Annotated in this window: 100 protein-coding genes, 2 tRNA genes and 3 pseudogenes (2 of these 105 only partly in view); 38 read left to right on the top strand and 67 right to left on the bottom strand. The window is 68.1% G+C overall.

Going from position 1 to position 115,343, the window contains the following annotated elements:
- On the top strand, nt 1–1,760 hold the 3' portion of the coding sequence (locus tag ACTRO_RS28035; protein WP_084316573.1) for an ABC transporter ATP-binding protein. 262 nt of this gene lie to the left of the window's left edge; only the last 1,760 of its 2,022 coding nucleotides appear in the window; the start codon falls outside the window, past its left edge; its stop codon occupies nt 1,758–1,760.
- 82 nt (nt 1,761–1,842) lie between these two features.
- On the top strand, nt 1,843–2,334 hold the full coding sequence (locus ACTRO_RS44020; protein WP_051451504.1) for a helix-turn-helix transcriptional regulator: 492 nt from the start codon (nt 1,843–1,845) through the stop codon (nt 2,332–2,334).
- Nucleotides 2,335–3,121: 787 nt separating this feature from the next.
- Here the strand turns inward: ACTRO_RS44020 and ACTRO_RS28025 are convergent.
- From ACTRO_RS28025 to ACTRO_RS44015, 3 genes are all read right to left on the bottom strand, one after another.
- On the bottom strand, nt 3,122–3,778 hold the full coding sequence (locus ACTRO_RS28025; protein WP_034267810.1) for a hypothetical protein: 657 nt from the start codon (nt 3,776–3,778) through the stop codon (nt 3,122–3,124).
- A 423-nt stretch (nt 3,779–4,201) separates the two neighbouring features.
- Nucleotides 4,202–4,705 carry an RHS repeat-associated core domain-containing protein gene (locus tag ACTRO_RS51495; protein ID WP_425394888.1) on the bottom strand — a complete coding sequence of 168 codons (504 nt, stop codon included), beginning with the start codon at nt 4,703–4,705 and terminating at the stop codon, nt 4,202–4,204.
- Between the two features lie 316 nt (nt 4,706–5,021).
- Nucleotides 5,022–5,264, bottom strand: a complete 243-nt coding sequence (locus ACTRO_RS44015) for a hypothetical protein (protein ID WP_051451503.1) — start codon at nt 5,262–5,264, stop codon at nt 5,022–5,024.
- A gap of 393 nt (nt 5,265–5,657) precedes the next feature.
- Between ACTRO_RS44015 and ACTRO_RS49905 the strand changes: the two genes are divergently transcribed.
- The 4 genes from ACTRO_RS49905 (at nt 5,658) to ACTRO_RS28005 (ending at nt 8,976) form a co-directional block, all read left to right on the top strand.
- The gene (locus tag ACTRO_RS49905; protein ID WP_051451502.1) at nt 5,658–5,939 is read left to right on the top strand and encodes a hypothetical protein; all 282 of its coding nucleotides are present in this window, start codon (nt 5,658–5,660) and stop codon (nt 5,937–5,939) included.
- The gene (locus ACTRO_RS28015) at nt 5,909–6,394 is read left to right on the top strand and encodes an alpha/beta hydrolase (RefSeq protein ID WP_245594699.1); all 486 of its coding nucleotides are present in this window, start codon (nt 5,909–5,911) and stop codon (nt 6,392–6,394) included. The genes ACTRO_RS49905 and ACTRO_RS28015 overlap by 31 nt, the downstream gene beginning before the upstream one ends.
- Nucleotides 6,395–6,489: 95 nt before the next feature.
- Nucleotides 6,490–7,062: a hypothetical protein gene (locus ACTRO_RS28010; RefSeq protein WP_034267807.1), complete on the top strand. Its 573-nt coding sequence runs from the start codon at nt 6,490–6,492 to the stop codon at nt 7,060–7,062.
- Nucleotides 7,063–7,563: 501 nt separating this feature from the next.
- Nucleotides 7,564–8,976 (top strand): IS1380 family transposase, encoded by a 1,413-nt coding sequence (locus ACTRO_RS28005; RefSeq protein ID WP_034267804.1) that lies wholly within the window; start codon nt 7,564–7,566, stop codon nt 8,974–8,976.
- Between the two features lie 157 nt (nt 8,977–9,133).
- Here ACTRO_RS28005 and ACTRO_RS28000 read toward each other — a convergent pair whose 3' ends face one another.
- Nucleotides 9,134–9,958, bottom strand: coding sequence for a hypothetical protein (locus tag ACTRO_RS28000; protein ID WP_034267801.1), 825 nt, complete (start codon nt 9,956–9,958; stop codon nt 9,134–9,136).
- 1,321 nt (nt 9,959–11,279) lie between these two features.
- On the opposite strand from ACTRO_RS28000, the gene ACTRO_RS27995 reads away from it, so the two are divergent.
- The 6 genes and pseudogenes from ACTRO_RS27995 to ACTRO_RS51110 all read left to right on the top strand — a co-directional run.
- On the top strand, nt 11,280–12,041 hold the full coding sequence (locus ACTRO_RS27995) for an ERCC4 domain-containing protein (protein WP_245594698.1): 762 nt from the start codon (nt 11,280–11,282) through the stop codon (nt 12,039–12,041).
- Nucleotides 12,042–12,149: 108 nt separating this feature from the next.
- Entirely contained in the window at nt 12,150–13,619 is a 1,470-nt protein-coding gene (locus ACTRO_RS27990; protein WP_034267799.1) for a hypothetical protein, read from the top strand.
- A gap of 55 nt (nt 13,620–13,674) precedes the next feature.
- The gene (locus ACTRO_RS27985) at nt 13,675–14,700 is read left to right on the top strand and encodes an AAA family ATPase (RefSeq protein WP_157436492.1); all 1,026 of its coding nucleotides are present in this window, start codon (nt 13,675–13,677) and stop codon (nt 14,698–14,700) included.
- A 178-nt stretch (nt 14,701–14,878) separates the two neighbouring features.
- The gene (locus tag ACTRO_RS27980; RefSeq protein WP_211244432.1) at nt 14,879–16,474 is read left to right on the top strand and encodes an AAA family ATPase; all 1,596 of its coding nucleotides are present in this window, start codon (nt 14,879–14,881) and stop codon (nt 16,472–16,474) included.
- A gap of 73 nt (nt 16,475–16,547) precedes the next feature.
- Nucleotides 16,548–17,114 (top strand): ATP-binding protein, encoded by a 567-nt coding sequence (locus ACTRO_RS27975; protein ID WP_051451500.1) that lies wholly within the window; start codon nt 16,548–16,550, stop codon nt 17,112–17,114.
- Between the two features lie 457 nt (nt 17,115–17,571).
- Nucleotides 17,572–17,879 (top strand): annotated as a pseudogene (locus tag ACTRO_RS51110) (carboxymuconolactone decarboxylase); the annotation flags it as partial.
- A gap of 98 nt (nt 17,880–17,977) precedes the next feature.
- Here the strand turns inward: ACTRO_RS51110 and ACTRO_RS27965 are convergent.
- Both ACTRO_RS27965 and ACTRO_RS44005 read right to left on the bottom strand, forming a co-directional pair.
- Nucleotides 17,978–18,220, bottom strand: coding sequence for a hypothetical protein (locus ACTRO_RS27965; RefSeq protein WP_034267792.1), 243 nt, complete (start codon nt 18,218–18,220; stop codon nt 17,978–17,980).
- 157 nt (nt 18,221–18,377) lie between these two features.
- Complete coding sequence (locus ACTRO_RS44005) at nt 18,378–19,043, bottom strand: STAS domain-containing protein (protein ID WP_051451499.1); 666 nt, start codon at nt 19,041–19,043, stop codon at nt 18,378–18,380.
- Nucleotides 19,044–19,877: 834 nt separating this feature from the next.
- Here ACTRO_RS44005 and ACTRO_RS27955 point away from each other — a divergent pair.
- Entirely contained in the window at nt 19,878–20,906 is a 1,029-nt protein-coding gene (locus ACTRO_RS27955) for an IS3 family transposase (protein ID WP_051451498.1), read from the top strand.
- Here ACTRO_RS27955 and ACTRO_RS27950 read toward each other — a convergent pair.
- Nucleotides 20,886–21,962, bottom strand: coding sequence for a hypothetical protein (locus tag ACTRO_RS27950; protein WP_034267790.1), 1,077 nt, complete (start codon nt 21,960–21,962; stop codon nt 20,886–20,888). The genes ACTRO_RS27955 and ACTRO_RS27950 overlap by 21 nt on opposite strands.
- A 297-nt stretch (nt 21,963–22,259) precedes the next feature.
- Between ACTRO_RS27950 and ACTRO_RS48280 the strand changes: the two genes are divergently transcribed.
- The gene (locus ACTRO_RS48280) at nt 22,260–22,862 is read left to right on the top strand and encodes a hypothetical protein (RefSeq protein ID WP_169739771.1); all 603 of its coding nucleotides are present in this window, start codon (nt 22,260–22,262) and stop codon (nt 22,860–22,862) included.
- 180 nt (nt 22,863–23,042) lie between these two features.
- Here the strand turns inward: ACTRO_RS48280 and ACTRO_RS51105 are convergent.
- From ACTRO_RS51105 to ACTRO_RS48275, 5 genes and pseudogenes are all read right to left on the bottom strand, one after another.
- Nucleotides 23,043–23,150, bottom strand: a pseudogene (locus tag ACTRO_RS51105) (ATP-binding protein); the annotation flags it as partial.
- Nucleotides 23,151–23,709: 559 nt separating this feature from the next.
- A complete protein-coding gene (locus ACTRO_RS27945; RefSeq protein WP_034267787.1) occupies nt 23,710–24,081 on the bottom strand; it encodes a hypothetical protein in 372 nt (123 codons plus the stop codon).
- Between the two features lie 713 nt (nt 24,082–24,794).
- Complete coding sequence (locus ACTRO_RS46065) at nt 24,795–25,697, bottom strand: TIR domain-containing protein (protein ID WP_084316571.1); 903 nt, start codon at nt 25,695–25,697, stop codon at nt 24,795–24,797.
- A 196-nt stretch (nt 25,698–25,893) separates the two neighbouring features.
- A complete protein-coding gene (locus tag ACTRO_RS27935) occupies nt 25,894–27,567 on the bottom strand; it encodes a DUF6119 family protein (protein ID WP_157436491.1) in 1,674 nt (557 codons plus the stop codon).
- A gap of 169 nt (nt 27,568–27,736) precedes the next feature.
- Complete coding sequence (locus ACTRO_RS48275; RefSeq protein ID WP_034267779.1) at nt 27,737–28,351, bottom strand: DUF4352 domain-containing protein; 615 nt, start codon at nt 28,349–28,351, stop codon at nt 27,737–27,739.
- A 213-nt stretch (nt 28,352–28,564) separates the two neighbouring features.
- On the opposite strand from ACTRO_RS48275, the gene ACTRO_RS27925 reads away from it, so the two are divergent.
- The 5 genes from ACTRO_RS27925 (at nt 28,565) to ACTRO_RS27905 (ending at nt 37,690) form a co-directional block, all read left to right on the top strand.
- A complete protein-coding gene (locus ACTRO_RS27925) occupies nt 28,565–30,727 on the top strand; it encodes a DNA methyltransferase family protein (protein WP_034267776.1) in 2,163 nt (720 codons plus the stop codon).
- Nucleotides 30,728–30,796: 69 nt separating this feature from the next.
- A complete protein-coding gene (locus ACTRO_RS27920; RefSeq protein ID WP_034267773.1) occupies nt 30,797–32,419 on the top strand; it encodes a class I SAM-dependent DNA methyltransferase in 1,623 nt (540 codons plus the stop codon).
- A complete protein-coding gene (locus ACTRO_RS46055; RefSeq protein ID WP_084316568.1) occupies nt 32,412–33,551 on the top strand; it encodes a restriction endonuclease subunit S in 1,140 nt (379 codons plus the stop codon). The genes ACTRO_RS27920 and ACTRO_RS46055 overlap by 8 nt, the downstream gene beginning before the upstream one ends.
- On the top strand, nt 33,548–36,754 hold the full coding sequence (locus tag ACTRO_RS27910; RefSeq protein WP_051451496.1) for a type I restriction endonuclease subunit R: 3,207 nt from the start codon (nt 33,548–33,550) through the stop codon (nt 36,752–36,754). Before ACTRO_RS46055 ends, ACTRO_RS27910 begins: the two co-directional genes overlap by 4 nt.
- Before the next feature lie 57 nt (nt 36,755–36,811).
- Nucleotides 36,812–37,690 carry a hypothetical protein gene (locus tag ACTRO_RS27905; protein ID WP_034267765.1) on the top strand — a complete coding sequence of 293 codons (879 nt, stop codon included), beginning with the start codon at nt 36,812–36,814 and terminating at the stop codon, nt 37,688–37,690.
- On the opposite strand, the gene ACTRO_RS27900 is transcribed toward ACTRO_RS27905, so the two are convergent.
- The 12 genes from ACTRO_RS27900 to ACTRO_RS27845 all read right to left on the bottom strand — a co-directional run bounded on the left by ACTRO_RS27900 (nt 37,687) and on the right by ACTRO_RS27845 (nt 48,739).
- Nucleotides 37,687–40,242: a LysM peptidoglycan-binding domain-containing protein gene (locus ACTRO_RS27900; protein WP_157436489.1), complete on the bottom strand. Its 2,556-nt coding sequence runs from the start codon at nt 40,240–40,242 to the stop codon at nt 37,687–37,689. The genes ACTRO_RS27905 and ACTRO_RS27900 overlap by 4 nt on opposite strands.
- 10 nt (nt 40,243–40,252) lie before the next feature.
- Nucleotides 40,253–40,735 (bottom strand): TadE/TadG family type IV pilus assembly protein, encoded by a 483-nt coding sequence (locus ACTRO_RS27895; RefSeq protein ID WP_051451495.1) that lies wholly within the window; start codon nt 40,733–40,735, stop codon nt 40,253–40,255.
- A gap of 2 nt (nt 40,736–40,737) precedes the next feature.
- Nucleotides 40,738–41,178, bottom strand: a complete 441-nt coding sequence (locus ACTRO_RS27890; RefSeq protein WP_084316567.1) for a TadE/TadG family type IV pilus assembly protein — start codon at nt 41,176–41,178, stop codon at nt 40,738–40,740.
- Nucleotides 41,175–41,582: a TadE family protein gene (locus ACTRO_RS27885; protein WP_051451494.1), complete on the bottom strand. Its 408-nt coding sequence runs from the start codon at nt 41,580–41,582 to the stop codon at nt 41,175–41,177. Before ACTRO_RS27885 ends, ACTRO_RS27890 begins: the two co-directional genes overlap by 4 nt.
- Nucleotide 41,583: 1 nt before the next feature.
- Nucleotides 41,584–41,799 carry a hypothetical protein gene (locus ACTRO_RS27880; RefSeq protein ID WP_034267759.1) on the bottom strand — a complete coding sequence of 72 codons (216 nt, stop codon included), beginning with the start codon at nt 41,797–41,799 and terminating at the stop codon, nt 41,584–41,586.
- Nucleotides 41,800–41,838: 39 nt separating this feature from the next.
- Nucleotides 41,839–42,726, bottom strand: a complete 888-nt coding sequence (locus ACTRO_RS27875; protein ID WP_034267757.1) for a type II secretion system F family protein — start codon at nt 42,724–42,726, stop codon at nt 41,839–41,841.
- A 1-nt stretch (nt 42,727) separates the two neighbouring features.
- Nucleotides 42,728–43,369, bottom strand: coding sequence for a type II secretion system F family protein (locus ACTRO_RS27870; protein ID WP_051451493.1), 642 nt, complete (start codon nt 43,367–43,369; stop codon nt 42,728–42,730).
- Nucleotides 43,370–43,671: 302 nt separating this feature from the next.
- Nucleotides 43,672–45,045, bottom strand: a complete 1,374-nt coding sequence (locus ACTRO_RS27865) for a TadA family conjugal transfer-associated ATPase (protein ID WP_211244429.1) — start codon at nt 45,043–45,045, stop codon at nt 43,672–43,674.
- On the bottom strand, nt 45,042–45,812 hold the full coding sequence (locus ACTRO_RS27860; RefSeq protein ID WP_157436488.1) for a CpaE/TadZ family protein: 771 nt from the start codon (nt 45,810–45,812) through the stop codon (nt 45,042–45,044). Before ACTRO_RS27860 ends, ACTRO_RS27865 begins: the two co-directional genes overlap by 4 nt.
- Entirely contained in the window at nt 45,809–46,363 is a 555-nt protein-coding gene (locus ACTRO_RS27855) for an SAF domain-containing protein (RefSeq protein ID WP_034267753.1), read from the bottom strand. The genes ACTRO_RS27860 and ACTRO_RS27855 overlap by 4 nt, the downstream gene beginning before the upstream one ends.
- Before the next feature lie 979 nt (nt 46,364–47,342).
- Entirely contained in the window at nt 47,343–47,909 is a 567-nt protein-coding gene (locus ACTRO_RS27850) for a hypothetical protein (RefSeq protein ID WP_157436487.1), read from the bottom strand.
- Between the two features lie 200 nt (nt 47,910–48,109).
- Nucleotides 48,110–48,739, bottom strand: a complete 630-nt coding sequence (locus ACTRO_RS27845) for a helix-turn-helix transcriptional regulator (RefSeq protein WP_157436486.1) — start codon at nt 48,737–48,739, stop codon at nt 48,110–48,112.
- 396 nt (nt 48,740–49,135) lie between these two features.
- Between ACTRO_RS27845 and ACTRO_RS27840 the strand changes: the two genes are divergently transcribed.
- The 4 genes from ACTRO_RS27840 to ACTRO_RS27825 all read left to right on the top strand — a co-directional run bounded on the left by ACTRO_RS27840 (nt 49,136) and on the right by ACTRO_RS27825 (nt 52,718).
- A complete protein-coding gene (locus ACTRO_RS27840) occupies nt 49,136–50,383 on the top strand; it encodes a helix-turn-helix domain-containing protein (protein ID WP_051451492.1) in 1,248 nt (415 codons plus the stop codon).
- Complete coding sequence (locus ACTRO_RS27835; RefSeq protein ID WP_211244428.1) at nt 50,380–50,838, top strand: GNAT family N-acetyltransferase; 459 nt, start codon at nt 50,380–50,382, stop codon at nt 50,836–50,838. The genes ACTRO_RS27840 and ACTRO_RS27835 overlap by 4 nt, the downstream gene beginning before the upstream one ends.
- 1,128 nt (nt 50,839–51,966) lie before the next feature.
- Nucleotides 51,967–52,500 carry a DUF5753 domain-containing protein gene (locus ACTRO_RS27830; RefSeq protein ID WP_051451491.1) on the top strand — a complete coding sequence of 178 codons (534 nt, stop codon included), beginning with the start codon at nt 51,967–51,969 and terminating at the stop codon, nt 52,498–52,500.
- Nucleotides 52,500–52,718 (top strand): DUF397 domain-containing protein, encoded by a 219-nt coding sequence (locus ACTRO_RS27825; protein ID WP_034277057.1) that lies wholly within the window; start codon nt 52,500–52,502, stop codon nt 52,716–52,718. The genes ACTRO_RS27830 and ACTRO_RS27825 overlap by 1 nt, the downstream gene beginning before the upstream one ends.
- Before the next feature lie 46 nt (nt 52,719–52,764).
- On the opposite strand, the gene ACTRO_RS27820 is transcribed toward ACTRO_RS27825, so the two are convergent.
- The 3 genes from ACTRO_RS27820 to ACTRO_RS44000 all read right to left on the bottom strand — a co-directional run bounded on the left by ACTRO_RS27820 (nt 52,765) and on the right by ACTRO_RS44000 (nt 55,192).
- Entirely contained in the window at nt 52,765–53,343 is a 579-nt protein-coding gene (locus ACTRO_RS27820) for a hypothetical protein (protein WP_157436484.1), read from the bottom strand.
- Between the two features lie 33 nt (nt 53,344–53,376).
- On the bottom strand, nt 53,377–54,543 hold the full coding sequence (locus ACTRO_RS27815) for an L-histidine N(alpha)-methyltransferase (RefSeq protein WP_034267745.1): 1,167 nt from the start codon (nt 54,541–54,543) through the stop codon (nt 53,377–53,379).
- Between the two features lie 151 nt (nt 54,544–54,694).
- The gene (locus ACTRO_RS44000) at nt 54,695–55,192 is read right to left on the bottom strand and encodes an ATP-binding protein (protein ID WP_169739953.1); all 498 of its coding nucleotides are present in this window, start codon (nt 55,190–55,192) and stop codon (nt 54,695–54,697) included.
- 252 nt (nt 55,193–55,444) lie between these two features.
- Here ACTRO_RS44000 and ACTRO_RS47540 point away from each other — a divergent pair, with 252 nt between their 5' ends.
- Nucleotides 55,445–56,044 (top strand): helix-turn-helix domain-containing protein, encoded by a 600-nt coding sequence (locus tag ACTRO_RS47540; RefSeq protein ID WP_157436483.1) that lies wholly within the window; start codon nt 55,445–55,447, stop codon nt 56,042–56,044.
- A gap of 21 nt (nt 56,045–56,065) precedes the next feature.
- Here ACTRO_RS47540 and ACTRO_RS27800 read toward each other — a convergent pair whose 3' ends face one another.
- The 12 genes from ACTRO_RS27800 to ACTRO_RS27740 all read right to left on the bottom strand — a co-directional run bounded on the left by ACTRO_RS27800 (nt 56,066) and on the right by ACTRO_RS27740 (nt 69,521).
- Entirely contained in the window at nt 56,066–56,491 is a 426-nt protein-coding gene (locus ACTRO_RS27800) for a PIN-like domain-containing protein (RefSeq protein WP_051451488.1), read from the bottom strand.
- The gene (locus ACTRO_RS27795) at nt 56,448–57,095 is read right to left on the bottom strand and encodes a DUF433 domain-containing protein (RefSeq protein WP_034267739.1); all 648 of its coding nucleotides are present in this window, start codon (nt 57,093–57,095) and stop codon (nt 56,448–56,450) included. The genes ACTRO_RS27800 and ACTRO_RS27795 overlap by 44 nt, the downstream gene beginning before the upstream one ends.
- Before the next feature lie 158 nt (nt 57,096–57,253).
- Nucleotides 57,254–57,877 (bottom strand): hypothetical protein, encoded by a 624-nt coding sequence (locus ACTRO_RS27790; RefSeq protein WP_034267736.1) that lies wholly within the window; start codon nt 57,875–57,877, stop codon nt 57,254–57,256.
- 136 nt (nt 57,878–58,013) lie between these two features.
- Nucleotides 58,014–58,460, bottom strand: coding sequence for a hypothetical protein (locus tag ACTRO_RS27785; RefSeq protein WP_034267733.1), 447 nt, complete (start codon nt 58,458–58,460; stop codon nt 58,014–58,016).
- A gap of 125 nt (nt 58,461–58,585) precedes the next feature.
- The gene (locus ACTRO_RS27780; protein WP_034267729.1) at nt 58,586–58,903 is read right to left on the bottom strand and encodes a hypothetical protein; all 318 of its coding nucleotides are present in this window, start codon (nt 58,901–58,903) and stop codon (nt 58,586–58,588) included.
- Nucleotides 58,904–58,984: 81 nt separating this feature from the next.
- A complete protein-coding gene (locus ACTRO_RS27775; protein WP_034267727.1) occupies nt 58,985–59,746 on the bottom strand; it encodes a hypothetical protein in 762 nt (253 codons plus the stop codon).
- Nucleotides 59,747–60,667: 921 nt separating this feature from the next.
- Entirely contained in the window at nt 60,668–61,273 is a 606-nt protein-coding gene (locus ACTRO_RS27765; protein WP_051451487.1) for a hypothetical protein, read from the bottom strand.
- A 2-nt stretch (nt 61,274–61,275) separates the two neighbouring features.
- Nucleotides 61,276–62,148, bottom strand: a complete 873-nt coding sequence (locus ACTRO_RS27760; protein WP_051451486.1) for a replication-relaxation family protein — start codon at nt 62,146–62,148, stop codon at nt 61,276–61,278.
- A gap of 134 nt (nt 62,149–62,282) precedes the next feature.
- A complete protein-coding gene (locus tag ACTRO_RS27755; protein ID WP_051451485.1) occupies nt 62,283–64,658 on the bottom strand; it encodes a type IV secretory system conjugative DNA transfer family protein in 2,376 nt (791 codons plus the stop codon).
- Nucleotides 64,655–67,327: a TraG/VirB4 family ATPase gene (locus tag ACTRO_RS43990; RefSeq protein ID WP_051451484.1), complete on the bottom strand. Its 2,673-nt coding sequence runs from the start codon at nt 67,325–67,327 to the stop codon at nt 64,655–64,657. The genes ACTRO_RS27755 and ACTRO_RS43990 overlap by 4 nt, the downstream gene beginning before the upstream one ends.
- On the bottom strand, nt 67,324–69,255 hold the full coding sequence (locus ACTRO_RS27745) for a hypothetical protein (RefSeq protein WP_157436482.1): 1,932 nt from the start codon (nt 69,253–69,255) through the stop codon (nt 67,324–67,326). Before ACTRO_RS27745 ends, ACTRO_RS43990 begins: the two co-directional genes overlap by 4 nt.
- A gap of 2 nt (nt 69,256–69,257) precedes the next feature.
- Nucleotides 69,258–69,521, bottom strand: coding sequence for a pilin (locus ACTRO_RS27740; protein ID WP_051451483.1), 264 nt, complete (start codon nt 69,519–69,521; stop codon nt 69,258–69,260).
- A gap of 581 nt (nt 69,522–70,102) precedes the next feature.
- Between ACTRO_RS27740 and ACTRO_RS27735 the strand changes: the two genes are divergently transcribed.
- Together ACTRO_RS27735 and ACTRO_RS27730 are read left to right on the top strand one after the other, a co-directional pair.
- Nucleotides 70,103–70,438: a type VII secretion target gene (locus ACTRO_RS27735; protein WP_084316563.1), complete on the top strand. Its 336-nt coding sequence runs from the start codon at nt 70,103–70,105 to the stop codon at nt 70,436–70,438.
- A complete protein-coding gene (locus tag ACTRO_RS27730) occupies nt 70,435–72,351 on the top strand; it encodes an alpha/beta hydrolase (protein ID WP_034267715.1) in 1,917 nt (638 codons plus the stop codon). Before ACTRO_RS27735 ends, ACTRO_RS27730 begins: the two co-directional genes overlap by 4 nt.
- A 705-nt stretch (nt 72,352–73,056) precedes the next feature.
- Here ACTRO_RS27730 and ACTRO_RS27725 read toward each other — a convergent pair.
- Nucleotides 73,057–73,875 (bottom strand): hypothetical protein, encoded by an 819-nt coding sequence (locus ACTRO_RS27725; protein WP_157436480.1) that lies wholly within the window; start codon nt 73,873–73,875, stop codon nt 73,057–73,059.
- Nucleotides 73,876–74,529: 654 nt separating this feature from the next.
- On the opposite strand from ACTRO_RS27725, the gene ACTRO_RS43985 reads away from it, so the two are divergent.
- Nucleotides 74,530–75,081 carry a hypothetical protein gene (locus ACTRO_RS43985; protein ID WP_051451482.1) on the top strand — a complete coding sequence of 184 codons (552 nt, stop codon included), beginning with the start codon at nt 74,530–74,532 and terminating at the stop codon, nt 75,079–75,081.
- Nucleotides 75,082–75,229: 148 nt separating this feature from the next.
- Nucleotides 75,230–76,252 (top strand): TRM11 family SAM-dependent methyltransferase, encoded by a 1,023-nt coding sequence (locus ACTRO_RS27715; protein ID WP_051451481.1) that lies wholly within the window; start codon nt 75,230–75,232, stop codon nt 76,250–76,252.
- Here the strand turns inward: ACTRO_RS27715 and ACTRO_RS27710 are convergent.
- From ACTRO_RS27710 to ACTRO_RS50455, 3 genes and pseudogenes are all read right to left on the bottom strand, one after another.
- Nucleotides 76,180–77,856: a site-specific integrase gene (locus ACTRO_RS27710; protein WP_051450382.1), complete on the bottom strand. Its 1,677-nt coding sequence runs from the start codon at nt 77,854–77,856 to the stop codon at nt 76,180–76,182. The genes ACTRO_RS27715 and ACTRO_RS27710 overlap by 73 nt on opposite strands.
- A gap of 5 nt (nt 77,857–77,861) precedes the next feature.
- A complete protein-coding gene (locus ACTRO_RS27705) occupies nt 77,862–78,206 on the bottom strand; it encodes a helix-turn-helix domain-containing protein (protein ID WP_034261863.1) in 345 nt (114 codons plus the stop codon).
- A pseudogene (locus ACTRO_RS50455) lies at nt 78,207–79,279 on the bottom strand (tyrosine-type recombinase/integrase). It abuts the gene before it with no gap.
- A gap of 189 nt (nt 79,280–79,468) precedes the next feature.
- On the opposite strand from ACTRO_RS50455, the gene ACTRO_RS47530 reads away from it, so the two are divergent.
- From ACTRO_RS47530 to ACTRO_RS27680, 4 genes are all read left to right on the top strand, one after another.
- Complete coding sequence (locus ACTRO_RS47530; protein WP_157436479.1) at nt 79,469–79,870, top strand: helix-turn-helix transcriptional regulator; 402 nt, start codon at nt 79,469–79,471, stop codon at nt 79,868–79,870.
- Between the two features lie 137 nt (nt 79,871–80,007).
- Nucleotides 80,008–81,576, top strand: coding sequence for a site-specific integrase (locus ACTRO_RS27690; RefSeq protein WP_051451480.1), 1,569 nt, complete (start codon nt 80,008–80,010; stop codon nt 81,574–81,576).
- A 196-nt stretch (nt 81,577–81,772) separates the two neighbouring features.
- Nucleotides 81,773–82,654, top strand: coding sequence for an inositol monophosphatase family protein (locus ACTRO_RS27685; RefSeq protein WP_034267707.1), 882 nt, complete (start codon nt 81,773–81,775; stop codon nt 82,652–82,654).
- On the top strand, nt 82,651–83,919 hold the full coding sequence (locus ACTRO_RS27680) for a hypothetical protein (protein ID WP_034267705.1): 1,269 nt from the start codon (nt 82,651–82,653) through the stop codon (nt 83,917–83,919). The genes ACTRO_RS27685 and ACTRO_RS27680 overlap by 4 nt, the downstream gene beginning before the upstream one ends.
- Nucleotides 83,920–84,108: 189 nt before the next feature.
- On the opposite strand, the gene ACTRO_RS27675 is transcribed toward ACTRO_RS27680, so the two are convergent.
- On the bottom strand, nt 84,109–85,368 hold the full coding sequence (locus ACTRO_RS27675; protein WP_034267703.1) for a hypothetical protein: 1,260 nt from the start codon (nt 85,366–85,368) through the stop codon (nt 84,109–84,111).
- A 149-nt stretch (nt 85,369–85,517) separates the two neighbouring features.
- Between ACTRO_RS27675 and ACTRO_RS27670 the strand changes: the two genes are divergently transcribed.
- A complete protein-coding gene (locus tag ACTRO_RS27670; RefSeq protein WP_034267701.1) occupies nt 85,518–86,198 on the top strand; it encodes a hypothetical protein in 681 nt (226 codons plus the stop codon).
- Nucleotides 86,199–86,544: 346 nt separating this feature from the next.
- On the opposite strand, the gene ACTRO_RS27665 is transcribed toward ACTRO_RS27670, so the two are convergent.
- The 10 genes from ACTRO_RS27665 to ACTRO_RS27620 form a co-directional block, all read right to left on the bottom strand.
- Nucleotides 86,545–86,617, bottom strand: a tRNA-Lys gene (locus ACTRO_RS27665).
- A gap of 100 nt (nt 86,618–86,717) precedes the next feature.
- A complete protein-coding gene (locus ACTRO_RS46040; RefSeq protein ID WP_034267697.1) occupies nt 86,718–89,348 on the bottom strand; it encodes a heavy metal translocating P-type ATPase in 2,631 nt (876 codons plus the stop codon).
- 56 nt (nt 89,349–89,404) lie between these two features.
- Nucleotides 89,405–89,680: a heavy-metal-associated domain-containing protein gene (locus ACTRO_RS27655; protein ID WP_034267694.1), complete on the bottom strand. Its 276-nt coding sequence runs from the start codon at nt 89,678–89,680 to the stop codon at nt 89,405–89,407.
- A gap of 151 nt (nt 89,681–89,831) precedes the next feature.
- The gene (locus ACTRO_RS50450; protein ID WP_034267691.1) at nt 89,832–90,152 is read right to left on the bottom strand and encodes a metal-sensitive transcriptional regulator; all 321 of its coding nucleotides are present in this window, start codon (nt 90,150–90,152) and stop codon (nt 89,832–89,834) included.
- 188 nt (nt 90,153–90,340) lie between these two features.
- Nucleotides 90,341–90,416 (bottom strand) — tRNA-His (locus tag ACTRO_RS27645).
- Nucleotides 90,417–90,788: 372 nt separating this feature from the next.
- Nucleotides 90,789–91,430: an oligoribonuclease gene (gene orn, locus ACTRO_RS27640; RefSeq protein ID WP_034267688.1), complete on the bottom strand. Its 642-nt coding sequence runs from the start codon at nt 91,428–91,430 to the stop codon at nt 90,789–90,791.
- Between the two features lie 26 nt (nt 91,431–91,456).
- Entirely contained in the window at nt 91,457–92,716 is a 1,260-nt protein-coding gene (locus ACTRO_RS27635) for a helix-turn-helix domain-containing protein (RefSeq protein WP_063628084.1), read from the bottom strand.
- Between the two features lie 199 nt (nt 92,717–92,915).
- Complete coding sequence (locus tag ACTRO_RS27630; protein ID WP_051451479.1) at nt 92,916–93,635, bottom strand: hypothetical protein; 720 nt, start codon at nt 93,633–93,635, stop codon at nt 92,916–92,918.
- Nucleotides 93,636–93,833: 198 nt separating this feature from the next.
- Nucleotides 93,834–95,000: a phosphotransferase family protein gene (locus tag ACTRO_RS27625; protein WP_245594512.1), complete on the bottom strand. Its 1,167-nt coding sequence runs from the start codon at nt 94,998–95,000 to the stop codon at nt 93,834–93,836.
- Nucleotides 95,001–95,367: 367 nt separating this feature from the next.
- Entirely contained in the window at nt 95,368–95,802 is a 435-nt protein-coding gene (locus tag ACTRO_RS27620) for a hypothetical protein (RefSeq protein WP_034267685.1), read from the bottom strand.
- On the opposite strand from ACTRO_RS27620, the gene ACTRO_RS43975 reads away from it, so the two are divergent.
- Together ACTRO_RS43975 and ACTRO_RS27610 are read left to right on the top strand one after the other, a co-directional pair.
- Complete coding sequence (locus ACTRO_RS43975; protein WP_051451477.1) at nt 95,795–96,610, top strand: hypothetical protein; 816 nt, start codon at nt 95,795–95,797, stop codon at nt 96,608–96,610. The two genes, ACTRO_RS27620 and ACTRO_RS43975, sit on opposite strands and share 8 nt — an antisense overlap.
- Before the next feature lie 220 nt (nt 96,611–96,830).
- On the top strand, nt 96,831–98,120 hold the full coding sequence (locus ACTRO_RS27610; RefSeq protein WP_034267683.1) for a glycoside hydrolase family 18 protein: 1,290 nt from the start codon (nt 96,831–96,833) through the stop codon (nt 98,118–98,120).
- Between the two features lie 102 nt (nt 98,121–98,222).
- On the opposite strand, the gene ACTRO_RS27605 is transcribed toward ACTRO_RS27610, so the two are convergent.
- The 4 genes from ACTRO_RS27605 to ACTRO_RS27590 all read right to left on the bottom strand — a co-directional run bounded on the left by ACTRO_RS27605 (nt 98,223) and on the right by ACTRO_RS27590 (nt 102,692).
- Nucleotides 98,223–99,425, bottom strand: a complete 1,203-nt coding sequence (locus ACTRO_RS27605; protein WP_169739951.1) for a L,D-transpeptidase — start codon at nt 99,423–99,425, stop codon at nt 98,223–98,225.
- A 99-nt stretch (nt 99,426–99,524) separates the two neighbouring features.
- Nucleotides 99,525–101,285 (bottom strand): copper resistance CopC/CopD family protein, encoded by a 1,761-nt coding sequence (locus ACTRO_RS27600; protein WP_051451474.1) that lies wholly within the window; start codon nt 101,283–101,285, stop codon nt 99,525–99,527.
- Nucleotides 101,282–102,043, bottom strand: a complete 762-nt coding sequence (locus ACTRO_RS27595) for a YcnI family copper-binding membrane protein (protein WP_034267681.1) — start codon at nt 102,041–102,043, stop codon at nt 101,282–101,284. Before ACTRO_RS27595 ends, ACTRO_RS27600 begins: the two co-directional genes overlap by 4 nt.
- Nucleotides 102,044–102,083: 40 nt before the next feature.
- The gene (locus ACTRO_RS27590) at nt 102,084–102,692 is read right to left on the bottom strand and encodes a hypothetical protein (RefSeq protein WP_034267678.1); all 609 of its coding nucleotides are present in this window, start codon (nt 102,690–102,692) and stop codon (nt 102,084–102,086) included.
- Between the two features lie 101 nt (nt 102,693–102,793).
- On the opposite strand from ACTRO_RS27590, the gene ACTRO_RS27585 reads away from it, so the two are divergent.
- From ACTRO_RS27585 to ACTRO_RS27575, 3 genes are all read left to right on the top strand, one after another.
- A complete protein-coding gene (locus tag ACTRO_RS27585) occupies nt 102,794–103,435 on the top strand; it encodes a DUF5134 domain-containing protein (RefSeq protein ID WP_034267676.1) in 642 nt (213 codons plus the stop codon).
- Nucleotides 103,436–103,516: 81 nt separating this feature from the next.
- Nucleotides 103,517–104,515, top strand: a complete 999-nt coding sequence (locus ACTRO_RS27580; RefSeq protein WP_034267673.1) for a hypothetical protein — start codon at nt 103,517–103,519, stop codon at nt 104,513–104,515.
- 10 nt (nt 104,516–104,525) lie between these two features.
- Nucleotides 104,526–105,086 (top strand): GNAT family N-acetyltransferase, encoded by a 561-nt coding sequence (locus tag ACTRO_RS27575; RefSeq protein ID WP_034267670.1) that lies wholly within the window; start codon nt 104,526–104,528, stop codon nt 105,084–105,086.
- Nucleotides 105,087–105,123: 37 nt separating this feature from the next.
- On the opposite strand, the gene ACTRO_RS27570 is transcribed toward ACTRO_RS27575, so the two are convergent.
- The 9 genes from ACTRO_RS27570 to ACTRO_RS27525 form a co-directional block, all read right to left on the bottom strand.
- Nucleotides 105,124–106,110 carry a cytochrome c oxidase assembly protein gene (locus ACTRO_RS27570; RefSeq protein WP_245594511.1) on the bottom strand — a complete coding sequence of 329 codons (987 nt, stop codon included), beginning with the start codon at nt 106,108–106,110 and terminating at the stop codon, nt 105,124–105,126.
- A 1,438-nt stretch (nt 106,111–107,548) separates the two neighbouring features.
- A complete protein-coding gene (locus tag ACTRO_RS27560) occupies nt 107,549–109,066 on the bottom strand; it encodes an NADH-quinone oxidoreductase subunit N (RefSeq protein WP_034267666.1) in 1,518 nt (505 codons plus the stop codon).
- A complete protein-coding gene (locus tag ACTRO_RS27555) occupies nt 109,063–110,601 on the bottom strand; it encodes a complex I subunit 4 family protein (RefSeq protein WP_034267663.1) in 1,539 nt (512 codons plus the stop codon). The genes ACTRO_RS27560 and ACTRO_RS27555 overlap by 4 nt, the downstream gene beginning before the upstream one ends.
- Complete coding sequence (locus ACTRO_RS27550) at nt 110,601–112,490, bottom strand: NADH-quinone oxidoreductase subunit 5 family protein (protein WP_211244424.1); 1,890 nt, start codon at nt 112,488–112,490, stop codon at nt 110,601–110,603. The genes ACTRO_RS27555 and ACTRO_RS27550 overlap by 1 nt, the downstream gene beginning before the upstream one ends.
- A complete protein-coding gene (gene nuoK, locus ACTRO_RS27545) occupies nt 112,487–112,852 on the bottom strand; it encodes an NADH-quinone oxidoreductase subunit NuoK (RefSeq protein WP_084316557.1) in 366 nt (121 codons plus the stop codon). Before nuoK ends, ACTRO_RS27550 begins: the two co-directional genes overlap by 4 nt.
- A complete protein-coding gene (locus ACTRO_RS27540; protein WP_034267661.1) occupies nt 112,852–113,421 on the bottom strand; it encodes an NADH-quinone oxidoreductase subunit J family protein in 570 nt (189 codons plus the stop codon). The genes nuoK and ACTRO_RS27540 overlap by 1 nt, the downstream gene beginning before the upstream one ends.
- Nucleotides 113,411–113,989, bottom strand: a complete 579-nt coding sequence (locus ACTRO_RS27535; RefSeq protein ID WP_051452516.1) for a 4Fe-4S binding protein — start codon at nt 113,987–113,989, stop codon at nt 113,411–113,413. The genes ACTRO_RS27540 and ACTRO_RS27535 overlap by 11 nt, the downstream gene beginning before the upstream one ends.
- Before the next feature lie 80 nt (nt 113,990–114,069).
- Nucleotides 114,070–115,038, bottom strand: a complete 969-nt coding sequence (locus tag ACTRO_RS27530) for a complex I subunit 1/NuoH family protein (RefSeq protein WP_034267659.1) — start codon at nt 115,036–115,038, stop codon at nt 114,070–114,072.
- A 73-nt stretch (nt 115,039–115,111) separates the two neighbouring features.
- Nucleotides 115,112–115,343, bottom strand: the 3' end of a protein-coding gene (locus ACTRO_RS27525) for an NADH-quinone oxidoreductase subunit C (protein ID WP_034277019.1). Its footprint extends 437 nt past the window's final position; the window shows 232 of its 669 coding nt (coding positions 438–669); the start codon falls outside the window, past its right edge; the stop codon is at nt 115,112–115,114.

The following is a 115,343-nucleotide window of genomic DNA, read 5'->3' as shown; positions in this document are numbered from 1 at the left end:
ACCACGGCCTGTTCGGCGCCGGCGGCGTGCACCAAGCCCGGATGCTGGCCGACGCGGCGCTGATCACCCTGGTCACGCTGGCCTCCGGTGCGTTGAGTGTCAGCGAGAGCGTGCTGGCCAATCGCACCGGACTCCAGGTGGCGCAGCGGCTGCGGTCCGATCTCTACGCGCACCTGCAGGCTCAAGCGGTCTCCTTCTTCGCCGACCGGCGCAACGGGGACATCCAGACCCGTCTGGCCTCCGATGTCGACGCGGTGCGCGACGTGATCGGCCGCAGCGCCGCGGACGCGCTCGGCAACCTCGCCCTCGTCGCGTCCACGCTGGCCGGACTGCTGCTGCTGTGCTGGCCCTTGGCGCTGGTCAGCATCGTGACCGTGCCCGGCTGCGTGGCCGTCAGCCGGCTGGTCGGACGCCGGCGGCGGATGCTGACCGAGGAGATCGCGCAAGCGCAGTCCGATCTGTCCTCGCACGCCCAGGACACCCTTTCGCTCTCCGGCGCGCAACTGGCGAAGCTGTTCGGCCGGCAGGACGCCGAACTGGCCCGCTACCGGGAACGCAGCCTCGCGCTCGGACTGCTGCAGGCGCGCCAGGCCGTCGGCGCGCAGAGCTTCGCCGGGATCGTGCAGACCTGTCTGTCGATTCTGCCGGTTGCGGTGTACCTGGTCGCCGGGGTGCTGCTGGCGCACGGCGACGGAGCCGTGCTCACCGCAGGCACCCTGATCGCCGCGACCAGCCTTCAGGCGCGCGTCTTCTTCCCGCTCAGCCAACTGATGGCCACCGGCGCCGCGGCGCAGTCCGCCATGGTCGCCTTTCGCCGGATCTTCGATTACCTGGACCTGGTTCCGCAGGTGCAGGACCGCCCCGACGCCGCGGCCCTGGCCCCGCAACAGGTGCGCGGCGGGCTGAGCTTCCACGAGGTCTGCTTCCGGTACACGGCCGGGGCCGGCTCCGAATCGGCCCGGCATCTGAGCGAGCTCTCGCTGGAGGTGGAGCCGGGATCGTTCACCGCCATCGTCGGGCCGAGCGGCGCGGGCAAGAGCACCCTGGCCGCCCTCGCGGCACGCCTCTACGACCCGAACTCCGGGGCGGTCCGGCTCGACGGCAAAGATCTGCGTACATTGCGACAGCTCGACCTGCGCCGTGCGGTCTGCCTCGTGAGTCAGGAGACGTACCTGCTGCACGCGACGATCGAGGAGAACCTGCGCTACGCCCGGCCTGGCGCCTCGGATGCCGAACTGGTCGCCGCGACCCGCGCCGTCGGCCTGCACGACCGGATCGCCGCGCTTCCGGACGGCTACGCCACCGTGGTCGGCGCCCGCGGGCACCGCATGTCCGGCGGCGAACGCCAGCGGCTGGCGATCGCCCGCGCACTGGTCCGGCGGCCGCGGGTGCTCATATTGGACGAAGCCACCTCGTCGCTCGACTCCATCTCGGAGGAGCTGGTGCAACGCACGCTCGCCGAGGGCGCCGGCGCGCGCACGACGCTCGCCATCGCGCATCGGCTCTCCACCATCCGGCACGCGGACAGGATCTTCGTGCTCGACGGCGGCGCACTCGCCGAGTCCGGAACACACGCGCAACTGCTGGCGCGCGGCGGCCTGTACGCACGGCTGCACGCTCGGCAGAATGCGGAGGGGAAGCCGGGACAAGAGCAGGCTCCGGACGCGCGACGCGACGAGGAACACGCTGGACAGCAAGGTGGGCCACCCGGCAGACAACCGGTCGAGGCGCACAGAGCCGCAAACGACGGCTGGAGGTGAAGGGGTGACAGATGCGAGGGGGGCCCTACGTCTGTTGGACGGCGGACGTTCGTCCACAGCTCCGGCTACGGTGCCACTGATAGTGGTCGAAGGCCCGCGAGCCGACTTCACCGCCGCGGTCACGCAAGTCGTCGCGGCCGGCTGGCCGATCCAGCAGGGCTGGCGCGGCGCGGCGGCCGGTCGAGTATCGACCGGCGTACTGACCGACCGAGACGACGCCGTCGCCGCGATGCTCGCCGCGGTCGCGGGCGCCGGCTTGGTCGTGCACGGTGTCGCCCCGCCGGCGCTGCTCGATGAGTTCTGCGACGATCTTCGCCGACTGGGCCGGATCGACCACCGGCTGCCCGACACTCCCACCACACCAGGCCTCAGCCCGGATGAGCAGCGTCTGGTGGACCTGCTCGCCGCGGGCATCGGCCTCGGCCTTGCGGCGGCGGCACTCCACATGAGCCGCCGTACCGCAGACCGCCGGCTGGCCGCACTGCGTTGCCGGCTCGGCGCCCGCACCACCGCGCAAACCCTGGTCCTCGCCCGCCGACTGCCACCACCGGTGCCGCCGGCCCCCAGACTCTAAGGACCCGGTGTCCGCGCGGACGCTCCGCACCGCTCGCAAACGTTCTACGAAGCTCCCGAAGCCGTGGCCCACCACCTGATCCACGGTGCTCGCGCAGGCCGGTGCCGACGCCGTCCGCCCGGACGCTTCACGGCATCGAAGCGAAAGGATGTGCCGCGCTCGGACCATCAGGCCTCGCATGACGTCGTGACCACTGGGCTCGTGGACCGATCCGCACTTCTACGCAGCGACCGGGCGAATCTCCGGGCTGCTGATGCGGACCGCGTTTACGGACGCTGGCGCCAGTCCGGCATTCTCTGCGACGCGGGCGGCTGCCCTTGACCAGTGCTTTGGCCCCACCCCTGCTGCTGAGACGTATGCGGGCCGGGGGTCTGCCCCTCGAATTGTCGGGCGAAGTCGAATCCGCAGTGGAGGCACCGGGTCACTCCGCGTTTGACGCCGTTTCCGCATACCGGGCATGTACGGGTACGACGACGCGTGATGAGCCAGAGCACGCCGAGGATGACGTCTCCGAGAGCCCAGAACACGAACAACAGCGTCGCCGCGACACCCAGACCTCGCGCTGCTCGAACGCCGCAGCGCAGCCGGTCCGGGCATGATCTGGGCTCATCGAGCGTTGCTCGCGACGCTCTCCTGGCCGAGATGCCGTGAGCGCAGCACACCGGGTCGGTTACGTGCCCTCGACCAGACGAAGAGCCCTGTACTCAACTCATCCGCGCACCCGACCGCTTCCCCTGCCTGGCGCGCGGTCGGCCTCGGGTTTGGCGGCAGGCACCACCCGGCGTCCCTACAGAGGGGCCAGCCGTTTCGAGTTCTGGTCGGCTTTGCAGGCGGCTGTTTGGTATTCGAGGTAGTAGGCGATCTCCGCGGCATGGACCGGCAGGCCGTAGTCGGAAGCGAGTGCGACGGCCTGATCCGCACAGAGCGGAATGGGCGTGCCATGCACTGGTTGCGCATCACCGGACCAGCGTCGCGCCTGCGCGTCATCGAACGATGCGGGAAGTTGGTGGATCTGACCAAGGTATCGAGCGGTGGCATGGAAGCCGAGCAGGACCCAGCCGTCCTCGAAGGGAGGGTGCATGCGGTGCGGCCCGAACAGCTTAAAGATCTTCAACGGGTGCATGCCGGTGGTATCCACCGAGGCCGGGTCGATCGGGGCGCGCGAGGGGTCGGGTTCGTGGATGTGCTCTGAGTCCACGATGACCCAGACATCGTATTCCTCGGTGGTCACACCGCACAGCACGCTTCCGTCCTGCGCAAGCGTGACGAACTCCGCCTCGCCGGGGTGCGGGTTCGCCTCGGAGGTGAGGTTCGCCGCGAGTCTGGTGTGCTCGCTCCGGCGGACTTCGAGCCAGGGCTTCTCGTAGCCGGTGGCGATCAGGAAGGTGCCGTCGGCTCCGATGACGCCGTGGGCGCGCGCCTGCTCCAGCCAGGCCGCGTCCACCCGTTGTGCCAGGTCTCCGCCTCGGATGGGTACGCGTACCGTGGCCTCCAGGCCGGCGACCAGCCGCCATGCGCGGCCGCTGTCGACGAGGCGGCCGAGTCGGCCTCGCCGAGAACCTCCAATCCAGACCGTTCGAGGCGTGCGCGTGCCGAATTCCGGTCGGGGGGACTATTCACCGCCATATCCCTCGCTGCGCACCGGCATCTTTCCTCCCTCGTAGAACAGATGGTGGTCGTCGGTGCCCGGTCGGTAGATCTTCCCATGCCGCTCGAAGCCGGCGTCGGTCGATCGGGCGCTGCCCCATCCGAAGTCGACCCCGATACGGCTGGGGTCGCTCTTGGGCTGTCCGGCGTGGAAGTGCGAGCCGGCGGGGTCGTCGGTGTGTTCGACGACGACTCTCGATCCGACTCCGGGTATCTCGTATTACTCGAAGTTGCCCCAATGCGTTTGATCGGGCGACCAGAAGTATCCGTTCGATCCACGCTTCGTCACGTCTCCACCGACCTGCCAGGTGAGGTCGGGAGCCTTCCCCTCGGGCACGCCGGCGAGCTGCCGGGCCGCCGGATAGGCGGACTCACGGTCGGGATACGGGTTCGTGCTTCCGCCGAGCGAAGCACTTTCGGCAAGACCGAGCGGGTCGCTGCCGATGAGCGGGTTGCCGACGTACGCGTAGGGATTCGGCGCGGGTTCGAGGCCGAGCGGGTCGGGGCCGGTGTACTGCGCGGTCTGCGGGTCATAGTGCCGGAAGTAGTTGTAGTGCCAGCCTGTCTCAGTATCGTGATATTGACCCGGGAAGCGCAGCGGACACGCGTCGGGCTCCGGGGCCCGCTCGCGCTGCTCGCCCCAGAGCGTGAGGCTCGCCCGCCAGACGATCGTCCCGTCGGACGCGAGCAGTTCGGTGGGCGTGCCGAGGAGGTCGGCGACAATGGGCGAGAAACGTCGTCTCGCCCGCGCTGCCGGTCCCGGCCTCGGTCTCCGCGGGCTGCAAGCGGCGCTGCAGTTGGGTCGCCGCGCGATGCGTGCCCGGCTCGTAATCCCATGTCAGGATGGTGCGGGTGCCGTCGGCCTCGACGCGGGCCTGCTCGGCCAGCCGGGTTCCGTCCCAGGTGAAGCGGGTGGTCTGAGCGGCCTGGCCGGTTGCGGCCAGTTGCCGCTTAGTGATCCGCCGACCGAGCGGATCGTAGTCGTAGCTCCAGATCGCGCCGCCTGGTTCGGTAAGCCGGGTGAGCCGGTCGTCGGGGTCCTACCGGTAGGTCCATTCGCGCACCTGGCCGGATAGCGTTCGGCGTCGGACCTTGGTACGACGTCCTTGCCCGTCGTACTCGTACGTCGTGCGCCCGGCCTGGCGGATACGGCCGCCGGCATATTCGTAGTCTGGCACTACCGCGTCGCTCTCCTGCGAGGCGCGCGAGGCTGTGTGCGCCGCGGATGCCAGGTCGCCGAGCCCGTTGTAGGCGTAGCGCTCGCTCCAGGTCGAGGCGTGCACGGCGATGACCCGGCGGGCGGTGTCGAGCTCGTAGCGCTGCCGGCCGAACTGTTGATCGTCGATGCCTTCCAGCGCGCCGTCGACGGCGTAGTGGTAGGTGCGCGACGTGGAGAGCTGATAGTCGGTGCTGGCCCTCGGCTATGTGCCAGAGGGCTTGTGCGGTGAGGCGACCCGCCTCGTTCCAGGACTGCGAGATCGCGGTGGCACCGATGACCCGCCCGGTTTCGCGTCCGAGCGCGTCGTAGTGAAAGCTGATCGGCCGCTGGGCGTTTCGAGCGCCGTGGCCCTTCCAGCCTGGTCGTATGCCCATTCGCTGAGCGCACCGGAGGCGGTGGTCCGGCGCAGTCGCCGACCGGCGGCGTCGAATTGGAAGGTGGTCGCACCCTCGTCCGTGTGCCGCGCGATGACGCGACCTACCGGGTCGCGATCGAAGGCGACGACCTGGCCCGCCCCATTGGTTCGTCTGCTGAGCCGGCCGGCCTGATCCAGCTCATAGCGGATCTGGCGACCGGAGAAATCGATCGCGCCTCGATGAACCTCAGCCCCGCGGTCCTCGGTGAGGGCGACGCCCAAGCTGCGGTCTCGAACCTGACCGCCTACGTCGACAGTCTCCGCGTCGTCAATCCCCACATCGGCACCTCACCCTGCTCGGCCACAGCTACGGGTCTCTCGTAGTTGGGCTCACCGCCGAGCACTCGCACCTGCCGGTCAACAACATCGTGCTCGTGGGCAGCCCGGGAGTCGAAGCGAGCAACGCGAGCCAGCTCGGTATACCCGCCTCACACGTCTGGACCGGACGCGCGCCTGCCAACCCCGTCGCCGGCAGTGGATGGTTCGGCACGGCCCCCACGGACCCTTCGTTCGGCGCGAACCAGTTCACCGTGGACTCCACCGGGGGAGGCCCTCCCATGTGGCAGCACGGCGACTACTTCGACGACAAGGACGACAACGTAAACGGCACCGACGGCGGCTCATCGCTGACGAACATCGCGTACATCATTTCGGGGCAGCAGAACAAGGTGACACTCGTCCACCCAGCCCTGCCGCCCCAGCCCCGCACGAACCCATTGCCGAGCGCGCCGTCGCAGATCCCGTCGACCTCGCCGCGCACCCCCGACCCGCAGCCCTGAGCATGCCCGGAATCAAGGCCCCGACCCCGCGAGCGGACGACACGATGCGCTCAACAACTCGCCGCACGAGGCGGCATCGGCTCATGGCAGGCTGTGTGGCCACGGTGATGGCCAGCTTGGGGACCGTCGCAGGCTGCGCCAGCGCGAACCCTCCCGGCTCGGGAGGGACTGGATCGCTGCCCACGCGGGAACAGGCATTTCAACTGAGCGAGATCTACATCAACCAGATCCTCCTCGCCATAAATCAGAAGCCGACCACGCAGTTCATCTACGCGGAGGGGTCCTGCGACGAGACAGACGCAATGCATGGCGCCATCTCGCTCGACTACGTTGCCCCCGGTTCCATCAGCGCGAAGGATGCGCTGGCCGAACTGCGGACGGTCGGCGCGGCCGTCGCGCATCTGGGCTACGGGACACCCGTGTACCAAGACCAGGAAGACGGCGCGTATGTGAATGTCGGGCCGTTCAGTATTCTGTTCGACACTGACGGAGGGACGCTGGGCTTCTCGGTGAAGACCTGTTACGCCTCTCCCGCGCCGAGCATGTCACCGGGCCTCGCCGGCGTCATGCAGCCGCTGATCGCCTCACCTGCGCCGACGAGCACAGCGGGATCGCCGGTGGGAATCCCGACGCCTGCGGGCTCGGGATCTCCGAGCGCAGACGGTTGATGCAGACATTCCGACGAAGAGCCAGCACGGCTGCGCCCATGGCACCCCTCGGTCCGAGTCCCGTCACTACTTGCCCGGTTGCGGCTCCCCTGCATCGGATACCAGCCCCGCTCGGAGCACAGCTGGCGTAGCGTCACCTGCTCGATCCGGTGCCGTCCGATCAGTTCGGCCTCGTCCCGGTCGATTACCCTGGCGGCCACGAGCCACGCCCCCATCTCGTCGGTCTCGGCATGCTGGGCGTGGTTGCGGTCGCAGGCGCGCAGCGCGATGTGGATCAGTCGGGGCAACACGATCCCGAGTGCGTGAGGGGGCTCACTCTAGGCAGCTGGAGAAAGTCTTGGGTGAATGCGCCTTGGGCCGTGTCGCACCGGCTCGGCTGTCAGCCTCGACGCTTCATTAGCGTCGTCCGGATCGTGGTCCTGATATGCAAAAGTGCCCCCTGAACTGGGAAGATGTGACTTGTCTAGGGTCACATGTTCCAATGCAAGGAGCACCTTCGAAGTGAAGGCTGCTACGTCGCGTCCGCGTCTTGTCGTCTCGTCCGATGGGCGGGGTGTGGTCGGGCATGCCGGGTCTCGGCTGTTGGCGGACGTGGCCGAGGTCACGGGCCTGGAGGCCGGGTTCCTCGACGCGCTCGCCCCGCTGCGGCGGCGGGCCGGGGGGCACGCGCCGGGGCGGGTGGCGGTGGATCTCGCGGTGATGCCGGCGGACGGCGGCGAGGCGATCAGCGACCTCGCCGTGCTGCGCGAACAGGCGGAACTGTTCGGCCCGGTGGCATCCGACCCGACGGCCTGGCGGGTCCTGAAATCGATCGACGCCGCGGTGATCGCCCGGCTGCGCGGCGCCCGGGCGGCGGCGCGCGAGCTCGCGTGGGCGCAGCGCGCCGAGACGCGCGGCGACCTGCCGCCGGCCGAAGCCGCCGGACGGGTCATACCCGGGCTGGTGCTCGATATCGACGCCTCGATCGTCATCTGCCACTCCGAGAAGCAGAACGCGACCCCGACCTGGAAGAGGAGCTTCGGCTACCACCCGCTGCTGTGCTTTCTGGACAACAGCGGCGCGGCCCTCGCGGGCATCCTGCGTCCCGGGCGTGCCGGGTCGAACACGGCGGCCGATCACATCGAAGTGCTCGATCTCGCCCTCGCGCAGATCCCGGATACACATCGGCATGGCACCCCGATCCTGGTGCGGACGGACACCGCCGGATGCGCACAGGCGTTCCTCACCCACATCAGGTCTCTGCGCGCCGGCGGCGTGGACGTGCGCTTCTCGGTCGGCGCGCCGATCGACGAGCCGGTCCGCCGGGCGATCGCGAAGCTGCCGGCCACCGCGTGGTACCCGGCACTCGAGGCCGACGGGCAGGTGCGCGACGGCGCCGAGGTCGCCGAACTGACCGGGCTGCTCTACGGCCACGGCACGAACCTGCCCGAAGGCACCCGGTTCCTCGTGCGGCGCGAGCGCCCGCACCCCGGCGCGCAGTTGAGCCTGTTCGACGCCATCGAGGGACTGCGCCACCAGGTGATCGCCACCGACACCCCGCTCGGCGACGGGCCTTTGACCTGGATCGAGGCACGCCACCGGGCACACGCCCGAGTCGAAGACCGTATCCGCACGGCCAAGGACAGCGGGTTCGGCCGCTTCCCGTCCCGCGAATACGCGATCAACCAGGCCTGGCTCGAACTCGCCCTGACCGGGATCGACCTGACCTGCTGGATGAGGATGCTGCTGCTCGAGGGCGATCTCGCGCTCGCCGAGCCGAAGAAGATCCGCTACCGGCTGCTGCACGTCGCAGCGCGCATCACCAGATCCGCCAGACGCACCCGGCTACGGATCGCCGAGCACTGGCCCTGGGCGAAACAACTGGCGCAGGCCTTCGAACGCCTCGCCGCCCTGCCCCGGCCCCACACCTGCTGAGCCCGCCACAACGACCTCGCAGACCGCGACCCGAAGGAACCAGGAAGAACCCGGCCGCCGCGTCGGCACCCCGGCACACCCTCCGGCCGGGCCCACCAGTCGGCCAGCGCCCAGCAGAATCAGACCACGAACTCACGCCTCTCGTGAAAGACCGGGGTTAGTCGAACTTCAGGCGTGCAGCCCAAGCGCTGCTCCAGCCGCTTCGCCAGACGGCTAGCCCGGTGTAGGTGAAGGTGCAGCTGACACCGACGAACATGTCGTCGCTATCGCCCTCGTGGCGGATAGCGGGGTCGGTCATCGAGGCGCTCAGGTTTTCCAGCGGGATCACAGTTAAGGCGTCACTGTCTGCGTCAGGGTAGTGGTAGACCTCGATCCATCCCTTGCGCACGAAGGGGATCAGCGCAGCGAGTTGCCGGTCGACCCATGTCAGGCGCTCGGCTGGGTCGAGGCCGGCCGGCGGATCGTCCCAGATGCCAAACGCTCCGGTGAGCATGCCACTTGCCTCGGCCGCGCAGACAAGGACTTTGCGTTGGGCGATGGTCAGTTCAGTCCACGTGGGCAAGTCGCTGGTGTCCGCGGTGGGATGGGCGTCGTCGAACCAATGCTCGCGCACGGACTGTGGGGCGGTGAGTTTGAAGCGCCGGGTCGGGCTGGACGTCCAGAGCCAGTTGGCTGGTTCGGCCAGGACCTCTTGAAGCTCCTGGCCGGTCAGAAGCCGGTCGGAGCCCGTAGGCCTGGGGCCGTGGACTTCGTGGATGCCGAGCAGGCCGTGTGTGGCAAGATCCAGCGCTACGGCGGCGAGTTGCGGCACCAGCGAGCGCTGCTCGTCCTGGGTAAAGCTGCGCAGCAGGGGGGCGTGTTCGGCGCCGGACCAGCGCAGCGCGGCGCCGTAGTTCTGGACCATTCCGGCGAGCTGGTAACCGGATATGGCACGACGCATCAACGTCTGTTCGGCGGTGGTCAGGTCATCCCAGGAGCGCATGAAGTGAATACTGCCATCTTGCGTGTTCGACCTGCGGCTAACCGGCCAGGCCAGGCCAGGAGATGACGCACCACTCGGCCCCGATTGAGGGCACGGGCTACCACGCGTCGCCAAGAGGTCCGGACAGCCGATTTCAGTTCGTGATCATCTGTAATGAAGCGGCACACATAGGGGCGCCCGGGCACGGACCGGCGGATCCCGGCACCTCAGGGTTCGATGGTGCGATTTAGGGCACGAAGATCGGCATCCACTGCACTCCGCTCGCACCGGGTCGCCCGGGAGGGTGAGGGCGGGTCATTGGACGGCGCGGCGGGGTCGACGGGTGGATGCGAAACGGCCAGGTCGTGGGTCACGACCTGGCCGTACGGTTACTGTGCGCCGTCAGGGACTTGAACCCCGAACCCGCTGATTAAGAGTCCTGAGATACACCCGTTTAACCCGCCACCTACTGCTAGGCTATCCGTTTGGTAGCCGTATGTCCAAGTCTCACGCCGCCAATCATCCCCGCCATTCCATTTCATTCCGCCCTGTTCCGCGGCGCACGCTCGAACGCCGCTCGCACGGATTCCGAACGTCACCGTTGCGGCTTGAACCATGCTGGAGCTGATCCAGGATTGATCCGCTGACGGCGCATCAGCGGTCCGGAATGCTTTCACCAGCACATCACTCAGCTAGAGCGGCACAGCAGGCGCTCACCGCCTGATCGGTCAAGGCGGATGCGTATGGCAGCCGCCGGTAAAGCGTCACATGCATCGTGCCGGTGGTCCGGAAGGCATCCCGACATGTCATCCACGTGGAGCAGGGCAGGGCTCATGCCAGCCGGGGAGAGACGGCCCGGCTTGTTCGCCCCGCCGGGAGCCGAGAGGGCCGCCGACGGCGCCATCTTCAATTGCCGCCTCGCGTGGCCCTCCACCGCTCGCCGGCACCGCCCGAATGAGCCCACCCCGCCGCATCCGGCCCGTCCACGCCGTCGTCCACCAAGCAACCATGCCCGACACGCTGCCATGTAGAACCCAATGTTGGCGTGCCCCTCATCCCCATATCGGAGAGTGTCGGGAGGCACACCTAGGGTGTCGACGTGGACTCGACGGTGGGCCGGGAAATACTGGTGGCGGTGAACCCGAACACCAGCTCGAGCCTGCCGTTCCTGCTTCTGGTTCCCGTGAACGGAGGGTTGCTCTTCGCCACGTCCGGACTCTGGCCCAGGACCCGCAGCCTTTACTGCAGTGCGCTACCGCGGCGGTGCTGGCCGAAGTCTCCAGAGCTGGTGGACCGTTGTGGGGTGCTCTCGTGCGAGAGGCGTGGAGCAAGTATCGACTTGGTGCTGGACCGGGCCACGAAGAATCGCTCCCAACTCGTGTTCACCACCTGCCGCGGCCGCGAGATGGTCTTCTGGCAGAGCCCGCGGGCCCGCGGCCACTACCCGGAGCGTACGGTCGTGCCCGCCAGCAGCGCGGCCGGGATGACGGACCTCGAGATCATCGTGGACACCCGTGAGAAGGACGGATACGACTTCGCCTACCAGCCGGTGCGCCCGGTTCGGCACAAGCTGGCCTGCGGTGACTACGGCGTCGTGCACGACGGCCGACTGGTGGCGGCGGTGGAGCGCAAGTCGATGCCGGACCTGGCCGGCTCTCTCGCCGACCGGCGGCTGGAGTACGCGCTTGCCGAGCTCGCCGTGCTACCTCGCGCTGCCGTGGTCGTCGAGGAGGACTACAGCCGGCTGTTCGCCCTCGAATATCTACGCGAAGCGCGGATCGCGGACCAGCTCGCGCGGTTGCAGATCCGCTACCCGAGTATGCCGATCCTCTTCCTCGCCACCCGCGGCCTCGCACAGGAGTGGGTCTACCGATTCCTATCCGCCGCTCGCCAGTGGGCGGTGAACGAGCCGTCCGCCATCGCTCGCGTAGAAGGCGAAGGCCGCGCTGGGAACCGTGCGCTTCGTCGCGCCCCTGTTGCCTATTCGGCTCAAGAAGCCAAGGTGCGCAGATGGGCGTACACGGTCGGCCTGCCTCAGCCCGAGAACGGCCCGATCCGTCCAGAGCTCTGGGGCGCCTGGCGCAGAGCCCATCCGCAAGGCTGACCGTGGCCGTCGGCCCGCTGCCGTCCGCCGACCTTCTCCGGTCGGCGGGCAGCCGGCGTTGCTTGGAATCACCCTGTCACGTCGTGACGGCCCTGATACCGTTACAGAGTGCGACGCGACCGAACCCGGCAGCTTCTTGACCGCTTCGAGGTCTGGCTTTCGGACAAGGGACTCAGCGAACTGGCCGAGCCCGCGCAGTTCCTGCTGACGGGGCGAAGAAACTACAGCACCTCGCGAGAGCCGACCTACTGGCGCAGCGGCGACGTCCACGCGCTGCTGCTCGTCATAGCGCCGGAACGGTTGACTGACCCCGGTACTCTGGCCGAGCACGGCGCCGAGGCGCTCGAGGCGTTCCTGCGCTTCCTGGACGAGACCGGCAGGCTGCACCCGGCCAGCACGAAGATCCCGGCACTGCTCAAGGAACTCGCGCGGGCCGCGGACAAGATGGCGCCCGCGATGGCCGACCGCTCCCGGTGGGGCATGGCCAAAACCCTGTACACGGCGATGCTGGCCGACGGTGTCGCCCTCGGCGACGAATCCGGCGCCCAGAACTGGTTCGCCGCGTTCAACGAGACCGACGAGCAGCACCGCCACACCGTGCTCGCGGCCCTTCTCACCAGGCAACCGGAACTGCGTGACGCTTATTTCGTCGTCCGCGACGGCATTGTTGCCGCGCTACGCCGTGACCAGCGAGACACGCTCGCCCCGGCACAGTTGCCTACGCAACTGCAGGTTCCGCAGCCCCAGACCTATCGGGCTGTGCGTCTGCGCCCTGAGACCGAACTCGCCGTGCACGCCGCCCGCAGCCTCACCCTGCATCGCATGGCGGCGCTGGCCGAGTGGGCGCGACCGGGGCGCGCGGTGACCAAGAAGGGCGAACTGCTCGACCGGGACCTGACCACCGCAGCCGAGTTCATCACAGAGCATTGCGTAACTCCCAGCTCGGAGCTGGTGCTGGGAACCGAGGTACTGCCGGTCGCGTACGCCATGGAGTGCGTCGAGATCCGATACGGCAAGCTCACGGCAGGCGAGCGGCTCGGCGAGTTGACCGCCGTGCTCTCCGGCGGAGCCTCCCCGGCCGACATCCTGTCGTACTGGCTCGAGGCCTTCGACTGCGCCATGCGGCCCGACCGCACTCCCGTCCGGGACCGCCACCTGGCGAAGCTCGACCCGATCATCGAAGAGCTCGAACCGATCAGCGCATGGACACTCGAAGCGCTCTACATCGCCGCCCGTCCACTGGCCTGGGACGATCTGATCTCCGAGACGCTCGCCGACTCGCAGTTCGAAGGAGCCGACGACGACAAGCTGCTCGGGCTGCTCATCAGTACCAGTGTCCGGGCCAGGTTGCACGCGGCGATGCGCCACGGCGCGGTCAGCGCCACTTGGGACACCTCGATGCCGGCCGCGCTGGATGAACAGACCCGCGCCACGGCCCAGCGGCTGGTCGAACAGGGCACCGAACCTTGGCAGATGCTCGAGCTACCGGGTCTGACCATCGAACTCACCCCACTCGGTACGTGGGGCATGCGCGAGAACCTTCACGCCGAAGGCAACATCGCCCCTGTCAAGAAATAGGACGACCGGCCAGCCCGACGCGCCCGGGGGTCGGCTGATCCTGTGCGGATCGGCGATGAGTGTGATGAGCGAGCTGCTCTCCGGTACCAAGCCGCTGCGTGGCCGCGCGGTCCTCGACCTGCGCCTGGCCGCGTTCGACTACCGCGACGCCCGCCGGATGTGGCAGATCGAGGACCCGCACACAGCGCTGCTCGTCCACAGCGTTCTGGGCGGAGCCCCCGGCTACCGCGCCCTCGCCGACGCCCCGGTTCCCCAGAGCGAGGCGGAATTCCCCGGCTGGGTCCAGCGCACCGTGCTCGATCCCACCCTCGCGCTCTACAGCCGCGCGGAGGCCGAGTATCTGCTGCGCGAAGACCCGAGGATCACCCATCGCTCGCTCTACTACGACATCCTCGGCGCCATGGCCTCCGGCGCCAGCACCGCCAGCAGCATCGGCAGCTTGATCGGGCGCGAGCGCGGCGCGATGACCCACCCCCTCGACGTCCTCGAATCCACCGGCTACGTCACCCGCTCCGAGGACATACTCCGGCCCCGCAAACCCACCCTCACCCTGACCGACCCCATCGTGCGGTTCAACCAGCTGATCACCCTGCCCTACGCCCCGCTCATCGAGGACGGGCGCGCGGCCGACGCCTGGTCCGCCGGCCGCCCCACCTTCCACGCGAAGATCCTCGGCCCCCACTTCGAGGAACTCACCCGGGTCTGGACCCGCCGCTACGCCCGCGACGAAACCGACGGCCTCGAGATCGGCCCGGTCGGCTCCGCCGAGATCTCCGACGCCAAGACGCGCACCAAGCACGAGGTAGACGTCCTCGCGCTCGCGCCGGGCGAACGACCACGCAGCCCCCACGCCCGCATCACTCTGCTCGGCGAGGCCAAGGCCACCCTCAGCCCGAGAGGACCCGCCGACCTCGACCGACTGGACCGCATCCGGACCCTGATCGGCGAGCAAGGACACGACGTGCGCGACACGAAACTCGCACTCTTCTCCCTCCACGGCTTCGACCGCAACCTCCACGCGGCCGCGGCGGCACGCGATGACGTGCTCCTGATCGGGCTGAACCACTTGTACGGTGGCTGACACCGCGAGGAGACGGCAGCCGGCCGCTGATCGTTCGAGCCGCCCGATGGGCTTATGCGCTGCCGTGCGTACGAACTTATGCGTGGCAAACTGCAGCTACCGCGCAGCTCGTGCGGCACAGCAAGAAAGATCCGCAGTGGCTGCGCACCTACGGCTCCCGCGCCGAGTCGAGGGCGCCATGAGCGAGATCGTCAACGGCCAAGCCGCCTCTCACTGCCGCTACCGCGGGTATGCCAAGACCTACGGTAAGTGCACTGAACCGTACTTCAGTGCACTATACTTCAGTGATACATGCTCAAGCCATGCTGCTGGAGGCGCCGTGCTCAAGCCGACCCACATCTTCGATCGAGACCAGGAATGGCAGGGGCTATCCTCGTTCATCGAGCGCACCGGGCCGAACGCCACGCTGGGAGTGATCAGCGGACGCCGCCGTCAGGGCAAGAGCTTTCTGCTTCAAGCCGCGGCGGAGGCCGCCGGTGGACTGTACTTCGCCGCCACCGAGGCCACCGAAGCCGAGTCCTTGAGGATGTTCGCCGACGCGCTGGTTCGACACGCCCGGGCGCCCGTCGAGTATCCGTTCCGAGACTGGAACGACGCGATAGCGTTCCTGTTCCGTCAGTTCACCGGGAAGCCGACCCCCGTCGTCATCGACGAGTTCCCCTTCCTCGCTCGCGCCTCGCCGTCACTGCCCTCGATCATTCAACGCGAACTCGGCCCCGGCGGCAGCGGGCGGGGCAGCTCCGCGCGGCTACTGCTGTGCGGTTCGGCGATGTCGGTGATGGGCGGGCTACTGGCCGGCCAGGCGCCGCTGCGCGGCCGGGCCGGACTCGAACTGGTTGTCCAGCCCTTCTCCTACCGGGACGCCGCCGAGTTCTGGGGACTGACCGATCCGAGACTCGCGCTGCTCGTGCACATGGTCGTCGGGGGCACCCCCGCGTACCGGGAGGAGTTCACCGGCTCGGACGCCCCGGACGGCCTCGCCGATTTCGACGCATGGGTCGTGCGCACCGTACTGAACCGGCAGAGCCCGCTGTTTCGCGAAGCGAGGTATCTGCTGGCGGAAGAGCCCGATATCCGGGACCCCGCGCTCTACCACTCGGTACTGGCCGCGATCGCCTCGGGCAATACCACCAACGGCGGCATCGCGAGTTTCATCGGCCGCAGATCCGACCAGATCGCACACCCGCTCAACGTGTTGGAGGACTGTGCGCTGATCTCCAAGCAGCCTGACCTGTTCCGCTCGGGCAAAGCCCACTACCGCATCGCCGAACCGTTGATCACCTTCTACGAGGCGATCATGCGGCGACGCTGGGCGGAACTGGAGCGCAACCGGGCACCGGCCGTCTGGGAGGCGACCAGACCGACCTTCCTCAAGCAGGTAGCCGGGCCGCACTTCGAATCCGTCTGCCGCGACTTCGCCGCCGAAGCCGACGCCGAACTGTTCGGCGGCCTGCCCGCCGAAGTGGGATCCGCCACCGTGAACGATCCGGCCGCACGCACCCAAATCGAGATAGATGTCGCCGTCCTGGCAGCCCAGGATTCCGATGCGCCACGGCGGATCCTGTCCCTGGGCGAAGCCAAGTGGGGCGAGACCATCGGACACGGCCATCTCCACCGCCTCGAGCGCGCCCGCGACCTGCTCACCGCCAAAGGCTACGACACCCGCGAGACCGTCCTGACCTGCTATAGCGCTGCCGGATTCACCCCCGAACTCCAACAAGACAAGCGCGACCACGTGCTGCTGATCGGACCGCCCCAGCTCTACGCCCGCTGAATCTTCCGCCCACACCCGGTGCGCAGCTCGAAGGGCGCTTCTCCCCCACCTGACCCATCCCGAATCACCGCTTGTGCACAGCGTCCTGGGCGGAGCGCCCGGCTACCGCGCCCTCGCCGACGCCCCCCAGAACGAGGCGGAGTTCCCCACCTGGGTCCAGCGCACCGTGCTCGATCCCGCGCTCACGCTCCACAGTCGCGCCGAGACCGAGGGCACCGCCAGCAGTATCGGCAGCCTGCTCGGCCGCGAGCGCGGAGCGATGACCCACCAGCTCGACGTCCTCGAGTCCACCAGCTACGTCACCCGCTCAGAGGATATGCTCCAGCCGCGCACGCCGACCCCCACTCTGACCGATCCGATCGTGCGGTTCAGCCAGCTGATCACGCTGCCCTTTGTTCCGCTCATCGAAGACGGGCGCGCAGCGGTCGCCTGGGCCGCCGGCCGCCCCACCTTCCATGCGAGATCCTCGGCCCGCACTTCGAAGAGCCCGCCCGATTCTGGACCGGCCGCCACGCCCGCGACGAAGCCGACGGCCTCGGGAGATCGGGCCGCAGTGCTCTGCGATCCTGCCGTTGCTTCTGGGACTGAAGGAGAGAGGCTGCGGCTTGTCCAAGGATACGACGTTGCTGTTCGGGCTTGAGGGGTGGAGGTGGCTGAAGTGGCCCCTGGATTCCCGACGCGGTTGATCGATAGCGCGAGGGCGACCGCTAAACGGGAGCGGGCCGTCAGCCCCGTCGGCGATCTCCTATTTGTGCCGGTTCGTTTCGCCTATACCGTCCACCACGCGGTCGGGCCGTCCCTCGGCAGCGATGAGGCTGTCATTCCAGACGGGCACCTCGACATCACAGAACCCTTGGGATATGTCGGATCCCGACTGCCGCAGTCGATGTCCCCGCCGCCAGCGCCCACCGAACCCGAGGCCGCGCTCAACGGGGAGTTGGCCACCGCGCGGCCGTGCGTAACCGAACTTATGCAGCACGACTGTGTGAGCCTCCCCCGTCGAAGGGCCGATGTTCGATGCCGTGAATCTGCTTACACGGATCCCCTCACGGCCTCGAAAGGGTCCGCGAAGACCCCGACCTCGCCTGGAGGACCGCGTGACCCCGAACTCCGACACCCCTGTCCTCGGCACCCTCGCCGCCATGACGGTCAACTCGATCGAGCGCTGCGGCCTGCCCCCGGACATGCTCATCCTCACCCGCATCGCCGCGCTCGCCGCCATGGACGCGCCCCGGTCTCCTGCCTCGCCCACATCGAGCCCGGCCTCAAAGCCCAGCTGACTGCGAGCCGGCTGCAGGACGTCCTGGTCGCCATCGCCCCCATCGTCGGCACCGCGCGCGTCATGTCGGCTGGCGGCAAAATCGCCGAAGCGCTCGGCATCGCCATCGAAGTGACCGAGGCGAAAGGCCGAGACGGGGGCATAGGGCACCTCCGATCCGCCGACGCACCGGCGTTGGCGGATCGGGGTGTCGAGCGGGATCCTGCGAGCGAACACGGGCGAACTCAATCCGACTGCATCGCCAGTGGCTCGCCGGCGTGCTCCGAGTTGTAAATATGCGTGCACTCGTCGTGCCGGGGGAAGGTGCCCTCGGATCCCCAGCTCGCGCCCTGCTTCTCGAGCTCGACTGGGAAGCCGCACAAAGCCCGGCGCGCGCCGCCTTCCGCCTCCATCTCCACCACGTGCCATTCGTCGTCGTTGAGCGGCACAGAGCCGTATGACCAGCGGTAACGCTGCGTGATCTCCATACGGCAATTATCACCAGGGTGCTCACACGCCGCGACCGGGCCGCGGGGAGCCACCGAGGTAGTCGCCGCTCCCTTCGGTGCGGTTGTACCCGTCTCCCTCACCCTCCCCATGGGGTTTGCTACGCCCGGCCGACGAAGCAGAGGAGCAGGTCGCAGCTCACGAGCGACCGGGAAGCCGTGAGTGGCATGCCTGACATATTTCCTCGGTATGCGGTGTCGTGTCGGACATGCCGGTGATCACTGCCCATTGCTTGAGGAAGCTTGCCAGCAGCGCTTCGCCTGGGTCGTTGGTGACCGCCCGCGCCGCCAGTGCTCTCCAGCCTCCCCCCTCGCCGTACAAGGCCTCGACCGTGCGGCAGACCTGCGCGAACCGACAGCAGGCTGGTACGGTCGGCCCAGTTCTGGGCGTGTCGACCTCCTGCCTGCAGCGTGTCTTCGTCGGGCCGGTCACTGGGACGCGACGAGCCATCCGGGTGTGTTCGACCGTCGCGTGCACGATGAAGTCGGCATGGAGCCGGGTGATGACCAAGAGCCTGATCAACTTGAGTGAGGGCATGACCAGTCTCAGCTGGCCGCCGTTCTCGGCCGCGAGCAGCCGGATCCGGCATAGGGCTCGGAGGCCGGACGCATCACAGAAGGTGAGAGCGCTGAGATCGAGCGCGATCGAGTTTCGGCCGCCGTAGATCAGAGTTTCGAAAAAGCGGATGACGTGTTCGCACTGCGCGATGTCGAGTTCGCCTTGCAGTGCCACCACCGCGCAGTCCGCACCCGCTGAGAGCAGCCGGATGGCCAGGATGTCTTCGGTGCCCGTGCTGGTATCCATGATCGCCTCGGGATGGCCGGGAAGGGTGGGGCCATCACCGGGGTCCGGGGCGATATACCTGATGCTAGGTCAGGCGGGGTGCGATGTATATACGCTTTGCGCGACTCGAAGCCCCGACTGGTTGTACATGTCTTGTATATGTCGGTCAGCGGCTCGCGGGCTTGTGCGAGCCGATCGTCGCGCCGCCGTTGCTCTCCTTCGGCTGCGGCTGCGGCGGGCCGGGCCGCAGCCCGGTTCGACTTCGACGTCGTCGAGGGACTCCGCGCGCTTTTCTTCGCGGACGGTGCAGCGCCGCTGACGCGTCGCCGGGCGGGCACGAGCACGGGCAAAGCCGGCGACTCATTCCCGCGGCTGACCTTCAGGGCTGCGGACCGGCTGCTCCCGTGGCGGGTTCGTCCGACTTCGGTCGTGGCCTTTTCCGCAGAAGGAGCTCTTGCCGAGGTGCCCATCAGCGCTGCCCCCGGCGGCTCCGAGCCGCCCGCGCGCCCGCCGGCGCGGCAACCGGGCTGACCGGGCTCGAGATCACGGCTGACGTCAGGGAGAAGGACGGGTACGGCTTCCCCTGCCGACCCGTGCACCCGGTGCGGCACGGCCTGGTGTGCGCACGCACGCGTCCATAGGGGAACTGTCGCGTCGAGTGGTTCCGGCGACGAGGTTCGCGGCGATGGCGCCGCCCCGAGCTTTGATGTGTGGAGTGGACACGGTTTATGCCACCACTTCGCCGCGTCGTGGCTTTGACATGCGGCGGGATGGGGTTCCGGCGTTGTATCCGTCGCGCTGCAGGACAGCAACAGAGCGTAGGTAGCGGGGCTGCAGCTGCCAGGGTTCTGGTTCATGCCCTCTCGCCGCGATCTCGAAGCCGCTCTCGCCGACGCCCGCAGGCAGCTGCGGCGACAAGAACACGAACTACGGGATCTGCGCGAGGAAGCCGACGTTCTGCGGGAAGCGGCCGAGGCATTGATCCATCACGCGCCGGCCCGGGAACGGTTCACGTTCATCCACGCGCTCCGTGGCCGGCTCGCAGTCCGGCGGATCTGCCGGATCATCGCCACCGACCACGCCGGCTACTTCGCCTGGGTGCGTGCAGAACACAAGCGCACGGTCCGCAGCCTTGAGGACCGGGAGCTGCTGCAGCTCATCACAGAGATCCACACGGCTCATCCCGCATACGGGGCGGAACGGATAACCAGGGAGTTGAAAAATCAGGGAACACAGGTCGGCCGACGCAGGGTCGCCCGGCTCATGCGGGAGAACGGCATCGCCGGAATCACCCGGCGCCAGCGCCGCAATCTGACTAAACCCGACAAAGGCGCCGCCGCGATCCCCGACCTGCTCCAGCGGAACTTCACCGCTCCCATGCCCGGCCTGAAGCTGACCGGTGACATCTCCTGTTTCCGCACGTCCGAAGGATGGGTTTACCTCGCGACCGTGATCGACCTATGTAGTAAGGAGTTGATCGGCTGGGCCATCGCCACGCACATGCGCGCCAGCCTCGTAGCCGATGCGATGACCATGGCGCACGACCGCGGCCTGACCGCCGGCAACGCAATCATGCACACGGACCGCGGAGGTCAGTATTTTGCGAAGACATACCAGCGGCTCCTACACCGCCTCGAAATACGACAATCCACAAGCCGCACCGGCTCCTGCCTCGACGGCGCCGCAGCAGAATCTTTCTTCGCCACCATCAAATCCGAGATCGGAACCGACTTCTGGCCCGACAGAGCCAGCGCCCGACGCGATATCGAACACTACATCAGCGACTACAACACCCGACGGCTACACTCCGCAATCGACTACCAGCCGCCCGCCACCATGCGCCTGGCCTGGCAAACCCGCATGTCAATAGCTGCACAAGACTAGGTGGTGGCATAAACCGTGTCGACTCCACGCGTACGGCGCCTCCACCGTCGCCACCACGCCGCCCGAACCATCCGTCAACTGCCAGCTGCCGTCCGCGCCCTGCCCGATCGAAAGACCCTTGAGCGACAGCGGAAACTGCCACACGTTCCCAGCCGACGCGGACGCCAGCGTCAACGACTCCTTCACCCCGTAGGTCTCACTGGTCAGCGACAGGTTCGTCTCCGGAAGAATCCCCGGATAGGTCAGAGTCATTCCGTCAGCCGACTCCACACCCCCGACGTCCCCAGCCCCAGCCAGCGACCAGCCGAACTCCTCCGACGAGGGCAACGTCAACGACGCAAGCAGACCGGTCGAGGAGGACCCCAGCGATGCGGAACCACCCGCCGGCGCGGAAGATGACGCAGCGGACGGCGAGGCCGAGGCTGACGTCGACGGCGAAGCCGACCCGCTCGGGCTCGGGCTCGCTAAGACATCCTGGGCCCGCAATACCCCTGTCGACTGGCCCGTGACCCCCGAGCCCGCTCCCGAGGCCACCGCGAGACTCAACCCGAACGAGTTCGCCTTGACCGTGTAGCTCCTCCCCGACCCGCCCAGCGCGAGCGAGTTGTCGATCAAGCGCCAATGGCCACTCGAGTCCTTGAAATTGACCGGCGCCTGAGACACATGCTCGGTCAGCGAGCCATCAGAGTTCTTGTACCACGTCTGGTACGGACTCGTGCGCGACTGATCCAGCACACTCGTACGCGCATCGAACCCCCGCGTGATCGACCCCGACAGTCCCGCCTTGCCAGCCTGCGGTGCACCGTCGCCAGCTGCAGCCAACTGAGCCTTGCCCACACCCGGAGCGTGACCTGAACCACGCCCGGCCTTCGTCCCATGCGCGCCTGCGTCCCGGCCGTCCGTCTCGCCTGGCAAACTCGCCGACACGTCGTCGAACAGGCCCTCCACAAAGTGCAGGAACGAGGCGAAAGGCAAGCGTCCCGGCGTCAACTGCTCCGCCGTCGCCGACTGCGTCGCCACACCCAGCGCGAGAAGCAGGGACACGGACATCGCCACCGCACGCGACCTGCGCCGCGTCCAGACAGGCCGACGTACCCAACGAGCGCGCACCAGACCCCCCCCCCAGGGCTCTCACTGTGAATGATCGCGAACATGGAACTCCGCATGACTACCAGGAGTGCCGTCTCGCGCACAAGACTGTTTCAAAATCAAGACATAGAACATTGACCCCAGAGCCGGACATCCCCGGCGCCGCGTGGCCGAACCGTTACCTTTCCGCGTGCGCGCCTGCCCCAGCACACGGACTCGTGGGTTATAGTGCTCCCCCCAAACCCCACAAGCCGAAGGGCCGCGATGGCGGGCGCACGCAGCCGCAACAACATCACCACGCGCAGTCAGGTGCCCGACACGCGCAGGCTCCCCATCCCGGGCCTGGAACGGCTACTCAAATTGGCCCAGGTGCGACCGTACGCCACTGCTGCTGCTTGCAGCGGCCTCGCACTCGCGGCACTCTCGTTGGCAGCAGCCGCCTTTTGGCCCCACGAGTCACATCGGTATGAGGCCCCCACCACCGCCCGACAGTACAGTTCCTACACAACCTGCCTGCTCGCCGACAGCCAGGGAGTCACCAGCGCCGCAGCGGCACCCGTCTGGTCCGCGATGCAGACTGCTTCACGTGCAACCACGGAGCAGGCCCACTACCTGGCCGTCAATGGCACCGACACACTCGCAAACACTGAGGCATATCTCAATTCTCTTGCACAACAGGCGTGCAATGTCATTGTGGCCACCGGAACGCAGCCAGCCGCCGCAGCCCGCGCACGCGCAGCCGCATACCCCGGCATCCATTTCATCATCGTCGGCTCCGACGCATCCCACACCGCGAACCTCGAGACCGTGCAGGCCAACCAACTCGCCAACAACCTTGAGTCCTCTTATCCGAGGCCGAGTTCCTGATTGAAATTCCTCAATATCCGGCCGAATTCGTCTACCCCACGGGATTCTGATATTGGACAGCCAGACTGAGGTCTTCCGCGCAACATCGTGAGTGCTCGTTGTGACGGCAGCGTAGAGCCCCATCGTCCGTCCATGATCTGACGCGCTGTCACGACAGGATGAAACCCCTGGTAGGGGCAGTCTTGTCGAGGGGCCGTTCATGAACACCTGGTGGCTCGTGTTGCTGAGTCTGTCCAGAAGCGACTCTGCGACCACGAGGTTGGGGAAGAGCGGGTACCAGCCTTGGGGCGTGGGGCGTCGAGCTTCGGATGGGCGGCAGCAGCCGAGCAAGGGCTTGAACGGCTGACGGTGGACGCAAACCCGCATTAGGGGGACAGCAGCAGTCCCCGGAACAGGGCCGGCACGGCTGCCAGTGACCACGTGGCGCTTGGCGGCTTCGGGCGACGAGAGCTCTACCCGTTGTGGCCGACAGGCGGCCCTGGGGCGACGTCGGGTGAAGTATTGGAACGCCACCATCAGGACAAACACCGAAGCCAGGTCCCGCCATCGTGATGTCATCCTGTGGGCCTCACAACCGACGCTCTGCCATGCAGAACCCGACTTATGCATGGCAAGTAAAGTCTTGTATCACTGATATTGCCGGGAACTGATGGCCGATCTGGTGCACGGTTCGCATTCGCCCAGTCGAGAAACTGGCCGAGGAGTGCTCGGGTTCGGGCGACTGGGAGTGTGGCAGAAATTTTTAACGAGCTGAACGCCTGCAGTTCACTGAGATCAAGCCTAGAACCAGTGATGGATGAAGGGTCCCCCAGATTGCCAACGGCATCCCATATCGAGATTTAATTCTCTATAAGTATTTCTCGGGCACCCTCTGCGTATTGCGCGCTTCCAGCATCGAGTAGAAAACATCCACATGCCAGCCACTCAGCCGCTGACCTACCTGATCTAAATAGATAATCATGCGGTTATCGCCCGACAGGACTGCGGCTGCCTGAAGTATCGACTTTTCCGTGACGGACCACGTGCCTTCGCCGAGGATTGCCTTCCAATCGATCCTCGGCGTGGTAGCGTCGCAGTGGGTCAGAAACCACTTCAGATCCCGGCTAATTTTCTGCTCGCTGATGAGGAACACGACGCTGACCGCCCACCGAGCATTCGGATCGATAGCTGCCTTTTCGCGCATCGCTTTGAGCAGCGCGTCGTATGTGCAGCCGGGCATTTTATGCCTCCACTGATTTGTTAAGTTGGCATATCCGACTGTGAAAAGAACCATGGAGTCCGGCGACCGTAGGTCAATGATCCCGTCTGGGCGTCTACCGGAAACAAGGTCGACTTATGCATGACAGGGGCGCCTCGCCGGCCAGCGGTGCGTCGTGGCCATCGAGACTCTCGGTGGTGGCGGTTTTGTGGTGCCCTTTCATTCGAATATGGTCGAGTACGACACCTACGCGGCCGTTGACAGCGGGCCTCCACTACGCGGCGAATTGGCGACCGCAGCGAAGGCAATAGATTTGGGTTAGGCGATCTTCGGGAACCTTGACCGGTTCCCATGGGTGGCATGGCGGTGCAACAATTATCATGTCATTTGGCTCGTGCAGTGCGTCTGGCTCATTTGGATTAGAGAAGGCGCTCGTCGAGATAGTAATGCCCTTAATTCGGCGAAAGGCTTCCTGGGCACTGCCATATGCCTCACGCAGCAGCGGGCCGACGGCTAGTTGTCGCGCATACTCGAGCTGCTCAGCCGTCCACCACTGATTGGCTGCTGCGGAGGCGCCACACAGTGGACAGAAGTAGACTGCTGGGTCAGTCTCACCGTCCGGCTGCTCAGCGGTTGGCCCGCGATGCCACTTGAACTGCAGTAGGCAGTGAGGACACTCGCGTCGCAGGAAACCATCATCATCCACCGGCATCGACACTGAGAAGCTGCTCATCTCAGCCCACCAAGCTAATGAAGCATTCTTTGCGGATGGGCTTGCCCTCGGCCGTGTGGCCCGTGATAGTTACGTCGAAATGGCTGGCATTGCTCGGCATTGTACGCGAACATACTAGATGCGCGCTCTTCCCTGCGGGAAGTCTCGTGAGAGGTAGATCTTGGCTGATGATTCGGAAACCTAGAATCTCTTCTGGCAGGGACACGTCCAGGTTATAGATATCTTCGAGTCCTTGATTAATGATTTCTAGTCGTCCACCGTTGGCTCGATCGTGATACCTCGCGTCAACCTGAACCTTCGCCACGGCGGTACCACTCGGAACTCGCTTGCCCAGCGCGATGCCGCCTCCTGGCGGGTCAGGCGGCGTGAAGTCGCCTGCGGTGAACCAGTCCGTGCCGCCAGTGTTGACCGAGCAGCCCGCGGTCTTAAGCCTCTGAGCAAGCGCTTGGCGTCTATCTGCACCATTTGACATGCGCACCGCGTGCCGACCGGCAACGTCGCTGAAGGGACGAAGCTCGCCGAGTTCCACAAGCACTGTCCGATTCGGGGCTTGACCCATCGCCATACCGGCTTCGAACAGGACATTCGGCCGGGCCTGCGCCTGCGGTGTTCCTTCGGGATCATTCGGTCCGTGCGCGTATTCTGTCCGCAAGTACGCGATGTCATCGGGTGTCAGGAGCACGACGATGGCCTGGGCAGCTTCCAGAGCCACTTCTAGGACTTTACCGATGTACGGTGACCCCTCGCCAGTCATCGTGATCGCCTCCGACCATTCGATGGGCGACAGGTCAAGTGCCCGCAAGAACGTGAACATGGCCAACCGCGCGTCGTCGTTCCGTCCATGGACCACGAATACTTTGCGTGCCCGATCCTCTCGGGCTGGTGCGGCTTCTGTCACAGCCATCCTTCCGGCCTTGTCCCGCGGGCGATGAGGGCTTGACTCTCAACGCACATCTGCGCTGACAGTCAGGCTACACGGGTCGTTCGACTGAGGAGGGCGGGATCAAACGGCCGCGGGGCAGCATGCGTGAGCCACCGAAAGAAAGCCGCGCCACGTCGCGAGTTCGGAGTCATGAGTGGCGTGCTCATTTTCTAGGCCATCACGGAGCCATACGCGGGCTGACGCTGATCACTTCGACCTCGACGCCGATCTCGTTGAGGCTGTCGGTGGCCGTGGCCAGCGCGAGCAGCGCGAACGGTGGGAGTGACTCGGGGGTGACCGGCAAGCCCCTCTCGTGCAGGATGGCGAAGACCAGCTTCTTGGGGACGAAGTCCGGCGGGATGGTGCGGCCCGAGCCGTGGGTCGCCACCAGTTCGGCGAAGTCGGCCCGTGCGCTGGCGTGGCCGAGGAGTGTCTGGACGGCGTTGATGGCCTGCCAGAACAGGTGGCTCAGCGGCTTGGCGCTGGCCGCGCGTTTGATCAGCACGAGGGTGTCGTCGTCGGCGAGGCCGTCGCAGATCTCGAGGGTGCCGGTCGACGGGCGCAGCGGGTTCGGGATGGTCTTCTGGTCCAGGTTGACGTACCCGTCGACCGCTCCCGGCACCGCACGGCAGTAGTCCTCTTCGCGGGGGTGCGTCGTGCGGTGCCAACCGGGCAGTTTCAGGCAGGGCTGTGCGGGGAACAGACTCCGGATCCGATCGCGTCGGCTCCCGAGGTAGGCGCGGTCGAGCTCGTACCAGTGCCCTTCCATCAGGACGAATCGGCGTGAGTTGATCGAGGCTTCGACCTCGATGCACTTGTACGGCGCGACGCTGAAGAGCCTGTCGGTGTGCCGCCGGTCGCGGAACGCCTCGATGGTTCCGCGCTTGAGCGCTGTGATCCGTCTGCCTGGTCGCTGCTGTAGATGTGCGCGGCGCACGACATCTTGCAGCGTCGGCTCTGGCGTCGTGGTGGCGGATTCCGCTGAGCCGATGCGCAGCTGGAACGACTTGGCGTCTTCCCAGTCCTCGGCGTACTCGCCCGGAGCGACGAGCGTGATTCCGGACGCATCGCGGCGGCCGAGTCGCTCGTCGAGGGCATCGTCCAACTGGGAGATTATGGCCGGGTCCGCGACGGGTTCGAGGTGGTCGATAATCTCGAGGCCGGGGGCTGGAGGCTGTTCTCGGAGCACGCGGGCGATCTCGCGGATGTCGGCGATCAGGGCGGCACCGTCGAGGCCGAAGCGGGCGCGCAGGCCGACGCCGCCGTGCAGCGTGACTGGTCGGGTACGGTTTTCGGCGCAGGTGAGCTTCAGGTCGCCGGCGGCTTTGCCGCCGAGGTTCCGGATGACCTGGAGCTCGGAGTGCACGCTGAGCATCCACCATGGCGCGCCAGCGGCGACGTGGGTGATCGCGGTCCGGCCGCCCATGCCGAGGCTGCGCCGGGCGACGGAGTTGATCTTCTCGGCGTCGATCGTGCGGGCGACGTAGGCGATCCCGAAGCGCCGGTCCTTCAACCCGTCGGGCACGAGCCGGTGCCCTTCGCCGTATACGAGCACGTACAGCTCGCCGTCGACGGACAGGATCAGCAGCGCCCCGGCGTCCTGCTGGGTTCCGGCCACGGGGACACCCGCGGTCGCCTCGGCCTGCTCGCACCAGCTGGCTTGCAGGACTGGCCACTGGGCCATGATGAAGACGGCGGTGACGTCGGGGCCGTAGTCCGGGAAGTCGATCTGGGCCTTGAGGCGGTCGAGCAGCTCGGCGTCGAGGAGTCCAAGGACATCGTTGGCGTCGCCGGCGGTGTGCTGCAGCTTGTAGAGGGTGCGGATGTCACTGACGGTGCGGAGGTTGCGCATGGTCACCTCTTCGGCTCGGGGAAGGAAAGCGAATTCGGCCTCTTTCAGGCCCGGCGTCCGGCTCGTGCCGTGGTGGCGGCACGGCCGGACGCGACGGCGGTTGATTACGGGAGAGGGGTGGCGGGTCGGCCTGGATCAAGCGCTCAACAGCTTGGAGCCGGGGTCGGCCCTACGAGGCCTGCCATTGCGCGGTGGCGCCGAGGCCGCCGTCGAGCGAGAACTGGACGTCGGCGGGTTCGTCCTTGGTGGGCATCTGCACGATGATGAAGCCGAGCTGGGAATCTCCGGGCGCGATGTTGACGGTGGAGGCGAACCCGTGGCCGGCCGTGGAGTCGGTCATCATGATTTCGGGCTGGAAGGACTGGCCCGCATCGTCGAGGATCTGGACGTCGAGGTAGGGGTCGTCGCTGAACGCGTTGGTGCCGCTGTTGGTCAGACGGAACTGGACGGCGACGTAGCGCTTGCCGTTGTCCGGGGTCGAGAAGCCGTCGGTGGCGTGCACGCCACTGGTGACGATTTTGATGAGCTTGACGGTCACCTTGTCGTTGTCGATCTCGCTTGCGAGCGTAATCGAGTCGCCGACCTTCGCCTTCTGTGAACCGGTCTTGTGGGCTGAGGATCCGGCCGTGGCGGCTGAAGCCGCGCTGTGCGTGGTGTGGTCGGCCGAGGTGTTGACGCCGCCGTCGGAGCCCAGATCGCAGGCGCTGGCCGTTGCGATGAGGCTGGCGGCGAGGGCTGCTGCGGAAAGGAACCGGGCGGTACGGGCGTTCGCGGACCTGGTCATCGTTGCTACTCCCTTAGCGTTCGACAGTCGCCGACGATGCCGTCGGCGTGCCGCAACTGTGCGCGCTGCCTGGGTTGCCAAGCCAGTGGATTCAGCGTTAAGGGGGTTTAACAATGATCGAGAGTGCAGACGTCTGGCGGCCCGGCTAGAGTGCTGACGTCGCGCAAGAAAAGAGCGCGCACCCAGGATGGCACACGCTCGGGGAGGACGGACGTGCCCGACACGGATGGTTCCAGTGTGACCACGGGCTTGATGACGCTCGCGGAGATCGCGCAGTTGGCCGGCGTCAGCCGACCCGCGGCGACGAACTGGCGCCGACGCTTCGCGGACTTCCCTGCACATGCCGGGCCGGATCCGGCACGCCCGCAGTTCTCCGTGAACGAGGTCATCGCGTGGCTGTTGGCGCACGGCAATCTCGGGCATGCGCAGCCGTCCGAGCTCCAGTTCGAGGCTGCACTGCATTCACTCTCGGGGTACGCGGCGGAATTCGGCGCGGGTCGGTTGTTGCAGATCACCAGTTCTCTGCTGTGTCTGCGGGCGCTCGACGACGCCGACGGGCCGCTCACCGCGGGCGAGCACGATTCCGCTGATGCCGTGGCGTCGCGCGAGCGTGCTTGGGCCCGGATCGTCAAGCGCGCCCGGGACGAAGACGAGGAGGACGAGTTCCTCCTCAGCGAGATCGAGGGTGCCGACGCAAAGTCGGTGGCGCTGGCACGGCTGGCGGACTCGCTGGCTGAAGCCGCGTACGGCGCGGACAACGCGTTGGAGCGGGTGCTGGCGGCGCGTCACCGGCTTGGGATGACCACATTGACTGTGCACACTCTCGTCCCGCAGCTAGCCGTGCTGATTGCGAGGTTGTCCGGCGCCGCGGCGCATGCGCGTCGCGAAGGATCGGTGGCGATCGCCGACTTCCGGGCCGGTGCCGGAGATGTGCTGCAGGCGCTGGCCGAAGAAGCAGGCCCGGACGTGGACGTCACCGTGCTCGCTGCCGAATCCGATCCGGCGCTCGCACGCCTGGCCCGTCGCCGGATGCTGACCCAAGGGGTCGACTATCTAAACCTCGATCTTCAGGTCGGCGCCGACCTCCGGCTGGACCTGGCTGATCCGGACATTGCCGTGGCCTGTCTGCCGTATGAGGCAGCGGAAGATCGCGACGGCGTGCGGGTGTTTACGCAAATCCAGCGCATCCTGGCGGACAGCGGCGACCAGTGCTCGACGATCCTGGCATTCGGTCCCGCCGACGCGCTCGTCGGATCACTGCCGCTGACATCGCAGGCAGAGCGCGAGCGACGGCGCCTGCTCGATTCCGGCGCCGTGGAGACGGTTATCCGGCTGCCCGGCGGCATGCTCCCATTCCGTGCCGGCTATCAGAGCGCGCTGTGGATTCTGCGGCGCAGGCCGGTGGCGCAGGCGCGAGGCAGGATCCTACTGTGCGACGTCTCCGCTCAGCCGTTGATTGACGAGGTCGTAGGTGACCTGGCGCAGGACGTCCACCACTGGCGCGCGGCAGGATACGACCCGGCCGGCTACCGGCTGCGGTACGGCGTTCCGGTCGGGATCCGGGAACTCGCGCAGCAGCCGGGCGCAGCGCTCGATCCCCCGCGCAGGCCGTCGCTCTACGAGGTGCGCCACGGTGCGGACGAGCGAGTGCACGCCATCCGGCAGGCCGAAGCAGAACTTTCCGACATCCGGGAGAAGGCAGCGAAGCTGCCCCGGTTGCTGCCCGCTGTGCCGCAGCGTCGCACCGACGGCCCGCCGACACGTACGACGCTGGGCGCCCTGATCGCGGCGAAGCGGATTGAGGTCGTTCCGGGCCTGCGCCTAGACCAGGCGCATCTTGGCGCGGAAGGCGAACACAGTGTGATCGGCGCGGCAGAGGTGGCTGAGCGAGCAAGCGTAGGCAAGCGGCGCATCGATCTGCTTGCGCTGGTCGCGAACTACGGGCAGTCGCAGCTGACCGAACCCGGAGATGTCGTGATCTGCATCGGCGACGAGGTGACCGTGTACGTGGATGAGCGGGGCGCGAACGTCGTTGAGTTCCCCGCTCGAGCACTGCGCATCCGCCCCGGCAGCCGGGCAGAGACCGAAACGCTGCCCACGCCGCGGGTACTGGCGGCCCTGCTCAGCGCGGGACGCGGCGCCGGACGCGCGAAGACCGCAGTACGCCCGGCCCGCAAGCTCGACGACCTCGAGCTGCCTGTGCTCAACGCCCGAGAGATCACGCACTACGACGTATTGCTGAGAGACCTGCACAAACGCAGGGACCTGATAGCGGAGCAGCTGGGCGCGGTGGACCGGATCCGCGCACTGACGGCACGAGGCGTCACCGACGGAACCCTCACCGTAAGCTCGGCTCCGGCACCAGACCTTGTTTGATCCCGCAGAACCTGACTGCAACGAACCTGACCCCCGAGAACCCATCGACCGCAGGAGTGAGAAAAGCCAGTGCCACCGCGTAAGCGAGCCTCGACCGCCGGACAGGGCGAACTGTTCGGCGCGACCAGCACCAAGGACATCCAGGACATTCTCTGGCAGGCGGCGGACAAGCTGCGCGGCTCGATGGATGCCTCGCAGTACAAGGAGTTCGTGCTCGGGCTGGTGTTCCTCAAATACGTCTCGGACGCGTTCGCCGACCGGCGCGCCACGATCCGCACGGAGCTGCACGATGCGGGCGAGTCCGAGGATTTCATCCGCGACACACTCGAGGACGAGGACGAGTACACCGGCGAGAACGTCTTCTGGGTCCCAGTCGAATCGCGCTGGGACTTCCTTGCCGAGAGCGCGGCGAGCGGACGCATCGGCGAACTGCTCGACGCCGCGATGCTCGCGATCATGAACAGCAACGCCCGGCTCAAGGGCGTACTGCCGATGATCTTCAACCGGGACAACGTCGACCAGACGCGGCTGGCCGGCCTGGTCAACCTGATGAACGACGCCAGGTTCACCGGACACGCGGGCAAGAGCGCGCAGGACGTGCTGGGCGAGGTGTACGAGTACTTCCTCGCGAAGTTCGCCGCGGCCGAAGGCAAGCGCGCGGGCGAGTTCTACACTCCGGCGAGCGTGGTGCGGCTGCTGGTCGAGGTACTCGAGCCGTACACGGGACGCGTGTACGACCCGTGCTGCGGATCGGGCGGAATGTTCGTGCAGGCCGGGAAGTTCATCGAGGCGCACCGCGGCAAGACGCACAAGGCGGATATCTCGGTCTACGGACAGGAGTTCACCGAGCGGACGTGGCGACTGGCGAAGATGAACCTGGCCATCCACGGCATCGAGGGCAACCTCGGACCGCGCTGGGCGGACACGTTCGCCGACGACAAGCACCCGGACATGCGCGCCGACTTCATCCTGGCGAACCCGCCGTTCAACATGAGCGACTGGGCGCGCAAGACGGACGACAAGCGGTGGAAGTATGGGGTTCCGCCGCAGGGCAACGCGAACTACGCGTGGCTGCAGCACATGCTGTACAAGCTCGCGGACCAGGGCAGCGCCGGCGTGGTGCTCGCCAACGGGTCGATGAGCTCGAAGCAGTCCGGCGAAGGCGAGATCCGGCAGGCCATGGTGGAGGCGGACCTGGTCGCGTGCATGGTCGCACTGCCGCCGCAGCTGTTCCGGTCCACGCAGATCCCGGCGTGCCTGTGGTTCTTGACGAAGGACAAGACGTCGAGAGGCGGCAAGCTCGCGGACCGCAGCGGGCAGATGCTGTTCATCGACGCGCGCAACATGGGCACGATGGTGGACCGGACCGAGCGGGTGCTCACGGCCGAGGACCTCGCGCGGATTGCGGGGACGTACCACGCGTGGCGGGGGACGCCGTCGGCGAAGGCTGAGGGGACGGCGTACGAGGATGTCGCAGGGTTCTGTAAGTCGGCGGAGCTGGCGGACGTGCGGAAGCACGAGTATGTGCTGACACCGGGGAGGTATGTCGGCGCGGCCGAAGTCGAGGACGCGGACGACGAGCCGATCGGCGAGAAGATCGAGCGGCTGACGCAGGAGTTGTTCGGGCTGTTCGAGAAGTCGGCCGAGCTGGAGCAGGTCGTGCGCGAGCAGCTGGGGAGGATCGATGTCTGAGTGGCGCGAGACCACGATCGGCGACGTGATGCTGCTTCAGCGTGGAGTTGATATCACGAAGTCAGAGCAGCGACCCGGCACTGTGCCCGTCGTTTCCTCCGGAGGTATTTCTAGCTACCACGACACGGCTGTCTCTGATGGCCCGGGCGTCGTGATCGGACGCAAGGGAACACTGGGCAAGACATTTTACCTATACGGGCCATATTGGCCCCACGACACAACGCTCTGGGTGAAGGACTTCAAGGGAAATTGCCCACGGTTCGTCTATTACTTCATGGCGACCATGAACTTTCTGAGCATGGATGTTGGATCATCGAATCCGACGCTTAACCGCAACCACGTCCACCCAATCCCAATCCGATGGCCGACGCTTAGCATCCAGAATGCTATCGCGGCGGTGCTCGGTGCGCTGGACGACAAGATCGCGGTCAACGAGCGCATCGCGGCGACAGCACTTGACCTAGCCGATGCGAACTTCGGTCGGGTCGAGATCTCCACCAGAGCCACCTTGGCCGAACTCGTTCAGCGCGGCGAGCTCGCCTTTGGCGACGGCTACCGCACCAAGAAGGTGGAGCACGGTCATCCCGGCATCCCGATTCTGCGGGTAAGCGACATCCAACACGGACAGATCTGTCCGACGCCCACCGATTTTGTCTCCGTCGAGTTCCGTCCGCAGATGGGCGCTAAGGTGTCGCAAGCCGGCGATGTCGTGCTCACGACTAAGGGCACGGTCGGCCGAGTTGCTTTGGTGCCGGACGGTCTGAGCGAGTATGTGTACAGTCCCCAGGTCTGCTTCTTCAGGCCGTCATCCATCGGAGCGATTGGCAGCCATTTCATTTTCCTGTGGATGCGTAGTCGAGAATTTGCCGCACAGGTCGAGCCGCTGAAAGGCCAGACGGACATGGCTGATTACATCAGTCTCAGCGATATCCGTGGGTTGCGGATCGGCGTCCCAGAAGATGCACAGCTTCGCCAACTCACCGAGACCGTACGGCCGCTGTTGGAACGCATCGAGGCGGCACAGCGAGAATCCCTCACGCTCGCCGCTCTCCGCGACACGCTTCTCCCCAAGCTCATGTCCGGCCAGATCACCATCCGCGAAGCCGAATCCCTCGTCGAGGAGGCGACATGACGCCGACATCCCCCTCCCCCCGCGGCATGTCCGAGGACTCCCTTGAACTCCTCGTCCTCGACGAACTCGGCGAACTCGGCTGGCCGTCGCTCGCCGGCAAGCTCATCGGCCCGCGCTCCGGTGAGCGCCAGTCCTGGGACGAACTCCACATCCCCCACCGTGTCCGCGAAGCCATCGCCCGCCTCAACCCGCAGCTCCCTGCGTCCGCCGTCGCCGACGCGTACACCGCGCTGGTCACCCCGGCGTCCCAAGACGCCTTCGCCGAGAATAAGCGCGTCCACGACTACCTCACGCACGGCATCCGCCTCACCTATACCGACGAGTACGGCGCCGAGCAGTCTCCGACCGTCCGCGTCATCGACTTCGCCAACCCGTCCGCCAACGACTTCCTCGCCGTCAACCAGGTCACCGTCAAGTCCGGCGACAAAGAGCTCCGCTTCGACGTCGTCCTCTACGTCAATGGCCTGCCGCTCGTCTTTATCGAGCTGAAGAAGCCCGGCGCGGAGCATGCCAACGTCGAGACCGCGTTCACCCAGCTCATGAACTACCGGTCCGACTTCCCCCTGTCCTACCGCTTCAATGTTCTCTGCCTGGCGTCTGATGGCGTCTCCGCGCGGTACGGCACCGCGTTCACCCCGTTCGAGCACTACGCGCGCTGGAATGTCGACGAGCATGGCCTACCCATCGGTGGCTCCGGCCTCGACTTCCACGAGACCGCCCTCGGCGTCGCCCTGTACGGACTGTTCCCGCATCCCCGGCTGCTCTCCCTCCTCGCCGACTTCATCAACTTCGCCGACACCGGCGACAAGAAGCTGAAGCGGATCGCCAAGCCTCATCAGTACTTCGCCGTCACCAAGGCCGCCCGCGCCATCGTCCGCGCGACCCGGGAGGACGGGCGGGCCGGCGTGGTCTGGCACACCCAGGGTTCTGGCAAGAGCGAGGAGATGGTGCTGACCGCCGCGATGGCGATGAAGGACCCTGCGCTCGGCAACCCGACCATCGTCGTCGTCACCGACCGGCTTGACCTCGACGACCAGCTCTACAACGTCTTCAAGGAGAGCTCGATCCTGCCGTGCGCGCCCAAGCAACTCACCTCACGTGAGGAGTTGCGGGCGGAGCTGTCCAACGTGCGCACGGGGGGCATCAACTTCGTCGTGCTGCAGAAGTTCGGGCGTACCAAGGCAGAGACGGAGGCCAACCTCGACCATCCGCTGCTCTCCGAGCGCCGCAACATCGTGCTGATGGTCGACGAGGCCCACCGCAGCCACTACGACACCCTCGACGGCTACGCCAAGCACATCCGCGACGCGCTGCCCAACGCCACGCTGCTCGCGTTTACCGGCACGCCACTCTCGAAGGCTGACAAGAACACGCGCGACATATTCGGCGGGTACGTCGATATCTACGATCTGCGCCGCGCGGTCGACGACGAGGCGACCGTCCGCGTCCTGCACGAGAGTCGGCTGATCGAGCTCCAGCCTGTGGGCGACCTTGCCGCGCTTGACGACGCCGCCGATCGGGCCACCACCGGGCTGACCGAACAAGAACGCATCGAGGCCGAACGTGCCGCCATCAGGCTTGAGGACCTGTTCGGGGCCGACGCTCGCATCGCTACTCTTGCCGACGACCTGATCGCGCACTGGGAGGAGCGGAGGGAACGGATGCGTCCGTTCCTCGATGGCCGCACCGGCAAGGCGATGATCGTATGCGTCAACCGGAACGTCTGCGTCAAGCTTTACGACGCGCTGCGCGAGCGTCGACCCCACTGGCACGACGACGCCCCCGACAAGGGCGTGATGAAGATCGTATTCTCCGCTGAAAACAGCGACCTTCCGCACATCAAGAAGCACCGGCTCCGGCCCGCGCTGAACAAGGCCGTCCAGGCCCGGGCCAAGGATCCGACCGACCCGCTTGAGCTCCTCATCGTCTGCGACATGCTGCTGACCGGGTACGACGCGCCGCCGCTACACACGATGTACATGGACAAGCCTCTCCATGGTGCGAACCTCATGCAGGCACTCGCGCGCGTCAATCGGCGATACCTGGATAAGAAGGACGGCCTGCTCGTCGGATACGCAGCGTTGACCGACAAACTGCACCAGGCACTGGCCGAATACAGCACCAGCGACCACGACGAGCAGAGCGACCCGACGCACGGCCGCGACATTGCCGACGCGATCCGGGAAACCCGGCAGGCCCACGAAAACCTCTGCCGGATGCTTACCGACATTCCCTGGCGCAACGAACTCGACCGGGCGGCGCGCCGCGGCAAGTACCTCCGGGGCGTGCTCTATCTCGTCGACCAGCTGCGTAACCCGCAGCGTCCGGAGAACATCGTCGAGCCCGGAGACGACGATCTAGGTAGCCGTTTCCGGCACGAGTCCTCCCGGCTCGAACGGCTCTACGCCCTGTGCTCCGCTCGCCGCGAAGAACTGCGCGACCTGGTCGACGACATCCGGTACTTCCACGACGTGCGCGTGTGGATGCTCAAGTTCGACGCCGACGAGGCCGAGGCCCGCGGACTGCCGACCCCGCGCGGCGTCGAGTTCCTGCTGCGAGAGCTGGCTGCGCGAGCCATAGAGGCCGGCGGCGTCACCGACTTGTACGCCCAAGCCGGCCTGGATCTGCCCGATTTAAGCCACCTGGACGCCGCGTACATCAAGAAGCTGCAGGAGTCCGCGACGCCGCATCTGGAGATCGAGGCGCTGCGGCGCCTCGTCGAGAGCCGGATGCGCAAGGTCAACAAGCACAACCTCGTACGTCAGCAGGCGTTTTCCGAGCGTCTGCAGAACCTGATGAACCGCTACCGAAACCAGCAGCTGACCAGCGCGCAGATCATCGCGGAACTCGTCGAGATGGCCAAGCAGATCCACGCCGACGAGTCGCGCGGCCAGCAGTTCACGCCGCCGCTCAACGAAGATCAGCTCGCTTTCTACGACGCCGTCGCGGAGAATCCCTCCGCAGTGGACGTCATGGGCAAAGACGTCCTCGCGGAGATCGCCCGCGACCTCGTTGCCACAGTGCGCCGGGACCTGAAGACCGACTGGCTGCAACGTGAAGCCGTACAGGCGAAATTACGCACCACGATCAAGCGGCTGCTGCGTAAGCACGGCTACCCGCCGGACAAGCAGGCCAGCGCTGTCGAGCTCGTCATCCGCCAGGTCGAGACCTTCGCTGAGGAGTGGAGCGACCCGGCGCAGTGAGCTGACGCCCCGCCGGGTTAGTCGTCGTCGATCGTCCATCACTATCGAGGGGGAAGTGTGACTACTGCATCCCGCGTCACCTCGCTGCCCACGCGCAGCCTTATCAGGATCGTCATGGATATGGACCTGATCGGATACGACTGGGAGTCGACTGACAAGCGGGCCGCAGCGTTCGCGGAGCTGACGAGCCGGGCCGGTAGCGCCGAGTTCGCGCTCGCCTGGCTGGTCGAGCACGCGAGTCGACACTATGAGCTCGTCGATCTGATCATGACGGGCTCCCAGAGCGTGCCGAGTATGGGCGTCGAACCGCCTCATCCGGTTGCGCTGGACGGGCTCTACCTTGTGGCCACGACCCGTACCATCGCAGACGACCTGAGGTTCGGCGCGGCTTGCACCCTTGCGCTTGCGTCACCCGAGGACGGCTACCTCCGCGTACGTCATCTCTTGAGCCACAGCGGCATTTATTGGGTCAACCATGCCGTTTTGAACGATTACGACCTGGACGTTGTCCGAATTGCCGAACTGCTCGTCCGCGACGGCGCCGTCGCTTACGCGATCCGAGCCGATCTCGCCGAAAGCCTCTTGCTGGGCAGCAGGTCGCCGGACAAGCTTTCCGCTGCCGTCAAGGAGTTCGTAACGGATCCGTCCGTTCCCGAACGCTACCGTTTTCCGCTCGCCATGAGCCTGTGCGGACCGCTGGACCGCCGGCATGCGGACTCATTCGAGACGGGCGTACGTCTGATCCGTGGCGTGGCGAACGACCCGACTGTGAGCGGGCTGCACCGCGTCCAGTTGGCTGAGAAACTGCTCGAGGTGGACAGCTGGGAGGGGGAGGAACTTCTTTCCGGCCTGGCTGAGAGCAGGAACCTGGATTCGTCCGCGCGCGAACTCGCCCGGCGCTCGCGTATTGCTGCGGGGGTGAATATCGAGGGTTAGATGATAAGGGCGCTGTGGTCTCTTGCTGGTTCCATCTCAGTGAGCTCGGATGCGAGTGCGGCGGCCTGCCGGTCGTACGCAATGCGGGCGGTGGTGAGCCAGTCGCGATCCCAGTCGTCGAGGGCTTCGGCCAGCTCGCCACGGCACAGGCCCGCGGCTTCCTGGAGGAGTTCGAAGCAGAGGGCGGGGTCACGGGTGTGTCGTACCGCGCGCTCGATGCTTTCAAGAGCGGCGAAATCAGTCGTGATCCAGCGCGGGTTGAGCCGGAATCCGAGCGGCCCTGCGGTGATCAGTTCGGCGCCGGGCGGGTTCTCGTGGCAGGCCCCGCGCAGGAGCGTTCGTGCGCGGGCGATGGCGGAGCGGATCGGGGTGGCGTCCGTCCCGGTAACGTCCAGGCCGTCCCAGGCTTGGTCGGCGACCTGGGCGATGGTGCGGCCGCGCGGGTAGACCGCGAGTAGGGCCAGCAGGGCGGCGGTCTTGTCGCCGGTGACGGGGACGGTGCCTGCGGGTCCTTGGATCTCGATGGGTCCGAGGATGCGGAGCATCAGTGGAGGGGCTTCCGGCTGCTCATTGCGAGGACGCTCCGGTTCTCGCTCCTTGGTCGCCTGCACGGGTACGCGGATCGTCTGCGCTGCGACGTCGTCTTCCTCGCTCGCCGTGCTGCCGATGCCGCCGGTTTCGGAGGCATGCCGCGCTTGATGGTGCGGAGTGCGTGCGTTGCGCAGGACGTGGTAGATCTCGCCTGCCAGGTCTCGGTGGAGCGTCTGGAGGCGTAGGCCGGCGAACTGGGCGGCTGCCGGGCCGCGTGATTCGGTAACCTGTCCGTCGGCGGCGACGCGTGCCTGGGTGATTGTCTGCAGGTCCGCGGTACCGATCGCTGTCTGACTGAGCACGACGACAGCGAGAGGGGCTGGTGCCGTGCCTATGGCCTTGATGGTTCGTGCCAGGTCAAGGCCTGCGGCCGGAGTGAAGAGGACTGTGGCCATGGATGTCGCTGTGGCCGTGTGCCCAGGCGCGGCCGCGTTTGGATTGGGCAGGACGGCGGCGAGCGCGGCCTCGTCGGTCGTGGGGGTGAGGAGCAGCCATCCTGGGACGTCGACGTGCTCGATCGGCCCGAGAAGCTCTCGTGCAAGCCCGTCGTCTGTGACGACGCGGAAGGAGCGCGCCTTGTCTTTTCCGATGGCCTCAAGGCCCGGGAACAGTGGCATCTCAGTGTCCGCGGCGAGGATGCTGAGCATGAGGGCCGATGCTGCCTCGAGCGCACCGGGGCCGGTGAGAGCGAGGAGCTTGAGGTTCTCCGGGTCGTACGCCGATTCGCGGCTCTGATCAGGGCCGAGGCCGAGGATGGGTGCGCCGGGCTTTGGTGTGAAGAGTGGTGGCGGGGTGGCGCCGGGAGCCTGCTCTTCGGGCAGATAGCCGTAGCTGGCGGAGGCGTGGGCGCTGCGGGCGGCCGACGCCAGTGCTCTGACGGACGCGGGAATTGTTGCGTCGTCGCTGTTCTTCGTCCTCTTGCGCACGAGTACAGTGCACGCGGCGGCGATGGCGGACAGGAGGGTGATTCCGAGGTAGCCACCGGGCAAAGTCCATCCGGCGGTGTGGGGTACAGCGGGGGTCGCGGCCCGTGGCGCGGGCGTCGTGGGGGCGGGCGCGTGCCACGGCCGGGTCGGGGACGGGTTTGTGGGGGCGGCGTCGTGGGCCGTCGCGGGCGCTGTGGCCGTATTGCCGGGTGCCGCGTGCTTCGCATGCGTGCCGGGCGTTCGGGGGGCGACGTGGGGCGTGTGCGGCGAAATGGCGGGCGCGGCGCCGTGGGGCCGGGTAGGCGCGCGTGTGGACGGCACGGCGTCCGTTGGCGCGGGGGCGATTTCCGTCCCGGCCGTGCCCGCTGCTGTCGGTAGGACCAGCGTCCAGCCGGGGTCGATCGCGCCGGGGTCGGCCAGTTCTCCGCCAGCAGACTGAGGGATGTGCTCGTTCTCCTTGAAGACCCTCGTCCAGTCCCGGCCGTCGCCGAGTTGCTGCTCGGCGATGCTCCACAGCGTGTCGCCGGGCTGCACGGTGTACGTCACGGGCGCGGCCTGCTGCTCATGATGCCGGTGCTGACTGGGAAGGCGCTGCGTCGATTCGAGCTCGGCGTGGACATGGGTGATGCTGGCTGCCAGATCCGTGGCCGCAGCTGCGTGGGCAGTTTGGGTCGTGAGCATGGAGCCGAGCGCGAGGGCTTGGACTGCGGCGGCCGGAGTGAGTCGCTGGAGCGCGGCTGGCAGGGCGACGGCGGGGAGCCGGAGCGTGATCCAGATCAGGGCGGTGGCGGTCCACAGGGCGTGCCAGATCCATGCGATCCACACCAGGTACACGAATGCGGTGAGGAGCGGGTGGATGGCCTCGGTGGGATCAGCCTGGAGCGTGTTCCACCAGACGACGAGCATGTCGGTGCTCGGCAGGCGTAGCGGGAGCGGGCTGCCGACGAAGAGATAGAGCGCTGTGGGCACGGCGATCGCGACGGCGGTGTCGCGCAGCAGTGGGCGCATGATGCTTGCCCGGGTGGGTTGGGTCACTGGGTTGCTCCTACTTCGCTCCGGATCCTGTCTGCGGTGTGGCGAGGTCGAATGGGCGCGAGATGCCGGGTTCGAGCTGGGCTGTCGCGGTGCCGGTCTCGGTGAGTGAGCCGACGCCGACCAGGCGCAGGATCTGGGTGCGTACGGTGCGTCTGGCGACGACGTGGACTTCGGTGCCGTGGATCTGGACGGTTCCGGCGTCGCCTGCTGCTGCGAGGTATCTGTATGCGGCGGTGGCGGCGTCTGCGGGGTTCAGCTTCAGGGCGCCGTGGCGCAGGTCTGAGGCGCTCACTGCGGTTTCTGCGGCACGTGCGGCGTCTTGCGCGTCGGTGATGGCTGCGGTTTTGCCGGCGAGGGCGAGTCCTCCGTCGACGAGGAGGCCCGCCACTATGACGAACACGGCGGTCATCAGCACTGCGAAGACGGTGATCGAGCCCTGCTCTGCGTCTTCGCGCGTCGGCCGCAGCGTCCGCCTTCGTCCGATCGATGGCATGGTCATCCCTCACTCGAGAACGGGTCGCGTGGGGAGGTGGCGGTGCCGACGAGGGTGATGTGGCCGGGCATGCCGGGTAGTGCGAGGTCGGCGAGTGGGACGTGGCAGGTGATCTGCACGGTCTCGCTTCCGCCGAGCGCTGCGGCGTTGTTGTGGACGGCGATTCCTGGGTCGGGGCAGGTGGACGAGCCTCTCAGCGTCGTCTCGGCGCTCCTCAGCGCTCGTGCTTGGGCGGATGATGCTGGGCCGAGGGTTGCTGCGCGGGCCGCCTGGCCTGCGGCTTCGCTGACCAGAGAGCGGGCGTCTGTGCCGCGGTGCAGTGCGGCGAACAGGAGAAGGAACATGATCAGCAGCGGCATGATGAGGACTGCTTCGACGCTGGCTGAGCCTCGGTCGTCGCGGCTTCGCGGGCCGCTTCGGTGAGCAGCGTGCGGCCGTCTCATTGCTGCTCCGCTTGGAAGCGTTCGACCGGTCCTGATTCGGTGACGCTCACCCGCTGCGTAAGTCCGAACAGGCTGGGAGCTGTACCAGTGATGGTCACGCTGGCCTCGGCCGAGGTGCGCTTGACCGTGACGGTGGGAGCGCGGAGGTCTCCGCTGAGCTGAGAGAGCATGTCCTGCCCACGCCCTCGCGCATCGTTGGCGCTTCCGCCCTGGGCTTCGGCAGCCGCGAGCGCTTCGGCGGTGGCGGCGCGTGCGGCTTGCTTGGCGAAGGCGTCGAGTGCGTACTGAACGGCGCCGAACGATACGGCTAGGACAAGGCCGATGACGAGGGCGAACTCGGCGGCGGCGCTTCCGCGTTCGCGGTCGTCGTCCTCCGGCTGCTGAGGTCTGATACGTGGGTTCATGTCAGAAGCTGATCGAGTTCGCCTTGTCGACGACCTTTTTGCCGATGATGGTGATCACGGAGACGGCGATGACTACGATCGCTGCGATAATCACTGCGGTCTCGACGGTGGTCGAGCCTCGCTCGCGGTCCTGTGCCTCCAGCCGTTCGGCAGCCCGGGTTCGCATGTTCTGGACGTACAGGTAGACCGCGATGGGCAACGTGCTGATCTTATTCATGGTCGATCCGTGTTCCGTGTGTTCGGCGGGCGCGGTTGTTCACAGGCTGTGGACGGCTTGCATGACTGCGGGGAAGGTGACCAGCAGCATGTAGCCGGCCATCAGCAGAGTCGTGGGGATGGCGGCTCGTTCGGTAGCCGCGACCGCATTCGCCTCTTGCTCGGCGAGGAGGCGGTCCCTGAGTACCTTCGCCCTGGTTGTGAGCGTGGCGCGGATGCGTGCGCCTTCGCTTCCGGCGACCGCCGCGCACGCGGCGAGTTCACTCAGTTCGGGGACGCCCGCATGCTCACCGAGTTGGCCGAGGGTTTCCCATAGCGGCTTCCGGCTGGTCTGCGCCACGGCGAGTGCCGTGCGCAGGTGGTCGTGGCCTGGTCCGAATCCGGGTTCGGCCGCGCTGATCAGCGCCTCCTCCAGTCCTGCGCCCGCGGCGAGCATGAGGGCCGCGAGGCCGAGGAATGCGCTGGTGGCGTGTCGGAGGTGCTCGCGGACTTTCTCGGCGTCGGAGTGGACCTTGTGCTCGGGATACATGAACCCGCCGAGTCCGCACAGCACGAGCGCGCCGATGGTGATCTGGACCGGGAGATCGATGCCGGCGAGGTGCAAGACCATCGGGTATGTGAAGCCGAGCAGGAGGAATGCGCCTGCGCACGCCGCCTGTGTCGCCAGGTGCTCTTCGGGACTGCGGTCGAGCAGGCGCAGGTCGCGCAGCCGTGACGGACGTGGCAGGCCGCACGCGCTCAGCAGCGGCACCGCGCGGCGCCCGGCACGAGCGAGCGGACTGGCGTCGACCGGTTGCTCCAGAGCGGTCTGCGGGCTGCGGTATGGGGCGGCGAGGGCGTCGCGGAGCGCGGGGCGGCGGGGGAAAGCGGTGGACAGAATCACCATGACGCCGACGCCGATCGCGATCCCGGGGATGAATTGAAGCATGTCAGCGGCCTCCTGACGCTGCTGCCGACTTCGCAGAGGGTTCGATGGTGCTGTGGTCGGCGGAGTCGCGGCGCTGTGCAGGCACTGAGGGGTTGGGCGCGAGGAGCCGCGGTGGGTCGGGAAGCTGCGAGAGTCGGCTGAGCCAGGCGAATCCGGCGGCGAACAGGCCCCCGATGATCAGGAGCGCCAACTGTCCGACTCCGCTCCCATAGGGCGCGAGGAATCTTCGGTCCAGGAGTGCGAGCGCGGCGCCTAGACCGAGCGTCACGCCGGTGATGACCCGCACGGCGGTGCGGGTGCGGGCTCGAGCGATCTGGATGCGTGTGTTCATCGCTGCTTGCTCCCGCGCGGTGGCGGCCAATGCGCCGAGGAGTCCGGCCAGGTCGCGGGCTGGGTTGGCCACCGCGAACCCGAGGGCGATCACGACGCGGTCAGCGATGGGGTCGGCGACTTCGTCGGCGAATACACGCAGGGCCATCTGCGGATCGCGGGCGAGGCGTTCGACGAGGCGGGAGGCGGCCGGAAGGATGGCGTCGGGTGCGAAGGGCGCGGTGGCGCGGATGGCCTCGAGCAGACCGGCCGAGGCGCTGAGGGTGTCCCGCATCATCTCGGCCCAGGAGGCGACCGCATCGATCCTGGCCATGTGAGCTTCGTGTGTGCGATCGCCGCCCATCATCAAGCTGGGCAGAAAGTACGCGGCACAGCCTGCCAGCAGCGCGGGCACCGGCCATCCGGTCAGCGCCCACGTCGCGACTCCCGCAGCTGTGGGCAAGGCGAGACGGCGTGGGCTGAACGCAGGTCGCTGCGAAACCGCGGCAGCTGCAGCGTCAGCGTTCGCCAACTGTCGCGCCGCGCGGGTGCCGCGGAGGAGCATCGTGTCAGCAGTCAGGGCGATTCCCACGCCGAAGCTTGCCCCGAGCAGGGTCAGGACTAGATACCGGCCTGTCATGGCGCGCCCTCTTCCCAGGTGCGCGGGTCGTATCCGGCACTCATCAGCCGCGCCATGCTCTGCGGACGCAGCGGCGCGAACGGCGCGGCGCGCCCGTCAGCGCCTGGCCGGTAGATCTCGTTCGTGTTCAGCATCGCGCCGTCAGAGCCGCACACTTCCCTCACAGAGGTGATCACCCGAGCACCATCTGAGGCACGTCCGAGCTGGACCATGAAATTGACCGCGGACGCGACGAGGCGGATGGTGGCCTCGGGCGAGAGCTTCTCGGGGGCCTGGAGCCCCAGGTTGATCAGGCGGTCGGCGACCTGTCCGGATGACGAGGCATGCACGGTCGCCAGCGATCCGTCCAGGCCGAGGTTCATGGCGTTGCACATCGGGATGAACTCGTCGTTGCGCAGCTCGCCGATGATGACCCTGTCCGGGGTCATGCGCAGCGCCCACCGGACGAGCTCAGCCTGGGTGATCCGGCCGTGGCCCTCGAGGTTCGCCTCGCGCGCCTGGAAGGCGACGACGTCGCGGTGACGATGCGGCAGAAGATCGAGGTTGAGCTCGTAGGTGTCCTCGATGGTCACCAGTCGCTCTTCGGGCGGGAGAGTGGAGGCGAGGGCGCGAAGCAACGTCGTCTTGCCGGCCGACGTGCCGCCAGAGATCAGGACATTGAACTTCGCGCCGACGAGCGCATGCAGTAGCTCGCCCAGCTGCTTGCTGCAGATACCGCCATCGACGAGGTCGGCCAGTGCCGTGTCGCGCAGCAGGTTCTTACGGATCGACAGGCACGGGCGGCGCGAGATTCCCATCGACGCGAACAGACGAGAACCGTCAGGCAGCTGGACGTTCAGGTTCGCAGTGCCGCGATCAAACCGCCGTTCCTGGCCACCGGAGTTCGCCAGTGACCTGATCAGGTCGACCATCGCTTCGTCGGAGGCCGCGATCGGCGACGCCTCAGTCACGCGTCCGTCCGCGCGGACGACGAAGACGTGGTCGCAGCCGTTCGCGTTGATCGTCTCGATATCCGGCGCATCGAGCAGTGCTTGAAGCGCACCATGCCCCAGGACCTCGGCGGCGACGGCGGCACGCACGCGCGCCTCGTCCTCCGGGGTGATCCCCCTCCGGCCTGCGCGCAGCTCGGCAGCATTGAAGCTGTCGAGTTCGCTCCCGAGGAATTCCTCAACGAGCTCGGCCTTACGCGCCGCGGGAAGCACAGCGCCTGTCGCGCGGACGCGCGCGGCGAGCTCGCTCTCAATCCGCTCGACGAGCCCGGAAGTCAGCGTCTGCTCAGTCTGCGGCGCCAGCATGTAGGCCGGTGCCTCGGCGGGAAACGGGACGGATGCCGGATCGGTGGTGGCCGCTGCCCACGGGTTCGGGTTCACGCCGACACCTCTGTCCGTGTGAGCCAAGCCACCAGCGGGTTCTGATGCGGCGCTGAGGCGCGGCCGTGAATGTCCGCCAGGGCGTCGGCTGCGCTGACGATCGCAGCGGCGGCGTGGACGAGCCGATTGCTCCGCGGCGTCTGAACGCTGGCCGAGCTGGCCAACCGCTCTGCGTGCTGTGGATGCCACGGGATCACGCCGAGCAGCGGAACCCCGAGCTCGCGCGCTACCTCTCTTGCGCCGAACTCCCCACGATCGATCAGTGCCAGCCCGATCCGCTGCCGGGTGTGCTCGTCGCCAAGGCCGCGGAGCAGGGCCTGCGTCTGCCCGAGGGACGCGGCGTCACGGCGCGTCACGACGATCCGCACCGCCTCATGGGACTCGAATGATGCGAAGTGAGGGCCGAACCGGCCAGCATCAATCAGGACCCGCGTTGCACTCGTGAGCAGCGCCTCCGCGATCGGCAGGATCAGCTCGCCGCCTGAAAGTACTGCCGAGACGCCGGCGGCACCGACCGGCGCGGGCAGGACGATGGCATTGGAACGAAGCCGCTGCGTGAAGCCTTCCAGCGCAACATCGGTGCCGCGTTCTCGGCGCACCCGGACGGCCAGCTCACTCAGGCCGGGAGACTGCGGAACGCCGGCACGAAGCGCGAGGTCCCCGCCAGCCGGGTCCATCTCCACCAGCACGCGGCCCGAGGCACACGCCATTGCCAGGCAGAGCGTTGTCACCCCGGGCGAACCCTTCGCGCTCGTCAATGTGATCACGAGGCGTCGCCGTTCGCGTCCAGGCCGACCAGGCTGCCACCCTGAGCTGCCGTGACCGCCGCGGCCGATGCGATCGGGACGAGCAGAACGACCACGCTCCCACCATCGTTCGCATTCGGCTCAGGTGCGATCGAGAGAACCTGACCTACCACCGGCGAGTTCGGCGTCGCGGGCGCTGCGGGCTGCGCCACGCTCTGCGCCGGGTCAGGAGGCATCACCGCGACGCGCTGCCCCGCGGCCAACTGAGGGGGATACGTCCCGGGCGTGACCTTGAACGCAACCTCGGCCATACCGGCCGGCGGGTACGTTCCGAAATCGCCGGCGGCGAGCAGCGTGTTCTTCGGGACCTCGACGTGGAGCGTCTTGCCGATCACCTGCGTCATCTCGACGGCCGGGATCACGTAAGAAGACGAGGCATCGGCATCGACGAGCGTGAAGTCCGAGCGCGTCAGGACGTGCCCAGCTGGAAGGTCCGCTGCGGCGACCATCACCTTCTGCGTAGAAGAAAGCATGCCGCTGACCGCCGGAACGCTCACCGCGCTGATCGCCACGATTGCTCCCGCCGAGAGATACCGCGCCCTCGGCGAGTCCCGCAGACGTGTCGACAGACTGCCTGTCTTGGTTGTCAAAGACATGAATTCATCTCCTGTCAGCCCACGACGACGCTTTGGATCTGCTCAACCGGCCAGGCCTGCGCGGTCGTCCTCGTGAGGTCCGGCAGCGTTCCCGACTGGCCGGCGCCCGACCACGTCACGCGCCACTCGATCGACGCCGACACGCTGAACCGCTGGCCCGGCGCCTCCGCCGACGTCGACCGGTAGACGTGGCCGCAATCCGGTGAGGGACCCGTTGGGTTGCTGGTAGCTGAGGCGTAGGGAGCTCCCGGGCCCATGCAGTGCGAGCGAGCACCGTCACCCCACGCCCAGTCCACGGCGTAGGGCGTGGCCGTAACGGTCGCTGAGACTCCCGGCAACGTCGCCGTCGCGGACATGGGCGCGAACCTCGGCGCGGAGATCCACGCCCACGTCGGCAGGTTCACCACCTTCGGCACATCGGAGCCAGGGCCGGGAGAAGAGGACAGTACGGGGGCGGGAAGACGAAGTAAGGCCTCCGCCCGCAAAGCCGCCTGGAGCGCTGTCGCTGTCTTGGCGGCGTCCGGGACCCACATGAAAGGCGTCCCATTGGGAATCTGGCCGCTGAGGCCGGCGAGCGTGGCGCACGGGGCCAGATACCAAGCGCCCGAACCGGTTTGATGGAAGGAGGCGCCTGCGGCAGCCGGTTGATAGTCCTGCCGACAGGATGCGAGTAGGTGTTGTCCGTCCGTCGCGGGCCCACTGGGTCGGCGAAGGCCGTGGGGCGCAACTGAGCCCTCAATCTGTGGGTCGATAATCTTCGACACGCTGACCGAGCACACGGCCGAGGACGCTGAGCACGTCGTCTCGGCGCCTGCGCCGCCGCCCGCCCAAGCAGTCGCGGTCGCGGAAGCTGTACAGAGGAGGGCACCGATGGTCACCCTCATGGAGCGATGTACTACTCGGGCGTACACGTGCCCTCCGCGCCCACGTTCAATGAGGTCGCCTTCCACGCCCCATTCAGGTCGGTCATGACCGTCGAATCTGTGCGGAATCCGCCGGGATCGTCGTCGATCGGCTTCCCGGTGGCGGAGTAATACACCAGGTCGTGGCGGTCGTCGACGCAGTCGGCAATGGTCACGGTCGGCGGCTTGGCAGCGAGATCTTCGCTGACGATGTGAGGGTGGAGAACGACGGCTCCTCTCGAAACCATTCCGTTCTTCTGGTAGAGGAAGATGTTCTGCGAGACGAGCAGGTAGGCCTGGCCATGGAAGTACTCGGCAAGGGCGGGTAGACGGTAGTTCGCGGTACTACCAGCCTGATTCACTGCGTTCCATGACGCCTGGTAGCTGGTAAGCGCCGCCTGGGCTGAGGGGTCCAACGTGCTACCAGCCGACGTCTTCATTGCCGTCGGAGAGGCGACGTGCGCGGCTGGCGCCTGGGGGTGGCTGCTGCAGCCGGCTGCCGAGCCGACGAGGACAGCGCCGCTCAGCCCAGCCAGCACACGTAGTACGACCTGCCCCACCTTCGGCTCCTGCCTACGCCAGTCCGCCCGATTAGACACGTACGGTAGCGAGACAAAGAGCCTATGAAACGGGCAAGGTGGGCTATTGAGAGGAGAAACACTCAAAATGGTGATTTCGAGAGATCGGCTGACCCGCTCTTTCTAAGCGTGCGCGCCCTTGGCACGCCATCGTCTGCCCTGATTCCATCACGCTCCGGCAGTCACACGTTGCCGGCAGCGCGGGCGCCAGCGTGACGCTCAGCAGGTTGCGCAGCGCCAGCCCTCGTGGTCTGGTGAACGAGGTGTGCGTTGAGCTCGACCAGCTTGTTGTACGTCTCGGCGAATACCGGCAGGACTGCAGCGAGCTGCTGCATCGTGTCGTCAACGACCTCAGGGAGCACCCGCTGATAGATCGCTTCCACTCCAGTCCCAATAACGTGGGCTAGGGCGAGGCGGTAGCCGATGGACGGCATCTTATGCTCACCGCGTTCCCACCTCTGAATCAAGCGCTTCGTGCATCGGTTTGGCATGCCGAGCGCCTGTCCGGCTTCGCGAAGCTCGGCGGCGAACTGCCCCTGGCTGAGGCGAAGTCGTCCAGTGCGGATCCTGCGCAGGCGATGTCCGTCAAGTTGGACCTCGGTGATGTGTTCGTCCGAGGTCTCGGCGATGCCAACGGTCTTGCAGCGCACTTTGGGCGGGTCGGTGATGTATTGGAAAGTCACGCCCTCGATCGCGTCTCGCAATGCTTCGAGATCGAAGCCGAAGTCGCGCGCAATCCGCGCAGGATCCATACCTTGGGACGCCAGAATGCGGGCGTTCCTGACCGCGTTATTGGTGAGATCAGCAGGCATGGAGATCCATTTCTTGAATATCGCGTGATGGGCTGGGGCTCTTTGCGGCACTGGTGGTCAGTCGTGCTGTCGCCCGGTCGGAGTGGAGCTACTCGGGCGGTGGGTGAAAAGGCCCGCCATGCTGGTCTCGGGCCGGCCACCAGTGCTGGAGGCTGGGGGTGAATCTCTCTTGCGACGGTCGAGCGATGCGCCCGGAATGTGCTCATCCTTTCGGGTGATGCACGATGAAACAGCCCACGTCGTACACGTAGCGCCTGGCCATTCCGCTCCCGCCCTCACGCCGGATGATTACCTGACTAGTAAACTGATCATGCCAATCTGAAAGAAGTGCTTGTTAGGGAGCAGTTCGTAGGGCAGATTGCATGACGGATCGTCAGATACAACTCGGAGAGCCCGGTGAATGAACGGCTTCGCACGCTGCGGCTCGATCGCGGCTGGACCCAGCAGCAGCTTGCCGACGCTGTTCGCACTGAGGTGCTCCGGGCCACGGGCCAGCACTGTGCAGTCGATTCCGCGTGGGTGGGGAGACTGGAGCGCGGCGCGATCAAGTGGCCCGGCGCACAGTACCGCGCGGCGCTGAGGACAGTCTTGGGAGGGGCCACAGACGCCGTCCTTGGCCTGGCCGGCTCCCGCACCGTGATCGGCTCGGCGAAGGCGGCCATCGAGCCCGCCGCCGGGCACTTCGAGCAGCTCAGGCGATCGTTGGTGGGATCCGTCAGCGACGGCGCGCTCTCGAACATGGTCATCGATGATTTCGAGCAGATGGTTGTTCGCTACGGTCTGCTCTCCAGAGACCATCCGGCCGGACTATTGCTGGAGGATCTGACGGCGGATCTGGCCCAGGTCCAGTCGCTGATAGAGCGGCCACGCGCCTTGTCGACCGCGTTCGCGCTGACCCGTTTGGCCGCCAACATGTGTGGCTTGATTTGCCTGACGCTGGTCAAACTGGACCGCCGGCCCGAATTCCGCCGCTGGGCGCGGGTGGCCAGAGTAGCTGCCCGTGAGACCGGCGATTCCGCCACAGTCTCGTGGGTGCTGGCCCAGGAGGCCTACGGGCACTACTACGCCGACGACCTTGAAGAAGCGTTGGCCGCGGCGCGGGATGCCCAGTCCGCGACCACTGGCGGTCGCGGCGTAGGCGCAGTCCTGGCCGCTGCCCTTGAGGCTCGGATTCTCGGTACCCAAGGCAACCGGCAGGGATGCGTGCGCGCTATCGGACTGGCGGAGGAACGTCTCGGCATGCTGCCTGCGGACCAGGTCAATGATTCGGCATTCGGATATGACGAAGGACAGCTGAGATTTCACGAGGGCAATGCGTACACGCGCCTGGGTGATACGGCCGCAGCGTGGTTGGCTCAGCAGCGGGCGCTGGAGTTGACCGGCGCCGCAGACTACATGGATCAGGCGCTCACCAGGCTGGATCGGGCCACCTGCCTCGTTGCCGATGGTGACACAGCCACAGGGCTCGCATACGCTGCGGATACCATGAGCGCTCTCGAGGATCAGCAACGCGCAGGGATCATCTCGCTGCGTGGCAAGCAACTGCTGGCCACGCTGGAATCATCGCAGGGCCGCAAGCTTCCGGCAGCTGCTCTGTTGCGCGACCGATTGATGACTTTCGACAGCACCGCAGGCCGACCGTGATTACACTCGCGCCCGCCCGGCCGGAAGATGCCGCCGACCTGGTCGGCCTGATGAACGAGCTCGAGCGTTTCTATGGCGGCGAACCTGGCGAGCTGTTCGAGGAACAGGTGGGCCAGATCGGCGACGCCCTGTTCAGCAACAGCCCAGCCGGCCACGTCGTGCTGGCCCGGGACGGGAACAATGCCGCCGGGTTCGCCTCGTACTCCTTCTTGTGGCCAGCGGCCGGTTTCACACGCTCGCTATACCTCAAGGAGCTGTACGTGGCCGAGAAGTATCGTCGGCGGGGCGTTGGCAGGCTGCTGATGGACGAGCTGCACGAGCTCGCTCGAGAGCACCAGTGCAGTCGAGTCGAGTGGACGACCGATACACCTAACGATGGTGCCCGCCGCTTCTACGAGCACCTCGGGTACGCCGAGGGTGCTGCTTCGAAGATCCTTTACCGGTCGACGCTTTAAGGTCTGCGGCCGGAGAGATTCAGCCAGGCAAACCCCCGGCCGCAGCCTCTCGCCGATCAACCTGTCGATGACGGTGGGAAGACGGGCACCCGCTGAGGATGCGGGTGCCGCGTCCGTTGCTGTAGTGATAACTGCTGTCTGCGCCGGCCCCGGAGTCGTTTGCCATGATCTGCCGGTAGCCGGCTGCGGACGTTCACATGGCGGCGTTGCCGATACCGAGGCTGTGTCCGCCTATGGGGCTAGGCAGCGCAGTCGATAGTCGATCACCATCAGCGCTCCCCCAATCAATCCCATTGCCATCATGATGCTGATAAGTCGAACTGTCCGGCGCTCCTCCTTAATGGCGTATTGGACGGTCTGCCACCACTCCCTGTTCAGATCCATGTCCCTCGTCTCTCTGTGTCGCGTGCAGTTGAGCATGCAACGCGGTAAGCACGGTCGGTCGGTGGCGTAGGCTATTGCGCACAAACAAAGCTGGTGCATCGCGGTGAATGATGATCTTGAGGCGTTGGTGCGCCGTGAAGTTCGGTGTTCTATCGCTTGGGGGACGAGTTGGCTGGGTCGGCGAGCAGAGCGATCCCGATTCGTAGCGAGGTTCCGGACGGGCCTCGTCGCGACTTGCTGGTATGGCTGGCCGAGTTGCGGGACGTGGCGAACCTGCCGACGTTGGCCAAGATCCACACCAAGTCGATCGAACAGGGTTCGCCGGTCAGCGAGAGCGCTATCCGCCGGCTCCTGTCCGGTGAGAGCCCCAACTTAGGATCGGCTGGGTCTCTCGCCTATGCCTTGGCTGGGCTCGATACGCGCCCTGTGTCCAGCAGGCCATCTCTGGACTGGGATGCGTTCGATGCGCTGCTCCGTTCAAAGCTTAAGGCTATTGCCGACGCTGATAGCGGCCGAGAGCCTGCGGAGGAACATGGCGGTACCAGTGCCGACGCTGGGGAAGGTCGCGGGGAGGTCCCCGTGGGAGGGCGCGGCGATATCGCCAAGACTGCGATCCTGGGGAGGCTCAGGGGTGTCCTGTGTGCCGTGGTCGCTGCCACACTCTGCTGTGTTTTTGTAAGCCTTCATGCTGCTCCTCGGCGGCGATGGGCAGAATGATGCAGGAAGCGCCGGTTCCGGGAGTACGTGGAGATCGAATCGCGTGCTGCTGCCATCCAGTCGTGGGATCCGCAGAACGTACCGGGCCTTTTCCAGACCGAGGCCTACGCCCATGAACTGATCGCTGCGTACCGCGGGAATGACACGGACGCGCTCGTCGCCGCGCGTATGGCACGCCAAGACACCGTACTCGTTCCCAGCGGTCCTCAAGTCTGGACCGTGATCGACGAAGCCGTCCTGCATCAGCCTGTCGGCTCGCGTGAGGTTTGGGCGGAGCAACTCGCACGCCTGGTGAAGCTGGGGCGTTCGCCTGGCCGCGTCGTGCAGGTTCTGCCGTTCGCGGCCGGCGCTCACGCATGCTCGGACGGGGCGGTGATTCTGCTCAGCTTCAACGATGGGCCGGACATCGCCTTCGCTGACGGACCTGGGCAGGGAAGAGTGGAGGAGCGCCACAAGGTAGTCCGCGGCTTCCGGCTTCGATACGATCTCGTCAGGGCGCAAGCTCTGTCCCCGCAGGCCTCCTTGGGGCTGATCGCGAGCATGATCAAGGAGCATACGTGATGGATCGTCCCGACGTGTCGAGCCTCGAGTTCCGCAAGTCCACTTTCAGCGGTGGCAACGGTGGCGGCTGCGTTGAAGTGGCCGAACTGCCGGACGGCGGGCGGGCCGTGCGCGATTCCAAGCAGGGCGGTGCCGGTCCGGTTCTCTGGTTCAACACCGTCGAATGGGAGGCGTTCCTCAACGGCGCCAAGAGCGGTGAATTCGACGATCGGCACTGAGCCAGCCGCCGCTGGTCTGGTTCACTTATGAGAGCCAGTAGGCCCGCTAGCTGCGCTTTCGCCGCATCGAGGCGTTTACGGCATCGGCGAGCACGACGAGGGCGGCTGCAGCCTTTGCGAAATGGCCGTCCGGGCGGCTGGCGATATCGCGGAGCAGGTCGAGTTCGGCGCGGTCGGCGGGCTCGCCCGTGCAGAGCCGGAGTTCGGTCATCTCCAACCGGCGATTGAGATCGAAGGCGATGCTCTGCCACTCCAGCGCCAGCTCGAGCACCCGCCGGTCGCGGCCGTGATTAAGCGCGCTGAACAGGATTGCCGGGCTCATCGCACTGTGCGCCAAGCGCGGGTATATCTGGCCGTATGTCGGCGCCAGCGCCAGTTGCCTGGCCTCTGCGAGCAGACCGGTGTTGCGGACAATCTCGTGGCGCAGCGCCATCAATGTCTGCTTGCGCTGGTCTGCCGCCGCGGCGAGCCGATCCGCTGGGATCGCGAAGATCGCCGCGGCTACGGCCAGAACGGCGTTTACGGGCTGCAGGAGTGCCGAATTCGGTACGAAACACCACCACACCGCTTCCGCGAACAATGCAAACAGCAGTCCGAAGGTAATCAGCCGGACAGCGAGGCGCACCGGGACCATCCCCGCTTTCGTCCCGTCTCTGCTTTACTCGCCGACACGCGTCGTCTGTCCCCACACACGGGCCAGTGGGACTATGGGAACGGTCGAGGTGGTCTCGGTCCGCTGCAACAGCATCAGCGTGCTCGCGAATCCCTGCACATCCGGCGACTGCCAAACCGGCACCGCGCCGCGGTGCCGGTCCGCTGCCACGTCGATGAGGCCGGCCGATCCCAGCAGCGTCTGCAGCCCCTGCGGTGAGTACCTCCGCCCGAGAAGCACGCGGATGCCCTCGCCCGCTCGGTATGGCACGATCTCCCGGTTCGGCAGCATCAGCGGAATGTCCGCGCCGCTGCGGTTGATGTAGTAGCCCTCAACCCGGATGGCGAAGTCCTCGTCGATGCTCGCCTGGTAGCTCAGCCAGTTCGTGTCTATGGTCAAGTCGGTGTACATCGCCAGCGCTGCGGTGGCGAACTCGTTGTAGAGCCGGCTGCCGCTGCGCTCGGCCGCGACGGTGCGCACTGCTTCCTTGTCCAGCGTCGTCGCGGTCGCGACCTCTAGCGCCAGCCGGTCCTGCGGGCGCAGCACGGCGGCCAGCGTCTGCAGGAACCCGCGGTCATCTTCGATGTTGCCGAGGCTGTTGCCGAGCAGGCTGAACAGGATCGGCTCGTCCTCGACGAAGCGGTCGAGGAACTCACTGAGAGCGCTGAGGCTGGAGCGCTCCTCGAAGTCGAGTTCGATGAGCAAGGTGCGCCCGGGGATGCGCAGCCGCGTTTCCTGGGTCCCGAGGTTCAGCATGGCCGAGCTGATGTCGAGGCCGACGTAGAGCATTTGCGGGTTGCGCGCCTGAAGTCGGTCTATCACGTGCCGGTCCTTGTCGCCGGTGCCGACGCCGAGGCTGACGTAGTGGTACGGCACGTTGCCGAGTGCGTCCTGGCAGTCGTCCCAGATCCGGCCGAAGGACGCGATGCTGTCGTACGCGACTGGGTACGACGGATCCTTCGAGGTCAGCAGCCAGGCAATGGTCGGGCCAAGGCCGATGTAACGGTGCTTGTTCTCGATCTTCTTGCCAGTGCCGTCTTCCGGATCGCCCTTGAGCGCGCGGACCATCTCCATCAGGAAGGCACGCGGATCTTCCCGCTCGAGGCTGAGCATCCAGCGGTCCCAACCGCCTTGCAATGCCCGGTCCAGCCTGACGAACACACCGTCATTCATGCTCTCGCCCCCTCATCGGATCACTCGACGTTGTAAGAGGGCTGTGCCCAGTGCGCTCCGCGCGCACACCTGCAAGAGCAGCGCGTCAAGGCTTGCCGGTTGTCCCGTCGAGCATGTGGCGACAGGCACCTGACGCGCATCCAAGCCCACTTCAGCGGCGAGCCAGCCCCGCGACGAGCGTGGACGCCTGTTCGGCACTGGACCTCCGTTTCGCGAAGTGCGCGGTGACCGTCTTTCCTGCGAGCTGCTGGACGCAGTCGAGCTCGTCCGCGAGTGCTGCTGCGATGAGGGCGAGGCCGTATCCGTGCTCGCCGTCAGTCGGCCCGGTCTCCTGATCGGGCTCCCTGGTGCTCGTGTCGGACACCTCGAGCTGGATGCCGGCGAGGAGGTTGGTGAGGCGGATCTCGGCAGGGCCGCTGGTGTGGACGAGCGCGTTGGTGGCGAGTTCGGACAGGACGACGAGGATGTCGTCGGCCTGCTCGTCATCGACATGCCAGGACGCGAGCGTGTGCCTGGCGAGGGCGCGGACGTGGGTGAGGACGGCGGTGTCTCCCGCAGCGACAGGGACGGTGAGCGTGACCCAGGGGTTCGGCGCCGGGTGCGGGAGCGGTTCGCCGGGGTTGGTTGCGGGCGTCGGGCAGTTCGGCATGTGCGGTTCCATTCGCGGCGTTGGCGATCGGCGGCCGGTCGGCGCGCTGTGGTGGGTGGTGCCGCGTGTTGGACCGTGGGTAATCAAGGTTCTTCATGTACGGGGGCGGTCGTCATCCGTTCGGGTGTCGATCGGCGGGGAATTCGTTGGAAGACCCTTGATTTCATAGCCCGGTCGAGCGTGCATGGGGTGACGGGGCGTTGGCCCCGGATTTCATGGCACGGATGGATGGGGTTCGGTATGTGCGGAGACGTGGCGGCCACGGCGGCCGGAGACGGCCGTAGGGCGGCGGTCGGCGGGGCGGTGGCCGGGGCGGACGTGCGGGCCGCGTTGGGCGCGGCGTCGGCGCCGCTGACGGTGCGGGAAATCGCGGCACTGACCGGGATGCGGCGCGACGCGGTCGGCCGCGTCTTGCGTCTCGGCGAACGGTCGGGTTGGGCTTGCCGCGAGCGCGGTGATGGGCGACAAGGCATCGGCGACGAGTGGAGCGTGGTCATGGGCCACGAGGAGACTTTGCGCGGACCGGCCGCCGATGGTCGGCCCGGGCTGGCTGCAGGGGGCACTCGCGCGAGGATGAAAGCGGCTGCACCGCCGGTCCGTGGGACCGAGGAGGAGGCCCCGCGCCGCAGCGACGCTCAGCCGCCGCGGAGGCTGGCACGAGGAGAACTGCAGGCGTTGGTTCTGCGCACCCTCCGAGATCAGGCTCCTCAGCCCCTCGGCGTCGTCGCGCTCGCGCGGCTGGCGGGGGGACGCTCGCAGGGTGCCGTCGCAGACGCGTGCGAACGCCTGGTCAAGCAAGACCTGATTCAGATGACGTTCGACGGTGGGCGACGGTACGCGGCTCGCGAGTAGCGGCGCGCAGCGGATGCGGCGTCAGGGCCAGACCCTGGTAATCCGGTCCGCATACACGCGATAGAGGGCTGGCCCCACTCGGCGTGCCGCGGCGAAGATCGCGTCGCGGTGAGTTGAGAGGCGCTCGACCTTCTCCGCGATCATCAGGTTGCCGTCAGCGAGCTGCAGCATGACGCCGGCAGTCTCTTCGACCGCGGCAAGTTCATCAGTCCGATAGCGGATGCGCTTGTCCTGCGTGATGAGGGTCCAGCCATGCTCCGCGCCGAATCTGATCCAGTCGGGGTCTGAGACGTGCTGGGCATCGTCGGGGAAGTGCTCGCCGATTTGGTGCACGATCCAGCCGAGGGCGCTCAGGCGGGCGGCGACCGTGTGCCCGAGGCAACGGTCGAGAAAGAACTCGGGCTCAGGCGACGGCGGCGCGGCAGAGGTCTTCGACGGCGTCGACATCCAGCTCGTATTCCTCGGCTACGGCCTCCATCGGCTCCCCGGCCTTCCACAGGTCGACGATCGCTTCGATGGGGATTTTCTTGCTGGCGAGCACCGGCTGCCCGAACGCGAAGTTAGGATCGATGATCACAGGGCTCGAGCGGAACTGGGGCAGGCGCAGTGCTCCTGCGTACTGGTCTTCCGAGTCCCACTCGATGTAGCGCAGGTAGTCGGTCACTACGTCTCGGATTGGGCGCTGCCCGTCACGAGCGCGGGCGAGGTCGCCGGGATCTGCGTACTCAATGAAGATGTCGATGCCGTCGGTGGCGATCTTTTTGGTCGCCAACGCGTATGGCGTGCCGAACTCCCTACGTACGGCATTCGCGGCTTCGCGGACGGAAAGGGTGCTCAGCCCCAGTTCCCGCAGGTGGCGTAGCACATAGGCTTCGATGAGACCCACGAAGGGGATCGATGGCCACCCGTGCCGCTCGGGGCTCACGGAGTGGACCAGCACATTGGCGTGCGATCTTCCGCCCAGCCAGTCGCGCATCGTGGACTCGGGCATCCGAAGGTAGTGCGCCGCCTCGCGCGGTTTGAATATCGGAGTCTCGAACTTGTCGACCATCGCAGGGGTGCCTCCTCCCCGGTTGCGTAGGTTCTTACCCAGCGCACCTTACCTGAGAACCGGACTTTTCAGGACCCATACACGCCAGTCCGGTAGGCATGAGCGCGGCCCGAACTGGACGGATGCCGGTTCGAGCCGCGGGTGAAGGTGCAGGCTCACTACATGAGCGGCTGCGTGGCTTGCTGCGCTGCGCAGCAGCCTTCGCTGCCGCGCGTGGGGGTGAGCGCGAGAGCGAGGATGAGGGCGGGAAGGGCGCGGGGTTCGGCCGCGTTCACGAGCAGGCCGACGCTCGCATCCTGGCGCGTGATCGACCACAACGCAGGCATCGCGCGCTGCGAGGCCTGGTAGGAGATGCGGCTCGTGCCGTGCGGGCAGGAGTAGACGGTTCGCAGGCTCGAGGTAGCGATCTGGCCGTGCAGCTGCTTCCAGCCGATCCGGGTGAGGACATCACCGGGGAAGAGGTTGGCGCGCCGGGGTGCGAATACGGCCTGGTGGGCGGAGCGGGCGCAGGCGAGCCAGTACGGCGCCGGGGGTACGGCGGCGCTGGCCCGCCAGCGGGCGGGTTCGCCGGTGCCGTCGGGCACGATGCCCAGGCGGCAGTGCACGGCGGCGTCGCTGCTCATCTCGAGTGTGAGGCGGAGGTAGTTGGCCGGGCAGGTCAGGTGGGTGCGGGTGGCTGCGGCGTAGCGGTCGGCGAACGGGTCAGCGAGGGCGTTCCAGCCGTCGCTGAGCAGATCCATGATCATGTTGTGGTACGGGGCGAGGCCCGCGGTGTAGTTCACGTCGCGAAGTCCTTTGCTGGGCGTGGTGTTCGGGGGAAGGTGGGCGAAGGGGCGATAGGCTGCCGGGGCGCGGTCCGGACCCAATTGACCTGGGTCCGGGCCGCGCATTTCCGCAGATCGCCGTCGCTGCGAGTGGCTACTGGCCGTCGCGCTGTCGGGGAATGCCGGGCTGCTGGCACCAGGGCTCATCGACGGAGTTGTGCGGCGCCGTGTCCGGCGTCGCCGTGCGCGCCGAGCCGCCCTTGTCGAGTTCGGCCGAGATCTTCGCTTCCGTGAAGGCTCCTTGGAGCCAGAGGAGCGCCGTGAGGTGTTCGGCTCGGGCGTGGTCCTCCTCGGCGTAGGCGAGGAATCGCCTGGCGCTTTGGGCCGACTCGAGTGCGGTTCCGGATGCTGCGTCGGGCTCGGGAAGCCCGACGGTGTGGAGGTTGATGGCCAGCAGATCGGTGCGCAGGCTGGCGAGGTCGGTGTCGTGCGTGTCGCGGCGGCCGTTGGCTTTGGCGTGCGCGCGACGGACGCTGCAGGCAACCTGCTCATGCCACAGGTCGTAGAGCTCTTCGGCTTCGTCGTCGGAGAGGTAGAGCACTGTATTCGGCCCTTTCGATGTAGTGGATGGGGTGCTGGCTGCTGGTGAGGTCCAGACGCGCGGTGGTGCGCGTGCCGCTTCGGTATCCATGTGGGGCTTCTCCCTCCGGGGTAACGCTTCGCTGGTCATCTGGTCAGGAGCGCGCGGGCCCGGTACAGCAGGTCGTCCAGTTCAACGGGTGCGAGGGTGTCGAGGTGGTGCGCGAGTTCGAGTGGGCGCACGTTGGCGGACTGGACCAGAGCGTCGATTGCGAGTGCCAGAGCGGGAATGACGTTGTCGTCGCAGGCGGTGAGGCCTACGTCGGTGCAGGCCTTCGGAGCGAGATCGGTGAGCAGACGCGTGACGCGATGCCGAACGGGGCTGCTCGGAGTCTCGGGCGCCTCGCCGGCGAGGGCGAGCAGAGTAGCGGCGGCGCCGCGTACGTCCGCCTCGGTGTGTGGCATGACAGGCCCTTTCGGATTGCGGGGCGGCGGGCCGGGTCGGGCGTGGCGCGGGGGCCACGCCCGACCCTGCGGAGCAGCTACCTATGCGCCCTTGCCGCGCCGGGCGGGTCGGGCCTTCGCGTCGGCGGGCTCGGCGGCGGCTTCGGCTTCCGTGGCCTCGGCGGGTTCGACGGCCGCGTCCTGGGGCTCGGCATCCGTCTCGGCCGGTACGTCGGCGCCAGCGGGCTCGTGCTGCAGCGGCTCGGTGGCGGTGTCGGCCAACTCCGGCGCAGTGGCCTGCTCGGCCGTGTCGCGCGCGCTGAGGTAGAGCTTCGGGCCGGTGGAGACGAGTACGGCCTCGCCTCGCGTCACCATGCCGTTGAGCGCCGCGCCGACCGCGCCGCCGCCGCTGACGGCGTCACCGAGTGCCTTGACGAGGTCGCCGACGCGGAACGGGGTGCCGGGGTTGGCTGCGAACAGCTTGCTGATCCTCTCTGCGATGCTTCCGGGCCGGGTGGCGGCGGCGCTCGCACTGATACGGGTGGTGGACTGGGTGGAACGCGTTGCCTGGTACGGGGTGGGGTGCGGCAGGCTCAGGGCTGCGCCGACCGCGTGGTGCATCGGTCCCATCAGCTCCGGGGTGGGAACCAGGCCGGTGACGGCGTGGTGCAGGGTGCTGATCAGCCCGGGGGTGGGTTCGGCGGCGGCGAGGACGTCCAGGAGGGCTTCGACCAGGTCGGTGGTGGGGTCGAGGTCGCCCTCGAGGTAGGGGGTGAGCGCCGCCTGGAGCGCGGCGTGCATCGGCGCGGCCATCGGGTCGGCGGTGGTCTCGGGCGCGGCGGTGGCGATAGCGGTGTCGGTCATTTTCGTTCCTATTCTGCGTGTGTCGTTTCAATGCGCGGGGCCGTTTGGCGCGAGGTGTGAATTGCGTGGTCGGCGGCGCTTTCGGTGTTCCCGGTGTTTCCCGGGTATAGGACCAAGTTAGCTCGATCTAGAATGCAAGACAATTGATACATAGGCTGGTTTCTGACGGATTTTCGGCCGTTTTCCCTTGAATGCTGAGCCGTGCGTCCGGTGGCGTTTCGAATACGTCGCCGCGTGGGCGTTCGGGTTGGGGATCGCAGGCGGGCGTCGCGGATCCCGGTGCGCGTCAACCGATCGGGTGATGGCGGGCGGAGCGTGGCGCGTCCGCTCTCGCGCGGCCGGGCCGAGCGGACCGGGCCGAGCGGACCGGGCCGAGCTCGGGTGTCTGCTCGCTGACCTGCACCTTATCGCTCGCGGCCGCCGCTCGGAGCTGGAGGCCGGCCGGCGTCTGGCGGCCGGCTGGATGCGAATCGGCTGGGAGCAGTGAAGGGCATTTGCACGAAGGCGACTGTGGGCGGGGGCCGCGGGCGGCGGGATACGCGCGGATAGGTCGGATTCGACCTATTGGCCCGGGCCGGGCGTGGCGTCTGCGTGGGCGCTGAGCTGGTCGGTTGCGTGACGGGGGTCGTCGTTCGGGGCGCCGGGGCGAACGCCGCCCCTATCGACGAGGCTGTCGACGGGCCGGTCGCAGCCCATATCGAGCAGTGTCCGGGCAGGGCTGTGTCACCGAGGGCCGACCGACGCCGGTTGCGGCGCGCCCGGCGGACTGGTTCGAGCACGGTGCCGTCTTTGCGCGCGTTCATAGACTCGATAGTAGGGCTTTGATTTGTATTGTCCGGTACCGGCTTCGGTGCGTATGAAGGTTCTTCACGGTCGCGCGCGGAAGCCGATTATTCGGGCGTAACAGATCCTCGTCTTCGATTATGGAAGCGAGCACAGCTGGCGATGTGACGCGAGGAATTGCTGGACTGCGGACGCTTCAGGCTGCCATTTCTCGTACGCGGTGGGGTACGCGGAACGCTGTACAGCCTGGGCCGCCTTCCAGAGCGGCATCTGCCACCAGTCGGGAACGCGAGCGAGGTGCGAGTAGAACTGCTGCGCGGCGTATGAAGGGTTGAGGATCTCGCTCGGGCTGCCCCATCCCTGGCTGGGGCGCTGCTGGAACAGCCCGAGCGAGTCGCGGTCGCCGTACGGCAGATTGCGCAGCCCCGACTCCTGCAGCGCCGTGGCCAGGGCGATGACCACGGCCTGTGCTGAAAGCCCGTCGGCGTCGGCGACGCGCGCGATTACGGCGGCGTTGCTGGCCTGCTCGGAATCGAGATCGAAGCCGGTGCCGCGAATGCCTCCGGCCGAGGAGCATTGCACTGTTCCTGGGTTGGAGTAGAGCACGGGGCTCTGTGCGGTGTCGGGTCCCAGTAGGCCGCCGGTCAGGACGCTGACGAGGGCGGATGCGCTGGCGGCGACGAGCAGGAGCAAGCCGAGCAGGGCGCACGCCGCACCCGTGGCGGCCTTGGCAAGGACAGGCACCGTCAGGACGAGGGCAGGGGCGGGTTCGGCGCGGGAGCGGTGACCGCCCGGTCCGTGTAGATCGGCGGCAGAAGTCTGATGTCGCGTGCCCGGAAGTGCGCGGGAAGGTCGGTGAGCGCGGTGCGCGCGTCGACGCCGAGGGGTCGCCAGGCGGGGCCGTAGACGCGTGCTCCGAGGTGACGGATGAGCCTGGCGTCCGTGTCCTCGACCGGGCCGTGTGCGGTCGCGATCGGCAGGTGCGCGGCGCGTGGGTCTTGGCTCAACCGGGCGTGGAGTGCCAGTTCGCGGGCGGGATCGGGAACGTGGATGAGGATGAGGTGGCTTGCGTTGTACGTCTCGGCGAACCGCGCATAGCCGTCGATCTTCGCCGTCAACTGGGGCAGGTGCTCGCTGCCGGTGTCGTACTCCAGGAAGAGCCCTGTGCCGGCCTCAACGCCGGCCGTGTTGTGTCCGAGTGTCGCGTAGGCGTCCGGGCGGATGAGATCTCCCCACATGGGAAGACAGGAGTTTTGCTCCCACCACGCCTGGATCGGTGTGCCGGCGGCCGCGGCGGCGAGGGCGAGCCCGATCATCACGCTGTTGCAGGCGAGGGTGTGGGGTAGGTCTGCGCGGGCGGCCTGACGCAGCAGCTTCGCGTGGTCGTACCGGAACTGCTTCGGCGTCATGTCGTGGGACGCGGCCACCAGCAGTGCTCCCGCAGGCCCGAGGACGTAGCGAAGGGCACTCGACCCGGTGCCTGGCAGCGGATTGGTGCGGAAGCGGTCGGTGAGTGCGAGTTGGTAGAGCTCGCGGAGCCGGGCGGTGGCACGGCGCTCGCTCGCGAAGCACAGCGCGTGGGCCTGGGCGATGGTCAGGACGCGGTGTTCGGCCAGCATCGCCAGCAGCCACCGATCGCGTGGCGTGGTGCGAAACAGCAGGTACGCAAGCCCTTGGCCGGGCGCCGGGAATCGGGTTGTGTGCCTGGCGGCCGGTCGCGCGGCTGATTCAGCAGATTCGGGACGACGCGGCATCATCGGGCCTTTCGCATCAGAGATTCGGCAGCGTGCTCGCGGGCTTGGAGTGCCCGGCCCGGAATCACAGGGGGCAGGGGCCGGGTGGCGAGCGTGCAGGCGGGCTGCACCGCAGCGTCGACGACGAGACGTGCCGCGGCCTGATACGCGCCGAGCCGCGAGAGGTCGAGCTCGCTGATCGCCGGTGCGGTGTGGCGGGCGAGGTGTCGGGCGTCTTCGGGCGAGGCGTTGAAGTAGATCTTGCTGCGGGCGTTGGCGGAGACGGCGTGGTTCATCTCGGCCGGCAGTTGGCCGAGGTTCTGGTGCGCGAGGGTGAGTCCGACGCGCAGGGCACGGGCCTGGGCGAGCATGGTCTCCACTCCCACGGCCAGGTTCAGGAACTCGTGGGCTTCATCGACGTAGACGGCTGCGTCCCGGCGGTGGGCGCTGACTGACCGGGTAGTCGCTGCCTGCCACGTTGTCGCGAGTAGGAGCGAGCCGAGCAGTCGCGTGGTCTCTTCGCCGAGTACGCCTTTCGGCAGACGCGCGAGCAGGAGGCCGCCGTCGAGTACCGCGTTCAGGTCGATGTTCGTCGCGCCGGACGCGACGATCCCCGCCGGGTAGTCGCGCATGAGGAACGCGCGGAGCTTGTTCATCAACGGCGCGGTGATCTGGGCTCGCGCCGGTTCCGACAGCCCGGTGTACCAGTCCCAGAATCCGCGCAGCACGGGCTTGGCGGCGCGGTCGAGCGCGTCGGTGTAGCGGCGCCGCTCCTGGTCGGAGGAGAGGATCGCGGGGATGGATCCGAGTGTGGGCACGGGCAGCGACGGCTTGGACGCCTTGGCGGTCAGCAGCGTCAGGGCGCTTGCGCGCACGAGATCGTCGCTGCGTGGGCCCCAGTATGCGGAGTAGACCCTCTTGAAGATGGAGACGAGGTGATCGACCGCGAGGTCGGCGCCGGGTCCGTCGAGAATGTTCAGCCGAGGTACCGGTGTCGCGCTGTCGCAGGGATCGAAAAGGTAGAGCGGCCTGGTCAGGGCGCTGGCGGGGAGCCGGTCGAGGATATCGGCGATCATGTCGCCCTGCGGGTCGATGACCACTGCGCCGAGACCTGCGGCGATGTCTTGGAGCAACAGGTCCACAAGCAGGGTGGACTTGCCCGAGCCGGTTGCGCCGAGTACGTGCAGGTGGTGGCGGGCATCGGCGACGTTCAGCGCTACCGGGCGTACGAGCCCGGTGTCGGCGTCGCCGAGCACCTTGGCAGCCTTCAGTCCGGCCCCGTCGGGGATCGTGGGCGCGGGCGGCACGGGCTTGGCCTGGGCGCGGCTGAGGCCCAGTGCGTTCGGATCCCAGGGCAGGTGAGCGAGCGCGGCGAGCTCCGGAATCGAGTAGAGCGCCCCGCGGGTGAAGATGCGCTGCGAGATGTAGTGCTCGGGCTCGTGGAGGCGCCGGCGTCGCAGGTAGTTGCGTTCGGCGTGCACGGCCAACGTCGAGGCGATCTCGTGGCAGACCCCACGGGCGAGGGCGCGTGTAGCCGGGTGCACCTTGTGGCCGGCGCTGTCGCTATTCTCGGGCGCGGGGACGGCGGCTGCGTAGCGGATCTCCACCTCGTACAAGGGCCCGGCGAGCTTCGCGGCGGCGGCACGGGCGTCGGCCTCGAGGCGGTGGTCCATCATCATGCTGGTAGTGACTCGGCGGACCCCAGGTCGGGTCATCGAATCGAAGATGACCGACTTGAGCGTGGCGGTGTTCTTGCCCTGCAACGCCCGCAGTGACCTGCGGGCCTGCGCACATCGCCGTGCGCCCGCCGGTTTGGCGAGGATCTGGACGCACGCCCCGTGGCCGTGGCGCAGGTGCGCAGCCGCGCCGAGCAATGGACGAAGCGGATCGGTCTCGTGTTTAGTCCGCAGCGGGAGCGCGTGCGTGCGCCCGGGGACGAGGCGCCCGCCGTCCACTGCGCCGCGCGGACCGGCGGGAGGTAGCGGGCTGATTGGCAGCGGAAGCGCCGCTGCGTGAGCGCCAGGCCATGCGGCTTCGACGGCATGCTCGACCAAACCCGGCGGCACCGTGCCGGGCACCCACAGCCGGACGGCGACCTGGCGAGCGGTCAAGACGTACTCCATCGCGACGTGCGGCTGCCCGGCGAACAGGCGAGCGAGCCGTGGGCGGTGCAGACCGAGCATGTTCGCCCAGAACGCCGCAGCTCCGTTCTGCTCCACCTGCGCGGGAAGGGCGATCTCGATGACGCGCGCCCCGTCAGCGGCCGCCCGCCGACGCGAAGCCCTGATACGCCGCAGCAGCGGTGAGATCCCGGCGGATGCAAGTGTGACCACTGTCGTCATCAGCGCCGGATTCATCGGTCGCCTGACCAGTACCGTCATCAAGATCGCGCTCATCGGCCGCTCTTTCCATTGATGCCGGTGTGGAGGAATGGGTCTTCGGTCGGTGTGGAGATTGCGGCGAGTGCTGCGCGACTGCTGCCTGTGCGCGCAAGGGCGTAGCCGCGCGGTGCCGCGGCCAGGAAGTCGCGTTCGCCGGCTGAGAGCCGGAAGCGTTCGGTGACCAGTGCGAGCGCTTGTGGGGCCTGGTGCAGCAGGATCTGAGTGGCGGCGTTGCTGGCCACGGCGGTTCCGAGATCCGAGTGCAGCAGGTCCTCGGCGTCCTGGGTGACCAGGGAGAGCGCGAGCTGCCGCTTTCGGGCGGACTTAGCGATCCGGTAGACGAACCGTGAGGCGGCCTCGTCGCGCAGCAACTGCCACGCCTCATCGATCAGCACCATCCGTCGTCGGTCCGCGCTCTGCGCCCGACGCCAGCATTCTGAGAGCACCAGAAGTGCAGCCGGCGTACGCAGCACGTCCGGCAGGTTCTCGAGCGTGTAGACCGTCAACGGCGCTTCGCCCTCCTGTTCGGAGGACTCAACATCCGACTTGTGATCCCGGGTGAACAGCGCGCGGAAGGAGCCGCGCGTGTACGGCTCCAGGTACGCCGCGAGCTCGCATGATGTCGGGTCGAACGCCGCTTCAGCGCACGCGGCGACGTCGCCGAGGTCCGGCGCTCGCCGATGCCAGGACGCAGGATCGGTTGTGATGCCCGCAGCGGAGTACGCGTTCATCGCGGCCCGATCGAGTGCGGGACGGTACTGCTCGGCGCGCTCGTTGCCGAGCAGTACTTCGACGAGCGCATGCAGGTCGAGCACGCGGACCGCGAGCTCACAGGGACCAGCGGCCGACGGGTCCGGGAGATCCAGGACGTTGAGGAACTGCCCGGGTAGGCCGAGGCGGACCACGCGGCCACCGACCGCCTCGGCGATCGCGGCGTACTCGCCTTCCGGGTCGATGACGCTCGCGACGGTGCCCGCGCACAGTTCGCGGATCAGGTCGGTCTTGGCCAGGAAGGACTTGCCGCTGCCGGAAGCGCCGAGGATGAGGGAGTTGTGGTTGACCTCACTCCACCGGTCGCGGAAAACAGGGGTGCCGGTCATGGCGTTGAGGCCGGCGAGTACCGAGGTGGAGGAGGCGGAATCCGCGGCGTCAGTCTCGGGGCTGGTGAGCGGCGAGCACGCGGCGAGCGCGGCGGTATCAAGCACTCGGTTGTGGCCCAGGAGATCGGGTCCGGCGGGCAGCGTCGAGCGCCAGGCGTCGAGCATGCGGAACGTGGGCGTCTGCGCAGTGGTCAATGACGCCGAGAGCAGCGCTTTGACGTCCGTGGTGAGCTCGTTCAGCTCGCTCCGGCCGTCGGCGTAAACGGTGATGTAGAGAGCGGCAGTGAACAGGCGGGTCTGGGCGCGTGCGACGCGATGGGCGAGCGTTTCGGCGTCCTGCGCAGCTGATTCCACCAGCGGATCGGCCAGTTTGCCGCGCTGCGCGTCTGACCGGCGTCCGGCCTCCAGACGTGCGCGACGCCTGCGCAACCGGTCCGCGGCGACACCTGCCGGCACGGGAGCGGCGTGCAGCGCGATGTCGAGGCGGGCCGGATAGGAGCTGAGCGTCTCGAGCCAACCGGGCAGGACTTCGCTGGGATAGCCGGTGATCAGCAGCGTTGTCGCGTATGTACCGTCGATCAGCAGGCTGCGTGGCAGTACCTCGATGCCGAGCGGCGTGATGCCCGTCGTTGCCTCAACACTCGCGGACGGCTGATCGGCAGGGGCATGCGGGGCGGTGATGACGTCGTTCGGCGCGGCCAACTGTGCGGGCGCGTGCAGGCGTTCCGGATCGCATGCGGCGGTGAGTGCCGCCGTGGCCTCGCCTCGTCCGAGCACGCACGCGGGCATGCCGCACGTGGAGAGCAGCACGGCGGCTTCCTTCGCGCGGTGCGCTGCCTTCGCACCGGCGTCCGAGCCGGTCTCGCGCACGGCCAGCACGACTCGGCGCGACCACACCGTGCGCTGGGTGGCCAGCTGCCGCAGGTATTCGGCCTGCTGGGTAGCGAGCGTGGACAGCTTGGCGTTCTCGAGGTCTTCAGCAGCGCGGGCTCCGCGGTCCGCGTGTTCGTCGAGGCTGACGCGCTCGGTCGTAGTCGTGAGGGAGAACGCACCAGTCTGGCTGGCAAGGACATGTCCGATCGCGGCCAGCCGCGCCTCCACTTCAGCTGTGTCGGCGAGTTGCAGGCAGGCCGGGATGATCTCGACCATCACCGCGCAGCCGTGCCGCCCGAGGTCGATCACGCCGGGCTCGCCGTCTGCGCCGGTGACGGCGCGGTAAAGCGGTGCCAGGGCCCTGATCGTCTTGGGCAGTTCCGCCGTGTCGGCTGCTGCCGCGCGGCGGCGAGCACCGAGGACGTACTTGATCGCGGCCATCGCCAGCCGGTCCGCGGGGATTCCGCCCGGTCGTGCCATGACGAGCCCGACCGTCGCCAGGGCGATCGGCATCCCGCCGACGAGCAGAGCGTGGTTCGGCACATGGCCACGCAGCACACGGGCGGCAAGCCACAGAATCGTGCCGGCCGCGGCCAGGATCGCGCACTGCCGCGCGGTAAGCGGGCCGATCAGCCGGTCCTCCAGGCTGAGATCGGCGGGAACGGCCACAGGGGCGGGCGGCCGCGGCTCGTGAACGGCGTGGGTGGTCATTCGGCTTCGTCTTCCTGGGACGGCGGCGTGGGCGGAAGGAATTTCACGTGGAGGCTGTCGCCGACGCGGCGAGGAGCTGGCCGGACCTTCATCTCGTCAGCGAGCGTGTTCGGCCGCCCCTGCTCTCGCGGGAACAGGCCGCGCTGGGTTGGCCGTACCTGAGGAACTGCTGCAGGTGGTAGCTGTGCGGGAGCGGTTGCTGGCTGGGGCGCGTCACGCGTGACGGCGGCACCGGTTTGGGGCGGAGTCGGGATAGTGAAGAGCGGCTGCTGATTTCCAGCGGTCAAGAGCTGTGCTGAAGCGGTCGAGAACAGCGTCGGCTGGCGCCATCCAGGACCGCTGGTGGGCGCGGGCGGAGCGGCGGGCTCGGTCGTCGTGATGGCTGGCTGCGCAGCGGCCGCCGGGGCGGGGGCTTTGGTGCCGCGCGGCATCGGGAACAGCGCCATCTGTCCGCTGCGGTGACTTCCACGGGCGGATCCGTGGGCCTGCGGGCCGCCGAGTGGCCGGACGGCCCTTTTCGCTGGGGCTGCAACGGTCTCGACCGCAGTGGACGGGCGCGCGGGCCGCGGCCCGAGCGCGGCGGTCGACTGTCCACGTCGGGCTTGGAGAAAACCGCCGACGGCCTGGCCCGTGGTCCGTCCGATCATGTAGCGGGCACTCCCGGCGCCGGGAACACCGATAGCGACGCCGACCGCCGCCGCAGCGGCAGTGCGCAGAACGGACCCCGCGAAGGTGCGTGGGGTGTGGCCGAGTGCGGCGCGCATCGCCCAGCTCGGGATCTTCAACAGGATCAGCATCAGCGCCGTGCAGACGAGCAGATCGGTCAGCCCCGAAGAGGTGGGGAACAACCCGAGTGTGGCGCCGTCGGGATCGAAGATGACCTGAAGCATGAGCACAAACGTCAGCGACTGAAGCAGCTGGATCGCGAAGACGGCGCCGAGGCAGCGCCACCACAGCCGCGCAGCCCCGTCGAGCCCCGGCACGGCATGGGTCGTGAGCGGCAACGGCGCGAGCGCGGCGAGCACCATCAGCCCGGCGGTGCGCAGCACGCACGAGAGCAGTACGGCCACGGCCAGAACGCAGATCACGAGCGCGAGGATGACTAGGAAAATCTGGGTGGCACCGTCCGGCAGAATGGCCGCGGCGAGGATCGTTTGCAGCAGTCTGTTGCCGATCCCCGCCGGGTTCAGCTGCTGTCCCCAGATCGCCGTGGCCAGGGCGGTCACCGCGCTATTGAGCTGCCCGATGACTTGAAGGCTCAGGTTCGCGGCGAGGAATCCGAGGACAATGCGTGGCGCGATCTGCTTGATCCCGTAGCGGGTCTGGACGGTCTCGTGCCCCATGACGAAGATGCCGCCGACGATGACGAGCAGGACGTAGAAGGCGTCGGCGAGCACGAGGTTCGCCTGCCAGAGCTCGGCGACACGGCCGTGAGTGACGTCCGGGCTGGCGAGCAATGCCGCGCCGAAGAGGCTGAGGATCGGGGTGAGCGCGGCTTGGGCGAGATTGCCGAGCCACGTGTCGATGGCCTGCTCGATCTGGCCAGGGATGTCCCACCAGGACGGCCCAGAGCCGGGAGGGTTGGCGGCAGGGATCTGCTGCGGGGCGGGCAGGCGGGTATCGACGTGCGGGCCACCGTTTCCGGGCGTACCCGGGGGCGGAAGGTGCGGATTCGGCGACGGCGCGGGCGTAGGACTCGGTACCGGATGGTCCGGGCTGCTACTGGCAGGGGCTGGTGGCGTGTTGGGCTGCGCGTTCGGCGCGGGCGCTGAGACTGCAGTGGCCGCCACGGCCGGAGTCAGCGGTGCGGGCATGGAGTCTGCGGAGGCAACCGGAACCGAAGCGAGCACCAGCACGCTGATCGCCAGGACAGTTACCGCTGCTTGCCGGACGAGTCTGACCGGGTTGGCTGCCATTTGATCGGCCATGGTCAGGAGCCGGTCAGCGAACGAAGGACGGAGACGATGTCTGGCGCGAGCACCGCCAGCGCGTATCCGATCATCGCGGACCTAAGGGCGACCTTGGCCTTCTCAACCTCCGCAGGATCGCCGCCGGCCATCAGATAGCGGGCACCGCCGATGGTCAGATAGAGGGTGGCGAGACTGACGAGAATCGCTGTGATCCACGTCGTCAGGTTTCCGACGACTTGGTCGATGCTCGCGACGGCGATGACAGCGAAATGTGCGGCGGGCACGTGGGTCGACCTCCTTCCGAAAGGCGGCCCGGCCGCAGTGGTCCGGTGCCGATCCGTGCCCTGATCAGGCCGCTGCCGGTCGCGGGCGGGCGTAGCAGTGCTGCGCATCCGCGGCGCTTCGGCGGGTCCGCTTCCTTCCGTGTCGGCTGGTTGCGGTCGGGGTCGTGCCGGACGGGGCGGGGGCGCTGCAGTGCTTCGCCACCCGGACCGGCAGCGGCCCGATCAGGAGGAGGGGAGTAAACCGCTCCGTGAAAGATGCAGATCGATACGCGACGCTGTAACAGACAGCTGCGTATTCGGGCGGAGAAATGTGATTGATGCGATCAGTTGAACCGTAGCGTGGCGAGGCTGAATGCTGCCTCGCATGTTCCGTCACTTCCATGGCGGCTTTCAGGCCCCACAGCGGGTTTCCGCCAGGCAAGTGCGACCTGAGCTGGGATGATGTCGGTACAAGACGGTCTCGTATAGCAGAGCTCTTGTATGCCTAAACATGTCGGGTTACTCTGGCAGCGCAGGGTAGCGGTTCGATCGTGTCGAGTGATCCCGCTACCGGGGAGTGGCAGGCTAAAAAGGGGACGGATATGGCTCCGCGTCCAACGGACGGCGGCGGGTTCACCGTGGATGCACAATCGTTGCGCGGCTTCGCGCATACGGCCGACGGCGTCGGCCAGGGGGTCGAGTCGCTGGTGGCCAAGGCGCAGGCCGCTCTCGCACTGGGCGTGCCAGGCGGTCTCGATACCGGAGCGGCGATCGCACGCGCACGTCAGTCATGGGGCAATCGACTCCAGCAGTTGGCGAGTGAAGCGAGCCGGATCTCAGCGAACCTCACCTCGAACGCCGCGTCCTACGACGAGAACGAGTCGGCCACGCACGATTCGTTCGTCCGCGTGCTTCGTGGCGGAGCGTCCGCACTGTGACGACCCAGATCACCTACAGCCTGCTGAGGGCTGCCCAAGCCGAGGCGTACGCCGACGCAGCGGACGCGATGAAGACGGTGGTCGACGGGTTCGAACAGTCCGCGGTCGACCTCAACCATCAGATCTATCAGCGGCTCGAGGACTCCTGGTCGGGGCCGGCCGCGACCGCAGCGCTGTCCACCATCGGGACGGCGGTCGGCGACTATCAGGCCACGCTCGACTACCTCGGCAGGTTCGTGGGTCTGCTGCGCTCTGCGTACGAAGGCATCGCCGATGCCCAGGCGTACTTGAACGCGGCAGCTGGGATAGCGGCGCGCAACGACTGGCAGATCGACGACTTCGGACAGACCTACCCCACTCTCACGCCCGCGCCCCATAACCAAGCCATCGTCCAACAGCTGTATGAGGAGATGAACAACAGCCCTGATTACGCCGAGATGCAGGACCTGATCCGCCGAGCGCTCTCGACCGCGCAGGCCGTCAACGACCAGGTCGCAAGCGCGATGGACGACACCGAGCAGTACGGCCAGGGCAAGAACTGGCAGACGGACGCCGCATCCTCTCAGGCGAGTGCCAGCGCGATGGAAGCGAAGCTGGAGAAGTCGCTGATCCCGACGGGCGCCGACTCGTCCGAGACCGCCGCATGGTGGAGCGCGTTCGGCAAGAACGGCGCCGCGGCGCAGGTACAGCTCATCAAGGACCAGCCTGCGGCGATCGGGGCGCTCAACGGCCTGCCCGCGACGGTCCGCGATAAGGCCAACCGCATCCTGCTGACCGGCGATATCAACCACGACACCCAGTTGCAGTCGACGCTGACAGCGCAGCAGAAGCAGGTCGAAGCCGAGATCAACCAGCTCTACGCCAGTGGGAAGGCAGTCAACCCGCTCGCGCCTAACGTGCCGTCCCTGCAGTTGAAAGCGCTGACGGACCAGCTCAACTCGATCGAGACCCGGCTCGCCTCGGTCAACGGCCAGTTACCGGCACTCCAGATGCTCCAGCAGAACATCAACATGAGCGGACAGCCCTACTCCTTCGAAGGCCGCCAGGTCACCATGCCGCCGATGTACCTGCTCGGCTTCGACACCAACGACGCCGGGCATGCCATAGTCGCGTGCGGAGACCCTGACACCGCCAAGAACGTGTGCGTCTACGTGCCTGGGCTCAACACGAGCTCGAACAACACCCACTTCCAGTACGACATCCAGCACACCCAGAACATGACGCTCGCGGCCGATAAGGACAGCGGCGCGAATGACACCGCGACCATCATCTGGCTCGGTTACAACGCCCCCCAGTTCGACGTCGCAAGCGCCAACTTCAGTCCGGACGTGGTCTCTACAGACGACGCGACAGCCGCCGTCGCGAACCTGACCAGTTTCATCAACAGCCTCCGCGTCACCAACCCCCATATCAACAACTACACCCTGCTCGGACACAGCTACGGCTCGCTCGTGGTGGGGGAGACGGCCAAGGCGTCACACCTGCCGGTCGACAACATCGTCCTCGTCGGCAGCCCGGGAACCAGCGCCAACTCTGCCGATCAGCTCAACATCGATCCATCCCACGTATGGGCCGGCACGGCGTCCGACGACCCCGTAGCTCGACTCCAATGGTTCGGACCGGCGCCGACCAGTGCCGGCTTCGGCGCGAACCAGTTCACCGTGAACGCCACCGGCGGAGGTTTCCCGATGGGCCAGCACGGTGAGTACTTCGATGTGACGGGCAACAACGCGAACAACGATTACGGCGACTCGTCACTCACCAACATCGGCTACATCATCTCAGGACACACCGACAAGGTGCAGCTCGTCCACTCGGCGGGGCCGATCTGGCAACCACCGCAGAGCATTCCCAGCCCGTCGACCCAGGTGCCCTCGACACCCTCGCACCAGACGCCCAGCCCTCAACCCTGACCATCCAGGTTCGGGTCCACCTCAAAGCGGACGATCTGACTGAACGGACGACGCACCATGAAGTTGCCCCTCTTCCGCGCAAGGCCGAGACCTCTTCAGGCCGGCTCCGCGGTCGCGCTTCTCGTCGTGGGCCTGTGCTCCGGCTGCGGGGGCTCAAGCGCGCCCAGCACCGGAGCCAGCAGTCAGTTGCCGACCCGGGAGCAAGCCTTCCAACTCGGTGAAGTGCACATCAACCAAATCCTGATCGCCCTACACAAACCGCCCACGGCCCAGTTCTCGTACAACGAAGGCCTATGCAACGAGTCAGATGACCAGCACGGCCACGTCAATCTGGATTACACCCTTCCAGGAACCTACTCCTCGACGCAGGCGACAGCCTTGATGAATACGGTCGGATCGGCCATGAAATCGTTGGGAATCGGCACACCCGTCTACGACACACAGCCTGACGGCGTATATGTGCAGGGCACCTCGTCCGGCCTACTCGTCGACGTCGACAGCGGAGTCCTCAACTTCTCGTACCAGAGCTGCTACTCCACGCCAGCACCGGCCAACTGGTGGCAGTCGGAAGGGCTGCAACCTCTCACGGCCTCACCCGCACTGACAAGCACGGCAGGTCCGCCAGCGGCAGTCCCCACGGGGGTTGGTTCTGACCTACCGACTTCCGAATCGTCGGCTTCAGGCGGCTGACGCACCGCGAGATGATCACGCGGTAGACCGTCGCGAGCCCCACTGACCTGCCTTCGGGCGCTCGTCGGTCTGATGGATGCGGCCAACGCCCACCGCCCCGAGCGCACAAGCCACCTTCTCCTCCGCTGCCCGCAGCGCTCGGGTGCCCTGCATCGGATACCAGCCGCGCTCGAGACACAGTTGACGTAGAGTCACCCGCTCGATCCGGTGTCGGCCGATCAATTCAGCCTCCGCGATGTCGATCACTCCCGCGGCCACAAGCCGCGCCAGAGCGATGTCCGGGTGCGTCGGGTGGGTACGCGTGCCCGCAGCGGGTTCGGGCAGATGCGCTTCGGCGTTGTCGGCGGTCCGTCGACAGTGCGCGGTACGGCGGTCGGCGACTCGCTGAGCTCCTGCCGCAGCCGCTCTGGCGAGGCGCCAGTTGATCAGGTCGGCGTGATCGGCATGGTCGGGTCCCAGGTCGATCATGGCGAGCGCTTGCGCGAACGCGGCGAGCATTTCCGCGACCATCTCGTCGGTCTCGGCAGGGTGGACGTGGTTGCGATCACGGGCACGCAGCGCGATGTGGATCAGCCGAGGCAATGCGAGCCCAAGTGCGACGAGGCGCCACGACTCCGCCTGTGTATCGGGACGGCGGCCGAGCTCGATGACGCGGCGCCAAAGGGCGTCGCGCTCGACGTCATCGGTCAGCGGGCAGGTCAGGTAGGCGCTGACGTCCGTCAGAGGCACCAGTCCCATGACACTCGGCATTTCGCCGAGCCCGCCTCGCTCGCACAGCTCTGCGAAATCGCGGCCGATCGCGGCGAGCACTGGGAAGAGGTGGGCGGTGTCCATCGAGCGGTAGCGGCTGCACGTGGCGGGCTGGTCGGTGGCGTGCCGTGCGCAGTGGCAGCGGGCGGACGGGCGGGGACGGTTGGGGTCGGTCACGATGAGGCCTTCCTGTCGCAGAACCGCCGGGCAGGGTTGCGCCGGCAGGACAGGTCTCGCCGTCGGATTGATCGCCGGTTGTTCGGCGCTGGCCGTGATCAGCCCTCGGAGGTTGTCTGCGGGTTGCTCGCCGGTTGGTCACGGGTTGGTCGGGAGGACCCTGGCCTCTTCGCCGGATGCCACTTGGCCTGCATCGACGTCATGAGGGGTTGGTCTCGTCGTGCCATTCGGGGGATTCACGTGGGGTGTGCTCCGAACAGGTGAATGCCGGAGCTGACGGCAGGCGCGCGGTTATTCCGCCAGCGGTTGGTCTGCATCTTCTGCGGGTCGTGCCGGTCGTCAGATCGGCGCAGGACGGGTCCGCGAGGGACACGGATGTTCCACGCAACGCAACAATATGGCCGGGATCACGACGAGCACCGGATTCCGGGCCTTGGCCGGATCCTGCTCAAGGTCCCTGTCCCTTCGACTGCTCATCAGCGCCACCTCGTCCCCGATGGGGGCAGCCCCGGGATCGGCCACAGCGTCTGGCTGCCCCCGGCAGGAGGGCTGGCTGCAGCGGTGGTCAACGAGTCCGAGCTCCCTGTCTGGGCACTGACGCGGATCACCGCCCAGTTCCTCCCAGACGGCGGCGAGCTCGGCCTCTGCCACGGCCCGGGGCCGGGCCGTACTGGTCTGGATGTCACCCCCACGGACTGGGCGCCGGAATGGATGAACGCCGCGCAGCTCTATCACGGCGCCGAACGCATCTTCGGCCTGGACGCCGCACTGGTGATTGCCGACCCGCTTGACTACGAGCCGACCGCCGCGCTGGATGTCGCGGTGCCCTTCTTCCGGGTGCTACGCGAGGCGGTGCGCCCGGGCGGCGTCGTTCTCGTGCACACCCATCAGGCGACCGACCTGGACGGGCTGCCCGACCCGACCGGATCGTACGTGCGGCACGCCAGGCACGCCGGACTCGGCTACCTCCAGCACCACGTGATCGTGCACACCAGGCTCCTGGCTGAACCGCTCTCTGCTCGAGACCACGCGCCGCGAAACCCGCCCCGTCATGCGAAGGCCCAGCCGCGTCATCGGCGGGTGCACTCCGACCTGCTCGTCTTCACCGCTTAGCCTCCACCTGACCATATCAGGCCATGGCCGAGCCACCGGAAAGGACACCCAACCGTTGACAAACGATGATCAGCACTCTGGTGAGTGCGCGGGACAGCTGCCGCTGCCCGGCCTCGAGCACCTTCCCCGGGCCATCACGCCCGAACCCGTGCGGACGCGTCGGGCGATCGGGGTGTGGTGCACCGCGCAGTCGCCCTCACGTTCCCAGCGCACCGGCCGCTACCTGCCCGAGACCATCGCGCACCCCGGCCGGATGCTCCCGGCGATCGCCCGCCACGTCATCGAGACCTACACCGAGCCGCACGACCTGGTGCTCGACCCGATGTGCGGCATCGGCACAACGTTGATCGAAGCGATGCACCTCGGGCGCAACGCGGTCGGCGTCGAGTACGAACGCCAGTGGGCCGGCCTTGCGCAGCGCGGCATCAACCACGCCCGCGCTGGCGGTGCCCAGGGAGCAGGGTTCGTCTGGAACGCCGACGCCCGCAGCATCCCGGACGAGCTCGTCGAAGCGGCGCGCGGCCGGGTCAAGCTCCTGCTGACCTCGCCACCGTACGGACCCACCTGCCACGGTCAGGTCAAAGTCCACGGCCGCGCCGGGCACGCCGGGGCGATCGCCAAAACCGACCAACGCTACTCAAAGGACCGGCACAACCTCGCCCATCGTCCCGCACGCGAAATGCTCGCCGGTTTCACCGACGTCCTGGCAGCAGCCCACCCGCTGCTCGCACCAGGCGGCATCGTCGCGGTCACCGCCAGGCCCTGGCGACGCGACGGCAACCTGATCGACCTGCCCGCCGCAGTCCTGCGTGCCGGACGCGCAGCCGGCTACGTCCCGCTCGAACGCTGCGTCGCCCTGCTCGCGCGCTGTGAGCAGATCGAGTGCGATGAGCACGAACTCGGTGGCTGCAGCTGTGTTCCCGCCGCCCCGCGAGAACGGCTGGTCGCGCATGGCTCGTTCTTCCAGCTCGACGCCGTCCGCCGCGCCAACGCCCGCGGCGTACCCCAATCCCTGATCACCCATGAAGACGTCCTTTGCATGATCAAGGAGGAAAGTTCCAGAAGTTCACGTCAACTGAAGGGTTCTCAGGTCGAACTTCAGGATACTTCCGGGGCTGCGGCGGGGTCGAGTGCTGAGGTTCGCGGGGATGAACCGGGGAGGGACTCGTGATCGGATGCCAGCAGGAGTCGGGCGTTGGTCGCGTAGCGCACTGCGGTGCTCTCGGATCCGCCGAACACGGCGAGCAGGTGGGTGGGGTCGGCGCCGGAGGCGAGGGCTTCTTCCAGGCGCCGGTCTATCCGCAGTCGTTCGAGGTTCGTGTCGGTCGCGCGCAGGTCGATGACGTAGGTCTGGCTGACGGGCCCGAGCCCGAGCGCGCTTTGCTTGCTCACCAGCAGGTGCGGGTTGGCGGTGCCGGGGTGGCGTCGGTGGCGGTGCTCGAGGTAGTCGAGCAGCACCTGGTGGGTCAGCGCGTCGAGGGGGCGCTCGATGCCGCCGATCGTGATGCGCCGGGCGGGAAGGTCGAGGTCGTTAAGGCGCAGCGCCCGGGTCTGTCCGGGGCGTGCGCCGTGGATCGCGGCGAGTGCGAGAAAGAGGCGGGCCTGTGGGCTCGTGCAGGCGGCGATCGCCTGGTCGAGTGTGGCTTGGTCCAGGGGTTGCCAGATGGGGCGGTTCTCGCTCGGGCCGCGCAGGGCGCGGGTGGGGTTCGCGAAGATGCTGCGGGTGGCCTTCGCCCAGCGAAACAGCGCGCGGAGGCTGGAAAGGAGCATGCTGCGCTGCTGCCCGGTGGCCCGGTTGTAGACGGCGGTGACATCGGCGGGGGTCACCTCGCGCAGGTGGTGGTAGCGGGCGGACCATGCGGTCAGGGCGGGCAGGATCGCGGTGAGGTAGGTGTAGGCGGTGTGGGGGTGGCGTGCGGGGCTGCGCGGTGTGCCGTAGCGCAGGGTGCGTGCCCAGGCGGTGATGTCCGCGCCGATCGCGGGGGCGAGGGTGGCGGCCTTGGCCGCGAGCCACATGTCGAAGGTGGTGGGCAGATCGTCGTCGAGTACGTCCATCTGCTCGAGCAGTTCGAGCACGTGCTCGAGGCCGATGCAGTGCGCTCGTGCAACGGGGCGTGCGGCGCTGGCGCGTACCGTCTCCCCGGCCTGGTGGGTGGCGAGCAGCTCGGTCAGGGTGCGCTGCATCGCGCGCTGGGAGGCCGGGTTCCATCCCCGGGCTTGGGCGGTGGTGTGGGCCAGGTGCAGGGCCCAGGCGAGGAACGGGTTCTCCGGTGCCGGGGCGCTGCGCAGGTCGAGGCGCTGGGCGCGGTAGTTGCGCCGGTCGAGCTCGAAGAGTGCGGTCTGGATCCAGCGGGCGGCGGGGCGCGCGGCCACGGGTGGCGGCGGTTTGCGCGGTCGGCCTTTCTCGCCTCGGCGGCGCGGCGCGGTGCGCGGGCGGGCTGTGCGTTTGGTCATTCCGGCGAGGAAGAGCTGTTGGTGGCGCACGAGGGGAAGGTGCGGGGCGATCATGACTTTGGCGCGCGCGTCCAGGTGCTGCGCGCCGTCGCGTTCGTGCCGGGCCTGGCACCAGCACAAGCGGCAGTAGCCGTTCTTGAGCGGCTGCTCGCGCCGGCAGGCACCGCAGCGGCCGATGGGGTGTCGTCGGGCGGGTGCGGTGAAGTTGTAGCAGCCCAGGCATACCCCGGTGCTGTGGATCAGCCCCCAGGCGTAGCAGGAGACGCAGCTGTCCAAGGTGCCCGAGGGCGGGCCCGGGGTCCCGGGAAGGCCGCGTGGCATCCGGGTCAGGCGATCGGTGGGGGCAGCGAGCGCCCGCCGGTGCGGCGCGGGACGATCGCGAGCGGGGTCGTGCCAGGGCCGCCCATCCCGGCGGCTGGTGCGAGGTTCGCGGCCTCGGGCCCGGGGGCGACCTTCTCGGGCTCGGGGATGAGCAGTTCGCCGATCTCGCAGCCGAGTACGGCGCAGATCACGTCGAGTTCCTCGAGTTTGAGGGAGGCGGGCTGGCCGGACCACAGGCCCGACATCTTCCCGGCCGACAGGACCAGGCCGCGCTCGGCGAGGGCGCGCTGGAGGACCGAGGCCTTCCAGATCTCGCGTTTGGCCGCGGCCATCCGCAGGTTCCACTTCATCTACGCCAGCCCCTTGAGTCTCTCGGCCGCGCGTGACTGGCCGGCCAGCCACGCGTCCTCGATCCGGGTGCGGTGCACGTGAACGTACCGCATGGTCGTGGCCACCCACGAATGCCCGAGAAGTTCCTGTATGGATATCAGATCCATGTTGTTGAGGTAGAGCTGGGAGGCGCAGTAGTGCCGCAGCACGTGCGGGGTCAGCCGGCCGCCCACCCCGGCAGGTACGACGCCGCGGCCTCGGCCAGGCCCGCGCGCAGCGTCTCGTAGCCCACCCGGCGCGCACTGCCGTCGATATCCCGGCGCTCGGCGGCGAACAACGGCGCACCGGGCCGGGCGTGGTCACGGTCCAACTGGCCCCACACGTCCTGGATGTACCAGCGCAGCAGCTCGGCGGCACCGCCGAGCAGCGGGACCATCCGCTCGCGCGGACCGGAGCCGTAGGAGCCCTTGCCGTAGCGCACGTGCAGCTTGCCGAACCGGCCCAGCTCCCAGCGCACATCGGCGAGATCGAGCCGACAAGTCTCGTTCGCGCGCAGCCCGGTATCGGCCATCAGCCTCGCCGCGGCATAGGTACGGGCCGCCGGGGCGAACTTGCGGGCCGAGCCGAGCGCCTGGCCCCACCCGGTGAACAACCCCGTCATCTCCGCCTCGCTCGGCGGGATGCGCAACCGGGCGTCCTTGCGCCCGCGCGGCCGGTTGAGCTCATCGAGCGGACAGACGGCGACGATGCCGGTCAGCGCGTGCAACTCGGCCTGATGGCGTAGCTCGAGGAACTCGAAGTACACCGAGAGCGCGGCGGCACGAGCCAGTCGCGTGCCCCCCGCCGCACCGCGCAGCACCTTCCCGAAGTACACGTCGGCATCCGCCGGCGCCATCTCCCACAACGGCCGGCCGAACCACTCACGCATCAGATCCAGGTGACTGACATCGCCACGGATCGTCGAGTCGCTCAGGCCCGCCGACGCCCGCGCGAGCACGAACCCGGCCATCAGGTCGACCTCGAACTCCGCCACGGCTTCCGCGGTCGCCACCGGCCGAACGTCGCGCAGGTCGCGCACGAGCGCAAGCGCCAACTCCGGCTCCCAACCTTCACGCCGAGCACGGAAAGTTCATGAAACATGAGAACTGTGCATCAGTCCCGAGATTCTGTCAATGCTCTGCAAAGGGAAGGCCCGACCCCCGAAGCCCAGGCCAGCGGCACCAATCCGCACCACACCCAGGAGGAACACCAGTGTTGTCGGACTCGCGTCAGGAGTCACGCAATGACCTCCCGTACCACTCCCCCGTCCCCTAACAGCCCGTCAGAGCTGCCTCCAGTCGTCAACGTGGTCACGGCCGCGGCGTGGCTCGGGGTCGGACGTACCACTGCGTATCGGCTCGCGGCCAACGGGACCTTCCCCGTTCCGGTGCTGCGGATCGGCACGAGCCTGCGCGTGCCGACCGCGCCGCTGCTGCGCCTGCTCGACATCGAGCCCAGCACCGCCGCACCTCGCGAAGAGCGGCTCGATGGGCCTGACTACTCCGCCGACCATCCCCCTGCCGATGACGGCGCGCACGGCGAAACGGCCACCGCGGCCGAACCGCCGGATCCGGATGAAGAACCTCGACGCCGACCGTTGCGCCGCGTACCGCGGTGGAGCGTCGATAGGGCCCGCACCCGCTGATTCCCCACCCGCAAACCGCGCACCGGCCGCCCGTCACCGCAGGCCACAGCCGCCCCCGGCGGCCGGTGCGCGGCGCCGGGACGGAATCAGCGGGGCAACCGAATAGCCCGTTAGCAACAAGATCGGCGGCACGAACCATGAAGAACGGTGCACTGTTCAAGCGCTGCTCCTGCCGGGACGAGAACCGCGCGCTCCTCGGCGCCGACTGCCCGAAACTACGGCGCAAGGCAGGCACGTGGAGCTCGGACCACGGCAGCTGGCACATCCAGCTCGAGGTCGAGACCGCGGAAGGGGCCGACCGCGTCCACCTGCGCCGCTCCGGCTTCGACACACGCGAAGCCGCAGAGGCGACCCTCAAAGAGATCAGGAACCTGCTCGATCTCGCCGAACGCGCCGAGTTCCCCGACCGCGCCCGCGCCCAGATCGCCGCCCTGATCCGCTCCGCACTGCGCAGGCGCACGCCGCTGCCGAACGTCGACGGCATCCGACGCATCATCGACCTCGGCCAACCCGTCAACAGCGCCCTGACCGTCGCCGAGTTCCTCACCGGCTGGGTCGAGGGCAAGAAGAAGACCCGCGCCGCCAACACCTACCGCTCCTACAAAGGCCACATCGACCAGCACCTGATCCCCAGGCTCGGCCACATCCCCCTCACCCGCCTCAACGTCGCCCACGGCAACAAGGCCTTCACCGAGATCGCCAACGACGCACGCGACGCCGCCGAACGCAACGAACTGCGCCACGCCGCACGCCACCGCGCCCAAGAGGCCGCCCACGCAAACGACACCGCCGGACGCGACCTCGCCCGCCTCGAGCTCGCCGCCCTCGGACCCTACGAGGACTCCCCTGGGGCTGCCTCCATTCAGCGCATCCGCGCCACCCTCCGCTCCGCGCTCACCGACGCCGCCAAGCAAGGCCTAGTCGTCCTCAACATCGCGAAGTTCATCGACATCGCCCCGGCACGCAAGCCGAAGGCGAAGCTGTGGACCCCCGCCCGCGAAGCCGAATGGCGCCGCACCGGCCAGAAACCCAGCCCCGTCATGGTCTGGACCCCCGAACACACCAAGGCATTCCTCGGCCGCGCCCGGGACCACCGGTACTACGCGCTCTACAGCCTCATCGCGCATCTCGGCCTACGCCGGGGCGAAGCACTGGCGCTGCACTGGGAGAACATCGACTTCGCCTCGGGCGAGATCTCCATCGAGGCGCAACTCGTCCAGCTCGGCTGGGAAGTCGCCGAGACCACCCCGAAGACCGACGCGAGCACCCGCACTCTCGTCGCCCCGCAACCCGTACTCGTCACCCTCGCCAAGCACCGCCGCCGCCAGCGCCGCTGGGCCGAGCGCTCCGGCGACCAGTGGGCACCCGGCCCCGGCAACCCCAGCGTCTACGTGTTCACCGACCTCGACGGTTACGCGATCCACCCCGACGACGCGCTCGAACAGTTCCAGCGCCTCACCCGCGAAGCCGACCTCCCCCCGATCCGCCTCCACGACCTGCGCCACGGCGCCGCCACCATGGCCCGAGCCGCCGGCGTCGACCCGAAGATCCTCTCCGCTATGCTCGGCCACTCCTCCACCACCATCACCAACGACCTCTATGGCGACGTCGCCACCGAAGCCAAACGCGAAGCCGCCAACACCATCGCCGACCAACTCGCCGGGTTGGATGACGACTGCGACTTCCCCACGTCGGATACCTTCTGAATCCCGTGCAGCTCTTGGTGAGGCTCACGCGCCCGTCGGCGTCGCAGGTCAGATAGGGCCCGGGCAACTGCGGGCCCGGTACTTCCACGTAAATTGTCCAGGCGCGTCGAAGGTCGCCTCCGTACGGCGCCGACAGTAGTCTTCTAAGTACCCTGCATCACGTGTATCGACAATGGCGGCGAGGAACCGGACGCGTATGAGTGACGTTGGCGCACCTACGACTACTGCCGACGAGTTGTGGACGTACCTGAATGCCCAGCTCGTACCTGCCTTCTCGCGTTACCGGGAGCGCATCAATGAACTACCGGTCGAGGTCAAAGCTGACAAGACGCTGCTGACAGAGGCGGACATCGCTGTACAGAAGTCGATCATCGAGGCGATTAGGGCGATGGAGCCTTCCGCCGTCGTGATCGCGGAAGAGGACGAGCGCACACACATCCGGACGGAGGTCTTGGAAGCATCCGGCCGGGTGTGGGTGGTCGACCCGATCGACGGCACAGCGGAGTTCGTGCGGGGAGATCGAGTCGAGTTCTGCAGCGTTGTGTGCCTATTGGAAGACTGGCAGCCGTCAGCCGCTTTCATCCTGGCCCCCGAACTCGGCGAAGGACGGACGTCGATCGTGGTCACTGCCGACGTCGCGAGCAAGCGTGTGATGGTCAACGGCGTTCCTTTGTCACCGCAGGAGTCGTTCGATGATTCGAAGTGGCTCTCGATCACTAGGAGCGAGGGCCTTCCGGCGCGTGCCGTGGATCCGATCGCCGAAGCGGCCGGGTACCGACTCAAGACGCGAACGACATCCCAGACGCTCGACATGGTCCGCACCGCCATCGACATCTCAGGCCTAACCGACCCGACTCTGCCCAGGTTCTCGTTGTTCTGCCGGCGGGAGCAGAAGCTGTGGGACGGGGTAGCCGGCCTCGCGCTCGGCCGAGCCTCAGGATTGCGCGACTGCGACGAGGCCGGTGCACCGCTGCCCCTGAATGCACAGTTCCTCTCCACCGCCACGCCAGTGTTCTCCTCCACAGTGATGGGCAGTCCGGAGACCGTTGCGTGGTTTCTGGAGGCAGCCGGTCGATGACTGAGGGCCACGGCACCGATGTATTGATTGACGTGACCTCGCTGATCAGCGCCGAGGACTACCTGGTATCCCAGAACCGGCACGCGCGGCCGGGCGACCCGTTCGCCCGCCAGTGCTTTGTCGAAATCATCCAGTCGCTGATCTTCATGTCGCATGTGTATGTCTCTCACCCGCTGCTGTTCACTCCTGCGGCAGGAGACTTCGGAGAGCGTCCCCTCCTGTTGCGCTCGCTCATGGCAGCAGGTCTGCTCGCACCGCTGCAGCTCGATGACGACCAACGGACCAGAGCACAGTTGCTTGAGCGTAGGGAGATCGCAGAGCTCAAGGGCGCGAACGGGATCAAGAGCATGGCGCGGTTCGTAGACCAGGCTCTGGCCATCGATCGGTCCGCGGCCGGGCGTCAGGACGGGCTATCCGAACGACTACGCGCATGGGGAACGTTTCAACACCGCGAGGTGAAGATCGCGACAGGGCACCACCGAGAACGAATACCCACCCGGGACGGCGTCGAGGACGACGAGTTCGGCCGGTGGTCTCGGGCCGCCGCCCTGCTGTTGGCCGGGGCGCTCGACACGATTGCCGAGCCAGGCGATGGGCCATACATGATGGCGACTCTCGCCAGAGGCATGAAGTACAGGGCACGGGCCGAAGCGTGCCGGATGGCGTACCAGTCCCACCCGCTGCGCCGGGACTTTTCACTGACGTTCGACCTCACGCGCCGCGGTGCAACCGATACCGCGGTACTCGATCTGATACGCGCCGTCCGCGGTATTCACGAGAGTCTTGCCGACGCGGCCGGGACAGATGAGTCCCACCGGCTCCGCCTGCTCCAACTTGAGCTCCCGCTCCTCGGTGGAAGGCTCTGGTCCGCCCAGGAGACCGGCACTCTCTCGGACACGGAGTGGATCGACCTCGTGGTCTCCCGTATCCAGGACTACCGGGAGCGCGCGGCTGAGCTGCGGCAGGTGATCGTTGCGTGCGTGACCGACGAGGACCAAATTCGCTTCGCCCGCGACATCGAGGGTGTCACACGTCACCTGCTGGAGCGTCTCGGGCTACGTCGGGTCGAACTCTCCCCGCTCGAGCAGGAACTGGTCTCCTCCGTGGCGTCGGTGGCGCAGGCCGCACCCGGGGTACCAAAAGTCAGCGGCCTGTGGGTCTCCGCCCGCACTATAGGCAAGCAGCGCTCGTTCGCAGGCGCCCAGCCGTACCAGCGATTCCTCTACCGGGAGTTTCTCGACGCCTGGAAGCGCGCCGGACGCTAGACGCGGGGTGATGGCAAAAATTCATGCAGGACTTGTGAGGCGGGGGGGGTGATCTGCGGTTCGAGGTGCTTGTTCGATGTTCACAATGGGCTGAGGAGCGGTGCTCGACGACGCGGCAGGCCAGCCCTTTCGAGCTGGCACGCCGGGTTTCTCGCGGACGAACTCTTTTATCTAGCGGCTGATGCCTGTTCAGGCTTCTTCTTCGCGTTCCTCGTCGCTCCCACGCAGACGGCGCGCTCGCTCGGCGATCCCGGTGGAAAGCTTGCTTCTTACCGAGCCGGCCCGATCGAGACCCTCGGCTCCGAGGCTTTTGGCAGCACCGACGCCCTTCGTGCCCGTCTCGATCGCCTTGTCTCTCACCTCCACGGCCGCCTCCACCCATCGCCTCGTCTCCGATGACTTGTCTCCGGATTCAATCCCGAGCCGCTCGTGGAGGGCATAGACACCGGTCGCGACCTGGTTGCTCGCCTGGACGACGGCCGGAGACTTGGTCGGATGCAACAGCACCTTCGCGTTGGCCGTGCCGGCAGCCGCATTCATCCTGGCCACCAGATGTTCGGTGCACCGCGCGATGAGTTCCAGCCGGTCCTGCCGGGCGGCCTTCAGGCCGAGGCGATGCCCGTTCAGCTCCTCTGGAGAGGCGTCGAGCACCCGGTCGAGCTCGAGCACGGCGATCGCATCCTGGAGTTGGAAGCAGCGAGCCAGAACAGCGAGCCAATCCCGAACCGCTACCTCCGCGTCCTTAGCGGCCTTGGCGAGATCGCCGATGTTGGCCTTGTTCTCGAGCTTCTCAGCGATGGCGTCAAGCTGGCGCAGCGAGTACGCCTGGGTTTCCGCGATCGTGGCCGGTGCGGACTGCACCTTGGACCACGTCACCTCGTCGACCCTGCCGCGGCTGTTCCGGAGGGTCATGGACTCCTCGATGACGAAGCCCACGCCGATCATGCGCGCCAACACGGCGTCCTTCTGGGCGCGCAGCACGTCGTCGACTTTCTCGTCGATCGCGGCCAGATAGTCGGTGATCTCATCCATGCTCTGTTGCATTGCAGCCTGGGCCATGATCCCCGCAGCACCGGCAAGTACCGACGGGTTCGTCAGAAGGGTTCGGGGATCCTTCGCGAACTCGACGAATCCACCGATCTGGCCCTTGCCCTTGGGCCCCTTCACCACGCCGGTACTCAGGCCAGTCTTCGAGCTTTCCCGCAGCCCATGCTTCTTGATAGCCCGCGCCGACTCCTCCGTCAGCTTCACCCAGCGACCCGAGTCGGCGGCGATCTGGGAACCCGTCTGCGCGGCCACGGCACCGGTCTCGACGATCGACTTGAGCCGCTTCAAGCCGAGCTCTCTCGACGGCAATCCCTCCGAGATGAGGAAGAGCTCGACATCCCTCGCACTCCCGATGACCGCCAGCCCATCGCCGTCACTGATCAGCTGTATCTCGCCGTCCATCGCCCGCTCCCCTGAAGTGACTATGCGTACTCGATGATAGCCGCGGTGCACGCGATAACAAGCGCGGAAAACTCCTGCCGAGCCGACCCTCATGAGGCCGTAGCCCCTAGGCTGCCCTGCGCGACGGCAAGCAGATCGGGGAGAAACATATGGAGCGCGTGGTCGACCCAGCAACCATCGACTTCCACGACTTCCTCGTGCGCTGGCGAGGAAGCCCCGACACCGCGCCGCGACGCGTGGAAGCGGAGTTCAAGTGGCTCCCTCGACCGCTCCTCGACTGGTTCGAGTTCGAATCCCAGTGGACGCGCCGCTATCAGTTTGGAAACAACCTCTACCGGCCAGAGCAGATCGTTGCGACCGGCAAGGCGGTCATCTTCATGACCGACCCGACCGCGGACTGGCTCTGGGCCTTCGATCTCGATGACCCAGACATCGTGTACGAGCGCGAGCTCTACGACGGCTGGACCGAGGTCGCGGAGAGGATGCCAGAGTTCCTCGTCCACAACGCACTGAGCGAGGCGGTATATGGCGGAGCCGTCCAGTTGTGGGCCGACAGGTTTCCGGATGAGCATCTTGACGAGCTGCTCGCGCCACTGAGTCGAGTGGGCTTCGGCGGGTGGGGCTGGCCCGGTGCTTACACCTCCGACATCCACCTCGGCGACCGGATACTCGCGGAAGTTACCTACCGGACCAGCGCAGAGGCGGGCCCGCGAAAGGATCCCGCCGTAGTCCATATCTGCGTCGCGGCCACCGACACAGAACGTCTCGACTACCTCGACGGCCTCGCTGAAGTGAGATGGCGCAAGCGCGGCCGGGTCTGGCCGGACTGAAGAACGGCACGTTGCTTGTTCGCGACGTCCAGCGTCGTGCCGTCGAACCCGGACGACACACTCCGCCCGGGTATCAGCGGACACTAGGGGAAGATGCGACACCCACGGCGTACGGCAGAGCATCCGGTGACACCGCCCGATATGTAATGGCCAATACTCGAATCGCCACTATACAAATCAGGGTTCGATGGCACGCTTTGGGGCCCGAAAATCCGCATCCACTCGCAATCCGCTCGCAACGGGTCGCCCGGGAGGGTGACGGCGGGTCATTGGACGACGCGGCGGGGTCAAGGGGTGGATGCGAAACGGCCAGGTCGTGGGTCACGACCTGGCCGTACGGTTACTGTGCGCCGTCAGGGACTTGAACCCCGAACCCGCTGATTAAGAGTCAGCTGCTCTGCCTATTGAGCTAACGGCGCTGGTGTTGAGTTGTTGAGCGCCGACGGACGTTTTCACCGGCCGGGGGGCTCGCTGCTGCGGATCCGACAGTACCGCAGATCGGCCGGGAGCAGAAATCGATTAGGGGCGGGGGCGGCGGGAGGGGGTGGGCGGGGGCGGCGGGGCGGGGTGGAAGGCGCGCAGGCGCAGGGAATTGGAGACGACGAAGAGGGAGGAGGCTGCCATGGCGGCGCCGGCGATGAGGGGGTTGAGCAGGCCGGCGGCGGCGAGGGGGATGGCGGCCAGGTTGTAGGCGAAGGCCCAGAACAGGTTGCCCTTGATGGTCGCCAGAGTGCGGCGGGCGAGGCGGATCGCGTCCACGGCGGCGGTGAGGTCGACGCCGGAGCCGTCGGCGGCGGTGCGCACGAGGGTGAGGTCGGCGGCCTCGATGGCGGCGTCGGTGCCGGTGCCCATGGACAGGCCCAGGTCGGCCGTGGCTAGAGCAGCGGCGTCGTTGACGCCGTCGCCGGCCATGGCGACTACGCGGCCGCGGGCTTGGAGGGCGCGGACGGCTTCGGCCTTGGCCTCCGGCATGACCTCGGCGATCACAGACTCCTGCGGGATGCCCACCTGGTCGGCCACCGCCTTGGCTACGGCGGCGTTGTCTCCGGTGAGCAGCATCGGCTCGAGCCCGAGTGCGCGCAGACCCGCGACGGCTGCCCGCGCGCCGGGCTTCACCGCGTCGGCGACGACGAGCAGTCCGTGGACCTTGCCATCCCATGCGACCGCGACGGCGGTGCGGCCGAGTTCGGTGGCGGCGGTGGCGGCGGACGCGAGGTCGGCAGGGAGGGGCAGCGACCACTCGCGTTCGATGTAGGCGGGGCTGCCGACGACGACGGCGCGGTCCTCGACCATGCCGGTGACGCCGAGGCCAGGCGTGGCACGGAAGTCGGAGACGGCGGGGCGGGGGGCGGTAGCTGTGGCCGTAGCTGCGGCGAGGGCGATCGCGCGGGCGATGGGGTGCTCGGCGTGATGCTCGACGGCGCCGGCGAGGCGGAGCACTTCGGCGGCTGGTGCGTCCAGGGATGACAGAGCGGAGGACGACGAGTCGACGGGTGAGCCGAGGGCGAGCTGGTGTGGGGCGGCTGCGGGGGCGGCTTGCACGGAGCCGGCCGCATCGACGGCGGCGGGCATTGCCTCGGCGGCGAAGCTGGCGCTGGCGGGGCCGGTGGCGTGGACCTCGAGCAGGGTCATCTGACCGGTCGTCACGGTGCCGGTCTTGTCGAGGACGATCGTGTCCACCTTGCGGGTCGACTCGAGCACCTCTGGGCCCTTGATCAGCAGGCCGAGTTGCGCGCCGCGGCCGGTTCCGACGAGCAGGGCGGTCGGGGTGGCCAGACCGAGGGCGCAGGGGCACGCGATGATCAGCACGGCGACAGCAGCTGTGAAGGCGTGCGCCGTGTTGCCGCCGGCGATCAGCCAGAGTGCCAGCGTGGCGAGGGCGAGGACGATGACCACGGGCACGAAGATCCCGGCGACGCGGTCCGCGAGGCGCTGCACTGCCGCCTTGCCCGTCTGCGCCTGCACGACGAGGCGAGCGATCTGAGCGAGGCGCGTGTCAGCGCCGACCCGGGTGGCGCGCACGACCAGCCGGCCTCCGCTGTTCACGGTGCCGCCGCTGACCTGCGTGCCGGGGCCGACCTCGATCGGCACGGATTCGCCGGTGAGCATCGACGCGTCGACGGCGGACTGACCGTCGACGACCTCGCCGTCGGTGGCGATCTTCTCCCCCGGCCGCACGACGAACAGCTCGCCGACCTGCAGCTGCTCGATCGCCACCGGACGTTCGACCCCATCCGCGCCCAGCACTACGGCCTGCTTGGCGCCGAGCTCGAGCAGCGCGCGCATCGCAGCGCCCGAACTGCGCTTGGCACGTTCTTCGAGGTAGCGGCCGAGCAGGATGAAGACGGTGACGGCGCTGGCTACCTCGAGATAGACGTCCTGGTTGCCATCGCCCGACGCGGTCAGCGAGAAGCTCATCCGCATGCCGAGCTCGCCGGCGCTACCGAAGATCAGGGCGTAGAGGGACCAGCCGTAGGCGGCGATGGTGCCGAGCGAGACGAGGGTGTCCATCGTCGCGGCGCCGTGCTTGAGGTTGCGCCAGGCGGCGCGGTGCAGCGGCCAGCCGCCCCATGCGACGACGGGCGTGGCGAGAGCGAGGGAAAGCCACTGCCAGCCGCGGAATTGGAGCACGGGGACCATGGCGAGGAGAAGGACGGGGACCGCTAACGAGGCGGAGATGGTGACGCGACGCCGCAGGGTGGAGGCGGCGGAAGATGCCGCAGCAGACGTCGGCGCGGGGGAAGGAGCCACGGCAGAGGCCTGCGCGGAGGGCGCGGAAGCGTCGGCGGAGGGTGCGGACGCGGCGGTAGCGGGGGGCGCCGACGGAGTGGGCGCGATCGACGCAGCGGACGTCGGCGAGGGCGAAGCGGGGGCGTCGGCGAGGGGAATGGAGTCGGCGGCGGCAGTTGCGGGGGGCGTAGGGAAGACCGCGGCGAGGGTGCTGGCGCCGTAGCCGACTACTTCGACCGCTGCGATCAGCTGGCCCGGCGACACCTCCGGGGGGTATGCGACGGCGGCGCGCTCGGTGGCGTAGTTCACCGAGGCGGTCACGCCCTCGATCCGGTTCAGCCGCTTCTCGATCCGGGCCGCGCACGAGGCGCACGTCATGCCGGTGATCTCGAGTTCTATCCGCTCGTCTACGCGGCTCATGCGGGCACCTTTCGCTCTCGCTGCGTCCATCCGGACCCACCCGAATTCCACCCGGCTCAGCCCAGCTCGTATCCGGCCTCGTCGACGGCGGCGCGGACTTCGTCCTCGGACAGCGGCCGGGTCGAGCCGACGGTCACCTTCTTGGCGCCGAGGTCCACCTTCACGCCGGTGACGCCGTGGATCGCGGTGAGCTCGCGGGTCACGGCGCCGGCGCAGTGGCCGCAGTTCATGCCGAAGACCGAGTAGACGGTGACGACGGGGCTGTCGGCGGGGACGTCGGCGTTGGCGGCGGGGGCCGGCTCGGGGGCGTCGGTGATCTCGATGTCAGTCATATTCGCGCTCTCGTTCGTGGAGGGTGGAGAAAACGGGGGTGAGAGAAACGGGGATGGAGCGGCGATGGGGGCGGCGCGACGTGGAGGGGAGAAAGTCGTGGGTGGGGCTAAGTGGCGGTGGCGTCAATGAGTCGCGCGGGGGCGGCGCGGGTCATGAGCGGACCAGACGGGCGATGGCCGCCGAGGCCTCGCGGACCTTGGCGTCGGCCACCTCGCCGCCTTCGGCCATGGCCTCGGACACGCAGTGGGCGAGGTGCTCCTGCAGCAGGCCCAGCGCCACGGACTCCAGGGCGCTCTTGGCCGCGGAGACCTGAGTCAGGATGTCGATGCAGTACTTGTCCTCCTCGATCATCCGCTGCAGGCCCCGGACCTGCCCCTCTATCCGCCGCAAACGCTTGAGGTAGTCGTCCTTCGCGTCGCTGTACCCGTGCGCGTGGCTGTGGCCGGCTGCGCTTTCGTGCGTCCCCTGCATCTTCCGCCTCCTTCCGCGGTCGGCGTCTTCGGCTCACCGAGACGATCATTCCAACCATACCCCAGTAGGGTATATTCCCGCGGCGGCGGGCGCATCTCGGAAGGAACCTCAGGGGGACTCCGGCGGAACCGGACGGGAAACGCATCAGGCCCCGGATTCGCGTTTCCGCAGATCCGGGGCCTGACAGATGGGGTGAGCGACGGGACTCGAACCCGCGACCCTTTGGACCACAACCAAATGCTCTACCAACTGAGCTACGCCCACCATCATGACTCCGGCGCCTGACGACGCCTGAGCACTCGCACTAGTGTAGCGGTTCCGACAGGGTGGTCGGACACCCTTTTTCCGGCTGAGATGCGCGAGCGGCCAGGCGGGGACGGACGGGGAGGCCGACTGCGGCGGGCGCGGATGTGGAGACGGCGAAGGACGGAAGCGGTAGGGGGCGGCGTCGCGGCGGGGGCGGACCGTCGGGGCGCACCGAAGCCGGGAGGCGGCAACGGAAGTCTTGCGACGGCCGGGGGGCCGGGAAGCGCACCCCGGCCCAACCGACCAAACGATCAGCCGAAAGCAGCCACGGCAGACGGCCGAGGTGGCTCAGTCGCTTGAGCTGAGCCCACCCAACCGGAGCCCGCCGCCTCAGGCGCTCGCGCCGCTCCCGTTCGTCCCGGTCCCGGCGCCGCTCCCGGCCGACCCGAAGCGGGTCGCGGTGGCGCGGGCGTCCTCGGAGGTAGGGCCGGGCTGGGCGACGAACACCGTGGCCCGGTAGTACTTCAGCTCCTCGATCGAGTCCTTGATGTCCCCGAGGGCGCGGTGGTTGCCGGTCTTCGCGGGGGCCTGGAAGTAGACCCGGGGGTACCAGCGGCGCACCAGCTCCTTGATCGAGGAGACGTCCACCACGCGGTAGTGCAGGTGCGACTCGAGCTCGGGCATGTCGCGGGCGAGGAAGCCGCGGTCGGTGCCGATCGTGTTGCCGGCCAGCGGCGCCTTGTTCGGCTCGGGGGCGTGCGCGCGGACGTACTCGAGCACCAGGCGCTGGGCCTCCTCGAGGCTCACGCCGCCCTCCAGCTCGGCGAGCAGGCCGGAGTGGACGTGCATGTCCCGGACGAACTCCTTCATCTGGGCGAGCGCTTCGGCCGGGGGCTTGATCACCACGTCCACGCCGTCGCCGAGGATGTTCAGATCCGAGTCGGTCACCAGCGCGGCCACCTCGATCAGCGCGTCGTGCGCCAGGTCGAGGCCCGTCATCTCGCAGTCGATCCACACCAGCCGGTCATTCATGCCACCGAGGCTACCGGTCCGCACGCTCAGCCCTCCACCGCGGGCTGGTCGAGACGATCTCGGCGGTGCTCGCCGGGAGCGGGGATCCGGCCGGTCACGCGGCCGCCGGCGGCGGAGCCGAGGACGGCGCCGTACTCCTCGCGGTCCTGGTCGGAGCCGGGCGCCGGCTGCTCCGGAAGGAGGACCTCCGGTTCGTCCTGGGCGACGGACTGCAACCCGTCCGGCCTATCGCCGCCGTCCAGCGCCTCCGGCATGTCCTGGCCCTGTCCGCGGGTGCGGACGGCGGGGGTGGTGCGGAAGCCGCTGCGATAGGCGGTCGGCGAGGTGGAGAGCATGCGGCGGAAGTGGCCGCGCATGGCCACCAGGGAGCCGAAGCCGCTGCGGATGGCGATCTGATCCATCGCCAGGTCGGTGGACTCGAGCATGCGCTGGGCGTACATCACCCGCTGCGCGTTGAGCCACTGCAGCGGCGCGACGCCGATGGTGAGGCGGAACTTGCGGTCGAAGGAGCGACGGGACATCGCGGCCCGGGCGGCCATGGCGTCCACGTCGAGCGGTTCGGTCAGGTGGTCCAGGGCCCAGGTCATGGCGTCGGCCAGCGGGTCCCCGCGCAGCTCGTCGGGGACGTCGTTGTCGAAGTAGGGGGTCTGGCCGCCGCGCCGGCCGGCCGGGAAGACCAGCCTGCGGGCGAGCCGGGCGGCAGCTTGGGCGCCGTGGTCGCGGCGGACCACCTGCAGGCAGGCGTCGATGCCGGCCGCGGCGCCGGCTCCGGTGACGACCTCGCCGTCGTCCACGCACAGTTCGCGCGGGAGCACCTGGGCCCGCGGGAAGCGGCGGGCCAGGGTGGGCGCGTAGAGCCAGTGCGTGGTGCACGGGCGGCCGTCCAGCAGCCCGGCCGCGGCCAGCACGAACACACCGCTGTCCAGGCCGAGGACGCGCGCGCCCTCCTTCGCGGCGCGGCGCAGCGTGGCCAGGGCGGGCTCGGGCGGGCGGTCGGTGGGCGAGCGCCAGGCGGGCACGATCACCGTGCCGGCGGCCTCGGCGGCGGCTAGGCCGTACGGGGTAGCCAGCAGGATGCCGCCGGTGGTGGGCAACGGGCCGGCTTCACCCATGCAGGCCAGCAGCCGGTAATAGGGCAGCCCGTGTCCGCGGCGGTCCACGCCGAAGACGGTCAGCGGGATCGAGTTCTCGAACAGCGGGCCGTGCTGGAAGAGGATCACCGCCACCGTGCCCCGGTCCCGATGCGGCGCGAGCGCCGGTGCGGGGGTGGCCGGGACGGCCGGCACGGCACCTGCGCCCGTGCGAGGTCTGGGTATGGCGCGCTCTGGCGTCACGGCGGCTTCGGCTCCGATCTTCGAACTCGAGATCGGCCGGCCGAGCCCGCCCGACCTTGCGATCAGTATTCGTATATATTCCAAGATCGGCCTTGTTGTCGACTCCGGCTTGGGGTGATGCCCCTTGAAACACCGTCAGATGTGATAAGCATCACAGGAAAGCGCGCCGGCGCCGGTTACGCACGGCGACCGGGATCCGGTCGCCGAGAACGTACGCGGCCGCGCCGAGACCGAGGGCGACGAGGTGCTCACGGCCGGCCAGGTTCGGGGCGAGCAGCGTCTCGAGCGCCATCGCCAGCGCCGTGACCGCGAGCAGCCGCCAGGCGCGGGCTCTGAGCAGCACGTAGACCGAGAGGGCCACCACGACGGTGGACGGGCCGGTGTCCAACTCGTACGCGTCGATCTGCGGCGTGCCCACGCCCAGTGTCTGGCCGGCCACCCACATCAGGCGCGCGGAGAGCGTTGTCAGCGCATTGGCGCACACCGCGAGCAGCAAAGTGCGCCAACGCCCCAACTGGGCCTCGGCCACCGCGAACACGACCAGCACCTGGGCCACCGCGCCCCAGGCGGGCAGGTCTGGCGCCGGGGCCAGCATGGACAGCGGCAGCCGCAGCACGATCAGCCAGACCGGCAGCGCCTGGTAGACCGCTGCGACGTGCTCGACCAGCCACCAGCCGGGGCCGGTGTGCTGCAGCACCGCGAACGCGGCGATCAGGCCGGCGCAGGCCGGAGCCAGCGGGACGGCCCGCAGGCCGCGGAACCGGATCGCCCGGACGGGTGGGACGAAGACGCGGGCGCACTCCTCCGCGAGCCCACGCCAGACCCGGGTCGTCCACGCGGACTCGGTCTCACACGCCGCCCGCGCCGACATGCGGCCACCTTAGCCACGGCCGGGGCCCGGAACAGGCAGGACGGCGCGTCCCGGCGTGTCAGGGCACGGCCGACGCCGCCCGGAGACCGCCGCCCCCGTATGCGACCGCCACGGGCCACGTCCGCCGCCGCAGACCGCCGCCCCCTTCCATGACACGACCGCCGCGCGCAGACGGTTCACCGCGGACGCCCGGCGCGCTCAGAGGTTCTCGCGCAGAGCGGTCAGCCCGCCCTCGATCAGCGGGCCGACCCAGCTGCCGGCCCGCTCCAGCCCGGGCGGCACGGGCAGGCCGTGGTTGACCCGGTAGTGCAGCACCTCGAGCAGTCCGGCCACCCGGTAGTGGTTGAGCGCTATATACCAGCCGATCCGGGACAAGTCGTAGCCGGTGCGGGTGGCGTAGCGGTCGGCGAGCTGACGGCGGGTCGGGAAGCCGCGGGTGCGGGTGTGCGCCGAGGAGATCGGGTTGAGCGGCTGGTCCGGTCCCTCCCAGAAGGTCAGCAACAGGCCGAGGTCCACCAGCGGGTCGCCCAGGGTGGCCGCCTCCCAGTCGAGCACGGCGTTGACCCGGCCGATGGAGGCGAGGTCGAACACGACGTTCTCCAGCCGGTAGTCCCCGTGCAGCACCGAGATCCGGCCGCCGGCCGGGACGCCGGCGCGCAGCGCGGCGGCCAGCCGGGCCAGCCGCGGCACCTCCCGGCTGGCGCTGGCCGCGTGCAGCCGGTCCCACCGGTCCACCTGGCGGATGAGGAACTGGTCGGTGCGGGCGAAGTCGGCGAGGCCGGCGGCGCGCACGTCGACCTGGTGCAGCGCGACGAGCACGTCGAGCAGGCCGTGCGAGACGGCCCGGGCCTGGCTGGGGCTGAGCGCGGCGCACTGCTTCTCCGAGCGGTAGACGGTGCCGGCCGCCTTCGCGGTGACGAAGAAGGGCGCGCCGATCACGGACGCGTCCTGGCACAGCAGGTAGGGCTCGGCCACCGGGACCCGGCCGGCCCGGCCGTGCGCTTGATGCAGGGCCCTGATGACCTGGTACTCGCGCCGGATGTCCGAGCGGCTGGTCTCCGGGGCCGGGGTGGCCAGGGTGGCCGGGACCGGCACCGGGCCGCCGGGGCCGAGCGGCAGCGGGGGGCGGCGCAGCACCAGCACCCGGCCGTCGCCGTCGCAGAGCTCGTAGCTGAGGTTGGAACGGCCGCCGGGCAGCGGCATGGCGCGCAGCGGTGGTCGGATCGAGCCGGGCAGCCGCACCGTCAGGTACCTGGTCAGCCGTGGCAGGTCCAGTCCCATCACCACGTCCGACCAGTTCTCGGCCGGGCTCAGCCCGGCCGGTGATCGGTCCGCCGACGGACCGCCCATGGCGCCGACACTCACCGGCTGCTCCCGCCTCTATGGAGGAATCTGCGTCCCGGCGCGGCCCTGCCCGCGTCTCGTGCACCGTCCGGGGTGGTCGGGGGCGCGTCACAGCGCGCGCCACGATCGCAACGTAGTGCGACGCGCGCCGGTTGGCTAGTGGCGTGTCTTCGGACGGTATTTCCCGAGTGTTACCGATCTACCGGTCCCATCCCGGTGCCGCGGTTGCTAGGTTGGGGGGCGGCAAGATCTGCCCGCCCGCAACGCTTCTTGGAGGAGCCGTGACCGAAGCGTCGAATCAGGGCTCATCGAGCCGTATATCAGGGGTCGGACGCGGCCGCCGGGCCGCGGCCGCGGTCGCGGTGTCGGTCGGCGTGAGCTCGCTGGTCTACGGCACCTCGCTCGTGCTTCCGGTCTCGGCGCTGGCCGATTCCTCTTCCCCGGCCTGCTCGAGCACGCCTACGGCCGGGACTTCGGAAACGCCCTCCGATACCGCGTCCGCCTCGGCCGGCGCGACGGATTCGAGCTCCGCCGAGAGTTCTCCGTCCGGCGATGACGGGGCGAGCGCGCCGAACGACCCGAGCACGCCGGCGACGGCCTCGGTGAGCGCGAGTCCGTGCCCCACGGTGTCGGCCACGGTCTCGCCCTCCGGGGTCAGCACGGCGCCCACGCCGAGCGCGACGCGGTCCGGGTCCGCCACGCCGAGCGCTACGCAGTCGGCCACGCCGAGTGCGACACGGTCCGCCACGCCCACGAACACGGGCAAGGGCGGCGCGCCGGCGAAGACCCCCGCGAGTTCGACGCCGACGATACCGGTGTACACCGTCTCGCCGACCGGCTCGAGCTACTACTACACCTCGGTGCCGCCGGGCGACGCCGGCTACCAGCTGCCGACCGGCACCATCACCCGGGCGCAGATCATCACCCGGGCCGAGCTGTGGGTGACCCAGCAGGTGCCCTACAGCCAGACCTCGTGGTGGACGAACGCCAACGGCACCTACCGGCAGGACTGCTCGGGCTACGTCTCGATGGCCTGGGACCTGGATCAGTACACCGATTTCTGGACCGGGAACCTCAACCTGGTCTCGCGCACCATCCCGGCGGCCACGATGCTGCCCGGCGACATACTGCTCTCGGACAAGCACACCATCCTGTTCGCGGGCTGGGCGGACACCCAGCACACCGAGTTCGACTACTTCGAAGAGGCGCACCCGGGCACGGACGCGCGCTACGTGGTGGACGCGCCGCTCTCGGCCTTCCTGGACAACGGGTTCGCGCCGTTCCGCTACGACGGCGTGGTCAACTCCTCGGCGCTGCCGACCCTGCCGACCGGCCAGAGCTACTCACTGCTGGCGAGCGAGGGCTCGGAGGTGGACCCGCCCGGCGTCTCCACGCTCCAGCCGGCCGGCCTGGCCGCCTCGGGGTCGCTCTCCGCGTCGGCGAGCGCGAGCGCATCGAGCTCCGCGAAGCCAGCCGTCCAGGCACTGACGGCCGCGGATCTGGCGGCGGCGGAGATCAGCCGCCGGGACGAGGGAGTGGCGCTGGCGGTCGGCGGGTTCTTCCTGCTGGGCGCCGGACTGGTGATGCGCCGTCCGATCCGTTCACTGCCGCGCCGTCGCGGGAAGCACTGAAGCACTGAAGCACTGAAGAACTGACGCGCTGAGGCGGCACGCAAGAAGCACCGAACCGGACAGACCTGCTCCGGACGCGCACATGCACGAAGAGGAGGGCCTGGTGAAAGCCAGGCTCTTGTCCTGGCGCAGAAATTGGACTATACCTTTCGGCTACAGACGCATGGTCTAGTCCACTCTGGCCGCTCCTGGCCCGGCTCGCTCCGTCACAAGGAGAGCAATGCGCACCCTGAGAATGAGAACACTGCTCGTCGCCGCGGCCACGGTCGCCGCGACGGCGCTGCCGAGCGCCGCCGCCCAGGCCTCGTCGGGTCCAGCCCACAGCACGGGCAATGGCAAGGTGGCCATCGGCTTCTTCACCCAGTGGAGCATCTACAGCGGCTTCCTGGAGAAGAACCTGATCTCGGACGGAGCTGCGAGCAAGCTCACCGAGATCAACTACGCCTTCTCCTCGGTCTCCGCCGACGGCCTGTGCACCTCGGGCGACTCGTGGGCCGACTACCAGCGGCCGTTCTCCGCCGATGAGGCGGTCAACGGGGTGGCCGACACCTCCACGCAGGCGCTGGCGGGCAACTTCAACCAGCTCAAGGAGCTGAAGGCGAAGTACCCGAACCTCAAGATCGTGATGTCCATCGGCGGCTGGTCCTGGTCGAACCAGTTCTCCGCGCTGGCCTCCACCGCCGCCGGGCGGCAGGCCTTCGTCGACTCCTGCGTCGACCAGTACCTCAACGGCAACATCCCGGGCCTGGCCCCGGGCGCGGCCAAGGGCATCTTCGACGGTATCGACCTGGACTGGGAGTACCCGAACGAGGTCGGCAACAACAACCCGTACGGCCCGCAGGACACCCCCGACTTCACCGCGCTGATGCAGACCTTCCGCACCTCGATGGACCAGGCCGGCAAGGCCAACGGCGAGCACTACGTGCTGACCGCCGACGTCTCGCCGAATCAGTACACGAACGCCCAGCAGCTGCAGCTGGCCCCGGTCGCGAAGACGGCCGACTGGCTCAACGTCATGACGGTGGACTTCCACGGCGGCTGGGAGAACCAGACCGACTTCACCCAGAACCTGCTGCCGGACCCCAAGGACCCGCAGGCCTCGAACGACAAGTTCTCCATCGTGCAGACGGTGCAGTACTACGAGAGCCACGGCGTGCCGGCTGACAAGATCGCGCTGGAGATCCCGTACTACGCGCACGCGTGGGCGGGTGTGAGTGCCACGAACAACGGCCTCTACCAGCCGGCCACCGGTGCCGCGGCGTCGGACCAGGAAGGCTACAAGGCCGTCGTCGACGCGCCCGGCACCGTGCACTACGACCCGGTGACGGCGTCCGTCTGGAAGTACGACCCGGCGTCGCAGACCTTCTACTCCTACGACAACCCCACCACGATCGCAGAGAAGGGCCTGTACATCGACCTGGCCGGCCTGCGCGGCGCCTCGGTGTGGTCGCTGGACGGGGACACCAGCAACGGCGCGCTGACCCAGGCGCTGTCGGCCTCCCTGCTCTGATCTGATCTGCTCTGATCTGAGACAAAGTACCGACCTGGCAACACAGCCGGCGCCCCGGACCGTCGTGACGGTCCGGGGCGCCGGTGCGTTTCCGGGGTCTGCTCAGGAGTTCGACAGCGCGGACTTGCCCTGCCAGTCGGCCCAGGACAGCTGCCAGTCGTTGAATCCGTTGCCCAGGGCCGCGGTCCGCGGGGATCCGACGACCTTGATGATGTCGCCCGGCAGCGTGTTCTCGTAGAACCACTGCGCGTCGGCCGGGTTGGTGTTCACGCAGCCGTGGGAGACGTTCTCATGGCCTTGCGCGCCCACCGACCAGGGGGCCGAGTGCACGTATGTGCCGGACGAGGTGAAGTGCACGTCCCACTTCACGTCGGGTTCGTAGTAGGCGTCGCCGAGGCCCGCAGTACGCGAGTCCATCACGATGTCGGTGGCCTTGTCGATCACCGCGTAGGTGCCGTCCCAGGTGTCCAGGCCGGGCATCCCGCCGCTAACGGTGAAGCTGTGGATCTGGCTGCCGGACCGGTCCACCACGGCCACGTCGGAGGAGACGTTGATGGTGGTCTCCTGATCCCGGCCGACGGTGAAGGCCACCTGGTGGTCCTTGGCGCCGAACTTGCCGCCGCCGAGGTCCACGCCGTCGAAGGCCATGTTCACGTAGACCTTCGTGCCGGTCTTCCAGTAGGACTGCGGGCGGTAGTCCACCCGGGTGTCCGAGAGCCAGCCCCAGGAGCCGGTCTGCTGCGGGCTGGAGGTGACGGTCAGGGCCCGCTCGATCGCGGCTTTGTCCTTGACCGGTTGGGTGAAGGTGATGACCACCGGTTGGCCTACACCGACCGTCGAACCGGCGGTCGGGAACACGGAGTCGAATTTGAGCGAGTCCGGCTCGGTGGTGGTCTGGAAGGAGGCGTGTTCGATGCCCACGCCGTTGTCGGCGGCCTTCGTGGTGACGGCCGTGACTTGATACGCGTCGGATACGCGCAGGTCGTTCTGAGAGGTCCAGGTACGTCGGTCGGGGCTGTAGGTGCCCGCCACGGAATGCGCGGTGGCATCGGCGACGGTCACCGAGCCTATCGTCTCGCCGGGCGGAGCTGTCAGCACGAGCGGGGTGTTGGGGGCCACGCCCGTGGATCCGTTGCTGATGGATATCTGGGCCAGAGTCGCGTTGGTTATCGGTGCGGCGGTGTACTCGTCGTTGTCATTGCGGAAGACTCCGGCCTTCATCAGGCCGAAGCCTCCCGCGGCGATCACCGCGGCCCCGGCGACGCCCAGCGCCACGGGGGCCTTCCACCTCGTCGTCAGGTTCACGGTGTTCATTTTGCTCCGGTATCGACCGGAATATGTGATTGGACGAGCGAATGGAGTACTCCCGGGCGCGACGCGCGCCCGGGTGCTTGACACCGCCGATCAGGGGCTGATCTTGATCGGAACCGTCACCGTGGTCTCGTCGAAGTCGTCGCTGCGGATCGTCACCGACAAGGTCCATTCGCCGGGGAACGTCAGCGCGATCGGGGTGTCGATGTAGTGGCCGGGGCCGTCGTGGATGACGGTGGCGTTCATCGGCCCGAGCTTGGCCGAGGCGAGCGAGAACTGCATGGTCAGCTGGGCCGCGTCGTACGGCAGGCCCTTGCTGTTGTCGAGGTAGAGGTGCGCCTGGTTCAGACCCACTTTGCCGGGGCTGAAGAAGACGCTGAGCGTGCCCTTGGCCGTGCCGGTGTCGAAGGTCAGGTTGGCGCTCGTCGGGCCGGAGGCGGCCGCCTGGGCCGCGCGCCCGGGCTCGCTGGCCACCAGGATCGAGCTGAACACGAGCACGACCATCGCGACGACCGCCTCGAGCACCACCGAACGGCGCAGTCGGAGCAGCAGCCCGTCCGCGTCGATCCGCTGCGCCTCGGGGACGGCGCTGCTGCCGGTGTGCTCGACGGCACGCCGGATCCAGTCGCGGGCCATCCAGCCGAGCCCGATCAGGACGCAGATCCCGCCGATCTTGAGCACGACGAGCCGGCCGTACGCCGTGTCGCCGAGCGCCGCCCAGGATCCGACGCCGCGCCAGGCCTGGTAGACGCCGCTGACCACGAGTGAGCCGACGCAGCACAGCGCGAGCCGGGAGAAGGTGCGCACGGCGGGCACGGCGTCCTCCGCGGCGGCCTCGGCGGCCGGGCGGCAGACCACCAGCGCCAGCATGGCCAGACCGCCCAGCCACAGGCCCATGGCGCTGATGTGCACCAGGTCGGAGAAGACCGCCAACGGCACCTGGATGCCGGTGGACGCGTGGTCCGCGGCGGCCCAGGTCGCCGCTCCGGCCACGCCGAGCACACCGGCCGAGCCGAGGAACAGCGCGCGGCCGCGGGCGGTGGCCGCGGGCAGGCGCCCGAGCGTGGCGGCGAGCAGCGGCGCGACGGCGGCCAGCAGGATCAGCCGCGCGAGCACAGCCTGCCCGAAGCGGGTGTCGAGCGTGCCGCGCAGCACGCTGCCGTCCAGGGCGTCGCCGAGCGGCAGTTCCCCGGCGTAGGCGCCCTGCACCACCAGCACCCCGAGCGCGGCCGCCAGCGAGGCCGTCCAGCCGATCGCGAGCAGCCGGAAGGCCCGGGGGTCGGAGCCGCCGGTCGGCCGGCACAGGGCGAGGAAGACGAAGCCGCCGAAGAGCAGGGCGTAGCCGAGATATCCGAGCCAGCGCAGCGAACCGTAGAAGACGCCCACGGCCCGGCTGGAGGAGACGTTGATCGTGGCCTGATCCACCTTGGTGGAGCTCGCCGCGCCGACGGAGAACACGTAGGCGCCCTCGACCGGGTGCGAGTCGGCCGAGATGACGTGCCAGGCGACGGTGTAGGTGCCGTTACCCAGACCCGCACGCAGGTTGATCTGGATCGTGTCAGGGTTCGAGGTGGCGGTGGTCTGGCCGTCGTCGACGCGCTTGCCGGCCGGGTCGAACACCCGGATGCTGTCCGCGCTGATCCCGACGGATTCGTCGAAGGTCAGGCTGACGTCGGCGGGCCCGGAGGAGACCACGGCGCTCTGTGCCGGGCTGGTGTTCTCCAGCGTGGCGTGGGCGGAGGCGGGGCCGGCCGCGGCGAAGACCACGACCACGGCCGCACCGGCCGCCGCGAGCAGGGCGCGCAGGCCCTTGCGGCGACCGATGCGGGGACCCGCGAGGGTCGGTCGGTTCACTGAGAGCTGCCCTGCCGGTTCTTGCGGGCCGTCAGGAGCGCGCCCACGCCGGCGATCGCGCCGATCGCGCCGAGCACGAGGCCGGCCACGCCCAGGCCGTCACCGGAGGACGACGAGGATCCGGACGAGGCGGAGGCGGAGGTGCCGCTCCGGGCGGCCGGCGCGGCGGAGGTGGACGGGCCGGCCGCGGCGTCCGAGTCCGAGTCCGACGCGGGCGTCAGGGTGAGCACCGGAGCGGGGTGCTCCGGGTCGGTGTCGGTGCTCGAGCTCAGGTCGATCCAGCGCACGACGTTGCCGTCGGAGTAGGTCTGCACGGCCTTGAAGACGAGCTGGTCGGCATCGCTCGGCAGCGGGTCGACCGAGATCTGGAAGTCCTGGTACTGGCCGGGGGCGATGCTGCCGCCGGTCCAGTCGACCTCGTCGACGGCGGTGGTGAAGGTGCCGTCGTCGGTGGTGAGCGGCTTGGCCAGCTTGACCGTGTGCAGCGTGACGGTCCAGCCGGGCACCGGCTTGGCGAGCACCTGCGCGATCGGGTGGTCGGTGGGGATCTGCAGCTGGAGCTCGACCGTGTTCGCGTTCGCCTCCTCGTCGGGCACCTTGAAGGTGAGCTCCGCGGTCGAGCCCTGCGGCAGCGAGCCGGGGCTGACGGTCACGTGCGCGGAAGCGGTCGAGGCGATGGCGAGGCCGGTGAGGGTCAGGGCGGCCACGGCGGCGACGCGGCGGCCACGGCGCGTGGGCACGCCGAAGGAAGAAAGCATGGAATGGCGTCCTTGTGTAGGGGTTCGGGTTCCTCCTTGCTCAGCTCGGTACGACGCACGGCGGGGGGCCGCGCAGCACCCGCGGGCTCGGCGTGGGACGTCCGGAAAGGCGGGCGGTTTTCCGCGCGGTGGCGTGAAAATTACTCGGGCGGGCGCCTGCGGGGGCGGCCCGGAAGGCTCGGCCGACGGCCAGCGCCACGGCGGCGCGGTCGGCCGCGCGGCGGGCGATCGCGGGCAGGGCGCGGCAGAGTTCGAAGAAGCTGCGCTCGCCGAGACCGAGCCAGACGCCGCAGATCAGCACGGCCAGCGTGTGCGCGACCAGCATCGCGACGGTGGTGTGGGCCGGGGCGCTGCCGCCGAAGCCGGGCGGCATGCCCGGCATCGCCGAGGGGGTGGGCGGACAGAACCACCCGAGCTCGACGTGCAGGCAGAGCTGGCCGACGCCGAGGGCGAGGGTGACCACGGCCGGCCGGCGTTCGCACCGGGCCAGGCCGTAGGCGGCCAGCCAGACCACCGGCGCGGCCAGCGCGGGGCCGACCCAGCCGGGGTCGCAACCGTCGGCGACCCGGTGCAGCACCGTGCCCACGCCGACGCAGACCAGCGCGAAGAGCGCGGCGCGCGCCGTTCGTGCCGATCCATCCGAATTCACGCCGTCAATACTGTCGCACCACTGCCCTAACGTGAATACCGGGGGTGGCGCGGGGGCAGCCTCCTAGGTGGAGACGCCTACTATCTGGAGGGATGGGGGGAATGCTGAGTGATTCCGCACTCTTGTCCTGGTTCTTCACGCTCGTCTTGCTGGCTCTCGCGGCCCGCGCCACGGCACGGCTGGCGCTGGCCCGAGGCTCGGGCGGCGCGCTGACGGGCGCGGCGCGCAACGCGGAGGTCGCGCACGCCGCGATGGGCTTCGGCATGGCGATCCTGCTCGTGCCCGGACTGCCGCGGCCGCCGACGTCGGTGAGCCTGGCCTTCTTCGCCGTCCTGACCGGCTTCGCCGCCTTCACCTCGGTGCGCGGCGTGACGGCGCGGCTACGCGGCCGGCAGGTGAACTGCGGCTGCGCGCCGAAGGATTCGACGCACCTGCTCGATCCGCATCACGCGATCGTCGGTGCGGCGATGATCGTGATGCTGCTGCGGCCGGCCGCGGACATGGGCATGAGCTCGATGCCGGGCATGACGACGATGCTGCCCACCGGAGCTCCCGGGGTGGCCGTGCTGGGGTTCCTGGCGTACGTCTGGGTCGCCGCGCTCGTGCTCGGCTACGGCATGACGAAGCTGTTGCCGGCCACGGTAGGGACGAGCGGCACTGGCGCGCTGCTCGGCTCTCCGGCGACGGTCTACGGCTGCGAACTGGCCATGACCGTACTTACGGGGCTGATGCTACTGAGCTAGCGTGCTATTGAGCTAATACCAAATCAGATCCGCTTCCGGCGGGCACCGTGCTGACACCTGGGGAGGGGTGGGGGCGGGGGCATGACCGAACAGTTCCTCACCGTGACGCGTGACCGAGGCCGCGTCGCGCGCTGGCTGGCGATCGGATTCCTGGTCGCCGACGCGGCGCTGAACACCGTGCTGATCTTCCAGCCGTACAACACGTCCGTGCCATCCGACCAGCACCTTTACGACGCGCTGACCTCGATGCCGGACGTGCTCAACTTCCTCCTCGGCGCCTTGGTCTGCGCGGCGCTGCTGGTGGCGCCCCGGACCAGGAACTTCGCCGTCGGCTACGGCCTGGGCTTGTGCGGACTCTGGTTCGCGAACGTCGTGTGCGACCTCCGCTGGCCGAAGTACGGCATGGGCACGCAGACGACCATCGACCGGTGCATCACGGGGTGTCAGGTGCTGGCGTTGCCGGCCGCGATCTGCGTCATACTCCTCGGCTTGCGCGGGAGCGGCGGCCAGGCGCCGCCGGCCTTCGAGCGGCGGCCGAAGCCACGTCCGGCCGTGCTGATCACCGGTCTCGTGACACTCGCCCTCTCGCTGGCGTCCGACTTCGTCACGACGCTCCACATCGCCGTACCGGAGCAGAACGGCTCGACCCGATCGATCACCTGCTGCACGTTCGGCTCGCTGAACGCCGGCGCCAAGGCGGACTTGTTCCTGTCACTGGCCCTGACCATCGCGCTGATCCTGCTGGCCGCGAACGTCGGCTCCGCGGCGACGGCCAGTGGGATCTTCGCGGGCTTGTTCACCACGGTCGTCGGCGGACTGGCGGTATACGTCGCGGCGATCTGCTTCCCGATCGAATTCCACATCGGCATACTCAACCGCGCTATACCCGCGGGGACGGTTTTGCACGCGAGCGCTTACCCGGAGTACTCGCCGCGCGTCGGCTTCTGGCTGGCCACGACGGCCGTGCTCGCGCTCGGCGCACTCGCCTTCATCAGTGGATTGATGTACAGGTCGGCTCGGGACATTCACCACACCCGGGCATACCATGTGCCGGACACCGGACTACAGCGTATGGAGTGACAGGAGCACCGTGTCCGTCACGCTCGATTCCTTCGCGGTTCCCGCGACCACCGCCGCCCCCGCGCTGACCCTGCGCACCTGGCGCGAGCGCGACGTCCCGGTGATCGTCGCGGCGCACGCGGACCCGCTCGTCCGCGGCCGCTCGCCGCAGCCGCTGACCGACGAGACGGCCGTGCACGCCTGGTTCGAGCGGCTCGACGACGGCTGGGCGGCCGGCACCTTGTACGTGCTCGCCATCGTCGAGGGCGAGGAGGCGGACGCGGACGCGCTCGGGCTGATCGCGGTCAGCCGGCCGGACCGGGAGAGCGAGACAGCCGACGTGACCTACTGGACCGTGGCCGAGCGCCGCGGCCGGGCGTTCGCGCCGCGCGCGCTGGACGCCGTCATCGACTGGCTCGACTCCGAGGCCTGGACCGACGACCCGCTGCGCACCCTGCGGCTGACCCACAGCGGCGACAACGACGCCGCCTGCCGGGTGGCCGAGAAGTCCGGCTTCGAACTCGAGCGCGAGCTGGCGCCGAAGACGCCGAAGTACCCGCTGCCCGGGCACCTGCACACCCGCAAGCTGTGACGGTCCGGCCCGCGAGCCGCCCGGACCGGCTGCGGAATCAGGACTCGACGGACGAGGTGTCGCCGGAACGCTGGGCCAGCCCGGCCAGGAAGGCGTTGTAGTCGTTGAGCTCCTGGTCGCCGTCGCGGTCGGCCTTGCGGTCCGTGCGCTTGGCCTCGCGCTGGTCCGAACGGGCCCACTGCACGAACAGCACCAGCAGCACCACGATCGTCGGCGCCTCGCCGAAGGCCCAGGCGATCGAGCCGGCCGTGTTCTGGTCGGACAGGGCGGTCAGGTGCCAGGCCGCCGGCGGGTTGGCGAACGCGGTCTCGAACACGCTGTCGGACATCATGATCGCGATGCCGAAGAACGCGTGGAACGGCATGACCGCGAACAGTTCGAGGATCCGGATGACGAAGGGCGAGCGGTGCGGCGCCGGGTCCACGCCCATGACCGGCCAGAAGAAGAGCAGGCCGACCATGAGGAAGTGCACCAGCATGAAGTCGTGCCCGACCCGGCTGCGCATCAGCGAGTCGAACAGCGAGCTGAAGTAGAGCCCGTACAGGCTCACGATGAACAGCGGCAGCGTGAACAGCGGCGAGGAGACGACCTTCGCGAACCGGCTGTGCAGCAGCGCCAGCAGCAGCTCGCGCGCGCCCGTGCGGCCCTGCCCGGCCGGCCGCAGCACCCGCAGGGCGAGCGTGATCGGCGCGCCGAGGAGCAGGAAGAGCGGGTCGACCATGGAGAGCATCATGTGCTGGATCATGTGCACGCTGAACAGGTACATGCCGTACTCGTTGAAGCCGGTGCACGTGATGGCGACGAAGACGAGCATGCCGACGAGGAAGCTGAGCGTGCGCCCGATCGGCCAGCGGTCCCCGCGGCGCACCAGCCGGGCCACGCCGAACAGGTACAGCGCGACGGCCAGGATGCTCGCGGCCAGGAAGAAGGCGTCCGGGTGCCACGTCAGGTACGCGGAGAACCCGGGTGGGGGCAGGGTGTCCGCCCCAGGCATCCCCGGCATTCCCGACATGCTGCTGGCCATGCCCGCCACTCTAACCCCAGCCGTGGAGACGTCCACGGCTGGGGTTGCTTATCGCGACTTGATGATCAGCTGGGTGTTGGAGGGAGTGGCTCGTCGGGTCGGGTGGTCGTCGCGGATGGGCGGCCGCTTCGCGTCGCCTGTTCTTCTGTCCACCCACCCATCCGTTGCGTAGCGGGGCGGGCTGGGGTTTCAAGATCTCGCCTCCGGCGCGGGCGCTTCCCTCGGAGAGAGTGCCGGGTTCTGTGGGGTGCTGGCGTGGCGGGGCGGGCTGACGTCGGGGGTGGTCGGGTGCCGGGGGTGTGCTCTCTCCTCCGCCGGGCACCAGAGGCAATCAGGAACCTGCCGGGAACTCAAGCGGCGGCGGCTTCCGTTGATGCTCGATCTTGCATCGCGCCGCTTGACCTCCCGGCAGAACCCTGATCGGGCTTCGCCTGCCCGACCGAGGAGAGAGCACACCCCCTGAGGGACGAGTCCGAGCTGCGCTCGGGCCGAGTCCCATCCCGTGGCCCGGTCGCGCTTGATGCACGATCTTGCATCGCCGTTCTGGGCCACTGTCTTCTTCTCTACTCGTTCAACGCCGGGGAGCACGCCCGAGTTACCCGGAAATATCCTGGATTTTCCTTAATCGGCAAAGGCCGGATACGCGGCTTTTGTCGGTAGCGGCGTCTAGCATGGAAGAGTACAGGGATCGGGACTCGTGGCGGGAGGGGCGGTGAACGGAGTGACTTGGCAGACGGCGTCAGGGGTGTGGCCGAAAACGGTGCAGGATTTCCCCTCGGCGCGCGACCGGACCACGCGATCCCACGCATCGCGGCGAACACCGGGTGGATCGGACCAGGGCGATGCAGGAATTCACATCAGGCACGATCGGAGCGCCGAAGCCTTCGCGCGGATCGAGAACCTGGATGCTCGGATCAGGCCGATGCAGAATCCTTCCGCATCGAGCGCGGCCGGATCACGGGACAGGACTCGGCCCGAGCGCAGCGCACACCACTCCCCCAGGGGGTGGGCTCTCTCCTCGGTCGGGCAGGCGAAGCCCGATCAGGGTTCTGCCGGGAGGTCAAGCGGCGCGATGCACGATTCAGCATCAACCCAGGCCACCGCCGCTTGACCTCCCGGCAGGTTCCTGATTGCCTCCGGGGACCGACCGAGGAGAGAGCACACACCCGCAACCCCACCACCCCGAACCCCAACCCGCCCCACCAACAACAGCACCCACACGAACCCGGCACTCTCTCCGAGGGAAGGCCCCCGCCGGAGGCGAAAGCTTGAAACCCCAGCCCACCCCGCCAACGCAACGGGTGGGCGGGTGGTCAGACGAACCGGGCGGCGCGAAGCGGCCGCCCACACCAAGACAACCACCCCGACCCGACCGGCCACCACCTCCCACCAACACTCAGCCGATTATCAAATCGCGCTAGTGTCCCGATCCGCCGGGCTACCGGAAGGCCGGAGCCGGATAGAACGAGAAGACGATCGAGACCGCCAGCGCCAGGCCGATCGCCAGGCGCGGGCCGAGCGGCACCGGGCGGGTCGGCGCGGGCGCGAGGCCCTCGCCGGCCGGGGCGAACAGCGCTGCGGCCCAGCGCAGGTAGTAGAACAGCCCGATCACCACGTTCACCGCCATCACCACGGCCAGCCAGGTCAGGCCGCCGGAGGTGGCCGCGCGGAAGACGGCGACCTTGGCGAACAGGCCCATCAGACCCGGCGGCAGCCCGGCCAGGCAGAGCAGGAAGAAGCCGAGCGGCCAGGCCGCGCGCGGCTGACGGGCGCCCAGGCCGCGGTAGCCGGCCAGTTCCCCGCCGCCGGGCAGCGTGCCGGCGACCGCGCTGACCACACCGAACGCGCCCAGGTTCATGGCCGCGTAGAACACCAGGTAGGCGACGGACGCGGTCACGGCCGGTCCGAGGCCGCCCGCGGAGAGCACCGGCACCCGGCTCACGTCGGCGCCGTTCCACATGGTCACGGCCAGCGGCACCAGCACGTAGCCGGCCTGCGCGACCGTCGACCAGGCCAGCAGGCGCACGGCCGAGCGCTGCCGCAGCGCCACCACGTTGCCCACGGTCATGGTGACCGCGGCCAGGATCGCGATCAGCACCGAGAGGTCGTGCATCTCGGTGCGGAAGGCCAGTTCCAGCGTCACGATCAGGCCCGCGAAGCCGGCGGTCTTCGAGACCACCGACAGGTACGCGGCGACCGGGACGGGCGCGCCGGAGTAGACCTCGGGCGTCCAGAAGTGGAAGGGCACGGCCGAGATCTTGAACGCGAACCCGGCCAGGGTGAGCACCATGCCCGCCGTCAGGATCGAGGCGTGGTAGCCGGTGAGTGTCAGCGCGGCCTGGATGTCGGCGAAGTACACCGTGCCGGTCACGCCGTAGACCAGCGAGATCCCGAAGAGCATCACCGCGGTGGAGGCCACCGACATGAGGAAGAACTTCAGCGCCGCCTCCGCCCCCGTGGTGGCGTCCCCGCGCCTGCGGCCGAAGCCGACCAGCGCGTAGGCCGGCAGCGAGAGCGTCTCGAGCGCGACGGTCATGGTGATGAAATCGCGGGCCCCGGCCATCAGCAGCGCGCCGGTGAGCGAGCACAGCAGCAGGAAGTGGTACTCGCCGAAGGGCACCTTGAACCGGCGCGGTGCCATCAGCACCGTCAGCAGCGTGCCCGCGATCAGCACGGTCTGGATGGTCAGGGTGAACGAGTCGACCGAGTAGGAACAGCTGAGCGCGCCGGTGTGGTGCGTGTTCAGACAGAACGTCAGCCGCGGCTCGTCGTTCGCGCCGGAGAGCCACAGGCCGAGCTCGGCGCCGAGCCCCAGCACGAGGACGCCCGCGGTCGCCCACGGCAGCGCGGCCTTGCCCTTGGGCCCGGCGAACAGGTCCGCGATCAGCACGCCCAGCGCGCCGACGGCGACCAGCAGCAGCGGCGTGATCGCGGCGTAGTCGATGGACTGGTTCAACGCCGGGCTCCGATCGCGGTGGCGGCACCGATCACGTGGTTGACGGCCGGATCGGCGGCCGCGAGCACCACGGCCGGCCACAGTCCGGTGAGCAGGGTCAGGCCGGCCAGCGGCAGCCAGGAGACGAACTCGTAGGGCTTCAGGTCGTAGTCGCCGACGCGCGGCTCGGACAGTTCGCCCATGCAGACCCGGCGCACCACCATCAGCAGGTACGCGGCGGTCAGCACCATACCGACGCCGGCGATGCCCATGTAGATGTGGAACGCGGTCTCGCTCAGCCCCGCGCCCGGCCGCGCCGCGCCGATCAGGGCGAACAGCTCGCCCCAGAACCCGGCCAGGCCGGGCAGGCCCAGCGAGGCGATCGCGGCGAAGACCAGCAGCGCGCCGAAGCGGCGGGCCCGGCCGTAGAGGCCGCGGCCGAGCGCGTACAGGTCGGTCGTGCCGTAGCGCAGCTTCAGCCCGCCGACCTGGAAGAAGAGCAGGCCGGTGATCAGGCCGTGCGCGATCGAGGCGAACAGCGCGCCGTCCAGGCCCACCTGGGTCATGGTGGCGATGCCGAGCAGGGTGAAGCCCATGTGGCCGACCGAGGAGTAGGCGATCAGCCGTTTGAGGTCCCCGCCTTCGCGGATCTGCGCGATACAGGCGAGCGAGCCGTACACGATGCCGACCACGCCGAGCGCGCCGAGGGCGACGGCGTACTGCGCCAGACCCTGCGGCAGCATGCCGGCGCCGACCCGGATGAAGCCGTACGTGCCCATCTTCAGCAGCACGCCGGCCAGCAGCACCGAACCGACCGTGGGCGCCGAGGTGTGCGCGTCCGGGAGCCAGGTGTGCAGCGGCCACATCGGCGTCTTGATGCCGAAGCCGATGCCGACCAGGACGAACGCCAGCCCCTGGGCCGCGCGCGTCATGCCGGAACCGTGCGCGGCCTGCAGCACGACCATGTCGAAGGTGCCGGTCTTGGCGTGGATCACCAGGAAGCCGAGCAGCATCAGGGCCGAGCCGAGCAGCGTGTAGAGGATGAACTTCGTCGCCGACTGCTGCTTGGTCGCGCCGCCGTTCGGCGCGTCGCTGCCCCAGTGCGAGATCAGGCCGTACATCGGGATCAGCACGACTTCGAAGAAGACGAAGAACAGCAGCAGGTCCAGCGCCTCGAAGGTGCCGATCATGCCGATCTCGAGGGCCAGCAGCAGCGCGGTGAACGACCGGGCCCGGTCCGCGCCGGCCGAGGTGCGCTGCGCGTAGAACAGGCACAGCGCGGAGAGCAGCGTGGTCAGCAGCAGCAGCGGCAGCGAGACGCCGTCGATGCCGAGGTGGAAGTGCAGGTCCAGCGCGGAGATCCAGCTGACGTCGATCTGGCCCTGGAAGCCGGCGCCGCGCGCGTAGTCGAACAGCGGCAACAGGATCAGCGACAGCACGAAGGTGACGGCGCCGGTGAGGGTGCCGATGCGCGCCGCGAGCCCGGCCGGGGCGGCGTAGAGCGCGAGCAGTCCGGCGGCCGGGATCAGCAGAAGCAGCAACAGGATCGCGGACATCAGCTCACCGTCCCGACGTACGCGTACACGGCGGCCATGATCAGGACTCCGAGGAACAGACAGGTGAGATAGAGCTGGACGCTGCCGGTCTGCAGCCGGCGCAGCAGCGTGCCGAGGCCGCGCGCGCCCACACCGGAGCCGCGCACGTACGCGTCGACGACGTTCTCGTCCAGGAACGCGATGAGCTTCGCGGCCGCGCGCACCGGGCGGACCACGGCCATGGCGATCAGCGCGTCGAAGCGGAAGCCGTCGAGCAGCAGGCCGCGGGCCGGACCGAGCAGCACCACCGCCGGGTCCGTCTTCGGATCCCGCCGCCAGACGAGGTAGACCAGGCCGCCGAACACCACCACGATCAGCAGCGACAGCAGCGTGGTCAGACCGCCGGGCCACAGATCCGACGGGGAGCCGAGCAGCGAGCCGGCCTCGCCGGACCAGCCGCCGATCACCCGGGAGAACCCCGTCCCGGCCAAAACCACCAGGCCCAGGCACGCGGACGGGATCGCCAGCAGGATCAACGGGATCAGCTCGGTCTGCGGCGCCTCGATCCGCTCGTCGTGCTCGTGCGGGGCCTCCGGGAAGGGTCCGTGGAACATCCCGAGCCACAGCCGCACCGCGTACGCCGCGGTCAGCCCGGCCGTGATCAGTCCCGCCACCAGCACGATCCGGCCGGGGGCGGCGAACTCGCCGGGCGCGTTGTAGGCCGCGCCGAGCACGCCCTCCTTGCCGAAGAAGCCGGACAGCGGCGGGATCCCGGCCAGCGCGAGCAGGCCGACGGTCATCGAGGTGTAGGCCACCGGCATCCGGTAACGCAGCCCGCCCATCCGGCTCAGCTCGTTCGAACCGACCCGGTGGATGACCACGCCGGCCGCGAGGAAGAGCAGCGCCTTGAACGCACCGTGCACCAGCAGCAGGTAGATCGCCTGGGTGCGTCCGCCCACCGCGAGGCCGCCGAGCATGTAGGCGAGCTGGCTGACGGTCGAATAGGCCAGGATCTTCTTCACGTCGGTCTGCGCCAGCGCGCACAGCGCCGAGCCGAACATGGTGATCGCGGCGATCACGGCCATCGCGATCAGCACGTCGGGCGCGAGCGCGAACACCGGGTAGAGCAGCGCGATCAGGTAGATGCCGGCCGCGACCATGGTCGCCGCGTGGATCAGGGCACTGATCGGGGTCGGGCCGGCCATCGCGTCCGGCAGCCAGGAGTGCAGCGGGAACTGGGCGCTCTTGCCGAGCACGCCGCACAGCAGCAGCGCGGCGATCCAGCCCGGCTGGCGCAGCGCGCCGCCGTCGACGTAGGCGAGCACGTCGTGGATCTGGAAGGACCCGGCCTGCACGCCCAGCGCGATCAGGCCGAACAGGAACGGCACGTCGCCGGCGACCGTCATCAGGAACGCCTTGATCGAGGCCGCCCGGCCGACCTGCCGCTCCCAGTAGTGGCCGATCAGGAAGTACGAGCAGGCGCCCATGACCTCCCAGCCGACGAGCAGCACGATCAGGTTCGCCGCGAACACGACCGTGAGCATCGCGGCCGTGAACAAGGAGATCAGCGCGGCGTACGAGGCGTAGCGCGGCTCCCCGCCGAGGTAGGTGGTCGAGAAGACCTGCACGCACAGGGCGACCGCGGTCACGAGCACCGCGGTGAGCGCGGCCAGGCCGCTCACCCGGGTGCCGATCTCGATCTGGAACGCCCCGGCGGTGCCGATGTCGTAAGTCCGCGTGGACGTGCCGCCGGTGCCCTGGTCCAGCGCCACGATGATGCTGAGCACCAGCGAGACGGCGATCGGCGCGGTGGACCAGAACTTCACGTGCCGCAGGTCGCGGCCGCCGGCGAAGGTGACGGCCGAGCCGAAGGCAGGCAGCAGCAACATCAGGAAAGCGAGCGTGTTCACCGCAGCACCCCGGGCTCGTCGGTGGCGGCCAGTTCGTCGGCGCCGAAACTCTCCACCGGCTCGGCCAGCACGCGCTGCTCGCCGAGGTCGGCGGTGGCGCGCTGCCGGTAGAGCAGGAGCACGATCGCGAGGCCGAGGCCCGTCTCGGCGGCCGCGATGGTGATGATGAACAGGGTGAAGACCTGGCCCATGCCGTAGCGGTCGCGCAGGATCGCGCTGAAGGCGACCAGGTTCAGCGTCACGGCGTTGAGCAGCAGCTCGAGGGCCATCAGCACGGCGATCGCGTTGCGCCGGGCCAGCACCCCGTAGAGCCCGAGGCTGAAGAGCAGCGCGCCGAGGACGAGCGGGTAGACGGCGTGCATCAGGCTTGGACCCCTTCGACCGGCTCGCTCGCGTCGTCGTCGGCGTCGTCGTGCCGCCGGGACAACGCGATCGCGCCCACCAGGGCCGCGAGCAGCAGCACGGACAGCGCCTCGAACGGCAGCACCCAGTAGCGGAACAGCTGCGTGCCCAGCCCGGCGCTGGAGCCCAGCGCGATCGAGTCGCGCGGCTCGAACCACGTGTGCCGATAGGCCTGGATGATCACCGTGACCAGCGTGCCGGCGGCGGCCAGGCCGACCAGCACGGCCGGCCAGCGGTGGGCCACGTCGAGCTCCTCGGTCGGGCCGATCGGCGCCTTCGTCAGCATCAGGCCGAACAGGAACAGCACGATCACCGCGCCGCCGTAGATCAGCACCTGGATCCAGGCCACCATCTCCGCGCCGAGCAGCAGGTACTCGATGCCGATCGCGCCCATGCAGACGATCAGCCAGAGCGCCGCGTGCACCAGGTTCTTGATCGTGACCACGAGCAGCCCCGAGCCGAGGACGACCAGGCCGACCAGCACGAAGACGATCTCGACGCCGGTGGGCGAGAGGTAGCTATGCGTCATCCGCAGGCCCCTCCTGCTGCTCGGCGTCAGGCCCGGTCTCCTGCTCGGCCTGATCCCGGGCCTCCTGCTCGGCCTGGCGCACCGCGTCGAGCTCCGCCTGGATGACCGCCTGCTTCTTGGCCGCGGCCTTCTGCGCCAGCGCGATCTCCTTCGGCTCCTCGGCCGCGTCGTCGAGAGCGACCGGCGGCGGGACGGACTCCACCCACTGGCCCAGCCGCGGCTTCTCGTGCAGCATCTCCCTGATGTCGTACTCGGCGTACTCGAACTCCGGCGACCACTCGAGCGCGTCGAACGGGCACACCTCGATGCAGATGCCGCAGTACATGCACAGCGAGAAGTCGATGGCGAAGCGGTCGAGCACGTTGCGGCTGCGCTCGCGCCCGCCCGGCGTCGGGGCCGGGATCGTCTCCTTGTGCGAGTCGATGTAGATGCACCAGTCCGGGCACTCGCGCGCGCAGAGCATGCAGGAGGTGCAGTTCTCCTCGATCAGCGCGATCACGCCGCGGGTGCGCGGCGGCAGCTCCGGCGCGACGTCCGGGTACTGCCGCGTGTGCGACTTGCCGACCATCGTCTTGAACGTGGTCGCCAGGCCCTGGGCCAGGCCGATGCCCGGCAGCTTCCGGCGTCCGGCGCCCTCGGGAATCTCGGTCACAGCACCCTCACCACCCCGGTGATCGCAAGCTGGGCCAGGGACAGCGGGATCAGCACCGTCCAGGCGAGTTTCTGCAGCTGGTCCGCGCGCAGCCGGGGATAGCTGACCCGCAGCCAGATCACCACGAACGCCAGCAGGAAGGTCTTGATCAGGGTCCAGAGCCAGCCCAGCTGCTGGTCGGCGAACGGACCGTGCCAGCCGCCGAGGAAGAGCACCGCGGTCAGCAGGCACAGCACCACGATCCCGGCGTACTCGGCCAGCAGGAACAGCGCGAAGCGCAGGCCGGTGTACTCGGTGAGGGCGCCGAAGATGAGCTCGGAGTCGGCCACCGGCATGTCGAACGGCGGACGCTGGAGCTCGGCGAGCCCCGCGGTGAAGAAGACGAAGCCGCCGATCAGCTGCCAGGGCAGCCAGTACCAGTGCCAGGCACCGAGGATGCCCGGGAGCGAGAGCGTGCCGGCCGCCATGGCCACCGACGCGGCCGCGAGCAGCATCGGCAGCTCGTAGGCCAGCAGCTGCGCGGCCGAGCGCAGGCCGCCGAGCAGCGAGTACTTGTTGCCGCTGGACCAGCCGGCCATCAGCGGGCCGATCACCGAGAGCCCCATCACGGCGAGCGCGAAGAAGAGCCCGAGGTCGAGTGCGACGCCCACCTGGGTGCCGGGACCGATCGGGATGACTATCAGCGCCAGCAGATAAGGGATCAGCGCGACGGCCGGGGCAAGCTGGAAGACGGTGCGGTCGGCCGCGTCCGGGACCACCGCCTCCTTCTGGGCGAACTTCACGCCGTCGGCGATCAGCTGCGCCCAGCCGTGGAAGCCGCCGGCCTCCATCGGCCCGAGCCGGCCCTGCATGTGGGCCATGGCCTTGTGCTCGGTCTGCCCGATCACCAGCGGCACGACCAGGAAGGCGGCGAAGACCACGACGATGCGCAGTACGACCTCGAGCCACCAGGTCAGAGAACTCATGACACCACCTCGCTAGCGCTCGGTAGGCGCATTCGCGGACGCACTGTGCCCTTTGAATCGCTCGCAAGCTCGCTCATGCGCCGGCCTCGGCTTCCGGATCCCCGGCCGGGGAGGCGTGCTCGGCGGGCGCGGGGGCGTCCGGCCGGTACGGCTTGAGCCATTCCTCGCCGGGCACGCCGGGCGGCAGCATACGGCGACGTCCGGGCGAGGCGGCGTGGTGCTCCGACTCTCCCGGCTCCTTGGCCCCGGGCCAGGCCTTGGCCACCCGGGAGGCGAGCACGAAGTCCTTGCGCAGCGGGTGGCCC

The sequence above is a fragment of the Actinospica robiniae DSM 44927 genome (assembly GCF_000504285.1).
Taxonomy (GTDB): Bacteria; Actinomycetota; Actinomycetes; order Streptomycetales; family Catenulisporaceae; genus Actinospica; species Actinospica robiniae.
This window is presented reverse-complemented; position numbering and strand designations above follow the sequence as displayed.

Excerpts from the sequence above, each read along its gene's own strand:
- ACTRO_RS27745 (WP_157436482.1), bottom strand. The coding sequence starts at position 69,255 with ATGGCCGATCAAATGGCAGCCAACCCGGTCAGACTCGTCCGGCAAGCA.
- ACTRO_RS27800 (WP_051451488.1), bottom strand. The coding sequence starts at position 56,491 with ATGTCGACGCCGTCGAAGACCTCTGCCGCGCCGCCGTCGCCTGAGCCC.
- ACTRO_RS43990 (WP_051451484.1), bottom strand. The coding sequence starts at position 67,327 with ATGACCACCCACGCCGTTCACGAGCCGCGGCCGCCCGCCCCTGTGGCC.
- ACTRO_RS27875 (WP_034267757.1), bottom strand. The coding sequence starts at position 42,726 with ATGCTTCAATTCATCCCCGGGATCGCGATCGGCGTCGGCGTCATGGTG.
- ACTRO_RS27910 (WP_051451496.1), top strand. The coding sequence starts at position 33,548 with ATGACGCCGACATCCCCCTCCCCCCGCGGCATGTCCGAGGACTCCCTT.
- ACTRO_RS46065 (WP_084316571.1), bottom strand. The coding sequence starts at position 25,697 with ATGGCTGTGACAGAAGCCGCACCAGCCCGAGAGGATCGGGCACGCAAA.
- ACTRO_RS27755 (WP_051451485.1), bottom strand. The coding sequence starts at position 64,658 with ATGAGCGCGATCTTGATGACGGTACTGGTCAGGCGACCGATGAATCCG.
- ACTRO_RS27710 (WP_051450382.1), bottom strand. The coding sequence starts at position 77,856 with ATGCCACGCGGCCTTCCCGGGACCCCGGGCCCGCCCTCGGGCACCTTG.
- ACTRO_RS27580 (WP_034267673.1), top strand. The coding sequence starts at position 103,517 with ATGACCGAACAGTTCCTCACCGTGACGCGTGACCGAGGCCGCGTCGCG.
- ACTRO_RS27760 (WP_051451486.1), bottom strand. The coding sequence starts at position 62,148 with ATGCTGGCCGAACACCGCGTCCTGACCATCGCCCAGGCCCACGCGCTG.
- ACTRO_RS27870 (WP_051451493.1), bottom strand. The coding sequence starts at position 43,369 with ATGGCCAGGATCGATGCGGTCGCCTCCTGGGCCGAGATGATGCGGGAC.
- ACTRO_RS44000 (WP_169739953.1), bottom strand. The coding sequence starts at position 55,192 with ATGCCGAACTGCCCGACGCCCGCAACCAACCCCGGCGAACCGCTCCCG.
- ACTRO_RS27825 (WP_034277057.1), top strand. The coding sequence starts at position 52,500 with ATGGATCGTCCCGACGTGTCGAGCCTCGAGTTCCGCAAGTCCACTTTC.
- ACTRO_RS27895 (WP_051451495.1), bottom strand. The coding sequence starts at position 40,735 with ATGCCATCGATCGGACGAAGGCGGACGCTGCGGCCGACGCGCGAAGAC.
- ACTRO_RS46040 (WP_034267697.1), bottom strand. The coding sequence starts at position 89,348 with ATGAGCCGCGTAGACGAGCGGATAGAACTCGAGATCACCGGCATGACG.
- ACTRO_RS27680 (WP_034267705.1), top strand. The coding sequence starts at position 82,651 with ATGACTGAGGGCCACGGCACCGATGTATTGATTGACGTGACCTCGCTG.
- ACTRO_RS27845 (WP_157436486.1), bottom strand. The coding sequence starts at position 48,739 with ATGCCTGCTGATCTCACCAATAACGCGGTCAGGAACGCCCGCATTCTG.
- ACTRO_RS27535 (WP_051452516.1), bottom strand. The coding sequence starts at position 113,989 with ATGGTCGGCAAGTCGCACACGCGGCAGTACCCGGACGTCGCGCCGGAG.
- ACTRO_RS27540 (WP_034267661.1), bottom strand. The coding sequence starts at position 113,421 with ATGACGCATAGCTACCTCTCGCCCACCGGCGTCGAGATCGTCTTCGTG.
- ACTRO_RS27595 (WP_034267681.1), bottom strand. The coding sequence starts at position 102,043 with ATGCTTTCTTCCTTCGGCGTGCCCACGCGCCGTGGCCGCCGCGTCGCC.
- ACTRO_RS27570 (WP_245594511.1), bottom strand. The coding sequence starts at position 106,110 with ATGGCCAGCAGCATGTCGGGAATGCCGGGGATGCCTGGGGCGGACACC.
- ACTRO_RS27965 (WP_034267792.1), bottom strand. The coding sequence starts at position 18,220 with ATGGAGATCACGCAGCGTTACCGCTGGTCATACGGCTCTGTGCCGCTC.
- ACTRO_RS48280 (WP_169739771.1), top strand. The coding sequence starts at position 22,260 with ATGGCGGGCGCACGCAGCCGCAACAACATCACCACGCGCAGTCAGGTG.
- ACTRO_RS48275 (WP_034267779.1), bottom strand. The coding sequence starts at position 28,351 with ATGACCAGGTCCGCGAACGCCCGTACCGCCCGGTTCCTTTCCGCAGCA.
- ACTRO_RS27985 (WP_157436492.1), top strand. The coding sequence starts at position 13,675 with ATGAGTGTGATGAGCGAGCTGCTCTCCGGTACCAAGCCGCTGCGTGGC.
- ACTRO_RS27890 (WP_084316567.1), bottom strand. The coding sequence starts at position 41,178 with ATGAGACGGCCGCACGCTGCTCACCGAAGCGGCCCGCGAAGCCGCGAC.
- ACTRO_RS44005 (WP_051451499.1), bottom strand. The coding sequence starts at position 19,043 with ATGGATACCAGCACGGGCACCGAAGACATCCTGGCCATCCGGCTGCTC.
- ACTRO_RS27795 (WP_034267739.1), bottom strand. The coding sequence starts at position 57,095 with ATGGTCGACAAGTTCGAGACTCCGATATTCAAACCGCGCGAGGCGGCG.
- ACTRO_RS27690 (WP_051451480.1), top strand. The coding sequence starts at position 80,008 with ATGAAGAACGGTGCACTGTTCAAGCGCTGCTCCTGCCGGGACGAGAAC.
- ACTRO_RS27630 (WP_051451479.1), bottom strand. The coding sequence starts at position 93,635 with ATGTCGGCGCGGGCGGCGTGTGAGACCGAGTCCGCGTGGACGACCCGG.
- ACTRO_RS27675 (WP_034267703.1), bottom strand. The coding sequence starts at position 85,368 with ATGGACGGCGAGATACAGCTGATCAGTGACGGCGATGGGCTGGCGGTC.
- ACTRO_RS47530 (WP_157436479.1), top strand. The coding sequence starts at position 79,469 with ATGACCTCCCGTACCACTCCCCCGTCCCCTAACAGCCCGTCAGAGCTG.
- ACTRO_RS27685 (WP_034267707.1), top strand. The coding sequence starts at position 81,773 with ATGAGTGACGTTGGCGCACCTACGACTACTGCCGACGAGTTGTGGACG.
- ACTRO_RS27610 (WP_034267683.1), top strand. The coding sequence starts at position 96,831 with ATGCGCACCCTGAGAATGAGAACACTGCTCGTCGCCGCGGCCACGGTC.
- ACTRO_RS27815 (WP_034267745.1), bottom strand. The coding sequence starts at position 54,543 with ATGAATGACGGTGTGTTCGTCAGGCTGGACCGGGCATTGCAAGGCGGT.
- ACTRO_RS27670 (WP_034267701.1), top strand. The coding sequence starts at position 85,518 with ATGGAGCGCGTGGTCGACCCAGCAACCATCGACTTCCACGACTTCCTC.
- ACTRO_RS27945 (WP_034267787.1), bottom strand. The coding sequence starts at position 24,081 with ATGCCCGGCTGCACATACGACGCGCTGCTCAAAGCGATGCGCGAAAAG.
- ACTRO_RS27935 (WP_157436491.1), bottom strand. The coding sequence starts at position 27,567 with ATGCGCAACCTCCGCACCGTCAGTGACATCCGCACCCTCTACAAGCTG.
- ACTRO_RS27880 (WP_034267759.1), bottom strand. The coding sequence starts at position 41,799 with ATGAATAAGATCAGCACGTTGCCCATCGCGGTCTACCTGTACGTCCAG.
- ACTRO_RS27530 (WP_034267659.1), bottom strand. The coding sequence starts at position 115,038 with ATGAGTTCTCTGACCTGGTGGCTCGAGGTCGTACTGCGCATCGTCGTG.
- ACTRO_RS46055 (WP_084316568.1), top strand. The coding sequence starts at position 32,412 with ATGTCTGAGTGGCGCGAGACCACGATCGGCGACGTGATGCTGCTTCAG.
- ACTRO_RS28000 (WP_034267801.1), bottom strand. The coding sequence starts at position 9,958 with ATGCGCTCCTGGGATGACCTGACCACCGCCGAACAGACGTTGATGCGT.
- ACTRO_RS27885 (WP_051451494.1), bottom strand. The coding sequence starts at position 41,582 with ATGAACCCACGTATCAGACCTCAGCAGCCGGAGGACGACGACCGCGAA.
- ACTRO_RS27655 (WP_034267694.1), bottom strand. The coding sequence starts at position 89,680 with ATGACTGACATCGAGATCACCGACGCCCCCGAGCCGGCCCCCGCCGCC.
- ACTRO_RS27955 (WP_051451498.1), top strand. The coding sequence starts at position 19,878 with ATGCCCTCTCGCCGCGATCTCGAAGCCGCTCTCGCCGACGCCCGCAGG.
- orn (WP_034267688.1), bottom strand. The coding sequence starts at position 91,430 with ATGAATGACCGGCTGGTGTGGATCGACTGCGAGATGACGGGCCTCGAC.
- ACTRO_RS27780 (WP_034267729.1), bottom strand. The coding sequence starts at position 58,903 with ATGCCACACACCGAGGCGGACGTACGCGGCGCCGCCGCTACTCTGCTC.
- ACTRO_RS27980 (WP_211244432.1), top strand. The coding sequence starts at position 14,879 with ATGAGCGAGATCGTCAACGGCCAAGCCGCCTCTCACTGCCGCTACCGC.
- nuoK (WP_084316557.1), bottom strand. The coding sequence starts at position 112,852 with ATGCACGCCGTCTACCCGCTCGTCCTCGGCGCGCTGCTCTTCAGCCTC.
- ACTRO_RS27705 (WP_034261863.1), bottom strand. The coding sequence starts at position 78,206 with ATGAAGTGGAACCTGCGGATGGCCGCGGCCAAACGCGAGATCTGGAAG.
- ACTRO_RS27555 (WP_034267663.1), bottom strand. The coding sequence starts at position 110,601 with ATGTCCGCGATCCTGTTGCTGCTTCTGCTGATCCCGGCCGCCGGACTG.
- ACTRO_RS27585 (WP_034267676.1), top strand. The coding sequence starts at position 102,794 with ATGCTGAGTGATTCCGCACTCTTGTCCTGGTTCTTCACGCTCGTCTTG.
- ACTRO_RS27775 (WP_034267727.1), bottom strand. The coding sequence starts at position 59,746 with ATGACCGACACCGCTATCGCCACCGCCGCGCCCGAGACCACCGCCGAC.
- ACTRO_RS27725 (WP_157436480.1), bottom strand. The coding sequence starts at position 73,875 with ATGGACACCGCCCACCTCTTCCCAGTGCTCGCCGCGATCGGCCGCGAT.
- ACTRO_RS27735 (WP_084316563.1), top strand. The coding sequence starts at position 70,103 with ATGGCTCCGCGTCCAACGGACGGCGGCGGGTTCACCGTGGATGCACAA.
- ACTRO_RS50450 (WP_034267691.1), bottom strand. The coding sequence starts at position 90,152 with ATGCAGGGGACGCACGAAAGCGCAGCCGGCCACAGCCACGCGCACGGG.